Below are 115343 nucleotides of genomic sequence, written 5' to 3'. Positions count from 1 at the left end.
AGAAGTCTGCCATTTTTTAAGGTTTGTGCTACTGGTAAATTGTTCTATCACCATAGAAGCATCACTTTCTACAGTGAACTCCACTTTCATTTCACGTATTTTTTGTTGCTCTGAAACTTGCAACCAACGATAACTTATATCAATATTATTTTCGCTTTTAACGAGCTCCCATTCCGATTTTTTTTCCTGCGCATTTCCCAATGACAAAAAAAAGATGTTAAAAATTAAATAAGTGAATTTCATATAATTGATTTGATTTTGTTCCAAATGTAAAGACGGATCTCTCCATCCAAAATCAATTTCTTATGAATGGTAGAATTTAAGCCTGAATGGTAAAATATAGTGAACAAATGGTCTTCACCCGGCATAAGATTTCCTAATTCATAAATGATATTTTAGTATAATTCAAATTGTAGGTGATACTTTTGTGAAACATGCCCTAAAGTTTCTATTTTTTCAGGTACGTATTCGTTGTAATACTTAATATATGGAAAAGCAATAGCTTTTTCATTCTAGATTGGAAAGCGGATGCCCTTCGTTTGCTTCAAACAAAGGGCATCCTTTCTTATTTTTGATCATTGTGTTTTCATGATCTCCGGGTTTCAAATCTCCTATCAACACATCTGAAACACCTGATAAAGAAAAATCCGTTTCCACTAGAATCTGAAGAATGGAAAAGCAACTAAACAACCTTTTAGTTGCGCTGGTTTTCTTTTTAAATTACAGCATGAACACATGTGAAACATTATCAACAATATTGAATTGTCAGTAATGTAGCCAATACTATCTGCTTCAGCAGTATAAAAAGAGGTACTATAATATTTTCCTAATTTATCAACTTCTTCGAACTGCTCGGATACACATAAAAGCAGGAAAATCATTTAATTCTTTAAAGTGCTTGGGGTCCAGATGCTCAAATTCTTTTGTGGGCTTTGGTTCCACCAATTTGTCGATGTAAAATCCGTTCTCGGCCAATGGTAGCAGGCATCCACTTAGCGGCCTTCTGAAACTATTAACCTCTATTGGTTTTCCAAATCCCGACCAGGTACATTTTACAGCTTCCACTTCAAAATATTTAGTGGATTTAAAGTAATTGAATTCAAAAAAGGGATGCTCAATTGATATAACCAGTGTTCCGTTCGGCTTTAATACCCTATAGAATTCTTTGATCGTTAAAGTCCAATCTTCTACATAATGAAGAGCTAATGCGCATAGGACGGTATCAAACGATTCATTGTTGAGCATATCAAAAGGATTGGATAAGTCATGTACAAAAAAAGTTCCTCGCTCATTATTCCTCTGCCGAGCCAATTGTATCATTTTCGGACTCATATCAAAACCTGTTACATTGGCTCCCTGTGCCAGTAATAATTCAGCATACTTTCCCGGTCCGCAGGCTGCATCAAGTATAGAGGCTCCTTTTACATTAGTAATTAGCTCTAATGTGTTTGGCCTGTCGTAATATGCATTATGAGGCTTATGTTCAATCAGTGCATTATATTTTTCAGCCATTTCTTCATAAGCCGATAATATCTTTTGTTTTATCATCTGTGTTTTCTTTTATTTATTCGTTTTTTATGAAACTGTCAATAAACCCCAAATGTCGATTAGAATTCCCAAAGCTGAAATTTAGCAATACTGCCCCAATTTCACAAAACCCCTGTTATGGGCTGGGCTTTCTCATTAAATTGTCATTCCTTTTACCTTTAAGTATCCAAATTTTTGAACCACTTTTTAGCTGACTCTCTCCTATGAGGACAACCAGGCCAACAGCACGGACGCTTTTTTCCGTCTAATATATCTTTGCTTAGTCGTTGAATATGTTCCTTTCTTGTTTCTTCCTGTTTTACAATTGTGGTCCAGCAAATCCATTCATTACGTGCAAGTGGCGTTAAATTATTCCATTTTTCCAACAATTCAGGTTTAGAAAGTAGAACCGCCTTTATATCATCGGGTACAATGTGAGCCACACCTTCTTCAATAATTATTTTTTCCATTGTTTTTAAGATCTTAAACAGATTTATTAAAATTGATTTTTCTGTCAGCAGGTCTGAAATACCAAGACAAAACAGTTACTGTCAGTAATATCAATGACGGTAATGCTTCTGAAAATGCTTGTCCGACTATCAAATGTGAAATGGTAGCTCCCGACATTACAAAGAAAAATCCGGCATAAGCCCATTCCTTATAAAGTGGGAATTTTGGGATGAGAATAATAACAACTCCTAAGATTTTCCAAGTACCGATTATGGATAATAAATACAACGGATAGCCAAGTTTTGTTACTATTTCGTTGTATCCTCCAATTTGAAGTATTTGTTGTACTCCTCCTGCTAACATTCCGATTGAAAGAAATATGGTAACAACCCAATAAATAATTTTATTTTTTTTTCTCATTTGCATTATTTTAAATTGATTAATATTTCTTGTAATCTGTCGTGTGCCATATTTAACCCAGTAGCAAAAGGTAGTTTTAGTTGTTCTGCTCGGTGCTGTTCTGACTTATAAATTATTTGAATTGTCAGTTTACTGGTGTCGTCAGTAAGCTTTTCAAATTCCAAAAATTCAAGCTGAACACCAATAGGAGCATTTCCCATTTCAAATGTTCGTGTGATCTTCTGATTTGGAACAACTTCGTGAATTGTCCCATTAGCTTTGAAAACAATATTGCCGTTGTATGAAGTTTCAAACTGATAACTTCCGTGATTTTTATTTTCAAGTTTTATCACTTTTGTCCCCATCCATTGTTCAATAAGTTCGGATTCTGAATATGCTTTAAAGAGCAATTCTACTGATAAATCAAATTCTCTTGTTATTACTAATTCCTGTCTGTCGTCTTCGGCATTGATTTTTGTTTTTTTTTCCATTTTTTATTTGGTTTTATATTTTTTCATTACTTCTTCCAGTTTATTAAATTTAGTGTCCCACATTTGTCGGAAGGGTTCGATGAAGTCGGCTATTTCTTTCATTTTATTTGGATTGAAATGGTAATAAATTTCTCTGCCTTGTTGTTCCTGTTTTAGAAGTTCGCATTCGGTCAAAATTTGCAAGTGCTTAGAAACTGTTGGTCTTGCAGTGTCAAAGTTTGAAGCAATTGCACCGGCTGTCATTGATTGAGTTGTCAGTAAAAGTAAAATTGCTCTTCTTGTCGGGTCAGCAATGGCTTGAAATACGTCTCGTCTTAAATTCATTATGTAGTTATTTGACTACAAATATAAATGTAGTTATTTGGCTACGCAAATTTTTATTTGTAATTTCTCCGTGTCAATTAGAAATTGTCAAAAAATGCGCTGGATTTTGTTGTGGTGTCGGTTCTGTTAGAGAACTTAACTGCCTAGCATTACCAAAAGTACCCAAGCTGATCAAATGTTCTTAACCGACCAATACGATACTGGTTACCGCAGATAAAACCGGAATCACTTAAGTGAGTGGAAAGCTGACATTTACCATGCTGTTTGAATAGATATTCAGACATCGTCAAGCTATTGGTATTATATTACGGTAGATTTTCTGATGTCTAAAATTCTGTATCACTGGTAGGACATCATCTAACCCAAACACAATCGTTAATTTATTATTTACCGAATTTGCTTCTGTTAATCTTTCATTATAGGTTTTATAACGATTAATTTCAGCCTTGATACGTTTTTGTTTCCCATTAAATCGGAAATAAACGAACCATTTGTTAGTATCTTTTTTGGAAACCTTTGGGATTGTGAATTTTTGGTGCATTTCTGTAATTTTTAGAAACGCTTTGGGGGAGTGTTTTTAAATCATTGGTTAACGATTTTGTTAACCTTTTTATTTTTCGAACTCCTGAAACCCTTTACTGTAAAGGGTTTCGGAATTTCGCGGAGAAAGAGGGATTCGAACCCCCGGAGGTGTTACCCTCAACAGTTTTCAAGACTGCCGCAATCGACCACTCTGCCATTTCTCCAAAATGGAAACGAAAAATCGTTTCCTTATTTTGTGGGTGCAAATATAAACCTTTTTATTAATTCACAACAAGTCTAGAAAGAAATTTCTACTGTCGAGGCCAATAAATCTTCTATATTTTCTCTCCTTCTGATCAAATGCATCTCATTATCAATCCATAACACTTCTGCCGGACGAAAACGGGAATTATAATTTGAAGCCATCGAAAAACAATATGCGCCGGCATTCATGAAGCAAAGCACATCATTTTCCTTGATTTCATTTATTTTTCGGTTGTTTCCAAAGGTGTCCGTTTCACAAATGTAGCCTACAACTGTATAATACCTGTTTCTTCCGCTAGGATTAGAAATATTAACAATTTCATGGTGTGCACCATAAAACATAGGACGCTGTAAATGGTTGAAACCGCTATCAACTCCTGCAAAAACCGTTGAAGTTGTTTGTTTGATTACATTTACCGAAGCCAAAAAGAATCCTGCCTGACTTACTAGATATTTCCCAGGCTCAAACATCAGCGTTAATTCTTTCTTATAAGCTTTTTGAAATTGATTGAAACGCTCCCCTAACCTTTCTCCCAAATATTCAATATCCGTTTCATCTCCATTTGGATAATAAGGAACTTTGAACCCACTTCCGAAATCAAGATATTCCAATGCATTAAAATCCTTAGCAACTTCAAACAAAATTTCAGCACCCTGCAGGAAAACATCTATGTCCAAAATATCAGAACCCGTATGCATATGGATACCGTTGATTTTCATATTGGTATTTTCAACCATTCTTTTTACCAAAGGCATTTGGTGGATGGAAATCCCGAATTTTGAATCAATGTGACCTACCGAAATTTTAGCATTTCCACCTGCCATAATGTGCGGATTGATGCGTACACAAACCGGATAGTCCGGATATTCATGACCAAAATGTTCTAAAACGGAAATATTATCGATGTTGATCTTCAAACCCAATTTCACGGCCATTTCGATTTCCTCGAAAGAAACTCCGTTGGGTGTATAAATTATTTCATTCGGTTCAAAACCGGCTTTGATTCCGATCATTGCTTCCTGAATGGAAACCGTGTCCAGACCAGACCCGAGACTTTTGAAATACTTTAAAATATTCAGATTGGTATTCGCCTTACAAGCATAGTTCAACTTCAGCTTCTTGACAGAGTAGAAAGCATTGGTCATTCGTTCGTACTGCGATTTCATGATTTCGGTATCATACACATACAAAGGCGTTCCATACTCTTGTGCTGCCGATAGCAGTCTTTCTCTGTCAAAATTCATTTTTCTGTAAAATTTAAAGTGAGCCGCAAAAATAGGGATTTCAATTTATTAACTTCTATTCTATACTCTAAAATCATCGGGGCGTCCGGGCGGGCTGCTTCGGGCTACGCTTCGCTTCGGTCTTCCATTTCATTACAGACCGGCTCGTTCCTCGCCGCCCTGCACATCCCTGACGCAGTTTAAGTTTTCAGAACTTTATGTTATCACATTTAATGGAGGCAATTGTTAACACAACTTTTGAGTTATTTCGGATATCTTTGCCTTAGTGTCAAAATCCCAATCTTTGAAACAAATCGATGAAGAAAAAAATTAAAAATTATACGATTCATTTTATTAAGGAAATCATTCCGGTAATTGCCGGCATTCTGATTGCACTTTTCATCGATAACTGGAATTCTGAACGAAAAGATAAAACGTACATCTATCAGGTATTTTCGACAATAGATAGTGAATTAAAGGATTCTAAAGAAGACATAAAAGCAATCATTCCGCAACAGGAATCTTTGATTGATTCATTGGAATTTTATACTAACCACAAAGAGGTAACGGTAATGGATGTAGTGATGATATCTAAGGGAATTTATATACCTCAAATCAAAATGAGTGCATGGAAATCCGTCTCTAACAACAAAATTGATTTAATTGATTATCAAAAAATCACTTCACTTACTAATATCGAAGAACTGAAAGAAATACTGGATGATAAAAGTAAATTTTTGATGAGTTTTCTGTATTCGAACATTCATGATACGGACAAAAATACAAAACAAACTTTGAAAATGATCATTATGGACATCATGCAGACCGAAAAAACCTTGCAGCAAAGCATTGAATTATTTGAGGAAAAATGATGATTGATTTTGTGTTGACGTGAAATTTAGTTAATCAACTTAATCCCATAAAATTCATAAAAATTTTGATTAAAATTTCATAAATTGCACTCCTGATTTTTAGAAAAAAAGCAAAACAAACAAATATGAAATCGCAAGATTCCATGTTACAAAACAAACAAATAAAAAAATTGACATGAAAGAAGTAGTAATCGTATCTGCCGTGAGGACTCCGATGGGTTCATTTTTAGGCGGATTATCATCTATACCAGCCGTGAAGCTCGGCGCAACTGCCATCAAAGGCGCAATGGACAAAATCAATTTAGACCCATCTTTGGTGCAGGAAGTTTACATGGGGAACGTATTACAGGCAGGCGAAGGTCAAGCTCCTGCTCGTCAGGCAGCTTTGGGCGCAGGAATCCCAAACACAGTTCCTTGTACGACCGTCAATAAAGTATGTGCTTCGGGCATGAAAGCAGTGATGTTCGCTGCGCAGGCAATCAAATGCGGCGACGCTGATGTAGTCGTAGCGGGCGGAATGGAAAGTATGTCTCAAACGCCTTTCTATAGTATGAATACGCGTACCGGAAATAAATTCGGAAACACACAATTGATCGACGGTATTTTCAACGACGGTCTGCAAGATGCCTATAATAAAGAAGCAATGGGTTTTGCTGCAGATAAAACTGCTGAGAAATACGGTTTTACCAGAGAGGAACAGGATGAGTTTGCAATTGGTTCTTATACCAAATCTGCAAATGCTTGGAAAGAAGGAAAATTTAATGACGAAATTGTTCCGGTAGAAATTCCACAAAGAAAAGGTGATCCGATTTTATTCAGTGAAGATGAAGAATACAAAAACGTAAACTTCGCAAAATTGGGTGAATTGCGTCCTGCCTTCACAAAAGAAGGAACGGTAACAGCTGCGAATGCTTCAACTTTGAACGATGGTGCCTCTGCATTGATTTTGATGTCGAGAGAAAAAGCGGACGAATTAGGAATCAAACCTTTGGCGAAAATCGTTTCTTACGGTGACGCTGCACACGAGCCGGAATGGTTCACGACTGCACCTTCAAAAGCAGTTCCGGTTGCATTGAAAAAAGCAAACCTAAACGCTTCTGATGTTGATTTCTGGGAGTTTAATGAAGCGTTTTCTGTAGTTGGTTTAGCAAATATGAAATTATTGGAATTAGATTCTGAAAAGGTAAATCTAAATGGTGGAGCGGTTTCTTTGGGACACCCGCTTGGAAGTTCAGGGTCGAGAATTTTGGTTACGCTAATCAATGTTTTGAAACAAAATAATGGTAAAATCGGTGGAGCCGGAATCTGTAATGGCGGTGGCGGCGCTTCTGCGATGATCATCGAAAACTTACAGTAAAAAGTACAATTGTATAAATATCAAGTAGTAAGTATCAGGAAATAGGTACAATTACTTTTTGAAAATAAATTTTAAAGGTCATCTTGAGCAAAGTCGAAAGGTGGCTTTTTTTAGTTGATTAAAATTAAATGAAATTGTAGTTTTGTCCTGATTTGAAAGAAAATTTAAACATATCCATCATCATTGCCGTTTATCAGCGGACGGATGAATTGAGAGAACTTCTACAGAGTTTGATAAAGCAAATTGATTCTGATTTTGAAGTTGTAGTTGTCGATGACGGCTCGCCTGAAAAATTGCTTTCAGTCACAGAAGAATTTAATTCAAAATTAAATATCCAATATTTCTATAAAGAAAATTCCGGTGCTGGAAAATCAAGAAATTATGGAATGGAAAGTGCCCACGGGAATTATTTCATCTTTTTGGATTCCGATACAATTGCTCCGGAAAATTATATACAAAGCATTCGTAAAGAACTGAAGGAAAATTACGTCGATGCATTTGGCGGGCCGGATGCGGCAGATGAAAATTTTTCAGATTTACAGAAAGCGATTTCGTTTTCGATGACTTCATTTTTGACGACCGGAGGAATTCGTGGCGGAAAGAAACACATCGGAAAATTTCAGCCGAGAAGTTTCAATATGGGAATCAGTAAAGAAGCCTTTGTGAAAACGGGTGGATTTGGAGAATTAAGAATCGGCGAAGACCCGGATTTGAGCATGATTTTGTGGGAAAATGGATTTGAAACAAGACTTTTCCCAGAGTCAAAAGTTTACCACAAACGCAGAACTTCTCTGAAAAAATTTGCAAAGCAGGTTTATCAGTTCGGGGTTGCACGACCGATTTTGAATCAGCGTCACCCAAACTATACCAAATTAACATTTTGGTTTCCGAGTTTGTTTTTGATTTATTTTTCGTTTTGTTTACTTTCATTTATTGCTTCTTTTTTTAGAAATGAAATCATGAAAATAAATTTGGGTTCAATATGGATTAATTTGAATTATTTCCAGATTTCAACGCTGTTTTCAATTCCTTTTGTGTTTTATTTATTGATGATTTTCTTTTATTCATCCATTCAAAACAAAAGTATCAAGGTTGGATTTTTTTCTATAATTACTACTTTGATTCAATTTTCCTTTTATGGGTATGGTTTTTTGCAATCCTGGCTTGTCACTAATTTACTGAAACAGAAACCTGATAAAATTTTTCCAAGTCATTTTCACAAAAACAGTTTGTGACGGTTGTCATTTGTTTGTATCTTTGAATCAATGTACAATCGAGCTTTATTATCCGTTTTACACCGTGCGATGTGGTGATTTTTAATTTAATCATGAAATTTTCATGAACGAATTAAGCAATCAATTATCATATTAAAAAACATAAAAATTAAAAACATGTCACAAGAATTAAAAAGCGTAGAATACGGATTAGAAAAAATATTTGAAGGAGCACAGGATTTCCTTCCACTTTTGGGAACAGATTACGTAGAATTTTATGTAGGAAATGCGAAACAAGCGGCTCACTACTATAAAACTGCATTTGGATTTCAATCTGAGGCGTATGCCGGATTGGAAACAGGATTGAGAGACAGAGCTTCTTATGTAATTAAACAAGACAAGATCCGTTTGGTTTTGACAACAGCTTTGAACTCTGATTCTCCAATCGGTGAACACGTAAAAAAACACGGTGATGGTGTAAAGGTTATCGCCTTGTGGGTGGAAGATGCAAGAAGTGCTTACGAAGAAACCACTAAACGCGGCGCGGAATCTTTCATGGAGCCAAAAGTTACTTCAGACGAAAATGGTGAAATCGTACAAGCCGGAATTTTCGGTTATGGTGAAACGGTTTTCATGTTCACAGAACGTAAAAATTACAACGGACTTTTCATGCCGGGTTATGTGAAATGGGAATCAGATTACAAACCGGAATCTGTTGGTTTGAAATTTATCGACCATATGGTTGGAAATGTGGGTTGGAACCAAATGAATGTTTGGGTAAAATGGTTTGAAGACATCATGGGATTTGTAAATTTTCTTTCGTTTGATGATAAGCAAATCACAACTGAATATTCAGCTTTGATGTCAAAAGTAATGTCAAATGGAAACGGTAGAATTAAATTCCCAATCAATGAACCTGCTGAAGGAATGAAGCGTTCACAAATCGAGGAATATTTAGATTTCTATGAAGGTCCGGGGGTTCAGCATTTAGCTTTGGCAACGGATGATATCATCAAAACAGTTGCGGAAATGAAATCAAGAGGTGTTGAATTTTTATCAATTCCGCCGCAAACTTATTACGATGCCATTCCTGACCGATTGAAAGACCATATGGATAAATTTAAAGAAGACATCAACCAATTGCAAGAATTAGGAATCATGATCGATGCCGATGAGGAAGGTTATTTGTTGCAAATATTTACCAAACCTGTAGAAGACCGCCCAACTCTATTTTATGAGGTAATTCAGAGAATGGGTGCACGCGGATTTGGTGCGGGCAATTTCAAAGCTTTGTTTGAATCAATCGAAAGAGAACAAGAGAAGCGAGGTACTTTGTAAATTCTCTTTTTTAATAATTTTTCATAAAAATTCTCAGGTAGCTTTTATCTGGGAATTTTTGTTTTTGTTATAAAACTCTTAACTTAGCTATAACTTTAACACACCAACCAATATGAAAAACTTTTTTTTATGTTGCATGATCCCATTATGTATTGGGATCCATGCACAGAGCACTAAATCTGTTGCTCGACAAATCAATGACCTTGTTATTCAGAAAGTTGAATTTCCAAAATTCGACATACTGACAGAAACTTCCCGGAAAAATGCGGAAGTGGATAAAGTGGTAAATTTTTCTACTTTGGCTACGATAAATACTTCTTCGCTAAAATCCATTTATGAGCTAAAGTTAAATACATTGGAAATTTCCATTCCATACCAGGGAGAAGAAGTAGTAATACAGCTCTACCAAGTTGATATCTTTACCGATGCTTTTACCGTGAGGACCAACAAGAAAAATTCTTATGATTACAAACCAGGCGTTTATTACAGAGGCATTATAAAGGGGGATGCGCACTCATTGGCATCATTTAACTTCTTTGAAGATAAATTTTCAGGAATTGTTTCAAATAGTGAACTGAAAAATTTAAATATAGGGTTGCTTACAGTTCCTGGTAACAAAACAAATTATGTCGTGTACTCGGATGCAGATCTGAAAGTAGAAAATAACTGGACATGCGGAACGGAGCATCTTACACAAAATTCTCATATCGACTCCCCTTCTTCTATGACATTCGAAAGTGCTACTACTACTGAAAAATGTGTTACTATGTACTATGAAATGGATTACGGTCTATTTACAGCTAATGGGAGTGATCTGGATGAAACTATGGATTGGATGTCCGCGGCATTTAACAACCTGAAAACATTGTATGAAAATGATGATATTACTATAGCCCTGAATGAAGTTTTTATTTGGGAAACGATGGATCCTTACCAGGGCGCAGGAGACATGGTAGATTATTTACTAGCTTTTCGGGATGAACGCCCTGATTTTGCGGGAGATACGGGACAATTGATAGGAATTAATGATGATTCGGGTGGAGGAGTAGCTATCGTTATAGATGGGCTATGTTCAGAACAAAATCATAGTTACACCCATGTAGATTTTAATTATCAAACAATTCCCACATTTTCATTTACAATTTTCTTGATGGCTCACGAAAACGGACACATTTTTGGGTCACCTCATACTCATGCGTGTGCGTGGAATGGCAACAATACAGCCATAGATGGCTGCCCAGGAGGCGTAGAAGGTGATTGCTCGCTTCCGGGAAGTCCTACCGAGGGCGGAACCATTATGAGCTATTGTCATTTTTCTACAGGTATTAATCTTTCTCTCGGATTCGGTCCTCAACCAAAAACTTTGATTATAAATACTGTCAATAATCGTGAATGCCTAAGCTCGGACTGTACTTTTACTATGAGTATTGAAGACATTAATGAATTTACAGACTATAGTTACTATCCTAATCCCGTGAAAGACAGGTTGAATATTTCTGCAAAAAATGAAATATTGGAAATCAAGGTATTTAATATGGCAGGTAAAAAACTTAGAACCCAAACCGTCAAGTCTTTAGATTCTCAAATTGATTTTTCGCACTATCCTTCAGGGACGTATATAGTAGAATTGAAATTCAAAGAAAAGCCTGTTACTTTCAAAGTAATTAAAAAATAAAATAATTTAATTAAATAGAATGATAGACATCTCGAAAGGGATGTCTTTTTTATTTAAAATCATATCAAATAAGTGATTACATTAGGACTTTAATTTTTTTAACACATGAAAAAACTTCTATTCTGCTGTATTACCCTTTTGAACATAGGGTTATATGCACAAAACACAAAAGCAGTTGCCCAAAAGATTGAAAGACTGGAAACTCAGAAAACCAACTTCAAAAAGTTCAATGTACTGAATGAAACAAGTCAGAAAAATACAACTGTAGAAAATGTTGTAAATAACGCTACTTTAGCCAAAATTGATTTGAATTCTATCCATTCGATTTATACTCAAAAGAACAATGCTTTGGAAATTTCCATTCCTTATCAGGGACAAGAAATCGAAATTCAATTGTACCGGGTAAATCCTTTGTCAGATTCATTTACCCTAAAAACTAATAAAAAATCATCGGTAAACTATCAACCCGGAGTTTACTACCGCGGAATTATCAAAGACAATCCTAATTCTTTGGTATCATTTAGTTTTTTTGAAGATAAATTTTCAGGAATTATTTCTGCCGACGAATTTCAGAATTTAAACATAGGAAAATTACAATCTGTAAATAATACGACAGATTATATCGTTTATTCAGATTTAAATTTAAAGGTTACAAATGACTGGACTTGCGAAACGGATGATTTTGTAAAAGATGCTTATACGGATTATCCTTCCTCAATGATATTTGAAGGCGCAACCACAACTGAGAAATGCGTGGCAATGTACTATGAAATGGATTATGATTTGTTTACTGAAAACAACAGCAACCTAGATGAAACCATGGATTGGATGTCTGCTACATTTAACAATATGCAAACACTTTATGAAAATGACGACATTACAATCGCGTTGAATGAAGTTTTTATCTGGGAAACTCAAGATCCTTACCAGGGATCAGGTGGTTCTGGAGATTACCTAGCTGCTTTCAATAATGAGCGTCCTAATTTTGCAGGAGATGTAGGTCAGATGATTGGCGCAAATGATAATTCGGGCGGAGGAATCGCTGCTACAATTGAAGGAATTTGTTCTACTGAAAATTACAGTTATGCAGGTGTGAACACAGGATTTTCAACTGTTCCAACTTATTCCTGGACCATAATGGTAATGACCCATGAGCACGGACACGTTTTAGGATCCAGACATACACATGCCTGTGTTTGGAATGGAAACAATACTGCAATAGATGGCTGCGCAGGAGGTGTAGAAGGAAATTGCAGTACTCCGGGTTATCCCGATGAAGGTGGATTGATCATGAGTTATTGTCATCTACAGGGACGTCCAGGAATTAATTTTGCGTTAGGATTTGGCGAACAACCTAAAACGGTTATCATCAACAATATCAATGGCAAAGAATGCTTGAGCACAGACTGCATCAATACTTGTTTCAATACAGTTCAGGGATTGACTTTGACAAATGTTTCTGAAACAGAAGCTACACTGAACTGGACAGATACTGATGAAGAAAATGATGAATGGCAATATGCAGTAAGAGCGGCTAGTTCTAATGCTCCGCTTTCATGGCAAGCAACAAATTCAACTTCCATTTCATTGGATAATTTGGCTGCCAATACTTATTATAATGCTTATGTACGAAAACTTTGCGGCGATGTGGAAATGGCGGAAGTCGTAAGAATGTTTGCAACAGATGCCGATTTCTGCAGTGGTATTTTATTTACAGATAGCGGAGGCAATTCAGGAAATTATTCAGATAATGAAGATGTTACACGTACGATTGTCCCAACAAACAGCAATGAAAAAGTAAAAGTAACTTTCAATTCATTTAACGTAGAAAACGGTTATGATTTTCTATACATACATGACGGAACTGATACCACTGCTCCTGAAATTACAGGAGGCGGATTGACAGGTCAGCAAAATGGAGCTAGCTTCCAGTCTTCTGATGAAACAGGTGCTTTGAGTTTCAGGTTTGTATCTGATGTATTTGTAACTGGATCAGGATGGGTTGCAGAGATAGAGTGTCAGACATTAGGCGTAGATGATGTGAGTGCTTATCTGGATTTTAGCTATTACCCGAATCCTGTTTTGAATCAATTGAACATTCAATCTAAAAATGAAATTCTAGATGTTGCAGTTTACAACATAGCTGGACAAAAACTGAACGATAAAAGTATAAAATCTATGGATGTTTCCCTAGATTTCAGCAGCTATCCTTCGGGAACTTATATCGTTGAACTTAAATTTAAAGAGAAACCGGTAAGATTTAAAATCATAAAAAAATAAAACGATTTAATTAATCAGAATGAAAGACATCTCGAAAGGGATGTCTTTTTTTATTTAAAATAAAAAATCCTGCAAGGTAAATTACAAGAAAAATTAATTATGGTTTACTTTTGTATTCGATTTAAATTCAAACGTGAACCATTCTTTCAACAATAAAATCACTTATTTTTCTAAAGACGAAATCAAAGGCGTTGACATTCCTGAAAAATTCACGTTTCCTTTTTACTATGAACCGAATCCATTGACCAAAATTGCAGTTTCGCAATTGCAAAGTTATCTGGAAAATGAATTTCGATCTGAGCATAATTTCGGATTAAATAAAAATCATTCGGGATTGGTAATTGGAAAAATGTTTGGAATTTTAGTGACTCAGGATTCCGAAGGAAAATTGGGTTATTTATCTGCTTTTTCAGGAAAATTGGCAGGAACGAATGCTCATGAAAAATTTGTGCCGCCGGTTTTTGATATGCTGACTGAAAACAGTTTTTTTAAAAAAGAAGAAGAAATCCTGAATCAATTCAATTTTGAAATTGAAAAATTGGAATCTGATGAGGAATTCATTCAATTGAAATTTGATTTTGAAAAATATTCTCAAGAATCAATTGATGAAATTTCTGCATTTAAATCATGGATAAAAACAAATAAAACTGAACGAAAGAAAATCCGAGAAAATATTCAAAATGAATCATCTGAAAAAGAATTGATTAGACAAAGTAATCTCGATCAGTTCAAATTAAAGATACTGAAAGAAAGTTGGGAAGACGTTTTGAATTCATTTAAACAAAGGATTAATGAATTCGAAGAAAAAATTGAAGGTTTGAAAAAAATCCGTAGAGAAAAATCTGCAACCTTACAAAATCAATTATTTGAACAATATTCATTTCTCAATAAAAATGGAGAAACCAAAAGCCTTGGTTCAATTTTCAGCGAAACCGTTTATGAAAAACCACCAGCAGGAGCCGGAGAATGTGCAACGCCAAAGCTTTTACAATTTGCATTTTCAAACAATTTGAAACCAGTCTCCTTTGCTGAATTTTGGTGGGGCGATTCACCAAAATCTGAAGTCAGAAAACACAAATATATATATCCTGCTTGCAATGGCAAATGCCGTCCTATTTTGAAACACATGCTCAATGGAATTCCGTTGGAAGAAAATATGCTCTTGAAAAATCTGGGCGAAGGAAAAGAGTTGAAAATCGTTTACGAAGACGATAGCTTTATCATCGTAAATAAACCTGCAGAATTGCTTTCTGTTCCCGGAATTGAAATTCATGATTCGGTTTACACACGATTGCAGGATATATTGGATGTCGAACCGTTAATTATTCATCGTTTAGACATGTCAACTTCAGGACTTTTGGTCGTGGCGAAAACAAAAGAAATCCACAAAAATATACAACATCAATTCCTCAAAAGAACAGTAAAAAAACGTTATACGGCTTTACTTTCAAAAGCAATTGAAGGTAAAAATGGTGAAATAAACCTGCCATTGCGTGGAGATTTTGATGACAGACCACGACAGTTGGTTTGTTTTGAACACGGAAAAAAAGCCATTACAAAATGGGAAGTTATTGAGAAAACTCAAACAACAACCAAAGTTCATTTCTGGCCATTGACCGGAAGGACGCACCAACTTCGGATGCACGCTGCACATGAGTTGGGATTGAATGCACCCATCGTAGGCGATGATTTGTACGGAACAGTTGCAGACAGGCTACACTTACATGCTGCATATTTGGAATTCATTCATCCAAAAACAAAAGAGGTTGTGCAATTTGAGGTGAAAGAGGATTTTTGAAAAATTCAAAATTTGAAATTCGTACTTTTAAACAAATAAAAAATATGAATCCAAGCTTATATGAATGGATTGGTTATGCTGCTTCTGTTTTTATTGTAATGTCATTTATTGTCAATAATTTAAAATCAGTACGCATTATAAACATGATTGGGTGTATGTGTTTTGTAATCTATGGTACTTATTTTGAAGCATGGCCGGTGGTAATTCCAAATGCAATTATTATATTCATCCAATTGTATTTTTTATTTTTCAAAGACATAAAAAAATCAAGTGAATAAAAGAAAAATAATAGCTTCTGTCATAAATAATTACGAAGGTGACCAGCGCGTCCAGAAAGTTTGTAATTCCTTGCAGAAATTTGGATTTGATGTAGAGGTTATCGCTTCTGATTTACGCGGAAAACCTGCATTAAATTTTCCTTATAAAATTCATACTTTACATATGACATTTCGAGAAGGAATGCAGATGTACGCTGATTTCAACTGTAATTTGTTCATCAAATTATTACAGATTTCAAAAAAAGGTGACATCTTGCTGGCAAATGATTTGGATGCTTTATTGCCTAATTATTTGGTAAGCAAAATCAAAGGATTGGATTTGGTTTTTGACAGCCACGAAATTTTCTCTGAAGTCCCGACTTTGCACAACCGTAAATTCAAAAAAAGTATTTGGAAAAATTTGGAAAAATTAATAGTTCCTAAAATCAACCATTTCTATACGGTAAGTAATGGTTATGCGGATTGGTTCCAAAATGAATATAAAATCCGTCCCGAAGTTATTAGAAATGTCCCCGTTGTAAAACCATTGGACTATGATTTGACAGTGAATTTGCCCGAAATTATTTCCGGTGAAAAAATCCTCCTTTACCAAGGTGACATCAACTTCAGCCGAGGAATTGACAAGATGATCAAAGCAATGGGATTTATAAACAATGCCAAATTGTGGATTGTAGGAAAAGGGCCGAAAAAGGATGAATTTGAAAAATTAGCACAAGAATTAAATTTATCTGACAAAGTAAAATTCATAGGCAGCGTCCCTCCTGCTCAGCTGAAATTAATTACACCCAAAGCAGATTTGGGATTGAGTTTGGAAGAAGATTACGGAATAAGTTATCGCTATGCTTTACCTAATAAAATTTTTGATTACACCCACGCCAAAATTCCAATTTTAGGTACAAATTTGCCCGAAATTAAAAACACAATTGAAACTTACGGAATTGGAAAAACTATAGAAAATCATAATCCAAAGCACATTGCAGAGATGATTGGAAAAATGTTGGATGAAGGAAAAACGCCTTACCTTGCCAATCTTGAGAAAGCTGCTGAAATTTTCAATTGGGAAATTGAAGAACTGAAACTACAGGAAATTTATTCAGTATTTCTATAAAACTTCAGTTCGAGTATTCCGAAGAATTGGGAATCTATCGAGAACCAGTTTTTAAAATTAACCTATAAAAAGAGATTCTGAAGACTCTTCCATATGGACTTTTCCGTCTTCACATTTGAAAGTTTTTGCAGGAAATTTCTGGATGATGTTGTAATCATGCGTTGCCATAAGGACAGCAACATTTCTTTCTTTTGACAAATTAAGAATCAAATTCATGATTTCCACCGAAGTTTCCGGATCTAAATTTCCCGTTGGCTCATCTGCCAAAATAAGTTCAGGATGATTGAGCAATGCACGTGCAATGGAAACCCTTTGCTGTTCACCACCCGAAAGTCTGAAAGGCATCATTTTCTTTTTAGAAATCATACCCACACTTTCCAGCACTTCGTCAATCCTGTCATTGATTTGTTGTTTGTCTTTCCAACCTGTAGCTTTCAATACAAAAGCAAGGTTTTTCTCGACATTTCTGTCCAATAAAAGTTGGAAATCCTGGAAAACAATCCCTAAATGACGTCTGAGTGTAGGTATTTTACTGACCTTCATTCCGTTCAATTCGATCCCCACTACTTTACCATAACCTTCTTCCAAAGGCAGGTCGCCATATAAAACACGGAGCAGACTACTTTTTCCGCTACCGGTTTTACCAATGAGGTAAGAAAATTCACCTTCGTTCAGTTCAAATTCTACATTGCTCAAAACCAAATGATTTCTTTGGTAAATAAAAGCTCTTTCTAATTGAATTACTTTCCCTGTCATTGTTTTTTATGCTTAATAAAGGCAAATATAGAAAAAAGCCCGAAAGAAAATCCGGGCTTTGGTCTTTTTAATATAATATTAGCGATTATCGTTTAGCTCTAACTTCGCTAACCGTCAATTGCTTTCTGCCCCTTTTTCTGCGTGCTGCTAAAACTTTACGACCGTTTTTAGTAGCCATTCTCTCACGGAAACCGTGCTTGTTTCTTTTTCTTCTGTTGCTGGGTTGAAATGTTCTTTTCATCGTTTGTAAGCTTTTCTACATTTTCTCAAATGGAGTGCAAATATAAGTGTATTTTTTTATTTCAAAAATCTAATTCAACTTTTTTTCTGATAATTTTTCACAATCTCATTTTTTTATGTTGAAAACTACTATACATACATGTAGTCTATCCCGCTTAAAAATCGTATTTTAGCACGTTAAATTTTCTTTCAGGTAATATTATAAATTTTTGGTTGATTTTACAACCTTAAACATTGAACTTGAAACCTTAAACATAAATTATAGTTTAAATGAATAATGATGGAGAAAAGTTAATCCCGATTAACATCGAGGATGAAATGAAATCAGCTTACATCGATTACTCGATGTCGGTTATCGTATCACGTGCATTGCCAGACGTTCGCGACGGCATGAAACCAGTTCACAGAAGGGTTTTGTTCGGAATGTATGAATTAGGTGTGATGGCCAACCGTGCCCATAAAAAATCTGCACGTATCGTAGGAGAGGTTTTGGGTAAATACCACCCGCACGGAGATTCATCTGTTTATGATACCATGGTGCGTATGGCACAGCCTTGGTCACTTCGCTACATGATGGTGGACGGACAAGGTAACTTTGGGTCCGTCGATGGTGACCCGCCTGCAGCAATGCGTTATACCGAAGCAAGACTTCAAAAAATTTCGGAAGAAATGCTTTCCGATATCGATAAAGAAACCGTTGATTTCCAATTCAACTTTGACGATACTTTGAAAGAACCAAAAGTTCTTCCAACCCGAATCCCTAACTTATTAGTGAACGGTGCTTCCGGTATCGCGGTAGGTATGGCAACCAATATGGCTCCACACAATTTGACGGAAGTAATTGACGGAATCATTGCTTACATAGAAAACAACGACGTTACGATTGATGAATTAATTCAACACGTAAAAGCACCGGATTTCCCGACGGGAGGAATTATTTATGGTTACAGCGGAGTGAAAGAAGCTTTTGAAACTGGACGCGGTCGAATTGTCATTCGTGCCAAATCTAATTTCGAGGTAACCAATGGACGCGACAGCATCATTGTTTCTGAGATTCCTTATCAAGTCAACAAAGCGGATATGATTGCCAAAACCGCTGAGTTAATCAAAGAAGGGAAATTAGATGGAATTTCTGAAATCAGAGACGAATCTGACCGTAAAGGAATGCGCATCGTTTATGTTTTGAAAAATGACGCAGTTCCAAATGTTGTATTGAATTTATTGTACAAACATACTGCGCTTCAATCTTCATTCAGCGTAAACAATATTGCATTGGTAAATGGTCGTCCGGAACAATTGAACTTATATGACATGATCAGACATTTCGTTGATCACCGTCATGATGTGGTGGTTCGACGTACCGAATATGAATTGAGAAAAGCAGAAGAACGCGCCCACATCTTAGAAGGTTACATGAAAGTAATCGGAACCCAAGATGATTTGGACAGAGCTATCAAAATCATCCGCGAAAGCGCTACACCAGATGAAGCACGCGAAGGTTTGATGGAAGCTTTTGACCTTTCTGAAATCCAGGCAAGAGCCATTTTGGAATTGCGTTTGAGAACTTTGACCGGACTTGAAATTGATAAAATTCGTGCTGAATATGAGGAATTGATGAAAACCATCGATTACTTAAAAGAGGTTTTGGCAAGCAAAGAACTGCGAATGAAAATCATTCAAGAAGAATTGGTTGAAATCAGAGAAAAATACGGCGACGAAAGACGTTCTGACATTGACTACGCAGGTGGCGATATGAACATCGAAGATTTAATTCCGGATGATGAAATGGTATTGACCATCAGCCATTTGGGCTACATCAAACGTACTTCGCTTTCTGAATACAAAAAACAATCCCGCGGTGGCGTTGGAAACCGTGGCGCAACTACGCGTGACGCCGATTTCTTGGAATACATGGTCGTAGCATCCAACCACCAGTACATGCTTTTCTTCACAGAAAAAGGAAAATGTTTCTGGATGCGTGTATTTGAAATCCCTGAAGGTTCTAAAACTTCAAAAGGTAGAGCGATTCAAAACCTTGTCAATATCGAACCGGACGATAAAGTGAGAGCTTATATCTTAACCAAAGATTTGATGAACCCTGAATACGTAAATAATAATTACGTGATCATGGTTACGAAGAAAGGTATCGTGAAGAAAACTTCATTGGAAGCTTATTCCCGTCCACGTGTAAACGGCATCAACGCAATTACAGTACGTGATGGCGACCAATTATTAGAAGCAAAATTGACCAATGGCGAAAGCGAAATCATGATTGCTTCATTGAGTGGAAAAGCCATTCGTTTCGAAGATGCAAAAGTTCGTCCAATGGGAAGAACCGCTTCAGGTGTTCGCGGAATTAATTTAGGAACAGAAGAAAATGAAGTTATCGGTATGATTGTCATCGCTGACAAAGAAAACGAAACCGTTTTGGTGGTATCTGAAAAAGGTTACGGAAAACGTACTTCGATTGAAGATTACCGCATTACCAACCGTGGCGGAAAAGGTGTTACCACTTTAAATATCACAGAAAAAACCGGAAAATTAATCGCAATCCAATCCGTTACAGATGACAACGACTTGATGATTATCAACAAATCAGGTGTAACAATCAGAACGGGTGTTAAAGAAATGCGTGTTATGGGACGTGCAACGCAAGGCGTTCGTTTGATTAATTTGAAAAATAATGACAAAATCGCTGCAGTTGCAAAAGTTGCCGTAGAGGAAGAAGTTGAAGAAGAATTGGAAGATATTGATGGATTAATTGAAGGTGGAAATGAAAACATCGAAGGTGTTAATGAAAATTTAAATAATCAGGATTTAAATGATAATTCAAACGAAAACACTAATTTAGAATCTGATTCAAACGAATAATTAAAATTTAGAGATGGAATGTTCAAAAGCATTCCATCTTACCTTTAAAAAATCAAATAGGTTTAAAAGATGAAAAAAATAATTTTAACAATCTCTGCTGTTTTCATGATGAGCGGAGTATTTGCTCAGGAAAAAGAAATCGATGCAGCATTGAAGGCTTTTGAAAGCAAAAATAACACAGCTGCCAAATCAGAATTAAATAAAGTTTCAGGACTATTGACTTCTAACACAATTTCTCCAGAATCTCTGGCAAAATATTACTACGTTTCAGGGCAAATTGCTCTAAACGAAGGAAATACAATCGAAGCTGCTAAGCAATTTGGAGAGTTGGCAAAGTACGAAAGCGGAACTATGTTTTCAGTGAAAAACAAATCAACCAAAGCAACTGAATATTATGCAACTCAAGCTGAAGCTGACAAAGCTGCTGCAAGTGGAGATTATTCAAAACCAAAACAAGAAAACCTAAAGTCTGTTTATTTACCCCAAATCCAGGAAAGCGTAACTTCAATGGCTGAAAAAACGCTTCAAGCAGCTAACACTGCTTATCAGGCTGAGAAAAATGAGGAAGCAGGAAACAAATTTCTCGAAGCTTCTTATTTAGTCAAGGCATTAGGCGGCAACTCACAGCTTTTCAAATACAACGCTGCGCTTAGCTACCACAGAGGAGGTATTTATGAAAAAGCTTTTCAAGCTTATAAAGATCTCATAAAAGATGAATATACAGGTGAAACCGTTTCATATTTAGCAAAAGATAAAGAAGGAAATGAAGTTCCTTATAGTTCAAAAGAAGAAGCTGAAAACCATAAAAAACTCGGACTTATTGCCAGCTACAAAGAGGTAAAAACTCCTTCAATGGAAAAAGAACTTTATCTAAATGCATTGAAAGCACTGAGCGGACTGGAAAAGTATGACGATTTAGTAGAAACAATCACAAAAAAATATCCTCAAGATAGTGAAATTCAAACCGTTGCCGGAAATATCTACCATAAATCAGGAAACGAAGAAGGATTTTTAAATAAATTAATTGAAAATACAAAGTTAAACCCAGCAGATCCTACAAACTATTTCAATATTGGAGTAATTTATATGGAACAAGGAAAAGATGCAGAAGCTATTCAGTTTTTTGAAAAAACCATACAAGTTGACCCAAAATATAAAAATGCATACAACAATCTTGCTTTGGTAAAAGTAAAACCGGAAAAAGAATATGTCGAAATCATCAATGCCAACTTAGGAAGTACTGCTAAAGAGAAACAAGCCTATCAGGAATATACAAAAAAACGTAAAGACCTTTATATATCTATCATTCCTTATTTAGAAAAAGCCTTTGAATTAGACAAAACTGATTTACAAGCTGCCTCTACTTTAAGAAAAGCATATCAGGCAGGTGAAATGTTTGAGAAAGAAGACCAAATGAGGGCTATTGAAAAATCACTTGGCAAATAATTTTTTTTTAAAATAAATAATTCCAATCCCGTTAATCTTTAGCGGGATTTTTATTTTTTCAGAATTAGAAAACACCTAATTTTGACCACCAAAACAAACAAAAGTGAATGCAACTTACACAGACAATCAACTGATTGAATTATATAAAAAATTATTACTCCCTCGCATGATTGAAGAACGAATGCTTATCGGGCTTCGCCAGGGAAAAATCTCAAAATGGTTCTCATCCTGGGGGCAGGAAGGCATTTCTGTCGGGTGCGCATTGGGAATGAATTCCGAAGAATATATCCTGACCATGCACAGAAACTTAGGTGTTTTTACTTCACGTGAAATTCCTTTACAAAGATTATTTGCCCAATTTCAGGGAAAAGCAGAAGGTTTTACTAAAGGACGCGACCGCTCTTTCCATTTCGGAACAAATGACTATAAAATCGTCGGAATGATTTCCCATTTAGGCTCACAAATGGGTGTAGCAGACGGAATTGCATTAGCAAATAAACTCCAGAAAAACAATGAAGCTACCATGGTTTTTACAGGTGATGGTGGCGCTAGTGAAGGTGATTTTCATGAATCCATAAATGTTGCAGCAGTTTGGCAATTACCCGTAATTATCATCGTAGAAAATAACCAATGGGGACTTTCAACGCCTTCTAATGAACAATTCCGTATGAAATCATTTGCTGACAAAGGAATTGGATACGGAATCGATGCCGTGACCATCGACGGAAATAACTTTTTGGAAGTATATGAAACGGTAAAATATTGGGCAGAAGAAATCCGTAAAAACCCGCGTCCCGTTTTGATCGAATGTATGACTTTCCGTATGCGCGGACACGAAGAAGCTTCTGGGACCGCTTATTATCCGGAAGGTTTAATTGAATCCTGGGAATCAAAAGACCCTATTCTTCAATTTGAAAATAAATTAAAAGAAAAAGGAATTTTGACTGATGAATCCATTCAAAACTATAGAAATGAATTGAGTAGATTTATTTTGAAAGAATTAGAAGCTGCCGATAATTTACCCAAAATAATCCCCAATAAAGAAACGGAACTGGCAGATTTATACGCTCCGTTTTCCAACGAAGAAATTATTCCAAAATCTGTTTCAGAAAGAGAAATCCGCTTCATTGATGCCATTTCAGAAGGATTACACGAAGCCATGAACCGTTATCCGGAGTTGATTTTGATGGGGCAAGACATCGCAAAATACGGCGGTGCTTTCAAAGTGACTGACGGATTTTTAGACCAATATGGAGCCGAACGCGTGCGCAATACACCGTTGTGTGAAGCTGCTATTTTAGGAGCAGGATTGGGACTTTCTATCCGCGGGCAAAAATCCATGATTGAAATGCAATTCTCTGATTTCGTAACAGAAGGCTTCAATCAAATTGTAAATAACCTCGCCAAAGCACATTACCGTTGGGCACAAAATGCAGATGTTGTAGTCCGAATGCCTACTGGTGGCGGTGTAGCCGCTGGACCTTACCATTCGCAATCTACAGAGGCTTGGTTCACCAAAGTTCCGGGACTCAGAGTCATTTACCCTTCAACACCTGAAGATGCAAAAGGTCTATTGCTTCAATCCTTTGCAGATCCTAATCCTGTAATGTTTTTCGAGCATAAAAAATTATATAGAAGTCTCAAAAGTTCCGTTCCCGAAGGATATTATACTATTCCTTTTGGAAAAGCGAGATTTCATCAAAAAGGTGAAGATTTAACCATCATCACTTACGGTTCCGGAATTCATTTGGCAATTGAAATTTTGAAAAAACATCCAGAAATCAAAGCCGATGTGATTGATTTGCGCACCTTGATTCCTTGGGATAAAGAAGCCGTGTTAGATTCTGTTAGAAAAACCGGAAAAGCAATCATTTTGCACGAAGATACTTTGATAAGTGGATTTGGTGGAGAGATTTCTGCTGTCATTTCAGAAGAAGTTTTTGAAGAATTGGATGCCCCTGTTTTCCGTGTAGGTAGTATGGATACGCCCGTTCCCTTCCATGCAGATTTGGAAAAACAATTCATGCCCGACAAAGATTTCGAAGAAAAATTATTGAAACTTTGGATATATTAATTCAATTTATAAGTGTAACTTATAAAATCTAAATCAATGAAAAAATTATCAATTATTTTATTATTTGCAGCGCAATTTATCAATGCACAAGTTTCTTGGGGAGTAAAATCAGGACTTAATTTATCAACTATTAATGATAAAAATATTGATTACGATTTCAAAACAGGATTTTATGCAGGAGGTTTTGCTAATATAAAATTCGCAGAAAAATTAGCGTTTCAACCTGAATTATTATTTTCAATGCAGGGCGCAAAAACAGATACTTTTCCAATTATAGGCCTCGATGAAAATGGTCAAATGATAACTGAATCTTTGGTAGAAATTGACTATAAATTATACTATTTAAATATTCCATTGATGTTCAAATATTACGTTATAAAAAAATTAAATTTTGAATTGGGTCCCCAACTGGGATTTGCATTAGAAAAGGAATTAGCTGTCAGCGGGGAACCATTTGGTGAGTCTTCCATTGACCCTGAAATCAATGTTGACTTAGGTGTGAATATTGGTGCGGAATATGAAATTTACAAAGGATTAGGAATTGGCGTTAGGTATAATTCTGGGCTTACAAAAGTTCGTAAAGGTTCTGATTATAGAAATAATAACTCTGTTATCTCTTTCGGATTGAGTTATTCTTTTAATTAAAGAGTAATTTAAAGAAAAAGTGCCTGTATGCTCCGAGAAATTTCATGTATGCATGAGAAGAATTCGGTATACATAATGTTAAATTACCATTATCAACACTTCTAAAAACCTTTCTGCATAAGCATTCTTGTTTTAAATACAATTTCCAAAATCTATACTCTATTTCCATCCTAATTTCTTTCAGAGATTTATAACCAACTGTAAAGGAATGGTTTTTGCGTGCCTTTTCCTAAAACCATTTTTTATGAAAATCCAAAACTTTTTATCATTAGGTTTTGCAGTAGTCTTTCTGATGAGCTGCGACCCTAAAAATTCAACGGCTCAAACCAATAATAATCCTGAACAAACTACAAATGGTCCCGTAGAAACCGAGAAAGCTAACACGGATTATAAACCTGCATTTGAAGGTCAGACCCGCATTGCCGGCGTGAAAACGACTACGGCTTATCAGGTCGATAAATTGGCGGAAAGTTTAGATAAACCCTGGGCGGTAATTCCTTTTCCGGACGGAAGATTACTGATTACAGAAAAAGAGGGAAAGATGCAAATCTATGACGAAACGGGACTGCGAGTGAAAACGATTGAAGGCTTCCCTGAGGTAGATGACCGCGGGCAAGGCGGGTTACTCGATGTCGCTTTGGATCCGGGTTTTGTCAATAATCAAATGATTTATTGGTCTTATTCGGAAAAACAAAAAGATGGTAAAAATCTGATGGCGGTTGCAAAAGGTAAATTAAATGAAGCTATCGGAAAAATCGAAAACGTAACCGTTATTTTCCGTGCTACTCCCTCCCTTGACAGCACTTTGCATTATGGTTCGCGTTTGATTTTTGACAAAGACGGACATTTGTTTGTGAGTACCGGGGAACGTTCAGAATTGCCGGGAAGAGTTCAGGCACAGGATTTGAAATCTGGATTAGGAAAGATTTTCAAAATCACAAAAGACGGAAAACCTGCTCCGGGAAATCCTTTCTTAAATAATAAAGATGCTATGCCTGAGATTTATGCATACGGAATCAGAAATGCACAAGGTTTGGACATCCATCCGGTAACGGGAGAACTTTGGGAGAATGAATTCGGTCCTCGTGGCGGAGATGAATTGAACATCATCAAATCCGGAAAAGACTATGGTTGGCCGACGATTACTTATGGTATAGAATATGGAGGAAAAGAAATTGGTGCGCCGCCCATTCAGCAAAAAGAAGGAATGGAACAACCGGTTTACTATTGGGATCCAGTTTTATCACCAAGTGGAATGGCTTTCTACAAAGGAAATGCAATTCCTGAATGGGAAAATAATTTATTCATCGGTGGACTGAGTAGTCAACATATTGCCAGAATAGTAATCAAAGACAATAAAATCGTGGGAGAGGAAAGATTACTTGTTGAGGAAAAGCAAAGATTCCGTGATATTGCTTACCATGATGGAATGCTTTATGCTGTAACCGATCAGGGAAGATTGTATAGAATAAAAAAGAAATAATAATTATAAATTTAATTAGGGGTTAGCTTTCAAAAGAAGTCTAACCCTTACTTATTTAAATTAGTATTACTTTATCAAAGTAGCATCAATTCCCAATAAAGGTAAATATCTTTCCTGAATCATATTGAAATGATGAATCTGATGTCCAACAATCGTAAACCCAACCGATAAAACAGACATTTCCATATTCCAATTCTGTCCTACCGTCATCAAGTCTTCTTCATCATAACCTCTAAAAAGAGAACTCGTGCAACTGCGTACAACGATAAAATCTTCTATAATTTCATTTACAGACTTGGAATTGGCTTTAGAATTTGTCGCCATGATATTTTCATCGTGTCCTGAAGGAATTGTTCCCTCCTTTCGTGCAAACACCACAGCCCGGTAAACAAAAACCCTTTCCCAGTCAATCAAATGCTGTAAGACTTCTTTTACAGTCCATTTACCAGGTTTATATGTCAAATTTCCCAATTCTTCCAAAGACTCTAGATTTAAATTTTGAATATTAGCAAAATGTTTATCAAGTGCAACATTCAGCGTTAAATCTTCTACAAGGTCGATGTAGCGTCCATAAAGTTCAGGCATTGGTTGGATGGCAGATTTTCTCATGTTCCTAAATTGTAAATTTCCATAATTTCTTTTAATTCCTTTTCAAAATCAATCTTTAGATCGTTCAATTTTCCGCTATGTATGTCAAACACCCATCCGTGAACCTGCAGATTTCGTTCTTTATAAGCCTTTTGTACTGCAGCAGTTTTGAGTAGATTGATACATTGTTCCTGTACATTTAGTTCGATCAATCGGTTGTAGCGGTCATTTTCTTCATAAATTTGATTCAATTCATCTTTGTGAAGACGATACACATCGCGGATGTTTCTCAGCCACGGATTCAAAATCCCCAAATCCTGCGCCTGCATCGCTGCCTTTACACCCCCGCAAAAATAGTGCCCACATACAACTATATGATTAACTTTCAAATGATTGACCGCATAATTCAGTACAGACATGACATTCAGGTCGATGCTGATTACCATATTGGCAATGTTACGGTGAACAAAAACTTCCCCAGCTTGAGCTCCCATCAGGTCTTCTGCTGTCACACGACTGTCTGAACATCCTATATATAAAACCTCAGGATTTTGTCCTTTTGATAAATCGGAAAAATAATCAGGATTTACCTCTAATTTTTGTTCAATCCATTTTTCATTTTGACTAAATACATTGTTTAAATCCATTTGTTCAGATTTTTATAATTACGAATTAAATTTAAAACAAAATCCGATGAATCTGCTTCATCGGATTTTGATATTTAAAATATTTATTTTAATTCTAAGATTGCTCTGAAACTATTTTTGCATTCAAGAATTCGCGGTTCATACGCGCGATGTTTTCAAGAGAAATCTCTTTTGGACATTCAACCTCACAGGCACCCGTGTTGGTACAGTTACCGAAACCTTCTTCGTCCATTTGTTTTACCATGTTCAATGCACGTTGCTGTGCTTCCACTTTTCCTTGCGGTAACAAAGCAAACTGAGAAACTTTCGCTCCTACAAACAACATTGCCGAACCATTTTTACAAGTCGCTACACAAGCTCCACAACCGATACAAGTCGCCGCTTCAAACGCCCTGTCTGCATCATATTTTGGAACCGGAATTGAATTTCCGTCGATGGTATTTCCTGAAGTATTTACCGAAATAAATCCTCCCGCATGTTGGATTCTATCAAAAGACGTTCTGTCAACAATCAAATCTTTCATTACCGGAAAAGCTGCTGAACGCCAAGGTTCGATAGTAATAGTATCGCCATTGTTGAACGAACGCATGTGTAGCTGACAAGTCGTGATTCCTCTGTCAGGACCGTGCGCTCGACCATTGATGTAAAGCGAACACATACCACAGATTCCTTCGCGGCAATCGTGGTCAAATGCCACCGGTTCTTTGTCTTCATTTACCAACTGTTCGTTGAGCATATCCAACATTTCAAGGAATGAACTGTCTGTTGAAACCTCATCCAGAGAATAGTTTTCAAATTTTCCTTTTGACTTACCATTGGTTTGTCTCCAGATTTTGAGTTTGATATTTATATTTTTTGAAGCCATAATTTATTTATTTGGCAATAATTTTAAGATTTGTAATTTCTTGCTGCGATTTTGATGAACTCATAATTCAAAGGTTCTTCATGACGAACTTCCTGTTTAATATCATCTCCTACATATTCCCAAGCTGCAACGTGTTTGAAGTTTTCGTCGTCACGTAAAGTTTCCCCTTCTTCATCCTGATATTCTTCTCTGAAATGTCCTCCGCAAGATTCTTTTCTTTCCAAAGCATCCATCGCCATCAATTGTCCCAGCTCCAAAAAGTCAGCTACACGAACCGCTTTTTCCAATTCAGGATTGATTGAATCCTGCGTTCCCGGGACTTTTACATTTTGCCAGAAATCTTTTTTGATTTCGTCAATTTCTGCAATGGCTTCTTTCAAACCTTGTTCGTTTCGCGCCATTCCTACTTTATTCCACATAACTAAACCTAGTTTTTTGTGGAAATAATCAACTGATTTAGTTCCTTTATTATTAAGGAAGAAATTCAATTTGTCCTTTACTCCGTTTTCAGCTTGTTCAAATTCAGCAGAATCTGTAGGAATTCTTCCGGTTCTGATATCATCTGCCAAATAATCCGCAATTGTATAAGGAATCACGAAATATCCATCTGCCAAACCTTGCATTAAAGCCGAAGCTCCCAAACGGTTTGCGCCATGGTCAGAGAAGTTTGCTTCTCCCAAAACGAAACATCCCGGAATAGAACTCATTAAATTGTAATCGACCCAAACTCCACCCATTGTATAGTGAACCGCAGGGTAAATTTTCATGGGCGTTTTGTATGGATTGTCAGCTGTTATTTTCTCATACATCTGGAAAAGGTTTCCGTATTTTGCTTTTACAACTTCTTCTCCAAGTTGAATGATTCTTTGTTCAGAAGGATTATGTTCACCCGAAACCAAAGCTTTTTCTTTTCCATAACGAATAATCGCCGCAGAAAAATCTAAGTAAACGCCTTCCTGTGTATCGTTATTTTCGATACCGTAACCGGCATCACATCTTTCTTTTGCCGCTCTGGAAGCCACGTCACGCGGAACTAAGTTTCCAAAAGCAGGATATCTTCTTTCTAAATAATAATCTCTGTCTTCTTCTTTGATGTCAGTTGGTTTCATGCGTCCTTCACGGATTGCCGCAGCATCTTCCAGTTTTTTCGGAACCCAAATTCTACCGTCATTTCTCAAGGATTCTGACATTAAAGTCAGTTTCGATTGCTGTGTTCCATGAACCGGAATACAAGTAGGGTGAATCTGCGTATAACATGGATTTGCAAAATAAGCACCTCTTTTGTGGATTTTCCACGCAGCAGTTACGTTGCTTCCCATTGCATTTGTAGAAAGGAAAAATACGTTTCCGTAACCACCTGAAGCAATAATCACAGCATGAGCCGAATGTCTTTCAATCTCACCTGTAACTAAATTTCTCGCAATGATTCCACGTGCTTTTCCATTGACCAAAACCAAATCCAACATTTCGTGGCGATTATACATCTGGATTCTACCTTTACCGATTTGACGGTTCATAGCAGAATAAGCACCTAATAATAACTGCTGACCTGTTTGTCCTGCCGCATAAAAAGTACGCTGAACCTGTGTTCCACCAAAGGAACGGTTGTCCAATAAACCACCGTATTCACGTGCGAAAGGAACACCCTGCGCAACACATTGGTCAATTATATTTCCGGAAACTTCTGCCAAACGGTGAACGTTTGCCTCTCTTGCACGGTAATCTCCTCCTTTAATCGTATCATAAAATAAACGGTGAATCGAATCTCCGTCATTCTGGTAATTTTTCGCAGCATTTACACCACCTTGCGCCGCAATCGAGTGCGCTCTACGGGGTGAATCCTGGTAACAAAATGCTTTTACATTATAACCCATTTCTGCCAAGGTTGCAGCTGCAGAACCACCTGCCAATCCGGTTCCTACAATGATTATATCAATTTTACCACGGTTGTTTGGAGCAACTAAACGAAGATGTTCTTTGTATTTATTCCACTTTTCAGAAATATCTCCTGCAGGTATTTTAGAATCTAATTTGCTCATAATACTTCAATGTTTTTTAGGTAACAAATAATTGCAATTAACATAAATCCGACAGGAACTACGATTGCAAATGCTTTCCCAAAAGATTTTATAAATGGTGTGTATTTTCTGTGATTTGCACCCATTGACTGAAATGCTGATTGGAATCCATGTAATAAGTGCATCATCAATAAGAAAAATGAAATTACATAAGCTGCTACGCGAATCGGGTTTTCGAATTTGTGCATCAATTCAGGATAGTAACGATTTGGATCTTCCGGTAAAAAGTGGACATATTTATGTGCAATTTCCGGAATCCAAAAATCAATAAAATGTAATACTAAAAATGCTAAAATCGTAGCACCACTCCAAATCATATTTCTAGAAGCCCATGTTGAATTTGCGTTTGAATTATTAACTGCATAGCCCACAGGACCACGTGCTTTTTTATTTTGAATTTCAAGCACAAATCCCATTACGAAGTGGTAAACCACAGCAATGATAAGAATGGGTTGAATTACAAATTGAACTATCGGCTGATACCCCATAAAATGGGAAGCTTCATTGAAAGCTGCCGGACAAATCACGGCAAGTGAGTTAAGTACAAAGTGCTGACCTAAAAACAGCACTAAAAATAGTGCCGATAAAGCCATTGTAAATTTCTTTCCGATAGATGAACGGAGCAGAGATTCTTTTGCCATAAAGCAGTTTTTGATTTGAATTAGAACAAATTTAGAAAAGTTGAATGCTTTTCACAATGAAAAATATCATTGTAAGCCTTTACTGCATTAGTTTAGATTAATTCTTAATAATTTTAAGAAATGATTAACGATTGAATTTGGGTCATTTTACCTTTTCCAAAACGGAAAGATATAATTCTTCATACATCGGCAGTATGTTTTTCTTATCGAATTTGAGAGCTTGATTTTTTGCATTTTCTTTGAATTGAATCATCTTGGCATCGTCCTTCAACAATTCAATTGCTTTTTCAGCCATTCCTTTTACATCACCTACGGGAAGTACATAACCTGTTTCGCCATCGATGTTCACTTCTGGAATCCCGCCGGCATTGGATGAAATTACAGGAACTCTGGCTGCCATTGCTTCGAGCGCGGCTAAACCAAAGCTTTCTTTTTCGGAAGGAAGTAAAAATAAATCGGATGAACAAAGTACGTTGTATAAGTCATTGATTTTACCCAATGCTTTTACTTTTTCAGAAATGCCTAACTCATTAATTAAATTGTTTGCAATTTCCCATTGGGGTCCTTCGCCGACAATGATGAGTTTTGCTGGGATTTCTTTTTGGATTTCGTAGAAAACTTTGACTACATCGTTCAATCGTTTTACTTTTCTGAGGTTGGAAACATGTATGATTACTTTTTCTTTTCTGTCTGCGAGTTGATTTCTGCATCCGCAGTTTTCATCGAATTGGTATTGTTCGTTGTCTATGAAGTTGGGAATGACTTCAATCTCATTATTGATGGAGAAAAACTCGTATGTCTCTTTTTTTAAGCTTTCGGAAACGGCTGTTACCTTGTCGGAATGGTTGATGGAAAATTCAACTGCAGGTTTGTAAGCAGGATGATTCCCTACCAAAGTAATATCTGTTCCGTGAAGTGTCGTTATAATAGGAAGTTCGATTCCTTTTTCGCGCAACATTTGTTTGGCAAAATAGGCAGCGTAAGCATGTGGAATTGCATAGTGAACGTGCAATAAATCTAATCCATGTGATTGGGCAATGTTTACGATGATGGTACTCAATGCTAATGAATACGGTTGATATTCCTCGAATAAAGGATAAGTTTCTACATTGACTTTATGGAAATAGATGTTGGAAAGAGTGATGTCTAATCGTGCGGGAAGGCTGGTGCTGATGAAGTGAACTTCATGTCCTCTTTCTGCCAAGTCCATTCCTAATTCTGTCGCTACGATACCGCTTCCGCCATAGGTCGGATAACATACAATTCCGATTTTCATTTATTCAAATTTAATTGTACGAATTTAGGCTGTATTTATAAGATGTAAAAGTTAATTTTTTGAATGGGGATGGAGGTGCGTGGTGAGGGTTTTGAGTTTGGATGAATTTTATTGTGGACTTCTCTGTTTAAAAGGCTTACGGGAAAAATGTATGTGTTTAAATATTTTTAGCCGATGGCTCAATGTTCTGTACTGATGGCTGCATCTGACTGGTAGATGGCTAAAGTTTAGTGAAGAATGGATAAGGGATGACCCCGCGTCCGTGATGTGCAGGGCTTGGTGTGCCGCCTGAGCAGTGTCTATGTTTGTGGCGGCATACGGAACCCCGAAGCAGCGCGATGAGACGCCCAAGAAAACAAGACAAAAGGCAATAGTATGGAATTTTAGATTTTGGAATCGAAGATCCGACAAAGTCAATTTTAAATGGTCGGTTTTTTTAACTACAAAGAACACGGAGTGTGTAATGGGTTTGGGGAAATAAAAAGCCGGACATTTTACATCCGGCATATTATCACACTATGGTGGTGAGGTCTTTACGTTTGTGTTAACTGATTGTAGTGATTACGAAATCAATTACCAGAGAGATCAATGTTAAGAGAATCTGTACCATCGGATATTTTTATTTGTTTTTTGTCTATAATTACTTTGTCCTTACCGTCTTCTATGTGTATTCCCTCGCGGGTTACTTTGACTTGCGCACTGTCTGAATCTGCGTTGATGTGGATGACATTGTTTTCGTCATAATGCTCCTCATGGTGTTCGCAATTTGTACAGCTGAACTTTCCGTCTGTAAATTTAAAGAATTTATTTTCTCCGTACTCATATTCGTATTCATTTTTATCATTCAACAAAATAATATCTTCTGCGTTTTTGACTTGAATGGTTTTGTCTGCAGGTACGTAAAGGATGATTTCGACTTCCTGGTCTCTGAATTTAGATCCTTTTGGAAGGATCATGAAACTGTTAAATTCTAATTCACCGTTGGCGTTGACTTTGTAATCGTACTGGATGCTTTCTGCGTTGTCACGTGCGTTGTCCATGTTTCTTCCTTTGGATTTGTAAAGGACTTCTACGTGGATGTTTTGGTCTTCACTTCTTTTGATCTGGATGTCTTTTTCAATTTTCAAATGTAAGTTTCCGTCTATTTCTGCAAATCCGTTGTTTCCGTTGTTGAACCATTTGTATTTGTATTTGCCGTCATTTTTGAATTCGTTGAATGATATGGCGATGGTGTCTGTTGCAATCGAATAGGATTTTTGGTCTGTGTATTCTATTTCGTGGAAGAAATTTTTGGCAACGCTCATGGCTAAAATTCCACTACCGATAATTGCAATTAACCATATGCCTAATGATGACCATACAAATGTACGGTTGATTTTAACTCTGGATGAAATGAGTCGTGAACCTAGCATGATGAGCAGGATTGCCGGGATTGCGAATAAGATGACAAACAAAATTTTGGATGTTACGTCTTGCCACTGATCGTCTAATATGTAGCCAAAGAACTGCATCGGAATTTCGGAAAAAGTAGCAACTACAAGAGAAATGGCGGCGATGATCAACCCGATTCCGGTACAAATCAACATAATTCCCAAGAATACGAGTATGATTTTACCGAGTACGTGGAAAATTTTCCCCAGTGCACTGGATGCATCGCTCGCCACACCTTTCATTTCAGACGCAGCTTGGCTGGCGTTTTTTTTTATGGTTTCGAAGTCGCCTGCCTGACCGTACATTTCATATTTTTGAGTAGCAGTTTCGGCTTTTGGAAGGATGATCCAAAGTACGATGTAGCTGATTACTGTAACGCTTGTCAGAGAAACAAAGATGTCTGAGAACATCAAAACAATGAACAATACTCTGGTAATCCAAGTGTCAACTCCTAAGTAATGTGCTAACCCGGAAAGTACGCCGGCGATGATTTTGTCATTTGGATCGCGGTAGAGTTTCTTTTTCACTCTTTCTCCTGAAGTTGTGCTTCTGTAAGTGTTTCCTGAAGAAGTATATGATTTTTTGGTTTCAGGCTCTTCTTCGTCCATGTATTGTTCCGGACGTCCCATTACCCCTACTATATATTCTACATCTAATTCGTTTACAACTTCGCGAACGCCTAATTTTTCTTTTAAAAGTTCTGCGATTCTGGTTTCTACGTCTGCGATGATGTCGTCAGTACCTTCCATTCCCTGAAGTGAATGACGGATTTCGTCTAAATAGCTTTTGAGCTTTAAATAAGCGCGGTCGTCTACAATAAAGGAAAAACCGCCTAAACTGATTGAAATTGTCTTATCCATGTTGATTTGTATCTTGAGTTACTTTGTTTACTGCGTTTTGTAGTTGGTTCCATGTTTCGGCTAGTTCCTGTAAAAAGGAAATACCTGTTTCGGTGAGCGTGTAATACTTTCTGGGCGGACCTGAGGTTGATTCTTCCCATCTGTAATTTAGCAGGTCATCGTTTTTGAGTCTTGTCAAAAGTGGATACAGTGTACCTTCCACCACAATCATTTCCGATTTTTTCAATTCGTCAATGATATCTGAGGCATAGGCATCACCTCCTCTTTTTATGATGCTGAGAATGCAATACTCCAGTATTCCTTTTCTCATTTGCGTTTTGTTTTTCTCTATATCCATCTCGATATTCATTTTGTATTGCAAATATATAAATTTAAAATAGTATTATGCAAAACAAAGTACTGTATTTTTTTAAAATATTTTAATTTAAAATTATAATTTGCTTAAAATCAATTATTTAATTTTAAATATTTTTTTGAACTAATTTTACTGAAAACAAAAAAACCATCCGAATGGGATGGTTTTTTATAAATATTTTTTTGAATTAATTATCTGAAATCCGGATTGAATGGATTTGAAAAGTCATATCCTAAGCTGAATAAAATTCCATTTCCGGCTTCGGTTGCGATGTCAGAAAGTCCAATGTCATAAGACATCCCTAGTTTCAATCCTCCGATTTTTAATTTAACCAATGGAGAAACACTGAGTCCCTGAGAACCGTTTTTGTCCATGTCCTGACGGTAAGAAACTCCTAAATCAAGCCCTTGCTGGCGTTCGCCAAATCCGATGTGTGAAATTAAATTTAAATCTAAATGTCTTTCTGAATTGGAATTTAAATTCATTACCAATGAAGGTTCTAAATTGATTCCTTCAGTAACTCTGAATTTGTAACCTAACATTAAATAATACCAAGTTGGCAATGGTTCTATCCCATCTGCAACCGCTTCGTTTTGAGCCAATGGTATATCTAAAACTGAAACTCCACCAAATAATCCGGCATAATTAAATGAAATACCTAAATTAAAATAACTCAGATTGTAAGTATCTTCCCGTAAGAGAGGGTCATTTGGCTGATTGACATTGATCCTATCTAAATCTAAAACCTGCTGGAATGTGTTGTATGATAAACCGAAAGAGAATTTATCTTCTTCTTCATCTTCGTACATATCTCTTCTGCTGCTGATAGGAATGTGGTACGCGGCTGAAAGATTGATACCTCTCAAGCTGGTCAAACCGTTTTCATCATTGAAGACATATAATCCAAATGCCAAACGGTCAACGACAGTTGCATGCACACTTACTGTTTGGGTGTTAGGACTTTCCGGCAAGTCTGCCCATTGGTTTCGGTAACTTCCCGTTACACTTAAAACTTCAGGATTGGCTCCGGCGTACGATGGATTAATCAGGTATCGATCACTTACCAAATAGTGATTATAAAACGGTAATCCCTCCTGTGCAACTAAGTTGCTAGACCCAACGATACCTATGATGGCAATAAGTAGAATTTTTCTCATGTGTGTAATCTATATTCCTAACGCTTTTATGCTCAAAATTATTTCATCAAGCCATAATTTGATTTTATTTGGTGTGTCATGACCTCATTTTGACACAACCTGCAACTACCCAGATGCACTAAAATCTTGCGGTGTCGAATCTACAAAGATTTTTCGATATTGTTCAAATATTTTAACATTACATTCTTGTAAAGATTGTATTTTATAAACTTTAATGAAATTGATTTCGTGATTTAATTAAAGTAAAATTCAGTCTTAATTTTGGTTTAAAGATTTTTTATGGATACGTGTCCTACAAACTTTTGTGCTACAATGACTCCATCTGACGGAATCTGCATGATGTACCAGTAATCGCCTGACGGCAAAGGTCTTCCTGCATATTTCCCGTCCCAAACATAATTTCCGTCAAAGTTGGTGTCTATAAATATTTTCCCGTAACGGTCAAATATCTTGATAGTAGAGTCTGGAGTAATTTCAATTCCTCTTATTGTCCACTGGTCGTTATAACCATCTCCATTTGGGGAAATAAAATTAGGTACATCTAAAATCACTGCCTGATAACTTGTTACTTCGCAGCCATTTTCACGCACATAAATGGTATAAATTTCTCCTTTGACTAAATTATCGAATCTCGGGCTCGTCTGCCACATGACATTGTTGAGTGAATATTCTAATGTTCCTCCTGAAGTTGCTTCGGCAGAGACCACCAAATAGTTATTACCGGATTCTATGGATCTTATAATTGGTGCAGGAGATGCTTCGATGATCAATTCCTCTGTGCTTATGCAGCCATTGGAGTCAGTCACAGTTAAAATATAAGTTCCTGATTGTGTAATTTCAATTGCCGCACCGGACTGACTTTGATTATTACCCCAAGTCCATAAAAATGAAGCATTTGAATCTTCAGTACTTGCCTCTATCTCTATGGTTTCATTTCCTTCACAAATTATTCTGTTCAAAGGCTCCAGTCCTGTAATTATCGGATTTGGTCTTTGCTGATATGCTAATTCTATTATGACAGCACATCTGTCTGTTTTTGTCAATCTTACGTAAATAATTCCATTTCCTTGTGTAAGATAAGCCGTTTCATCTGTGATCGGATTTTCTTGATTTTCTGCGTCTAGCAAAGATTCGTAATAAGTAAAATTAACGCCGGTTTCCAACGCAATATCATTTTCAAATGCAGTCAAGTCAATCGTTTCATCTTCGCAAAAATTTATAGGACCAAATGTTCCGGAATTGTGCTGCACTTCCTGACCTAAAATAAATTCAACCTCAATTATCTCCGGACATCTTCCTAATTTTTCAAGTCGAACATATATAGGTTCTGCAATTGAAGGGGAATAATTGGTTATTGCTGTCAATGGCGAAGTTTCTGTTTGAGCATTTTCCAATGTTGCATAGTATGTAACTGTAACGGTTTCATTTGTGTAAATTGAATTATGTTCTGTTAAATTCACAGTTTCGCCTTCACAAAATGAAATTTGATAAGGCGCATCTAACAAAATAATACCCTGACCTTCAATAAATTGAACTGAAACTTCTTCTGATATACAACCTTCAGCATTCTCAGCTGCAACAATTATAGCAGTAGGTAAATTGTTGAATTCATAATTGTTCCATTCGGTTTGTGGAATTGGATTGTCGTTATCGAAATCTTGCTGAGTTGCATAATAACTGAATATCAGTCCTGTCGTCGGATTGATTAATTCTGAATTTAATTCGGTTAAATTATATTCATAAATTCCATCAAAATTCTCATCACATAATTCTATTTCTAAAGAATTATTCAATAGTGCTGAGGCAATTATTTCAATTTCAATTTCAAATATTGCTGTACAATTGGAATCATCTGGCGTAAATGTATAAGTCACCACACCTGGAGTAGAACTGTCAATTGCAGCAGGAAACCATGTTCCGGCAATGGCATTGTCTGACATCAAAGGCAAAATTGGTGTTGTTGTATTTTGACAAAAAGAGGTTTCGAGATTAAATTGAGGCGTGATGCCCTCTACAATTTCGATTTCGATTTGAAATTCGGTGGCACATTCATTTAAATTAGGTGTAAATGTATAAGTAACTGTACCAATTGTTGTTGTGTTGATTATGGCAGGAGACCAAGTACCGTTTACACCATTATCTGACAAATTGGACAATGCCGGGGGAGTAGAATCCAAGCAGTATTCATTTTCTAAATCAAATACGGTTTCGGTTTGTGGTGTCAGGATAAGATTAATTTCTCCTATTGAAAAACAACCTTCTTCATTTCCACTCACAGGACCTGTTTCCACTCTTACATATATGGTCGCTGTTCCTGAATCGTATGCTGTAGGAGTAGTTATGTTATTGTTACCTCCTGCTATGGCATCTGATTGAGATTCATAAAATTTATAAGTAAATAAATTTGGGCCGCTAACTAAAAGGCTTTGTGCTTGTGTTAAATCAAAAGATTCCTCATCATCTCCGTCTAAATCACATTTGGGAGGCAAACTGACAGGTGTTGACAGTTGCGGAACTTCATTTACATATAAGAATATCTGAACAGCACGGACAAAAGCTCCACTTGAATTTTCCACTCTCACAAAAAGTTCACTTGGATTGTTTATTATATTTACAGGATGCGGAAATGTGACCTGTGTTCCGGTTCCGTTTTCTGCGTTCTGTTGAGTAGTATAAAATTCAAATTGTCCTCCTGGGAAATCAGCATTTAAATCAGGTAGAAAATCCGCTGCCAGAAAAGATTCCTGTCCGTTTCCATCTACATCGCATTTACCATAGGAATCACCCACGATAGTACAATCTAACTCTGAATCTCCACCAAAAGAAATGGTATAACCTTGAGAAGTTTGACTCCACCTGTCTATGGCTATAAGAATTTCATCACCCGGCTGCACATCAAAATACCTTACCAGACCTGGTTCTGGAACTCCTGTCGAACCTCCTCCTTCACAGAGATCAGTAGCTGTAAGAGATAAACCTAAATGATAAACCCCAGTTGCATTTGGATCATTTTGAGAACCTCTGACATTAGAGTCCGGTGTACTGCCGAGATTATTTAAATCAGGATTTAACCATGCTCCAAAATCATAATCATCATTTCCCACCGGCTCTACCAAAAAAGTAAAAGTGGTTCCTGACATGATTCTTACATAATAAAAATCAATGTATGGTGACAATGGCTGAAATTCATTACAATAGATGGTAATATTATTAATCCCAGAATTACCCGGTGCCCCCATTGAAATTGACTGTCCATCACAAATCGGATTAATATCGTCTTCAGGTATAACTTGGGCTTTTGAGTAGAATAAAAATAAGAAGATTAAGGTAAGAAAGGATAAAAATTTCTTCATTCTCGCAAAATAAAAGATTAATTATGTGTTAAATATTCTATCAAATATAATTAATCTATTTAAACATTTCAAAAGAATCTTTTACATCATTCCAAAACCCATCCAAGTTTATCAAATTGGTTTTCAGAAAATTAATTATGATTACCCAGTCCGATTCCCTGAAAATGCTTACGCCTTCCAAAGTCAATTCAATCGAACTTATAATTTTTCCTTGTTCGTCCGAATATTGTTTTGACCAGATCCATTCTTCATCAAAATAAGAATGAAACATCGATTGGAATTCTTGGAATTGCTCATACATCAATTCCTGAATGCTTAAATCTTTGTGGGTAATTTCGATGGAAATTTTTGCAGATTTGTTACTTATATCTGTTTTGAAAAACAAATCTTTGATGCCGGTTTTGTAATTGACCCAATTGATGGATTCACCTTCAGATGATAGGTGCAATTTCATATATTGCCCAAAGGAAATCCAGAATTTTGTACGGATTTGCTGTGCTTCTTCTTTTGAGTACATGATGCAAACCTAATAAAAAAGAATAATTTGGTTATTTATTGAAAAATATTCAAATCTTTTCGAAGCAGATAAAAACCTTTAATTAGTGCTCAAGGTTATTGATAAAATCTATACCTACACGTGATTTTAACCACTTTTCAAATTTTATTGCATCCTTTTTTGTTTCAAATTCTTTAGAGAAGATCAACTTCCATGGGCTGTATTTTGCAGTCCAGCCATTTCCATTTTCATTGTGAGACAATAAACTTTCTTCAAGATTTATGGTAAATCCTGAGTGATGTTTCGAGTACTTTTCAGAAAACAATACGTAAACTGTAAATTTCATGCTATTTAAAATTAATAAAAAAAGGACAGCTTTTAACTGTCCTTTTTGTAGCGAGAGGGGGGCACGATCCCCCGACCTCCGGGTTATGAATCCGACGCTCTAACCAACTGAGCTACCTCGCCTCATTTTCAAATGGGAGTGCAAATATAGAATCTTCTGACAAATCATCAAAACTTATTGAAAAAATGTTTGGCAGATAAAGTCTATTTTATATATTGCACCCCAATTAAAACAAAAATGACGAAAGAGAAATTTCAACTGGAATTTGTTATAAACGCATCTCCATCAATGCTTTACAATTACATATCAAACCCTTCGGGACTTTCTGAATGGTTCGCAGATAACGTGAATTCACGCGGAGAAAAATATACTTTCATTTGGGATGAAGATGAAGAATCTGCTTTTTTGATAAAAAGTAAGCAAGATACCTATGTTCGTTTTCAATGGGAAGACGATGAAGATACCAAATTTTTCTTCGAATTGAATATCGTAGAAGATGATTTGACGGGTGATGTTTCTTTGATGATTACAGATTTTGCTGAACCTGACGAAACAGAAAAAGCACAATTACTTTGGGAAAGCCAAATCGACGACCTCAAACAAATTTTAGGTTCTTAATTAAACTTTACCGTTGTGAAATTTAATCTCAATGGAAATCTGTTGGAATATGCCGATTCAATTTTTAAAATTGACAATCGCGCATTTCTACATGGTGATTTCATTACAGAATTTGTTCGTGCAGCAGATGGAAAAATCCTGCTATGGGAAGAACATTATTTTAATTTGATGGCTTCTCTCAGGATTTTCAGGATGAAAATACCAATGGATTTCACACCTGAATTTCTGGAAAATGAAATTTTAAGAACAATTTCAGAAAATGAAATTCAAAATGCAAAGATTGAAATCATCATTTTCAGAAATTCAAATTCTGAGGATTTATTGACACAATCCGGCATTTCTTACCTTATTAAAGTCAATACAATTTTTGAGGATTCAAACTACATCTGGAAAAACCTACCTTCGGAAATTGAGATTTTCAAAGATTATTCGGTAAACCCGACTTTTTTCACACAAATCCGTTCACACAAACCGGAAGAAATCGTTGCGCTTGCCTACATGCAGGAAAACGAATACAATGATTTGGTTTTGCTCAATCCTGACAAAAAAATTGCGAGAACTGTTTTGGGAAATCCTTTTCTGATTCAGGGAAATCAAATCAAAACGCCAAAAATTTCAGAAGGCGGGATCAGAAGTGTTTTGAGAAATCATTTGTGTAAATTATTGGATAAAAGTGAGGAATTTGAATTTGAGGAAACCGATATTTTCCCGTTTGAACTGCAAAAAACAAATGAACTTTTTATCTGTATGGAAGGAGAAGGAATTTTATCTATACATCAAAATCGTAAAAAAGAATACACGACTGAAATGACAGGAAAAGTTTTAGAATTGATGAATTCTGTTGTCGTAACAAACTAGAATATTGTTTTGAGCTTCTTCGTTCCGTTTCACTTCACTCTGAATAAAAATAAAGCTTTAATTCATTGAAGGATCTGCAGGTGTATTGAGCCAAATCAAATGCTCTCCGCCCAGCTTTTTCATTTGAAGTTTCCAAAGATTGTTGTCCCAATCCTGAAAAATATCCACATCATCTTCAACCGCTATCCAGGCATTGTCTTCAATTTCAGACTGTAATTGGTTTTCCCCCCAACCGCTGTAACCTAGATAAAAACGAATTTCACTCTCATCAATTAGTCCGTTATTGATTGCATTTTTCACATCTTCGTATTCACCTGACCAATAAAGTCCTTTCGAAATCGGCTCGCTATTGAGGATTAAGTCCGGTCTTTTGTGTAAATAATACAAATTTTGTGTTTCCACAGGACCTCCTTCATAAACAGAAAAATCAGATTCTAATTCAGAAACAAAAGTATTCACAGAATGGTTAATCGGCTTGTTAAGTATAAAACCAACCGAGCCTAATTCATTGTGATCGGTAATCAGAACCACAGAGCGATTGAACGTGTGATCATTCAATACGGGTTGCGCTATCAGAATATTCCCCTTTGTTATGGTTTTAATTTGCATTAATTTTGGATTAAAATTAATCGTCTGTTTGATAAAGATAAAAAAAAATTCCAATGAAACAAGACTTAAGCGATAAAAGAAAAGTTTATTCCAAAGATTTTATAGATTTTCAAAACTTAGAATTAAATCCTTACGAATTATTCAAATCATGGTATGACAATGCTGTGGAAGCATCGAGAATAGAAGAACCGAATGCAATGAGTTTAGCGACCATCGGACAAGACAATTTCCCGCGAACGCGCATTGTTTTGCTGAAAGAATATAATCTGGATGGATTTGTATTTTATACGAATTATAAAAGTGAAAAAGGAAATTCGATTGAAAATTCAGACAAAGTCTGTCTTTCATTTTTCTGGCCGGCGCATGAACAGCAAATCATCATAAAAGGAAATGCCACAAAAGTTCCGGCTGAGATGTCAGATGAATATTTCCAAAAACGTCCGTTTGAGAGCCAAATCGGCGCAATCGTTTCTGCGCAAAGCTCTGTAATCGATTTGGATGAGAATTTAGATGAAAAAGCTCTCGAGCTCCAGAAACAACATGAAGGTAAAGTTGTCGCTCGTCTGGAAAATTGGGGAGGCTACTTGGTAAGCCCGATTGAATTTGAGTTCTGGCAAGGGCGACCAAGCCGATTGCATGACCGTTTGAGGTACCGATTGGAAAATGAAAATTGGGTAATTGAAAGATTGGCACCTTAAAAAATTAGAAATCTGTTTTTTTTAACGGATATGCGGCCGGGATACGCAGGGCTTGGTGCGAGCATGAGGCGAGTACGGAACACCGGAGCAGCCCGAAATGCCGCCAAAAAAAATAAAATTCAAGCAATAAAAAAACCCTTTCGATGTGAAAGGGTTTCATTTTAAATCAAAATTAATTTGATTATTTTTTCTTTTTAACATCAACTGCAGCTGATAATTCAGAACCTGCTTTGAATTTCGCAACTGTTTTAGCAGCGATTTTGATAGTCTTTTTAGTTTGAGGGTTGATACCGTTTCTCGCGCTTCTTTCTGAAGTTGAGAAAGTACCGAAACCTACTAAAGAGATTTTTTCACCTTTTGACAACGCCCCTGTAACATTAGTTGTAAATGAATCTAATGCTTTTTTTGCTGCTGCTTTTGATATTCCAGCGTCAGCTGCAATTGCGTCGATTAATTCTGATTTGTTCATAATTCTAAAGATTTTAATGATTTATGTTACACAAATATAGTAGAATCCACTATTCACGCAACTTTTCAATAAAAAATTTAACCATTTTGTTGAAAAAACTATGCGATTTGTTAATAACCAATATCATTTTTGCTTGTTTTAGAGCAGTTTAGACAATCTGAAAGCCTGATTTATCATTTAATCCATTAATGAAATCCTGCGCATTCATGCGTCTTTTGCCTTCTGGCTGTAATTCTTCTATGAAATAATGCCCTTGTGTGTGGTTGATTTTGATAATCACTTTTTCAAATTCAATCTGGTTGATTTTACCGGAATCTATTTCAGCAAATTCAAAATGTCCTTTGTAAATCTTGATTTGTTTTTCTTCATTATTGACTTTCAACAAAGACCAAGCAGCTGGATACGGGCTTAAACCACGTATCTTATTATGTATATTTTCCAGACTTTCATTCCAGTCAATTTTACAGTCTTCACGGAAAATTTTTGGAGCTGCTTTTTCTTCCGCAACTTCAGGCTGAGATTTTGGGATAATGATTCCTTTTTCCAATCCGTTCAAAGTTTCGATGATTAATTCTTTCCCTACTTCCACCAATTTATCATGTAAATCGCCTGCGGTATCATCGTTAAGAATTTCAACTTTATTACTGAGCAAAATATTTCCGGTATCGATTTTTTCATCAATCATAAAAGTCGTTACGCCCGATTCGGTTTCACCATTGATGATTGCCCAATTGATCGGCGCTGCACCACGGTAATCCGGCAACAATGATGCGTGCAGGTTGAAAGTTCCTTTCGCAGGTATTTGCCAAACCTCTTTGGGAAGCATCCTGAAGGCGACCACCACAAAGGCATCTGCATTTAAAGTTTTCAATTCTTTTACGAAGTCAATATTCTTCAGTTTTTCAGGTTGAAGCAAATTTAAGTTTTTCTCAATAGCAAGTTTCGCAACCGCTGATTGTGATAACTTTTGCCCTCTTCCCGCAGGTTTGTCCGGAACGGTAATCACACCAACCACTTCATGTTCGCTTTCCAGAATTCTTTCCAGACATATCGCCGCAAATTCCGGCGTTCCCATAAATACGACTTTCATTTTTTCTAATTTATTTCTTTATATAAGAATCCAGTCCTGCGGTTTCGATTAATTCTTCATCCATCAATTCCTGTAACGTCACGAGCACTGATTCTTTGGGCGAAGTTATAAAATACGCGAGGATTTCCTGAAGTGTTTTGGGAGTTTCTCCTAAAAAAATGAGAATCAAATCGGAATCCAATTCGACATTTTCTGATTTACAAACGTCGCATCTACCACAATTTTGCGCCGTTTTTTCTCCGAAATAACGAAGCAGTAATTTTTCTCTGCAGATTCCTTTTTGAACCGTATAGTAAATCATTTCCTGAAGTCGTTTCCATTGCAACACTTGAATTCTTTCAAATTCATACCATAAATTATTTTGTAAATAATTGGTTTCTCGAGGTCTGATAAAGATGATTTTTTTGATGCTTCGGTCATTGTAATCCAGAAATCCTTCTTCGTTTAACTGGTGCAGGATTTTTCTTACTTTTTTTACTGATTTATTGAGTTGAAGTGCGATAAGGAATTCACTTATTGATTTTTCCTGTGATAAAATCCCGGGATGATTTCGAACCAAATATTCTAAAATCCGGTAACGTGACTTTTTAGATTGTTGCTGCTGGTTGGGATTGGAATTAATCCGAGCGGTGCTGTAAGTGGAAAATTTATTGATGAAAAGCACTTCTTTCTGTTCGAGAAATTCAAGTGTTTTTAAGGTTCTTTTTTTATTTAATTTGAATTTTTTGATGAATTTAATTAAATCCAAATTGTACTGATGTTCAGGCCTTTCGTTTTCCCCGATTTCAAAATGGTTGTAAAGCATACGGCTTATATAGCTGAATTCTTCACGATTGGGCAATCCAGATTTGAAAATATTTTCCGTCTTTTCGATAGCATTGTTTTGTAAAAACAAAGTACAAGCTGCTGGTTTTCCGTCACGCCCTGCCCTGCCCGCTTCCTGCACATATGCTTCGATGCTCGACGGCAAATCGAGGTGAATCACATTGCGGACGTTGGATTTGTCAATTCCCATTCCAAATGCATTGGTCGAAACCATGATCTGCGAATCACTTTGCATCCAGTCTTTTTGCTTTTTATTTTTTTCTTCTAGAGAAAGTTTTGCATGGAAAAATTCGGCATCGAAGCCTTTTTCTACAAGGTATTGTGAGATTTTATAGGTTTGTTCGCGCGTTCTTGCAAATATGATGGCTGCTCCGGGATTTTTCTGAAGTTCATACACCAAAGCATCTAACAAATCAGGGGATTTGACAATTGTATAAGTCAGGTTTTCTCTTTTGAGAGAATGTTCAAATACGGAGGCATCTTTTAGGTTTAAAGAAGATATTATTTCTTGTTTGATTTTCGGCGGCGCAGTTGCAGTCAATGCAAGAATTGTGGCTTTTGGAAACAAAGTCCTGAGTTGATTTATTTTCATGTAAGCGGGACGAAAGTCGTGTCCCCACTGAGAAATACAATGCGCTTCGTCAACGGCAATGAGTTCTATTTTTAAGTCCTGAATGGCTTGAATGAATGTTCGGCTTTGCAAGCGTTCGGGTGCTATGTAAAGTAATTTCACATCGCCGAGTTTACATTTTGCGAGAATGAGGGCAATTTCATCTTGATTGAGCGTTGAATTGATGGAAACGGCTTTGATCCCTCTGGATTCGAGGTTTTGGATTTGGTCTTGCATCAATGCTATGAGTGGTGAAATGACCAAGGTGATTCCTTCGTTTGCCATTGCCGGAATCTGGTAACACAAAGACTTTCCGCCACCTGTTGGGAGAATGGCGAGAGTATCTTTTTTGTTTAAAACGCTTTCAATGATTTCTTTTTGCGGATAGATGAAATCCGGATAATGCCAATACTTATTTAGTATTTCATTTACTTTAAGCAAGCGTTAAGGTTTTGTGTAAATGTATGAAAGGTTATTGAGATTATGAAACGGTATATTTTGGAGAAATTTAGCATGAGGGTACTTTCCATTATGATTGATAATCATAACTTATCAATTTAACTTTATTGATTTGTCATAAATGACTTTTCAAGTAGTGGAAATTGAAAGGCTTAAACTTCAAGACTAATGAAATAGTCAATATTGGACCACTTACAAATCTGACAACTTTGATTAATTACAAAATTATAGCAGATTTATTGAGGGTTTTCCTTTTCGAATTTTTCAACTTTTCTGTGAACCAAAAGCGTCATGAATGGGATGAATGCGAAAATCATCACAAAAATCAATTCTTCCAAGTCCCATTTATAATATTTCTGCACCAATAATGCCAACACAACGTATCCCATAAAAGCTACACCGTGAAACATTCCAACCGGAAACATAATTGCTGTGTTGTCATATCCATATTTCAGCGGCATCGCTACGCAAAAAAGCAAGAAACAACTGATGAATTCTGCTATGCAGAATATTTTAAACCATTTTTTTAACAAGGCCTCGTTCATGAAGAAAATTTGCGCAAAGATAATTGTATAATTTAGTTCTTACAAAATCTCATAATTGTTATATTTGGAGCCTTTAAAACTTAATTTATTTTATGAGAAGTCTTTCTATCATTGCTTCGTTTTTATTTTTTATAAATTACTTAACTGCTCAGATTCAGGACCTTGAAAATATTGCTGAAGGCGATATTGTATACAGCAGCATACTTTCTAACAGTAATGGAGACTTGTACGGATACATTTATTTTTTTGATCAAGGGAAAATTGATACGGAAAATACGCAATTCGAATATGTTTTGCTTGACAAAAACCTCAACAAAGCTGCCAATGGAACTTATACCGAAAAACATTATGACGGAATAAAAAATTTGTTTTTTGACTGTACTTATATGGGTGATGGGATTTTGGTTTCCAAATTTCTGAAACGCAAAACCGAAACATTGTTGACTTACAATAGAATTATCTCCTTGAAAGATAAATCTGTTTCCAAAGAGTTTATGTACGAAAATGACAGCTTCAAAGAATTGAGCATCAAAAATGTAGATGAACTCAAAGAAAATTACAAAGGCGCAGAGTCATTTTCACTCGCTTATGCTATTAATTATCAAAATCTGAATGGATTTTTTGTAACCGAAAACAACAAAAAAGGGAAAAATTATCTGGAAAAAGATTTAAAAGTTTATGGTGCTGACCAGAATTTGAAATGGACTTATTCATACAATGTGGATGGCGTAAAAAAAGACTGGAAAAGCTTCAATGTAATCAACATCAATGAAGGTTTAATAATCGGTGGATTGAGTTATTTTTCCAATAGCAAATACATCGATAAATTTAATTTGGTGGGAATTGACGTGACAAATGGCACTCAAATTTTTGAATATCCATTTGAAGATAAAAATTCGGCTTACAGCCACACTGTAAACCTTCGTTATTTCGGAGACAAGATTTACATCGTAGGAAATTACAGTCCTTATTCCAAAGAAGATTTCAATTGGCAGAAAAACTTGGGAGTTTACACCATTACACTCGATAAAACCGGAAAGGAAATTTCAAAAAAATATTATCCTTGGTCTGAAATTGCTTCCAATCTTGAAGCAAACAAATATGGTGTGGTGGAAAAAGGATATTATCTCTCGCCTATGAAAATTTACATTTTGAAAGATGGTTCTTTTTCTTATCTCGCTGAGAAATTCAAAGGTGTAAATTCAAATTATACTTCTACCAAATCTTTGGATTTTGTACTGTTTAATTTTGACAAGGATGGAAAATTCAAGGCGAATTATACCATCCAGAAAGACAAAAGCAAATGGTTTAAAAATGATTATTTGTTTCATCAGTACATAAAAGACGATCAGGGGGTTGTTTTCTTTTTCAGAGACCACAAAAAAGATGACGAGACAAGAGATAAAAATTGGATTTTAGGCATCAACACTATCATCAATGGGGAGTTCAAAGAAGAAACCATACCGATGTCTTCAGAAGATTTTTTCATCCGCCCGATTCCGGCAAAAGAAGGTTACATAATGTTACAAGAATTTAATGAGAAGTCAAACTTAAATCAAATAAGGCTAGAGAAACTTAACTATTGACAGCTTGCGATTGGGAATAAAAATCTGCAATATTTTTGATTTCGTTTAAGTTTAAATTCCACATGAAATTCAAAAACTGCATATAACTTTCTGATTGGTCTTTGGGTGAAACGGTATCTAAATATCGGTTGACTTTGTAAACACGTCTGGCTTCATGGATTTTTTCAAAACTTTTACCCAACCAATATTTGTAAAAACCCTCGTCTTTACCTTGTTGTAAATAATAAAGTGAAAAATAAATGGCCAGGCCATATTGTTTCAAAAAATACAGATTGGGCACTTCTTCCATTTCTGCAATGTATTGCAATTCCAGAAAATTAGAATTGGCGGTAATTGATTCTGAATACGTTTGCAGTTCCGGATTTTTTCTTTCCATAAAATCAATCCTCTCAATCACTTCCGGGTGTGAAGAAATAGAATCCTTATTTATTTTTTCTACGTATTTTTCATAATCATAAGCAGAAAAATCTTCCATTTTCATCCAATCTTCTTTGAATTGTTGAGCAGGAAAATCAAAGTACTTTTTATATGTATTGACTTCGACTCCGGCAGGTTTCAAAGTATCGTAACGTTGCAGCAATTTAAATGCTTCTACGAATTGATATTTGTCGTACTTGGTTTTTGAAAAATACATATATCCCAGAGAGTCGGCTTCAATTTCCTGTTTTCTGCGCAGGCTTCCTTCTTCATACATCATTGACCGCATGAGCTGAAATGCCTCCTCATTTTTTCCTATTTTTTTCTTTTTGATAGAATTAATCTTCCCTTGATTGGTTTCAGAAATATTAGATGAAACATGTCTTTGAACAGATTTCGTAACATGATTAAGTGTTTTGTGGGCAATTTCGTGAGCAACAATTCCTGCTATCTGGTCTTCATTTTCCAAGAATTTAAAAGTTCCCATGTTGATCACTAGTGTACCATCTGCCATGCAATATCCGTTTACCGTTCCATGCTTGGATACCAAAATTTTTAATTCATCAGAAATTTCAGGGTTTTTAGATTTCAATTCATTCAAAATTCCATCGGCCATTTTTTGAAACTGCTCATCAAAAGTAAAATAACCTTGTTCTATTTCCTCTACAAAATCTTCTTGAATTTCAATAAAAATATTGAGCATCTGATTTCTTTGTTTTCCTGTATATTGGTTTTTTAAAATAGAATTAAAATTTTCAAAAACAGGATTGTACTTGTTCACCAATTCTTTTCTCGAATTTTCATCGGCAGTATCAATTGGCGTATAATTTTGTGCAAAAATGGATTGAAACAAAATTAAAAAAAACACAATAGAGAACTTAAATTTCATTTGAAAACTGAAATGGATGAATTAAGCAAAAACTTTCTTTCTGAGCAATAAAATTGTCGCACCGCCAACCGTAATGGAAGCGTCTGCTACGTTGAAAATATAGGAGAAAAACTCAAAATTCTTACCGCCGATTCCAGGAATCCATTCAGGCCAAGTCATTTCAAATAATGGAAAATAAAGCATGTCCACAACTGCTCCTTTTAAAAATCCGGAATAACCTTTGAAGTCTGCTGTGGAAACACCTGTATAACTTTCCCACATCCCATGTTCGGGGTTCCAAACGGGTCCTGTGTCGAAAATCATTCCGTAAAACAATCCATCAATCTGGTTGCCCATTGCCCCTGCAAGCACCAACGCCATTCCAATTTTGAAATAATTATTGTTGTGTTTCGCTACATTTTTCCAGATGTACCAACAAATTCCCACGATCAAAAATAAACGAAGTACTGACAAAACAAGTTTTCCCACAAGTCCCCCAAATTCAGCACCATAAGCCATTCCAGGATTTTCTACGAATTTCAATTGAAACCAATTAAAAACCTCGACAGCTTCTCCGTAATGAAAATTGGTTTTGATATAAAACTTAGAAAGCTGGTCTATAATCAAGACCAGCAAAACAATAATTCCTACTTTCTTCAAAACTTTTTTTTAGCGTTGCATGTTTTTTGCTTCGATACTCAAAGTCGCGTGCGGAACCAATTTCAATCTGTCTTTATTAATCAATTTTCCGGTCACACGACAGATACCGTAAGTTTTGTTTTCGATACGGATCAAAGCGTTTTTCAAATCGCGGATGAACTTTTCCTGACGTGATGCCAACTGTGCATTTTGTTCTTTACTCATAGTTTCAGAACCTTCTTCAAAAGCTTTGAAAGTTGGTGAGGTATCGTCAGTTCCGTTGTCTAAACCGTTCATGAAAGATTCTTTGATCAATTCATAATCGCGCTCAGCTTTTTGTAATTTTTCCTGTATAATCTGACGGAATTCCTCTAATTCAGCATCAGCATATCTTGTTTTTTCGTCTGTGGTCATAGTAGTTTAAATTTTTGAAATCGAAATTTCAGTTATCAAATCGTCTATCTCTATTTTCGTTCCGCCTTCTATTTCAGATTGCAACAGCAATTCTGCAGCCAGCGTTTCCGAGCAAATATAATCTTTATTTTGTATTACCGATGTTTCTATTTTGTCATCATTTTTTAAAATTAAACGGATTTTATCTGTAACTTCTAATCCGTTCTCTTTTCGTAAATTCTGGATTCTATTTACCAATTCCCGTGCCACACCTTCCGAGCGAAGTTCGTCTGTAAGCTGTATATCCAGAGCAACTGTAAGATTTCCATTGGAAGTTACCGTCCAACCAGGAATGTCTTTGGCTGAAATTTCAAAATCTTCCAATTCTAATTCAACAGTTTTATTGTCTAAATTTAATAAAATTTTTCCTTCTGATTCCAATTTCACAATGTCATCATTGATCAATTTCACAGTCGCGGCAGAAATTGCTTTCATGTCCTGACCATGTTTCGGACCCAATGTTTTGAAATTGGGCTTGATACTTTTCACCAATAAATGCGAAGCTTCTTCATTTGTCAACAATTGAATTTCTTTCACATTTACTTCTTGTTTTAATAATTCAGAAACTGATTCCAAGCGTTGTTTCATCGTTTCATCCAAAACAGGAATAATCACTTTTTGCAAAGGCTGACGCACACGCATATCCGAGCCTTTTCTCAAAGATAAAATCATGCTGGTAGCAGCTTGCGCCAATTGTGTTCGAACCTCCAATTCTGAATCAATCAAAGTTTCATCCGCTTTTGGAAAATATGCCAAGTGTACAGATTCAACTTCATTTTTACCCGTTGCTTCATTCAAATCTTTATACAATCTGTCTGAGAAAAATGGCGCGATCGGCGCTGATAAAATTGCAACATTTTCCAAAACAGTATAAAGCGTTTGGTAGGCTGAAATTTTATCTTTTGAATAATCTCCCTTCCAGAAACGTCTTCTGCTTAAGCGTACATGCCAGTTGCTTAAATTGTCGATTACAAATTCCTGAATTGCTCTCGCAGCACGTGTTGGTTCGTAATCTGCATAAAATTCATCTACTTTTTTGATGAGTGAATTTAATTCAGACAAAATCCATCTGTCGAGTTCGCTTCTTTCCTCAACCGGAATTTCAGCCTCTTCATATTTAAATCCATCCACATTTGCATAAAGTGCAAAGAATGAATACGTATTGTAAAGTGTTCCGAAGAATTTTCTACGAACTTCGTCGACACCTGCGATGTCAAATTTCAAATTTTCCCAAGGCTGTGCATTGGCAATCATGTACCAACGTGTCGCATCAGGACCGTAAACTGAAAGCGTTTCAAACGGGTCCACCGCATTCCCTAAACGTTTCGACATTTTCTGTCCGTTTTTGTCCAAAACCAATCCGTTGGAAACTACATTTTTGTAAGCAACACTGTCAAAAACTAAAGTTCCGATAGCGTGCAAAGTATAGAACCAACCGCGTGTCTGATCAACGCCTTCGGCGATAAAATCTGCAGGATATTTTGAACCGGAATCAATCCAGTCTTTGTTTTCAAAAGGATAATGGAACTGCGCATACGGCATCGCTCCCGAATCAAACCATACGTCAATCAAATCGCTTTCGCGTTTCATCGGTTTGCCTGAATTCGAAGTAAAAATAATTTCGTCCACGATGTTTTTGTGTAAATCGATTTTCGCATAATTTTCTTCAGACATATTCCCGATTTCAAATCCTTCGAATGGATTTTGTTTCATCAATCCTGAATTAATGGATTTTTGAATTTCCTTCATCAATTCTTCAACCGAACCGATGATAATTTCTTCCGATTTATCTTCTGTACGCCAGATAGGTAAAGGAATTCCCCAATAACGGGAACGTGATAAATTCCAGTCATTTGCATTTTCCAACCAGTTTCCAAAACGTCCTTCTCCGGTTGCTTTTGGCTTCCAATTGATGGATTTGTTCAATTCAGCCATGCGTTCACGAACGGAAGTTACTTTAATGAACCACGAGTCAAGCGGATAATATAAAATCGGCTTGTCAGTTCTCCAGCAATGCGGATAATTGTGCTTGTATTTTTCTACTTTGAAAGCTTTGTTTTCTTCTTTCAGTTTGATTGAAATTTCAACATCTACTGAACGTTCAGGTGCAGTTCCTTCGTCGTAATATTCATTTTTCACATATTTACCACCGAAACCTTCCGGCAATTGTGCTACGAATTTACCTTGCAAATCCACCAATGGAACAGGATTTCTGTTTTCATCCAAAACGAGCATTGGCGGCACACCGTGTTCTTTCGCTACTTTCGCATCGTCTGCACCAAAAGTCGGAGCGGTGTGTACAATTCCGGTTCCGTCTTCTGTCGTAACGAAATCTCCGTCAATTACACGGAATGCTTTGTCCGCATCCTCAAACGGCAAAACCCAAGGCAATAATTGCTCGTATTTAATTCCAACCAAATCAGAGCCTTTGAAAGTTTCGATGATCTGGTAAGGGAATTTCTTGTCACCTTCTTTGAAGTTTTCAAAATCAGAAGGTTCATTTGATTCAAAATAATTTTTCCCGAAAACAGAATTCAACAATGGTTTCCCCAAAATGACTTTCTGCGGACGGAATGTGTATTGGTTAAATGTCTCCACCAAAACATACTCGATTTTCGAACCTACAGTCAAAGCGGTGTTCGATGGCAAAGTCCAGGGCGTGGTTGTCCAAGCCAAGAAATAAACATCACCCTCAATTCCTTTTAAGAAATCCGAAGAATTTTTATCAGCTTTGAATTGAGCAACAACAGTTGTATCGGTCACATCTCGGTAAGTTCCCGGCTGGTTCAATTCATGGGAAGAAAGACCAGTTCCGGCTTTGGGCGAATATGGCTGGATAGTGTAACCTTTGTAAAGCAAGTCTTTGTTGTAAATCTGTTTCAGCAGCCACCAAACCGACTCCATGTATTTAGGTTCGTAAGTGATGTACGGATCTTTCAAATCGACCCAATAACCCATTTTCTGAGTCAAGTCATTCCAGATATCGGTATAGCGCATTACCGCTTCACGACAAGCTTTGTTATAATCTTCAACAGAAATTTTCTTTCCGATGTCTTCTTTGGTAATTCCGAGTTCCTTTTCAACACCCAATTCGATCGGTAAACCATGCGTATCCCAACCTGCTTTTCGGTGAACCTGCTCTCCTTTCAATGTATGGTAACGGCAAAAAATATCTTTGATTGCACGCGCCATCACGTGGTGAATTCCCGGCAAACCGTTTGCGGAAGGCGGTCCTTCGTAAAAAACATAATTCTGCTGTCCTTCGCGAGAGGAAACACTTTTTTCAAAAACTTGATTTCGGTTCCAATCGGTTAAAACTTCTTCTGCTAATTTTACTAAATCTAACTGTTTGTATTCTTTAAAATTCTTGCTCATAAATCTTTCTTACACCCTTAAAAATTAAAGGTTTGCGAAGATACGAAAAGTTTGAGAATTTATGCAATTGAGAGCATTAGAATGAAGAAGGCTTTAATCATCAATTAATATCATTCACACCTGGTTATATTAACTATAAATTAATAATTTCCTTTTACCTGCAGATAAGCCTTGGACTGAAAGCTATTTAAATTGGGAGTTGTGCTCGGTGCTGTCGAAGAACCTGCAACTACAAAATCTCCAGTAAAAGTTCCTGAGCGACCTCGTTTATTTATAGCCACCTTTACATCATTTGATCCAATGGCGAGATTTTCTACCTGCCCATGTACCTCCCATTTCATTGATTCATTATTGTTGGCAGTTCCTCTCAGGTTGAATACCCTTGCAGCAACAAGATGATCATTCACAAATATTCCTATTCCATAGGAAATATACTCTCCTGTATCGAAATCAATAGAACCCATTTGCACTGTACCTTCGATATCTATATCAATTATATTATTATCAAACTCAATATCAATCGAAGAATTTAAGCCAGGAATCAAATGCCATTTACTTGCATCATAGATATCATCGTAATGATAAAGTCCGAATCCTGTATAGTCGTTCACAGTTAGAGGTGCTGATGATACAATTGTCGGCATTATAAATGAAGATAAATGCCTGTGATTTGTTTTGATTATTTCCCCACTCGAATTAACTGAAATGTAGTTCCCTCTCCCCATTAAAACATTTTCTAATTTTACAGGTGATTGTAGATTATCTCCTACCACTTCAAGTTGTGCATTAGAGATCGTCGAGGCTCCAGACGTTATCTTAACTTGTCCTAAAGTTAAATTGAATAAAAAAATAAATATTAATAATGTATTTAATTTCATGATGTTTCTTTTTTAAGTTGGTTAATCTAAAAATATACACCGTAAACATGAAGTCTCAGGCTTACTATATCATTTTTTAAGTAATTACTTAAAAAGGCTGTGGATGCTTTGCCTATCGATAAAGGTATTGCAGCATTACTAGATTTGGATAAGAATCCAACCTTAATTTCATAATTCCCGTCTGCCAGATCGCCAACTACTCCTTTTAATCCAAAAGGAATAAATGAGCCTGCATATCCATCACCTGCTAAGGAAAAACGCCTGATTTCTTTTAATTGATTATTTACAAATATTCCTATTTCATAATCAAAATATACATTAGTTGCAATCGCTGTATTTGAATCAAACTGAGCCACTCCTGATAAATCTATATTAATCACATTGTTGTCACCTCTTTGATTATCAATCACAATATTGGTTGTCAGATCATTGACTATTGTAAATCCTGTTGTTGGATTATTCAATTCATATAATGTATTGTTAGCTGTATAAGGTAAATTTAATCCTGTCAAAGAAGTTACTGACGCATAAACAATAGGATAATATCTCTTGATAGAACTTACTATATTATCGTCTTCATCGACTAACAACATAATTGGCTGAGAAACACTTTTAGGAGTTAAATTTTGAATTTTAAGCGGAGGAACGGATGAATTCCCTTGTATATCCAACATACTTTCAGGATTTCCCAGGTTAATCCCTACTTGAGCATTTAAATTAATAAAAAAACTTCCTATTAATAATAAACTCGCTATTGATTTAAAAATACTAATTCCCATATCTACCAAAACAGTTTAATACAATTCTACTCATAAAATCATTATTATTAGACACACCTACAGAAGAAGTACCTACCATAATTGATCTTTCATCTTGACTTGATGTGGATGAACCGTTCCTTCTTGAAACATACACTTGAATTGTATGAGTTCCTTTAGAGAGATTTTTCACATGCGAACTTACATTCCATTTATCGACTAAATTGGATTGCCCATTTCCTCTGAATGTCAATATTCTCGCGTCTGTCAAAATGCCATCTATGAATATCCCAACAGTATAATAAATGTTTGTACCTAAATTCACAAAAGCACCAGTAACGCCATATTGACTCAACCCTTCAATTGAAATATTCAAAATATTTGTGTCTTGCAACATCTCGAAGGTTGAAGTCATTCCTGGAATCAAATGCCATTTGTTTACACTTGCAGGTGTTTCTACACCCAAATTATAAGTGACATTGCCGGTATTCATTGCAGTTGTTAGTTCAATACCATTTGTATTAAAAACGGTAGGTATTACAAAAGCAACTCCATCCAGCCTATTCATTTTATACACTTTATCATCTGTATCGTGTATCAAATAAACATCTGTATCACTAAGGGTAGTAGTAATTCCGCGTAACCCTAAAGGGGAATTGACTTGATCTCCAACAATATGCAACGAAGTTTCCGGCTTGAAATTTTCTAATCCTATCCCAACTTGCGGGAAAACGACACTAGAAAACATGAGGGATATTATGGAAATATATCTCATATAAGGTTAAGGTTTGGTTAAGTTGTTGTTTTAATAATAAAAAAATTGTTTTACCAATAATTTTATGAGGAGCAAATCTATAGTTTACACTTGAAATCTCAAAATTTATATTTATAATTTTTTTAATTACATTTCCTTCGCGGAATGCTGAGAGTAATTTCTCCACTTCTCCACCAAATTCACAAAATCTTCGGGCATAGGTGCTTCAAAAAATAATCTTTCTCCGGTCAGAGGATGATCAAACCCTAATGTCTTGGCATGCAATGCCTGACGCGGACATATTTTGAAACAATTCTCAACGAATTGTTTGTATTTGGTAAAAGTAGTCCCTTTCAAAATTTCATTTCCGCCATACCTGTCATCGTTGAAAAGCGGATGACCTATGTATTTGAAATGTGCACGGATTTGGTGCGTACGACCGGTTTCCAATTTGCATTCCACCAAAGTAACGTAAAGAAATTTCTCTAAAGTTTTAAAATGTGTAACAGCATGTTTACCTAAATCTCCTTCCGGAAAAACTGCCATTTGCATGCGATCCTTGAGATGGCGACCGATATGACCTTCAATTGTTCCGTTTTCTTCCTCTAAATTTCCCCAAACCAAAGCATCGTAAAGACGGTCTGTACTTCTGTCTTTGAATTGTTTAGAAAGGCTTTGCATGGCTTGTTCAGATTTTGCAATGACCAAAAGTCCACTGGTATCTTTGTCGATTCTGTGTACCAATCCTGGTCTGTCTAACTCGACTGACATGGAAGGTAAATTATCGAAATGGTATTTCAGTGCGTTAACCAAGGTTCCTTTATAATTTCCATGTCCGGGATGCACCACCATTCCGGGTTCTTTGTTAATAACTGCAACCGATTCATCTTCGTAAACGATATTGATGGGAATATTTTCTGCAAGGATGTCAATCACGCGCGGAGCTTCTTCCAACACAACTTTCACTTCGTCGCCCGGTTTTACTTTGTAATTAGATTTTACAGGAATTCCATTGACCAGAATATGACCGTTGTCTGCTGCTTTTTGAATTTTATTTCGTGTGGCATTTTCCATGAAATTCATGAGAAATTTATCTACACGCAATGGCTCCTGCCCTTTGTGGGCTTGGAAAGAATATTGTTCAAACAATTCCTTTTCAGGCTGTAAGTCTTCAGAATCTGAATGCATAATAATTTATTCGATAGTGATGCCTTCCGGCTGTTTCGCTGGCTGCTTCGAGGGATCTGGAACTGACTGATCCTTTACAGGCGCGGTGTTTTGTTTTGTTCCGGCACGGTTCAGCTCTTCCGCATATTTAGCAGCAGAAATGGAATCGTTTTCGCTGTAATTACGATATTGTCTGTCTAAATCTTTTACGAAAGCTTGCAAATCTGCCGGTTCCAGTTCGGAAGCCCACAAATCTACCGGCAAGCCTTGGTCATAATTATCTCCCTGAATCGGATATTGATAAAAAATCCTCAATTTAGAACTATCAGTAACTGCTCCCTGAACAGAAATCCTACCCACTTCAAAACGATTTGCAAGGATTGAAGATTTTGCCTGATCAAGCATCATTCCCACTAAATTCGGGGTACTCACACCATATTCCAATCCTTTCCCTAAAACTATGTCAACTTTCGCGAAGCGAGGTAATTCTGTATCTTTTGAAATTTGTTTTCCTTGAAATAAGACCCTCAATACTGCATCTTTGGCAATATCTGGCTCATAAATCGTATCACCTACTACCAATCCCGCTAATTTCAATTGGGTAAATGCAAGGCGTTTAGACTTTCCGATGATATCCGGTAATGCAACGGGGCGCCAGGTTTTTGGATTTGATTTTATGAAAATTCTTCTTCCTTCTTTTACTTTAAATCCTGCAGCAGGATAAAAGTCCAGGATTGCGTATGAAGACTTTGTGGAATCATATTTCACACTGTCAATTTCGTAAGTCAATCCTAATTCATCTAGGTTTTTCAGGGCTTCCTGAATTTTCATTTTAGACAAATCAGGAATTGCAATCTCTTGATTGTGATTGGTATAAGCACCCAACCACACTCTGAATGTGAAATGATACAACCCATAAACAAGGGCTGCCATCAACACAAGACTTGCCCAAAACTGCCATTTAGTGAATGCTTTTAAGAATCTCATTTATTTTGATAAATTCTCCACAAATATAAAATGAATTTGTTGAATGTTTAAGGTTTAACGTTTAAAGTTCTATTTTAGTCTCGTTTTGGAATTGAAATTTTTATCTAAACTCAGAAAATTTCAATTAATTCAAATCTGCGTCAGGGATTGCAATGAAAACCCCGCAGTGAGGAGGAACGACGAACGAGGAGTTGTAATGGAAAGCCCGCACGGACGCCCAAATAGAATTATAAATTTTGATAAATGAAATTTATTGTTTTGCTTTTTACAATTAATCTTATCTTTGATTAAATATTTCATCATTTATGCTAAATGTTGCTGTGGTAGCGGGTGGATACTCTGACGAGTATGTGGTTTCTCTGAAAAGTTGTGAGTTGGTTTATGCGAGTTTAAACCCTGAAAAATACAATCGTACGAGAGTCAGAGTTTTGAAAGAAGGCTGGTACGCTGAAATTGACGGAGAGAAATTCCCTATTGATAAAGAAGATTTCAGTTTTACAAAAAACGGAGAAAAAAAATTGTTTGACTGTGTAGTAAACATCATTCACGGAACGCCCGGCGAAGATGGTTATATGCAGGCTTTTTGGCAGTTGATCGGAATACCTTATACCGGTTGTAATTTTTACCAATCGGCTTTGACATTTAATAAAAAAGACTGCATCGCGGTTTTAGAAAAATATGGAATTCCACATGCGAAATCTGTTTACATCCATGAAAATTTCCCTTATAATATAGATGAAATTGCAGAAAAGGTGGGTTTGCCTTGTTTTGTAAAACCGAATCAATCAGGTTCGAGTTTGGGAATTTCCAAGGTGAAATCTAAGGATGAGTTTGATACTGCTTTACAAAAGGCATTTAAAGAAGATAAGGAAGTTTTGATAGAATCCTTTTTAGATGGAACCGAAGTTTCTGTCGGTGTACTTAAATTGAATGGAGAAACCAAAGTTGTCGGTATCACAGAAATTGTGAGCCACAATGAATTTTTCGATTATGAGGCCAAATATCAAGGTGCATCGGAAGAAATCACACCGGCAAGAATTGATGATAAAACAACCCGAAAAGTGGAAGAAATTTCTATTCGTGCTTATGACAGTTTGCAGATGACCGGAATTTCGCGTTCAGAATATATCATCGTCGATGGAATTCCACACTTTCTGGAGATGAATACTTTACCGGGATTTTCTCCTGCGAGCATATTTCCGCAGCAGGCAAGTCACGCCGGAATTGCTTTACAGGATTTATTTGACAGCGAAATTGAATTGGCACTAAACAGAAAAACTTTATGGAACGTATAGCAGTTTTTCCTGGGTCGTTTGACCCGATTACTTTAGGTCATCACGACATCATCCAGCGCGCGGTTCCTTTGTTTGACAAAATCATTGTTGCCATCGGACAAAATGCGCAGAAAAATTACATGTTTTCGCTGGAACAAAGAAAAAGATGGATTGAGGACTCACTTAAAGATTATCCGACCGTTGAAGTTGATACTTATGAAGGTTTGACGGTGGATTATTGTAAAAAAAGAAATGCTCAATTCATCTTGAGAGGATTGAGAAATCCGGCGGATTTTGAATTTGAAAAGGCCATTGCGCATACCAATCATGCCATTACCAAAAAAGACATAGAAACGATTTTCTTGTTAACTTCTTCGGGAAAATCTTACATCAGCTCTAGCATAGTAAGAGATGTCATCAAAAACAAAGGAAATTATGAAATTTTGGTTCCTGAAGTGGTTCGGGTTTTGTAATTAAGACTAAATATCCAAACTCAATTGCGTAGGTAAAAGCCGAAATGACATTCTGTGATGAATGGTGGATCCGAATTCTGAAATGCCTTTCCGGTGTTCAATTGTGGGATAACCTTTATTTTTTTTCCAATTGTATTGTGGAAATTCTAAATGCAAGTTTTCCATGTATTCATCGCGATACGTTTTTGCCAAAATAGATGCCGCAGCAATGTTTAAAAATCTTGCATCTCCTTTAATCATGCATTGGTAAGGGATTTCTTTATAAGGTTTAAATCGGTTGCCATCCACGATAATATTTTCAGGAATTACTTTTAAACCATCCAATGCCAATTGCATCGCGAGGATGCTTGCATTTAAAATATTGATTTCATCGATTTTTTTCGGCTCTACATAAGCCACGGAAAATGTCAAAGCATTTTGTTCGATGAATGATTTTAATTGGTTTCTGTTTTTTTCAGACAATTGCTTTGAATCATTAATCAATTGATTTTCAAAATTATTTCCTAAAATTACTGCAGCAGCAAATACAGGACCTGCCAGACAACCTCTTCCCGCTTCATCACATCCCGCTTCAATCGCATCAATTATAAACTGCTTTTCCATTTTACTATTTTTAATTTAAAATATGATTTTTAACATTCTTTCATTAAATAATTGTTAAATTCGTTCTATAAAACATTAAATTCTTTAACAAATGAGTACAAAGTTAAGAGGTTTACTTGTGTTCTGCGGAATCCTTCTCGGAGGAATTCTCTTTGCACAGGAAAAAACAGTTACAGGTACTGTAACTGATGCTAATGGATTCTCCCTACCCGACGTGAGTGTAAAATCATCGTCAGGAAAAGAGGTATTCACGGACACAGACGGAAACTATTCTATCCAAACAAACGTAGGCGAGGTTCTTACCATCGAATCTATGGGATCGGAGATAGTTACAGTAGTTGTAGGCGCGAGCAATTCGTACAATGCAACATTAAGAGAGTCGGGAACGATTGAATTGGAAGGTGCGGTAGTAACTGCTTTGGGGATTACGAGAGAGAAGAAGTCTCTGGGGTATTCTTCACAACAATTAAATGCAGAACAAGTTAACTCTTCACCTACCAACAACTTTCTTAATAATTTATCTGGTAAAGTTGCAGGTCTAGAAGTTAAGGCGAATTCCAATTTTGGAGGCTCCACGAATATTGTTCTACGTGGAATAAAGAGTATCACAGGAAATAATCAAGCACTAATTGTTGTAGATGGGGTTCCCATAAATAATGCAAATTTAAATAGTGCTGATGCAGCCAACGGAAGAGTTGGTATCGACTTTGGTAACTCAGCATCGGACATAGACCCTAACAACATAGAGTCAGTCAATGTATTAAAAGGAGCTGCTGCCACAGCTCTCTATGGTAGCCAGGCAGCTAATGGAGCTATAATGATTACTACGAAAAAAGGTAAACGAAACCAAGCTTTGGGTATTTCATTAAACTCAACCGTATCAGTTGGAATGATTGACAAAGAGACTTTTCCCAAATACCAAAAACAATATGGGGCGGGTTATGATGGCATCAATAGTTTTGGATCAGGTGATATAAATGGAGATGGTATTGATGACATTCTTGCCCCTTATGGTGCTGACGCCTCTTACGGAGTAGCTTTTGACCCTAACTTAATGGTTTACCAATGGAATGCCTTTGCTGCAGGAAACCCAAATTTTGGGATGGCAACTCCATGGATGCCTGCAAAAAATGGACCTCTAGAATTTTTCAATAATTCCTACTCTTATGTAAATAGTTTAAATTTAAATGGAGGTGATGATGTAAGTAGTTTTAACTTAACTTTCACTAATAATCATGAAACTGGAATCTTACCTAACAGTAAACTTAATAGAAATATTATAAATGGTAACTATTCTAGAGATTTTTCCGATAAACTCAACGTTAGTGCATTTATGACTTTTACAGATCAAAGCACTATGGGTAGAAATAAACTGGGATATAACGACAACGTTATGACAGGATTTAGACAATGGTGGCCAATTAATGTTGACGTCTTGGAATTAAGAAATGAATATTTCAGAGATCGTCAAAATGTTACCTGGAATCCTGTCAACCCTATTGATGGAGATATGCGCCCTGCTTATTGGAATAATCCTTATTGGGATGTGTATGAAAACTATAATACCGACGAGAGAACAAGAGTATTAACCGGTGCAGCACTAAGTTACGATGTCACACCTAATTTAAATGTTTTAGGCCGCGTAACGATTGATTACTCTACAGATAGACAAGAACAACGAAAAGCCGTAGGAAGCCATGCAGAATTATTTGGACTAACCGCTGCAGTTAATGCTACCGAAACCTCTGGATACTGGTTATACACACGTAATTACCTACAACAAACTTATGATTTAATCGCTACCTACAAATGGGATATTAGTGATAAGTTTGGAGCTAACTTCTTAGCCGGTGGTACCTTTACCAAATCCAATTCTGATGAATTTGAAGCTTCAACAGCAGGAGGGCTTGTTATTCCAGGCATGTATACTTTAGCAAATTCAACTGTTATTATTGCACCGGAAGAAGATGAAATTCTTTATGAAAAATCAGGGATTTATGCGCAGGCATCATTTGATTTTGCAAACACATTATTTCTAGAAGGGTCTGTAAGGAGAGACGAATCTACCGCGCTACCAGTAGCAAACAATGATTATGCTTACTTTTCTGTCGGAACGAGTTTTGTATTATCTGAACTCATAAAAGCAGAGTGGTTAAATTTTGCTAAATTAAGAGCAAGCTATGCGGAAGTAGGAAATGACCCTGCTGCTGGAAGATTAGGATTTAAAATAAACAGAGGTCTTCTTGGCACTGATCCTATGGCAGACAATAGTGCCACTTTTGTAGACTTTAATAAATTAAAACCAGAAAAACAAAAAAGTTGGGAAGCAGGTATAGAAATGGCATTTTTGAAACGAAGGGTATCATTTGACGTTTCTGTTTACCAAATGAATACAACAGACCAATTATTTGCCGTACCTCAATCACAATCGACTGGATACAGTTTCTCATACGTAAATGCAGGTGAAACTGAAAACAAAGGTATAGAAGTAACATTGGGATTAATTCCATTTAGAAGTGAAAATTTTGAATGGAATATTAATGTAAACTGGTCTAAAAACCAGAACAAAGTTGTTTCTTTAAATGAAGGCAGAGATAATCTTCAGTTAGCTACTTTTCAACAAACAAGCCTTAATGCTACCGTTGGCGAAGCTTTTGGAACCATTAGAGGTACTGATTTCGCATATGATGAAAATGGAAACAGAATTGTAGGAGAAGATGGTTTCTATTTAATTGAAAGCAATAAAGTACTTGGTGACATCCAAGCAGATTGGGTAGGAGGTATTTACAATAAAATTAGATATAAAAACCTATCGGTAGGATTCTTAATTGACATTAAACAAGGAGGAGATTTATTCTCACTTGATCAAGCGTATGGTCAGTATACGGGATTATATCCAAATACAGTAGGTCTTAACCACCTTGGAAATCCAATTAGAAATCCTTTGGATCAAGGAGGCGGGGTTATATTACCAGGCGTAAAAGAGGTATTTGATAGTGAAGGTAATGTTACTGGATATATACAAAATGATATTTTAACTGATTTTTCCATTGCTGAAAACAGATATATCAATTATCCTCAAAAAGAATTCATTTATGATGCATCTTACGTAAAACTAAGAGAGGCAAGTATTTCTTACACAATTCCTGAGAGACTTTTGCAAAATACTTTTGTAAAAGGGGCTACACTAAGTGCAATAGGTAACAATTTATGGATAATCCATAAAAATGTACCTTTCGCAGACCCTGAAGCCGGTACATCTTCTGGGAATATTCAAGGATACCAAGCAGGTGTAATGCCTACAACTAGAGTTTTCTCATTCAACGTTAAGTTAAATTTTTAATTAATTACAAATGAAAAAAATAATTTTCGCCATAACAGCCTTGTCATTCCTTTTTATGGCAGGATGTGTAAATGATTCCGATGATTTTAATGATAATAGGGATCGCCCATATGATGTTCCTCCGGAAACTTTATTAGCATATGCTCAAAAAAGTCTCGCAGATCAAATGACCACACCAAGTGTCAATTTGAATGTGTTTCGTTTCTTTCAGAAATATTGGGCAACTACGGATTATCCAGGAGATGCCAGATTCAACTTCACAGGAACAAGAAGAGTCCCTGACAATCATTGGTTAAATTTATATACAAACGTTTTGGGTAATTTAGAGACAGCAAAACAAAATGTTGGACTAGAAACAAAACCAAGTACTATTACAGAAGAACAATTTAATAAACAACAAGCAAATAAAATTGCTATTATAGATATTCTTCAGGTATATACTTATCAAATATTGGTAGATTCATTTGGCGATATTCCTTATAGTGAAGCTCTAGATCCTACAAATGTTCTTCCTGCCTATGATAATGATTCAGAAATCTATCCTATGCTTATTGATCGCTTAAATGATGACATAGCTATGCTTGATGTAAATTATGGTTCTTTCACATCTGGGGATAATTTATTGAATGGCGATGTTGGTAAATGGAACATTTTTGCCAATTCTTTAAAACTGAAATTAGGAATTAACTTAGCAGACACCAATTCTTCATTGGCAAAATCAACCGTTGAATCTGCATACGCTGCAGGAGTCATACTCTCAAATTCTAATAATGCTATATTTAAATATCCTTCAGCTGCACCAAATTACAATCAGATTTATGCAAACGTCATAGCAAGTGGAAGAAATGACTATGTTGGAGAAGAAACTCTCATTGACCATTTAAATATGCTGGAAGACCCTAGAATATCCTCATACTTCACAGCAGTAGATGGAGAATATATCGGAGGAGTTTTAGGTACATTAAATACATGGACTGAACTTTCACATGTTGGAGATATGCTAATTGCTCCTGACTTTCATTCTTTCTTGTTTGACGCTTCAGAAGTAAATTTCTATTTAGCGGAGGCTGCTGCAAGAGGATATTCTGTAGGAGGTTCAGAGGAGAATTATTATAATGCTGCAATCACAGCTTCTATGGAACAATGGGGGGTACCTACTGTTAATATTTCTACTTATCTAACGCAACCAAATGTTGCATACTCTACCGCTACAGGAGATTGGAAAGAAAAAATAGGAACGCAAGCATGGATTGCGATGTATAATAGAGGCTTTGAATCATGGAATTTCTTTAGAAGGCTAGACTATCCCTTGCTTACAGCACCTAATGCAGTCCCTGCAGCTCAAGGAAAGATACCTACTAGATTAACTTATCCTATTCCTGAACAAACTGTAAATGGTACTAACTGGACAGCTGCCTCAACAGCGATTGGCGGAGACAATTTAACTACTAAAGTATTCTGGGACGTTAACTAATCCCAGGTTTTAGAATTTAATTAAGCCCCGCAAAATGCGGGGTTTTTTATTTTAACACCTTTTGTAAAGTTTAATTACCCCTATTTTTGTAAATTGAAAATCTAAATTAATTCAATCAAAAACATTTTCATGACAAAGTATCTTAGTTGTTTAATTGTCGTTGGTTTAATATCACTAACCAGCTGTGGCGATACAAAACGAGAAGAAGAATTGATCCAACGTGAAAAAGCAATCGCCCAAAAAGAATCACAGTTTGCTGAAAAAGAAGCCGATTATTTATCTCTTATCAAAATGCGCGACAGCCTCAAAACAGTTCAGGATTCAACCGTATACTTCAGCTGGCCCGACAGTATTTCGGGCATTTGGAGTAGTAAAGTTATTTGTACCGAATCAAATTGCAACGATTATGTGATAGGTGACCAACGTGTCGACAATTGGGAATTTGCTCAAGACTCAACAGGCTTAATTACGCGTGTTTTGAACAATAAAAATGAGATTGTCCGAACTTATGCTGCTAAGTTTTCCCCAGCAGGAATTCAACTTAAGTTTAAAACAGATTCGCTTGCAGACAAACAAGTTGTGATGAACATCAATTTAGACAATATAAAATCTGATAAGCTCACCGGAAAAAGAAATATTTCCGTTGACAATAAGTGTTCCGCCGTCTTCAATGTCGAACTCACTCGTCCCAATCCTAAAAAATAAAGCCTAACCAATACAAATATTTATGTTGTTTCTGAGCATTCACGATTTATCGTTACCCATCGCAGATCCTGTTTTGAAGTTTCTGCTCGTACTGATAATCATTTTATTCGCACCCTTGTTATTAAACAAAATAAAAGTCCCTCACTTATTGGGGCTCATCATTGCAGGTGCAGTAATCGGACCAAACGGATTCAACGTACTGGCGCGTGACAGCAGCATCGTTGTTACCGGAACTACCGGATTACTCTACATCATGTTCCTTGCGGGACTCGAAATTGACATGGGGGATTTCAAAAAAAATAAATGGAAAAGTTTGACTTTCGGACTTTATACATTTATCATTCCGTTATTATTAGGTTACATTGGAGCATATTATTTATTAGGATTTTCTCAATTAACTTCTTTCCTATTCGCAAGTTTATTTTCCTCACATACATTGATTGCTTATCCCCTTGTCAGTAAATTAGGAGTTGCGAAAAACCGTGCAGTAAATGTAACCGTCGGTGGGACTATGATAACCGATATTCTAGCATTACTCGTCCTCGCGGGCTGTGTTGGAATGGCACAGGGTGAAGTTGGGAAAGAATTCTGGATCAAAATGTCCTTATCCATATTGGCGTTTGGATTGGTTGTTTTACTAGTTTTTCCAATTATCGGAAGATGGTTTTTCAAGAAAGTTGACGACAAGATTTCGCAGTATATTTTTGTATTGGTAATGATTTATTTGGCAGCGGTATTAGCTGAAATTGCCGGAATTGAAGCCATTATTGGAGCTTTCCTCGCCGGACTTGCATTAAACAGATTGATTCCGCATACATCCTCTTTGATGAACCGTGTTGAATTTGTTGGAAATGCGATTTTCATCCCTTTCTTTTTGATAAGTGTCGGTATGCTGATTGATTTCAAAGTATTTTTTAAAAGTTGGGAAACCATTGCTGTAGCTGGTTTGATGACAGGGACTTCAATTCTTGCAAAATATTTGGCTGCAATTCTGACTCAAAAAACATTTCGTTTTACAAAAGAAGAAGGTAAATTGATTTTTGGACTCAGCTCTGCTTCTGCTGCTGCTACACTTGCTGCGGTGATGGTTGGTTACAATATCATCATTTCAGAAACAGAAGCCGGTGAACCAGTTCGTTTATTGAATGAACATGTGCTGAACGGAAGTATTTTGATGATACTCATTTCCTGTACTGTTTCTTCATTTGTCTCTATGTCAAATGCACAAAAAATTGCTGAATCTGAAAATGAAGATATGGTTGCAGGAAAAACAGAAGAAAATGAAAACTTGCTTTTGGCCATCAATCATATTGATACGGTAGATTTCATGGTTAATCTTTCGGTAATTATAAAGTCAAAATCAAATACAGAAAATATTTTTTCATTAAATGTAATTAATGAGGAAAAGAATGAATCTTCAGTGAAAAATGCAGAAAAAATTGCACACGATACCGTTCAAAAAGCAGCGGCTGCCGATGTAAACATCACTCCGTTGACTCGTTATGACAATGATGTTTTAAATGGGGTAAATAATGTTCTGAAAGAGAAAAAAATCACGGATTTGATTATCGGTGTAGAAAACGGAAAGGGATTTTCTTCTTCATTCAGTTTCAATCTTTACAATGGCTATTTACAAAATAAAAATACAAATGTTTTGGTTTACCATGCTGCACAGCCGATTTCTACCATCAAAACACAAATCGTTCTCATTCCTGCCAACGCGCATACAGAACCGGGATTTTTCCATGCTTTGCTGAAAGTTTGGAACATTGCCAGGAATTCAGGCGCACAAATGACTTTTTATGCTACTGAAAAAACAACTTCAATTTTAAAAAGAATTCTGAAGAAAGTAAATATTGAAGCTAAATTCAAAATCATCAATTCATGGGCGGAAACAGAAGAAATTGCTAGCACAGTCGGCGAAAATGAAGGATTAATTGTTTTCATGGCAAAACGGGGAATGAATTCTTACCTGCCACAAATGAGTCGTGTTCCTGGCATTTTGAACACATTATTCAAAGAAAAAAATTATCTTTTAATTTATCCATATCAGGGTGAATCAAACAACAATACAGAAGTTCGCTCAGTAGGAAATCATGGAGATTTTGTGCAAATCGGAAATGTTATTGGAAAGTTATTTAAATAAATTTCAGATTGGAATTTCATAAATTTGTTGAAAGGAATAAAAAAATGCAGCCATTAGCTGAAAGAATGCGCCCCAAATCTCTGGATGAATTCATCAATCAAAAACATTTGATTGGGGAAAATTCGCCAATTCGTATTATGTTGAAAACAGGGCATATTGCTTCCATGATTTTTTGGGGACCGCCCGGAACGGGGAAAACTACTTTAGCTCAGATGATTTCTGAATTATCAAAAAGAAATTTCTATGAATTAAGCGCCATTAGTTCAGGGGTGAAAGAAGTTCGGGAAATAATTGAAAAAGCAAAAAATCAAAACCTTTTTTCCGGAGGCAACTCCCCTATTTTATTCATCGACGAAATCCATCGGTTCAATAAATCCCAACAAGACAGTTTATTGGGCGCAGTCGAAAAAGGCTGGATTACCTTGATGGGTGCCACTACTGAAAATCCAAGTTTTGAAGTCGTTCCTGCTTTGCTTTCGCGTTGTCAGGTTTATACATTGAATTCTTTATCAAAAGAAGATTTAGATGATTTGATCAGTCGTGCTGTTTCCAAAGATGAATATTTAAACAAAAAAAATATAACTATTGAGGAAACCGATTCTTTGATTCGTTTTTCAGGAGGTGATGCAAGGAAATTACTCAACGGTTTAGAGCTTGTCATAAATAGTATTTCTGAAGAAAAAATCGTTCTTACCAATGAAATTGTTACCAAAAATATTCAGCAAAATTTAGCAAAATACGACAAAAGCGGAGAAATGCATTACGACATTATTTCTGCTTTCATCAAATCCATTCGTGGTTCAGATCCAAATGGTGCGGTCTATTGGCTGGCGCGTATGCTGGAAGGTGGCGAGGATTTGAAATTCATAGCAAGAAGATTATTAATCTCTGCTTCGGAAGACATAGGAAATGCAAATCCAACGGCTTTGGTTATTGCTAACAATGCATTTCAAGCAGTCACAACAATTGGTTACCCGGAAGCGAGAATTATTTTGAGTCAGTGTGCGGTTTATCTGGCAAATTCTCCCAAAAGCAATGCAACTTATGAGGCCATAGGTAAAGCACAACAGACCGTCCGACAAACCGGAGACTTGCCTGTTCCGCTTCATTTGCGTAATGCTCCCACCAAATTGATGAAAGATTTGGATTATGGGAAAGAGTACAAATACGCTCATTCGTATGAGAACAATTTCATCGAACAAGAATTTTTACCAGATGAAATTAAAGGAACTACTTTCTACGAACCTGGCATGAATCAACGTGAACAAGCTGATAAAGAAGCTTTGAAGAAAAAGTGGAAAGGTAAATACGGTTATTAATTTGAGATTTTAGAATTCTGAGTTTAGATTTGAAATTCTAAATGTTTAAATAAAAATCCGGACTATTTCTAATCCGGATTACCTAATTATTAATTAAAACTTAAACCTATTCTTTTACAAATTTATGTGTAAATGAAGTTCCTTTGATTGACAAAACATAAACTCCTTTTGATAAATTCCCTACGTTGATGAAACTTTTGTTTGAACCGATTTGGGTTTCCAAAACTTTTCTTCCGGTCATGTCCATGACGATTACAGTTTCAGGTTTTTTGAAATCCATGACAATGTTTAATTTATCAGAAACAGGGTTGGGATAGACGGATGCAATTTTCCCATTCAACAAATCGTTTACAGCCATATCTTCACAATCGTACGCCGGCATGTTGTATCCTGTTTGTGTGAATTCTTCCGTCATCACAATGATGTCCGCACAGGTAAAACCAAATTGACCAACCATATCTAGTGCGGCTTGTCTTACGGCTCGTGCTGCATTTTGCTGATTGGTGCTGGAATTCGTCAAAGCTAATCCTTCCAGGAAGGCGCGATCCGTTTTTTCTCTTCCGATTCTGTCCCAAATTCTCATCAATGAAGTCGCCCAGATTTGACCGTCTGTATGAATTTGTCCTGTCAAACCTCCCGGATAAGTTGCATTGTAACCCGTAGTTCTGCCTTGCCAGAATGGATTGTGTCCATCCCAGTTAAATACCCATTGGTATTGTGGATCTGATTCTTCCCATTGGTTCAAATCTCTGCTGTAAGACTGTGCCCAGTAATCTCCTGAACCCTCGCTGAGTCCGTTCACTTGAGAAAGGCTCCCATTGGTCATCCAATCGTGAATACCATGCCCCAACTCGTGTATAATGACATCCGCATCTTCAGCATCGTCTACTCCTCCTTCTCCAAAAACCAATCTTCCGTTGGTATAATAAGAGTTGTCATCTCCACCTAATCCGTGTGGATCAAACCAAACAACACCTCCATTGGTCATAGGCAAACACTCTATTCCCAAAGTTTCGTTGATGTAACGCATACTTTTATCTACATGCCAGTAAGCATTTACTGCTTCGAAGCCTTGCTCATTTCTGTTAAACAAAAATGCGTTGGATGCTTGTGTAAACAATCCGGTAGTTGGAGCTTCCAATTCTTTGATTTCAGCATAGGTTCCTTTCAATTTATACATTCCACCTGCCAATTCCAATTCAGGAATATCTACTAATGTACGTGCTGCATCCAGACTTGCATTTGTAGCATCATTACCGTCAGTATACTGTCCGCCATAATTTGAACCCGTTTGAGAAAGCGGATCCGGATTAAAAATATATCCTGTTCCTGTAGCCACAGTATTGACAGTTGATTTTATAGGTGGCTCATGGTCATGTCTATGATTTCCATGGTCGTGCCCATCTTTTCCATGATAGTAAATGGCAATGTCTTTGATACTGATTACATTTCCGTTTTGAGCATCGATCATCGCTTCCCAATTGCCTGGCGTATCGAAAGAACTTAAAACCACACGATAAACTAATTTGGTTTCGTTGTTTTCTGTTTGCAATACGTAAAGTTTGTTTTGTTCATCTGTGATTTGACCTTGTAAGTTCAAAGCTGTTTTTGCAGTTTGCATAGCAGTTTGTGCAGATAAAGCAGGTGTTACTGAAATATTAGCCGCTTCTTTCTGGAGACTTTCTGAAGTATAGGTCACTGCTCCTTTGTTGTTAAAGTGTACTACGATTTCTGATTGAAAAACGGGAACCCCCTGAATCATCTGTTGAAAACGAAGCGTTTCGCCTGCACTTCCTTTTCGTGAAAAATTAAGATCCGTGTCATGATGAGATTTTAATCCCAATTCATTAGAATTCTGTATTATCCATCTTTTTGCAGCACTCTCTAGTTGAGACTGTTGAGCCCCCACCCCTGAAAATGCCAACAAAAAACCAATGGATAAACAAGATAAATTTAATTTCATAATTTAATTGTTTTGATTGTTATTTGCTATAACTAATGTATTAAGAATTTATGAAATTATTAAAAATTATTTCAGTACCTATCATCATTTTATTTTGTGTTAATTGCAACCAAAGTAATCTCAAAAACTCTTTTCAGATTTCGTTGGTCAATTTGGGAGAAGTTGATAGTTACCAAATCAACTTTATAAAATCAATCTTAAATGAAAATTACAACATCGATTCTGTAATTGTAATTGGTCAAGACTTACCTGAGGAAACTTATTATAAACCTAGAAATCGCTACAGAGCAGACAAATTGATTCAATTTTTAAAAGAAAATTTGGATACAGATAAAGTTATCGGGATTACCGATAAAGATATTTCAACAACTGTAGATCAATATGAAGATTGGGGAATCATGGGGCTCGCTTATTGTCCCGGAAAAAGCTGTATCGTTTCCACATTCAGAACATTTCGCGGTGCAAAATCAGAAGAACATAAAAAGGAAAGGCTCAAAAAAGTTACGATGCATGAATTTGGCCACACGCTGGGATTGCCTCATTGTAAAAATTCAAAATCTTGTCTGATGCGCGATGCTAACGGAAAAGTCAGCACCGTGGATTATGTAGATGGTTATTGTGACAAGTGTAAATCAAAGATTCAAAAATACCTTAAATCAAAAGACTAGTCAATTTCAATTTCGTATGTTTGATGTTTTCCTTGGATAGCTGTCAAATCCAAAAATTCAAAAATTTCCTTTAAATAATTAAAAGGAATTCCTGAAACTTCATGTTTACCTTTTGAATCTGTATAAAGAAAATAAGATTTGTCCAGTTTTTGATATTTCTCGACAATCGATTTCGAACCTTTTAAAATCATAAATCCTGGTTGATTTTCTTTACAAAAATGATGGGGAGCAGTCTCAAAAGGAACAACATTATCTTTCGCTCCATGAAAAAACACAGCAGGTATAGAATTATCATCATCAATTTCGACTTCTTCCACTGCTGCGCCCGCAAGAGATATCAATCCGGCAAAATTGATGTCGTCATATTTATTTCCAAACCATTTTTCTTTCATGAAAATGGCATTCAAAATTCCTTCTGCTCCTGCACTGCTTCCTCCTGCAATGATTTTTTCCGAATCAATTTTAAATTTTTCTTTGTTATGAATTAAAAACTGAACCGCATCCAAATAATCTTCTGATGCTTTTTGAAAAGTTTCCACTTTGACATCTTTAGGACAATCGCAACCCACGCCTTCTTTTGTATTTTTTCTGGTCAATCGGTATGAAATGGAAACGGCAATGTAATTTCTGTTTGCAATTTCCTGACAAAATTTAGCTTCATCCGGCGCATCGCGGCTGCCACCCGCAAAACCTCCGCCATGCATCCACACAATTGCAGGAATATTTCTTTGGTTCTGAACATTTTCAGGATAATAAATGTCCAATTTTAATTCTTCCTCATCTTTGACTGAATAAATATGCGTTTCTTTTGTTTGGCTAAAAACAATTGAATTAAATAAAATTAAAAAACTAAATATCAATAAATTAAACTTCATAGATTCTTCATTTCGTTGCACTATATTCGGAAAGATAATCCTTAATTATTTAGAACTAAGGACTTTCATAAATTTGACTTTTCTCAGAAATTCCATTTGAATTAAATGCTTCAATTTGGAAAAAATAACCGTCCATTCTGTCAGCTCCTGTAAAATAATATTCATTTTTTCCATAAACCATAATGCTTCCATACAATTTGTCAGAAGATTTTCCCCAATAAATCACATAACCATCGGCGTCCGGATTTTGCTGCCATTTCATCCAGATACTTCTGCGTTCACCATGTTTTTTGGCATCTGCGCGAAGCGGAACAAAATTCTGAACTTTCTCCGGAACTTTTCCTGCTCCTTTTCCAAACACACGAAATCCGCTCAAAGCAAATTTTCCTGTTGGCATTTTGATGTTTTCCATTTTGAGGAAACGCGCTTTTACAGACTTTTCAAATTCGACATAATCATGCGGAATGTCTTTTTTGTTTTGGCTTTTGTCAACGATTACTTTCCATTTTTTTCCATCGTCTGAACCGTAAATTTTGTATTGATGAAATTTCTCTAAAGTTTTACCCATAAATTCTACATCCTGATCTGCATAATTGATTTGAATTGCATTAATGGTAGAAATTTCTCCCAGATCCGTTTGAAACCATTCACCTTTATCTCCCGTGTTAGCCGACCAATAAGTTTTGATGTCTTCATCTACTGCAAAATTTGGTTGATAACCACCTAAAGTTGATGAAACCTGAACGGGTTTATTGTAATTCAGCAACATCCAACCAGAAAATAATCCTTGGGAAAAATCTTTTCCCTGTGCAAATTCAGGGATGTATGTCGGATAGTCGCCATAAGCTGTGTTGCAATACATAATATCTTCCTTATCAAATCCTGCTGGCCAGATTCCCAATCTTCTTTCAAAATTATTTTTGGTGGAAATGAAAATCGTGGAAACGTGCCACCAATTCCCGTATTTATCCTGATAAGTTGCTCCATGACCTGCCCCGCGAGCAAAACCGCCCGGTTTATACGAAAATGGATTGTGTTTCTGATAAGCATATCCTTCTAAAGGATTTTCGCTCACATAAACGCCATCTGCGTAACCGCTGAATTCCGTTCCGGGTGCTCCGTACTGCATATAATATTTCCCCTTGTATTTCGTCACCCAGGCACCTTCCACAAAGGGTTGCAGGAAAACATTGTCATTGTATTCACCAAATCTTTCCCAACCGTGGTCTTCAGGATTTAAACGCAAAATCGGTTTCACAAAACCTTCAGACTGCATGGTATTGACCTTTACTTCTGTTCCGAGAAGCGGCCATTCGTTGCTCGACCCCCAATAGAGATACAATTTATTTTTGTCTTCATCGTAATGAAAAGCCGGGTCCCAAGCGCCAACTTTTAAAGTATCGACTGCGATTTCCCATTCGTCTTTGGTTGGATTTGTTGATTTATAAATCGGGAAATCCTGTTCCCATGTTGAACCATAAACATAAAGCGTATCTTTCATCACCCAAGCCGCTGGTGCATTCAAATCGTGAATGTATTTGTCGTCACGAAGAAATTTTCGGTAAACAAATTTCCAGTCGAGCATATCATCACTATACCAATAACCTTCTTGATTTGTTGAAAAAAGAAATAATTGGTCTTTGAAATTGACTATGACAGGATCCGCTGTAGCACGATGTTTACCTTGTTTGGAAAATACTTCAAATGGCGTATATCCGTAGTCAATATTGATTGGATTGCAATATGTCTTTTGTTGGGAGAAACATATTGTTGTCACAATTAGCAAAAAGAAAACAAATATCTTCTTCAATGTCATTTCGATGAAGGAGAAATCTGATTTAAGATTCATCGCTCTGCTTCGGTTTACTCTGAATGACAATCTTAATTGATCTTTCATTTCATTAATATTTAAAATTTACAAAAACCGGAAAGTGATCTGAGGGATATTTTCCATCGCCATAGAAATCATCAATCACCGCAAATTTTTTAATTTCTACATCGGGGTGATAGCTCACAAAAATATAATCCAGAATTTGTTTTTCTTTTGCTGCAGGAAACTCAAATGCAGTAAATGTATTTTCAGGCCCGTACGGTGCTGAATTTGAAATTTTTCGAGTATCATTTAATTCTTCGTAAATGATCTGAATCGGTTCATCTGTTTCCACCGAATTAAAATCTCCCATTACTAAAACAGGAAAATCTTTTTTAGCTTTTAGTTCTTTTACTTTTTCCAAAATCATTTTGGCGGAATTTCTTCTCGCTTCTTTTCCGATGTGGTCAAAATGCGTGTTCATTATCCAAATTTGTTTTCCATTAGATTTGTCCTTAAACAAAACGTAAGTTGCAATCCTTTCGTAATCGGCATCCCAACCTTTGGAAATTTTATCAGGTGTTTCTGATAACCAAAAGGTATTTTGTTCTATCACTTCGAATTTCTTGGTTTTATAAAATATAGCAGTATATTCTCCATTTTCATCGGCCGTTCTTGGTTTGCCGACATAACTATATCCAAATAATCCTGAAGTGATAAAAGTCAATTGCGGATATTGACCTTCCTGTGTTCCCAGAAAATCAGGTTGATAATATTTTATCAAATCTACTAAAGGTTGTTTTCTTTTGTTCCAATGATTTTCACCGTCATCTACAGAACCTAAACGAATATTGTAACTCATGATGGAATAATCATCTTGAGCAAATCCGCTAATTCCAATTAGTAAAATAAAAAACTTAATTATTTTTTTCATTTTATTTTAAATAAAAACCCCACAGGATTGGACCTGTGAGGTTGATTTATATAATTATTTATATTTCAAATTAATGTCCACCACTTGATTCAATATTATCCACATCAATTCCTTGTTTTTTGAGAGCTGATTTTACCAAAATAGCAAACAATGTAAGGTAAGCAAAACAAAGAACAGGAATTACGTAAGAATTATGAATTCCAATAATATCTGCTAATTTTCCTTGAATTGGCGGAATAATTCCTCCACCCAAAATCATCATTACTAAAAAAGCAGAACCTTGCGCCGTGTATTTACCTAATCCTGTAATTGCCAAACTAAAAATAGATGGCCACATGATACTACAAGCCAATCCACCAGCCAAGAATGAGTAAATCGCAACAGTCCCTTCAGAAAACAAACCTATTAGCATGGCTGCGATTCCCATTATTCCGAAAATAAGCATTGTTGCTGCTGGTCTGTCTTTTGCAATAAAAAACATGGCAATCTGAATCAAAATACAGATGATATAATAATAAAGAGGTGTCATATCTTTTTGGGCAATAATATTAACGATCAAAATAACTGAAAAAGCTATCAAAGGCACGACAATGAGTGCAATCATTTTCTTACTTTTTGATAAATTGAATACTGCAATTGATCCTGCCCAACGACCAATCATCAAACTCCCCCAATACATAGAAATATAGGGTGCGATTTCAGAAGAACTATGTCCGCCAAACTCTGGTAATTTCAGTAATTCTCCCAAATTACTGCCGATTGCCACCTCAACACCTACATAGGTAAATATAGCTAACATCCCCAAAATAACTTGTGGATATTGCATTGCTCCCCATCCTTCTGTTTTTTTTCTCGCTAGACTTCCGGCAATTACCAGACCGCCAATCACTACCAACAAAGCTCCACCTAACCAATACATTCTTTTCTTTTCCAAAGGATGTCTTATCTCATTAATTTCATCAACTTGAGGTTTAATTAATAAATTCAATTCAGCATTCTTCACATTTAAAACCTCAATTTGATCAGATTTTTGATCCTCACTAAGATTTTGATCTTTTTTAATTTGAGATATTGAATTGTTATTTTGCTCGATCATTTTTGTTGTTGGAGCAATTGTGCCTTCAATTTCAACTATTTTTTTTGCTTCATCGGTATTATAGCTATTAAAAACCGGAATAAACATTACTCCTAATAAAATAGTCATAATTACAAGTACATTGATGGCTTTATTTGCCTTTTCCATTGGTTCATCTGAAATACCTGCAGGAACCTTTTTAGAAAAATGAAATAATGCTGCAGCTGCTACAAATAACAATCCCACACAAGCATATAGATAAACTACTTTGTTCAATGGTAAACCAGCAATTTCATCATCGGAAACGGCTGCCGTTGTTCCAAAAAGAGCGAATGCAACAATCAAAGGACCAATAGTAGTTCCGAAAGAATTAATTCCTCCACCCAAATTTACCCTGCTTGCACCTGTTTTGGGATCACCGAGCAAATATGCAAATGGATTTGCCGCAGTTTGTTGCAAAGAAAAACCCAATGCTACAATGAATAAACCTAACAACATTCCGGCATACATATTTACCTCTACAGCTATAATCATCGCGACTGCTCCTAAAGCAGAAAACAAAAGCCCATATACAATACTCTTTTTATATCCCCATTTACCGACCAAATCTTTTCCTTTGACAGAACTCATTATAAAAAGTAAAAGAGCTCCTAAATAATAGGCTGTGTAAAATGCAAAATCTACTAACTGTGACTGAAATTGGTCTAAAGAAAAGTAACTTTTACAAAAAGGAATGAAAATACTATTGCCCGCTGCAATAAACCCCCAAAAGAAAAATACCACGATAAGTGTGTATAAAGCTGGGTAATTTGTTTTTATTTGATTGTTTTCCATGTGCTAAAAAATTCTTAAAAATCGGATTAAGATAATTATTTTAATTCAAATTTGGATTTTAATTTTGCGTTGGATGAATTTCCTACAAAGACTTCGAATTCTCCCGGCTCTGCTACAAACTTCATTTCAGCATTGTAAAATTTCAAATCTTCCGTTGTCAAATTAAATTCAACTGTCTTAGATTCTCCTTTTTTCAGGAAAATTTTTTGAAATCCTTTCAATTCTTTTACAGGTCTTGAAATCGAACCAATCAAATCTCTTGTATATAATTGAACCACTTCTGTTCCGTCATAATTTCCGGTATTTTTTACCTGAACGGAAACTTTCACAGAACCGCCCTGATTGATGGTTGTTTTATCCAGTTTTAAATTTGAAATATCAAAAGTCGTGTAAGAAAGTCCAAATCCAAATTCATACAAAGGCGTGTTACATTCATCCAGATAATTTGAACGGAATTTTTCAAAAGTACAACCATCAGATTTTTCATCACTCAATGGTCTTCCAGTGTTGAAATGTGAATAATAAATCGGAATCTGACCCACGCTTCTCGGGAAAGTTACCGGCAATTTACCGCTTGGATTTACTTTTCCGTACAAAACATCTGTAACAGCATTTCCGGTTTCTGTTCCGCCGAACCAAACATTTAAAATTGCATCTGCTTTTTCATTTTCTTCCATCAAAGTTTTAGCTCTACCTGTGAAAAGCACAATTACAACCGGTTTTCCGGTATCGTACATCGCTTGCAATAATCTTTTCTGCGCCAAGGGAATATCCAAATTGACCATGCTGCTGCTTTCTCCGCTCATTTCAGAAGATTCCCCAACTGCAGCTACGATTACATCCACATTTTTAGTTGCTTCAACCGCCTCTTTGATTAATTCATCCGCACTTCTGTCATCCCATCTTGGCTTTTTCCCAAAAATTGTAGAGTTATCAAACAAAACTTTGTCATCTACCAAATTGGAACCATGTGCATAAACCACATTTTTATCTTTCAATCCCATTTTTACAGAGACCGAAGCTTCAAATCTTGCAGCTACCGACCAAGTTCCCGGCATATTATCTGCTGCATCAGCCATCGGACCTACCAATGCGATTTTTGAATTTGGTTTTAAGGGTAAAACCTGATTTTCATTCTTTAATAAAACAAAAGTTTCAGAAGCAATTCTACGCGATTCTGCCACATTTTCTTTTGAAAAAACTTCAGCTTTAGCACGTTTTGAATCGGTATAACGGTATGGGTCTTCAAACAAACCTAATTTGTATTTCGCTTCTAAAATTCTCCTAACCGCATCATCGATTTGTTTCATCGTCACTTTTCCTTCCTGCAAAGATTTTTCAATGGTTGTTAAAAATCCTTCACCAACCATATCCATGTCCACTCCGGCATTCAAAGCCAAAGCAGAAACTTGTTTCAAATCTCCCATTCCATGTTCCACCATTTCGTTGATACCCGTGTAGTCCGTTACTACAAAACCATCAAATCCCCATTGTTTGCGTAAAACATCGTCAATCAACCATTTGTTGGCAGTTGCAGGAATTCCGTCCACATCATTGAAAGACATCATCACAGAGGCTACCCCCGCATCTACAGCGGCTTTGTAAGGCGGAAAATACGTATTAAACATTGTCCAGCGGCTCATATCCACATGGTTGTAATCACGCCCCCCTGTTGGCGCACCGTACAATGCAAAATGTTTCACACAAGCCAACATTGTATTTTTTGCAGCCAAGTCATCTCCCTGATAACCTTTGACCATGTATTTTGCCATTTGACTCACGAGGTAAGTGTCTTCACCTCCACCTTCAGATATACGCCCCCAACGCGGATCTCGCGAAATATCGACCATCGGCGAAAAAGTCCAGTTGATACCGTCAGCTGTTCCTTCTTGTGCGGAAACTCTCGCTACTTTTTCATAAGCTAAAACATCCCAGCTCGCTGCCAATCCCAAAGGAATCGGGAAAGCGGTTTCATAACCGTGGATAATGTCCATTCCGAAAATCAAAGGAATCCCTAAACGGCTATTTTCTACTGCTACTTTCTGAACGTCTCTGATTCTGTCAACACCTTTTATATTGAACAATCCACCTACTTTTCCGGCTTCAATATTTTTCCCGATGTTTGAACTTTTGGTTTGTCCGGTTGTAAAATCTCCGGAACTCGGAAGATTTAACTGTCCAAGTTTTTCTTCCAAAGTCATTTGAGAAATTATTTCATTGATGAATTGGTCTTTAGGCTTTTTCTTGTCGAATTTCACTTTCTGGCCAAAACCAAAAGCAAATCCAAAAAGTGTACATAGTAAAATCAGTTTACGTGTCATATTTTAGTTTTTCGCTGTTTTAAAATCCATTTATACAATTCAGGATTTGAATAAGTTGAATCCCAACTGTTGTGATTATCATCTTTAAAAATTGTCAAATCAACATCTGCTTCTAAAGATTTTAATTCTTGGTACATTTGAATCGAATTATCTACCGGAACAACATCATCAAGCGCACCGTGAAAAATTCTGGTTGGAATATCTTTAATTAAATGAGCTTCACGTTTTTCCGGCAACCCTGCAGGTCCGCAAACCGTTACCAAAGCTGCAAACATTTCCGGGTGTTTTTCCGCCAAGCGCCAGCTTCCCCAACCACCCATGCTCAATCCTGTAAGGTAAATTCGATTGGTATCGATGTTTTTATTGTCCTTTATTATTTTTTTAATTAACTGATAAACCGCTTCTACATCCCAGTATTGACCTTCCGGACATTGTGGAGCTAGAATGGCGAACTCTTTTGTATATTCTTTGTATTTATCCTGAAGCGGTCCATTTGCAATTACTTTGTTAATATCGGTTCCGCGCTCACCTGCGCCATGAAGAAAAATCATTAACGGATATTTCCCTTGAGGTTTTTCGGGTAATCGAAGCAGATAATTTAATTCAAATTCTATTTCCACTTTTTCTTTGAATTTTCCGTTAGTTTGCTGCGCGAAATTTACGTTTGAAATTAGAATAATGATGAATATGTATATTTTTTTTGTCATAATTTTAAATGAAATTCGACAAGTTCAGTTTGACGAATTAATTTGTATCATTAATATGTAAACCCTAAATTCGTTAAACCCGTACGCACATCATCCGCTCCCATAAAGAGATTCCACAACAATTGTGTTCTGTGATTTTCAATCATGATAATCATTGGTCCTTGGTCAATTGCCAAATAAGCTTGTGCTACCCAATAATTCCTTTCCGGACTGAATGCATCATAAAATCCTGCAGGTCCCATCAGGATATCTCGTCTATGATAAAAATATTGCATGGCATCGATGGATTGTTCTGGTGTATAAACGATCGAACTTACGGCCGCCGTTGGTGAAATTACACCCGTATCATTTGCCGGACTGTGTGCTGCGTAACTCATTCCGCCACCTGCCTGATAAGTATAACTTGCCGTCAATCCCCAAACGTATTTTCCGTAATCTTGGTAATCTTGTGGATTGGCAAGCGCATATTGGTAATTAATCAAAGAATGATTTTTGGCGACCTCCCAATAATTTACGTATTGGTCTCGCAGATTTCTCGGGTCTAACCCCAAAAAGGAATAATGCGAAAGAAATAGCGGTCCAACATTCGATGAATTTCCGCCATGTTTTACCAACATAGGAATTTCATACAAAATATTAGAATTCAAAAATCCACCACCACTTGCCCAACCAAACTGATAAGTATTTTGAGAAATCGGATGTGTAGGCGAAGCTGCTGCCAAAACGTATGTAATCAAAGTTTCGTTGTAACCTTTCAAAGCAAGATTAATAGCGAATCCGTGATTCGGAGACCAATGCCAATACAATTGATTTTGCCCGTTGGTATACCAGTCCCATTCAATTCCTTTCCAAAGGTCGTCTGCTTTTTGAGATAATTGGACTTCTTGTTGGGTTCCGTTTTTGAAATATTCGCGAACTGAAATTAATCCCATTGCTAAAAATGAAGTTTCCACCAAATCCCCGCCGTCATCCTGCGTACTAAAAGGAATTACATCTCCTGAAGTTCCGTTTAACCAATGCGGCCATGCGCCATGAAAACGGTCTGCATTTTCGAAGAAATTAAGAATGGTTTGAATTCTGATTGCAGCTTGATCTCTTGAAACATAACCTCTTTCGATTCCGACCAAAATTGACATCAATCCAAATCCGGAACCACCTGTCGCAACTACATTGGAACTATTTCCAGGATCACTTGGGTGGTATCTTTCGCGTGCCGCGCCTGAATTTGTTTCGGCATAATCCCAGAAGTATTTGAAAGTTTCTCTCTGGACGATGTCCATCAATTGGTTATTGTCAATCGGATCAAAACTGATTTCAGTTTCCGGATCGGTATCATTATTGCCACCATTGCCATCATCAATTATTGCTACCGTATCGTCTGATGAACTGCAACTGAAAATTAAAAAACTGAAAATAATTAATCCGAAAAACTTTTTCATTTTGCTACTTTAAAACCCAACTTCGCTAACCCTTTCTGCACATCTTCATTTTGCATGAATAATTTCCAAATCAATCCTGTACGGTGATTTTCAATCATAGGCGCAATTGGTCCCTGATCGATTGCGAGGTAGTTTTTCGCCACCCAATCATATTGTATCGACAAAGCATCATAAGGACCTGCCGGCCCGATGAATTTGTTCTTATTTTCTTTGTTGTAAATAAATTTTAAAAAATCCATAGATTCCTTTGGTGTATAAGGAAAAGACGACAATGCAGCCGTAGGTGTTACAATACCTGTGTCATTTTGCGGAGAATGTGCTGTGTAACCCATTTCTCCATTTTCGTTTCTTGTGTAACTCGCAGTCAATCCCCAAAAATTATTTCCGTAACCTTTAAATTGTTTTGGATTTTCTACACAGTATTCATAAATAATTTTTGAATGATTTACATTCAAATCCCAATAATTTACATAATCATCGGAAAGTCCTTTTGGGTTTAAACCAATATAGGAATATTGCGCCCAAAATAACGGCCCGACTGAACCGGGTTCGCCATTGTGATTTACAATAACCGGAACGTCATATTTTTTTACATCTGATTTAATTTTGCCGGAACGGCTCCAGCCTTTGTCAAATACTTCTTTTGAAATTGAATAATCAGGAGAAGACGCTGCTAAAACATAAGTAATCAAACATTCGTTGTACCCTTTCAATGCGAAGTTCATTTTCCATTCATATTCTGGAGACCAGTGCCAATAAAGAACATCTTCGTCTTTGGTGTACCAGTTCCATTCGACTCCTTTCCAGAGTTCATCGGCTTTTTGAGCCAATTGTTTTTCGGAATCGTTTCCGTTTTTGAAATATTCTTTGACACAAATTAAACCTTGTACCAAAAATGCGGTTTCGACCAAATCTCCACCATTGTCCATTTGACCAAATGGTTTCACCTTTCCGGTTTTACCATCCATCCAATGTGACCATGCGCCGTGGAAACGGTCTGCTTTTGCAAGAAAATCCATCATATGGTGTAAGCGTTTTACAGCTTCATCACGCGGAATAAATTTCCTGTCAATTCCGACCAATAAAGTCATCAATCCAAAACCGGAACCGCCTGAAGTAATAATATGTGAATCATTTTCAGGATAAAGCCCGTCAGGATGGTATCTTTCTCTTGCAAGTAAGGAATTAGGTTCGGCATAATCCCAAAAATATTTGAGAACATCTTTCTGAACCTCGTCCAGCAATTGATTATTATCATGAGAAGTAATCTCCCCAGCGCCTACTGAGGTTTCAGGCGCCGGAGGATTACATCCAAGGATTGTTATAAAACATATAAATAAAATGAGGTATTTCGTCATCCCGTCATTTTTAGATTAATTTTTACCAACCCGGATTTTGGGTCATATTTGGTGTTTGGATTAACTGAGCATTTGGAATCGGGAACAATTCATGTTTTCCAACAACAAATGTTTTACCATCTGCAGCCATCGCAGCCTGACCTTGTCCTGTACGCACAATATCAAACCAACGGTCATGCTCAAATGCCAGTTCCAATCTTCTTTCTTTCCAGATGTTCTGAACTGTTGGACTCGCAATCGGAGCTAAATTAACTCTATTTCTAACCTGATTCAATGGACCTGCAGCGTCACCACCTACATAAGTTGCGGCTTCAGCTCTGATCAAAAGGATTTCAGCATAACGGATTACGCGGATGTTTTTGTCCGTATCACCATCTCCTGAATTGAAGCTTGTGTATGCTTTCTCATTGTACATAGGATTTTCTACTTCAACTGAAACTTCTCTACCATCCCAAAGTGTTTCCCCTCTGAAAATAATGGTTGCATCACGACGGATGTTATCTCCTTCAGCATTGAAAGCATCTAACAAATTTTGAGACGGCGTATTGAATCCCCAACCCCAACCACTTGTACCACGGGCACCTTGTGTTTGAGAATATTGCTGAACACCATGTGCTACGACTTCTCCTCTTGCTTGGATTTCGAATAAAGATTCAATTCCATTTTCAGTTGATTCTCTCCAAACTGTTGCATAATCAGCCTCTAACCCATATCCACCTGTACTCATGACAGTCCCTGCCATATCATAAGCATCTTGCCATTTTTCTTCGTATAAGAAAACTTTTGCCAAAAGACCTTGCGCTGCGCCTTTAGTTGCACGACCCAAATCTTCTGCTGGATATTCATTTTTGTTTGGTAATTTGCTGATGGCATCTTGCAAATCTGCTTCTATGTAAGCGTATATTTCAGACTTTGTAACTCTCACACCCCATGATGCAGATTCGTTAATGTCCAAAAGAGGTACATCTCCAAACATTCTAACCAAATAGAAATAGCTCAAAGCTCGCAAGAATTTCGCTTCTCCAATCAAACGATTTTTATATGCAGCATCTAAACCATAAGCTTCGTCATAATTTTCTATGTAACCTAAAGCATAATTTGCTCTGTTTATTGTGGTGTAAAAGCGTGTCCACATTGCCTGAATAGAACCTGTTGTACTTGTATGTGTCAAAGCATCTAACAAATTTTTATCTCCTCCTGCGTCTGAGGGAGAACTTCCTTTGTCAGCGTTATCTGAAATCATTTCCGTAACTCCTAACCAGGAAAATGCAAAATCCCATTCTGTATAGGAACCGTAAGTAGAATTTACATAAAATTCCGGATCCAAATTACTATCAACATCCTCTATGTTTTCTCTTGGATCTACATCCAAAAAATCATCTGAACAAGACCCCATAAGTCCAAGAACAGCAATTAATGTTATTTTAATTATATTTTTTTTCATAAAATTATTTTTAAATGGTTTTAACTAATTAAAACTCAAAATTAACACCTGCCAAGAATGTTCTAATTGTTGGGTAAGCAGATAATTCAACACCTGTGGTTCCATAAGGATTACCATCATAAGGCTGGTCGCCAGTATTCCTAGTCAATTCAGGTGTAAATCCAGAATATTTAGTAATCATGAACAAGTTTTGAGCTGTAACATAAACTCTCATATTTCTAGCTGCTCCAAACATATCTCTGAAGTTGTAACCCAATGTCACATTGCTCAAACGGAAATAGTCTCCATCTTCCAAGTAATAATTAGATGCTTCATAATCTCTGTATGCCCCAGGATTGGTATTGCTGGTACCAGCACCTGTCCAACGATCGTTATACATTTCCATAGAAACATTTTCACCTCCTATTCTCGCATTGTTGATACCGTTGTAGATTTTGTTTCCACCCACTCCGTATCCTGTAACACTGAAATCAAATCCTTTGTACTCCAATGATAAATTAACTCCATAAGTATAAGAAGGAATATAACCACCAAAGAATTTTTTGTCACGGTCATCAATTACACCATCTCCGTTTTGGTCTTTATAACGTAAGAATCCAGGCTGAGCACCTGCAATATGTGGATTATTTGTTATTTCTTCATCAGATTGCCAAATGCCTTCGACTTCATACATCCACCAAGATCCTAACTCCTGTCCGGCTTCTAAACGCTTTGTCAATCTTCCATTACCTAAAGAACCACCCATCATACCTTCGTACGCAGGAAGTACACTTACAATTTCATTGTCATTGAAATTAATATTTCCACTAACAGAATATCTAAGACCGGAAGAAGTATTATCTCTCCAACCTAATGAAAATTCGTAACCTTTGTTGACAATTTCCGCTGCATGATCATAGAAATCCTCATTAAAACCTGAACTATAAACAGGAGTAATTTTCAAAATAGCATTTTCTGTAGTTTTGTGATAATAATCTGCAGTACCAAAAAGTTTACCACTTAAAAATTCAAAATCAACTCCTCCACCATATTCTTTCACTATTTCCCAAGAAACATCTTTAACAGGTGAACCTAAATATGCTCCAAAAATTAAATCTTGACCAGGTCCAAAAACGTAATTTGCTGAATTACTTTCGAGGCTAGTATTTATTTTATTAACAATAAAAGGAATATTATCATTTCCTAGCTTACCCCATCCTCCTCTTAATTTCAAGAAATTTATAACACCATTGTCTTTCAAGAATTCTTCGTTAGTAACATTCCAAGCAGCACTTATAGAAGGAAATGTTCCCCAAAAATCTTTATTATCATAAAATGTACTTGAACCATCACGTCTAATGATAGCAGTAATGAAATAGCGTTTATCAAAATCATATTGCAACCTTCCAAAGTAAGACGCTAATGATTTTTTCGTGTAATTATTTTGATCAATCGTCGTTTCTCCAGTAGCATGATGAATCGACCAATATTGTTCTTCTACAGGAACATTATAACCAGTCATATTACTAAAAAATCCTATTGACTGCTCTTCTGCATTTACACCTACAACGGCAGAAAGGTTATGACTTCCAAAACTTTTGGTATAAGTTACAAAATTTTCCCAAGACCAACGAAAAGTTTCAATTTCATTAAAAGTCAAAGAATTCTTATTTCCAGTATATTGAGCCTCAGTCCTAGTAGGATCTGCGGCCAACCATTGATCTAAAAGAGGGGCAAATGCTCTTTTATTGTACCAATATTTAGTTGCACCTGCACGAGAAGTAACAGACAATCCGTCAACGATATCTAAAGTTGCTTCCAAATTACCTTGTAAGGTAGTTGTATTAATTTTTTCATTATTGAAATATAAATTAGCTACCGGATTACCATGAGAATTCATTGGTTGTCCAATTGGTCCAGCAACTCCAGTTTCCACATTATAATTAGGCACACCCCAAGTACCATCTGCAAAAGTCACAGGCATTAAAGGAGATTGACGGTAAGCCAAATCGATTGCTCCAAAAGGTTTTGGTATTTCATGCGTAAAGGTTGCACTTATATTTTGGCTAATTCTTAAACGATTATCAAACAGCTTATAATCATTGTTATTTCTAACCGTAGTACGTTTAAATTTATTATCATCTAAGATTCCTTCTTCAGCAAAGTGGTCAACCCCAAAATAATAACCAAAATTATCACTTGATCCGGATATTGCAACGCTATTATTAAAGAACATTCCTGTATTCAATACTTCATCAAACCAATCAGTATTGTAAGGTTGGCTTGTACTTAAGAATTCTATACCCCCGGCAGCTGCTTCCGCTTCATTGAAATACTGAACATATTCCTGAGTACCTGCCATATCTACCATATTCATAGCGTTACGAACTCCGGCATAAGCATCATAAGTAATACGTGTTTTACCTCTACCTCTTTTGGTAGTTACTATTACGACACCGTTTGCTCCACGTACACCATAAATTGCAGAAGAGGCAGCATCTTTCAGTACATCAATGCTTTGAATGTCATTAGGGTTGATGTTATTAATGTTGGAAACTACCAAACCATCTACAATATACAATGGATTCATTCCATTTAAGGCTGTACCCATACCTCTGATGATTACAGTTGGAGTTGCCCCAGGTGCATCTGAATTTAACACATTAACACCTGATAATTTACCTTGTAAAGACTGCATCGCAGTTGTTGCGGGTTGTTTCATGATGTCTTCTGCTTTCACTGATGAAACAGCAGAAGTTAAGTCACCTCTTTTCTGAGTGCCATAACCTACGACTACGGTCTCTTCTAATTCCAATCCAAAATCTCCATCTAGAGAATCTGATAATTCCTCAACCGAATATTGATCGATTCGGAGGGAATCTTCTTGTGCCGATAGCACTCCAGCTATGGACACAAAAATTGATGTTAATAAAATTTTCCTCATATTATTTTTGTTTGAATCAAATTTAGTGAGGAATGATTTGTTATGGAAAAGTTAAAAACTCATAAAAGAAACATCATTTAGTGTATTTAGTACACAACGATTCAAATCCTTTATACAAAATAGCTTTTAAAAGAATCAGAAAGTTAGAAATACATCAAATGATGTATAAATGATGTAGTTTATGAAATTAAATGATGTATTTATCAGAAATTCAAAAAGAACTTAGAAAGGTTGGTCTGAGAGGAAAGCTTCATTTTTTTACGCAATCTATAACGTTGTAGTTCGACGCTCCTAAAACTTTTTCTCATCAGTGGGGCTATCTCTTTTGATGTCATATTCATTCGTAAAAGAATTGCCAATCTGATGTCTTTGGACGTCAAGTTTGGATATGATTTTACAAGTCTTGAAATGAAATCTTCGTGTAGTTCGTGTAAGTTGGTATCAAAAACTTTCCATTCATTTTGATTGTAATTGTAATCTCGTAGAATCTTTGCAATATCTTTCTTTGTTTTGCTATTTGCATCCTCATCAATGTTCTTCATGATTGATTCCAATTCTATCAGCAATTCACTTTGTGATGCGATGGAAAGTGCACGTGAAGCCAACTCCGTTGTTTTACTTTTCACATCATGTTCGAGCTTTTGTTTTTCGACCCAATGTTCAGCTTCTTTCTTCTGCGCCTCGCTTTTCATTTTAACCAATTCTTTCTGAAGTTCTACTTCATGCTGAAGCTGTTCCAGCTTTTGTTTGTTTTGGCGTTGAATGAAACTGTGGTAAAGAAAATAAATCAGGAAGACTGAGAGCACATAGAACACTATCATCAGATTAGAAATGAACCAAGGTTTTTTCACTCGAAATTCAAATGATTTTAGCTCATGGTAATAATTCCCGGATTTGATTGCAACTGACAATTTATAGCTTCCGTTTGAAAGATGGCTGTAATTTAATTTTCCGTCCTTCAAAGGTCTGTATGTATCATCTAATGGCAAAAGTTTATAGTATAAATTTTGTTCAGAATATCCGTATTCACGAGTTGAAATGTAAAAATCTACTGCATTATTATAGTAACCAATTTTCTTACCTGAAGGCATTTTTTCTCCATTTACTTGTGCTTCAATATAAACCGTAGGTCGTTTGGTGTTTTCAAATGAAATTTTGTATTTAAGAAATCCATTATCAAGGTTTAGAAATAAATAACCGTTTTGCAAGTAAGGTGAAAGCCAATCATTTACAATTTTTCCTTTATAATACTTTTCCGGTATATTTTTCCAAATAATTTTTTGATCTTCAATTTTCACAATTGACAGTGATTCACTTGACTGAACCAATAACATATTTTTTTCTAAACCCGCAACATTATCTATATAAGGCAGCATTTGATTTAGCCTTTCAGATCGTTTCAATTTTTTGGTCCAAGTATCATATTCATACCACACCTGATTAGACAGAAAATAAATTTGATTATTAATTTCTACTATTTTACCATTATAGATTTCCAAACCTTTTTCAGATTTGATTTCTTCGTAAGAATTATTTGCCAAATCAACCCTATAAATTCCTTTATAAGCATCTGATGCCCAGATTGTATTATCTTTTTGAATAAAATTATTGATGGGTGCAGTGAGCTCAGGAGCTATTTTTTCATATCCCCATTTTCCTGATTTATATTCATACAAATACAGCCCTGTGTAATTGGACTGTATAAATTTGCTATCACTTAATTTCAAGAATTTATAACCTCCCGCTAAATTATTGAGTTTAGTGGAAGAGTTATTTTCGACTAAAATTGTTTCCGTATTGTGACCTAAAATGAATTTATTTCCTATTTCTGCAACGCTCCATATAGGACCCTGAGTACCCGAAATTAAATTAATTTCTTTATTTTCAAACTTGAAAAAACCTCTATTCGAGCCAAGAAAAAATCCATTATTTGTTGTAGATACAGAGTTTACACTTCCTAGTTTGCCAGTATAATCCTGAAAAATATAAGCATTTGCATCATTTTGTATAAATGAGATTCCATTGTCCAACCCCAGCCACAAATTAGATTCTGCATCTTTGTATATACTTAAGACCGTATTGTTTTGAAGACTTCCATTGGTTTTATGAAAATTAGTAATTTGATTTACCTTAAGATCCACGAGATACATCCCGTTCCCTGAAGTACCGACAGCAATTACATTTTCTGAAATTACCTTTACAGAACTTACCATTTCATTTTTAAATGTTTCATTAAGCGCATTCTCCCAGACAGATAAAACATTATTTTTAAGTACAAAAACACCATCCTTAAGAGTAAAAATTAAAATCTCATCTTTATAAGGTATCATTGAATGGATAATTTTGCCCTTCAGTACATCGAAACGTTTATCAACAACAAAATTTTCACCATCAAACAAATAAATTCCTTTGAAAACAGAGCAAGCATATAATTTATCTTTCACATTGAAGACATAACTGATTTGTGAAGGCGTTTTATATTTATTGACAGATTTTCCATCATAAACAAACAAGGAAAAAAAGGTTTGGAAAATTAATTTTCCATCATACTCCAAAATTTTCCAGACCTCATCATTTTCATCAGACTTAAAACAATTAAATTTCTGAGAGATGGAAGTATAAGCAAGTGAATCATTTGAATTTTTCCAAAATCCAAATTCTTTTAAAGATCCCGAATAAATTACATTACCTTTTGCATATACAGAACGGATAATAGTCTTCTTGGGCAAAGAAAATTTCTGCCATCGATGACCGTCAAACTGCAGCAGATATTTATTATTTGCAAAATACATCTGTTTATCCGCAGTTTGAGAAATACTCCAAACCAATGCCTCACCATCGTAATCGAGTTTTGAATAACTTTTCACATAAGGAATTAATTGCTGTTGCGACCACAAATGAAATGGCACAAAAACCAACATCAGCAAAACCAAAATAAAATTTCTTTTCAAAAAGACATTCTCCATCACAGCATTTGAATTAGATGCTGAACTTAATTAAAATTTAAATAGTCCGCAAATAAATTATTTAGAACAATTTTAAATTAAGTTTTTCAATTCATATCTAATAAAAATCACTTGACCTTTAGCATTAAATGTAGATGCTTGGTGTAATTTTGTTGGATTAATCATTTCACAAATGACCAGATTAGAGAAGTTTTTCTTTTCCACTAGAACCATGACAGTTTTACTGTTCTTATATGCTATCGCCATGGGCGTTGCAACTTTTATTGAGAACGATTATGATACCGCAACTGCCAAAACGCTGATTTATGAAGCGAAATGGTTTGAAATTCTGATGCTTTGGCTCATCATTTTATTTGTTGTCAGCATTCAACGTTACAGATTGTTACGCAAAGAGAAATGGCCATTGTTGATTTTTCACCTTTCGTTTATTTTCATTTTCATCGGGGGAGCCATTACTCGATATATTAGTTTTGAAGGACAAATGCCCATCGGCGAAGGCGAAACGACGAATGAAATCATTTCAGACAGAACTTATTTCAAGTTATTGATTAACAATGGCGAACGTGCTTTGCAATATGACAACCTTCCTTATATGATGTCACATTTCAATTCCAAAGATGCGCCATGGCCGTTGAAAAGAACTTTCAAAGGAAATTACCAGTTTGAAGATAAGATGGTTTCGCTGAGAACTTTGGATTATGTTCCATTGGCAAAAGATTCCATCAAACCGACAAAATCCGGCAAAAAGATGTTGGAAGTGGTTTCTATGGGCGAATCAGGACGCCAAAGTAATTTCATTGGAGAGGGAGAAATAAAAGACATTGGCGGGTCGATGGTGAGTTACAACCGCGAAATGCCAGGTTCGATTCAATTGTTTGAACATGAAGGAGTTTTGAAAATGAAATCGCCTTTCAACGGACAATTCATGACCATGACAGGACAACAAAAAGGTATGGTTACGGATTCTGCTTTATTGGCGCAACAATCCGGAAAAATTGTTGTGGATTCTGTTCAAAATATCAATTACAGAACACTTTATACTTTAAACAATTCAAGATTCATCATCCCGAAACCTGCTTTTCAGGGAGAAATGGTTTATTACAAGGGAGACAAAACCAATCCCATGGATAAAGAACTTCCAGGCGCAATTACTGTTGAAGTAAGTTCAGGAAGTGAAAAAGATACGTTGACCATTATTGGTGGAAGAGGCTTGACTGCATTTAGCAAAGACACTAATATCAACGGATTAAGTGTTTCAATCGGTTATGGATCTAAAGTAATTAATACGCCATTTTCGATTCGTTTAGATGATTTCATTTTGGACAGATATCCGGGTTCTACAAATCCTTCTTCATTCGAAAGTGAAATTACCGTAATCGATGAAGGAAAAGAAAATCCGCAGCATGTTTACATGAATAATGTGATGGATTACAAAGGTTACCGCTTTTTCCAGGCGAGTTATTTCCCGGACGAAACAGGAACAATTCTTTCTGTAAACGCAGATTGGTGGGGAACGAATATCACTTATGTTGGATATTTTTTACTTTTCTTCGGAATGTTTGCGACACTTTTCTGGAAAGGAACACATTTTTGGAGTTTGAATTCTCAATTGAAAAATTTAAACAAAAAGAATTTAATCAAGAAAAAATTAATTTTAGTTCCGTTTATATTCTTGTCGGGATTGGCATTTGCACAAGATTCCATTCACGGGCATTCTGCTCCGCAAATGAATCCTGCATCTCAGTTTACGCATCCGGATTCTTTGGGACAGCGAGCGATGGTCGATAAAACACATGCAGATAAATTTGGAAGATTACTCGTTCAGGATTTTGAGGGAAGAATCAAACCGATGAATACACACGCATTGGAATTGATTAGAAAAATTCATAAAAAAGACAAATTTGAAGGAATTTCTGCAGAGCAATGGTTCATTTCCTTGCAGATCGATCCGGCTTCCTGGGCTGATGCACCGCTGATTTATGTACAAAATTCAGGTGGAGACAGGTTAAAAGAAGAAACAAAAGTCATAGAAGGAACTATTGGTTTTAGGGGTGGCTATACTTCTTATTTGAATTTAATTGACCCGGCGACAGGACAATACATATTGGAAAAACAATACAATTCCGCATTCAGCAAACGTCCTGCAGACCGCACAAAATATGACGATGAAGTAATCAACCTGACTGAAAGATTCAATGTTTTCAATAACGTTGCTTATGGTTATTTCACCAAAATAATTCCTGTAAAAAATGATCCGGGAGAAATGTGGGTGAGCTGGATTTACAGTACCGAAGAAAGCGCTGTAGAAATTGATTCTGTTGCTTATGGATTCATTTCTAAATACCTGAACACCATTAAACAAGGAATGCAAACCAATGATTGGAAAGCCGCTGACAAATCACTTGCAGAAATCGATGCTTACCAAAAAGAATGGGGAAAAAATGTATTGCCTTCTGAAACGAAAGTCAATATCGAAATTTTATACAACAAATTCAATGTTTTCTTGTGGTTGATGATTGCGTATAGCATGATTGGAGGAATTTTGGTTCTATTGACATTCATTGAAGTTTTAGGTTCGGAAACGAAAGCGCGAAAATTTGTTCATTATCTGACCAATACTTTCATCGGATTATTGATTTTAATTTTTACAATTCATTTAATTGGATTGGCAATTCGCTGGTATTTATCAGGTCACGCGCCTTGGAGCAATGGTTATGAAGCGATTATTTTCATATCATGGGTTGGCGTTTTGGCTGGATTATTATTATACAAAAACAGAAACGCATTCATTCCAGCGACGGGAGCAATCGTGGCGACGATTATGATGGGGTTTGCACACGGCGGCGGATTATTAGATCCCCAAATTACGCCATTGGTTCCGGTTCTAAAGTCTTATTGGTTAATGGTTCATGTTGGAATCATCACTTCCAGCTATGGATTCTTTGGATTATCAGCAGTAATTTCTGTGATTTCATTGATTCTATTATTATTTAAACCAACTAAAAAAATCAAACATTCACTGAAAGAAATCACCATCGTCAGTGAAATGTCCATAACCATTGGTTTATTTGCATTAACCATTGGAACTTTCTTGGGAGGAATGTGGGCAAATGAAAGCTGGGGACGCTACTGGAGCTGGGATCCGAAAGAAACCTGGGCATTTATTTCAGTCATTGTTTATGCAATTGTGTTACACTTGCGTTTGGTTCCGGGATTGCGTGGAAAATGGGTTTTCAACATGGCAAGTATGTGGGCGGTTTGGTCGATAATTATGACTTATTTTGGAGTAAATTATTATTTGTCAGGATTGCACTCATATGCGGCGGGTGACCCGATTCCGATTCCAAATTGGATTTACATCACAGCTGTATCGATGTTAATTTTGACAATCGTTTCGTATCTTCGGGATAAGAAATTTAACCCAAAAAAGAAAAATTTTAAAACTTTAAATAAATGAGAATTTTAAGTTTATTCGTAATTTTAATCAGTCTGGTTAGCTGTCAGGCTCAAAATAAAAAAGAAATGAAAACAATATATGATTTCAAGGTTGAAGACATCAACGGAGATGAATTCAATTTCGCTGATTTGAAAGGTAAAAAAATCCTGATTGTAAATACCGCTTCCAAATGCGGTTTCACGCCTCAGTTTGACGGATTAGAAGATTTGTACCAAAAATACAAAGACGATAATTTTGTGATTGTCGGATTTCCTTCGAATGATTTCGGACAGCAAGACCCGGGAAGCAATGAAGAAATTGCAGAATACTGCCGACTCAATTACGGTGTAACTTTCCCTATGATGAGCAAAATTTCTGTTAAAGGCGATAGCATCGCTCCTATTTATGAATTCCTTACCAAAAAAGAATTAAACGGTAAAAAGAATTCTTCTGTCAAATGGAATTTCCAAAAATATATCATCAACGAAGATGGAACTTTTGAGGATTATTTCTATTCTATTACAACTCCCGACAGCAAGAAAATCTCGAAGTGGATTGAGAGAAAATAATAGGTTTGATGTTTGAACTTTAAAGTGTTTAGCCTGAAACATTAAAATTAATTGGGAAAATCATCAAAATTTCTGATATTTATAATTCATAATTAAAAAATGGCAATCTTATTTCTCAAGAAGCAATGGACAAAAGAAATCAATCCAATTTTTATTCAAAAAACTCCTGAGATTGGTTGAAAGGACAAAGCTAGTAGCAGAGAATCCATTATCGAACAAAGTAACTGATTTTAATGAAATCACAATTTCTCCATTAGATAATTTTAGCATTTTTTATAAAATCACTGCCCAAGAAATCATCATAACAGCTTTCTGGGACAGCCGTACAGACCCTAAAGACTTTTAAAAATTCTAGAAAACAACAAATGATTATTGGTTATTTAAATTTTCAACTTCCAACATTCAATCTGAAACTTTAAACTAAATTTTGAATAAATGAAATTAGATATATTAGCTATCGGCGCGCATCCCGATGATGTGGAATTAGGTGCTGGTGCAACTGTTGCCAAAATGGTTCACGATGGGAAAAAAGTCGGAATTTTAGATTTGACGCGTGGCGAGTTAGGGACACGCGGCACGGCTGAAACGCGTGATTCAGAAGCGGCTGATGCTGCCAAAATTCTTGGTGTAGCTGTTCGTGAAAATTTAGGATTTCGGGATGGGTTTTTTACAAATGATGAAGCGCATCAAATGAAAATCATCGAAATTATTCGCAAATATCAACCTGAAATTGTGCTGTGCAATGCAATTGACGATCGGCACATTGACCATCCGAAAGGTTCTGCCTTGGTGGAAGATGCTTGTTTTCTTTCAGGTTTAAAGAAAATTGAAACCGGTCAGGAAGCATGGCGCCCGAAACATATTTTCCATTACATCCAATGGTATCCGCTCAAACCGGACTTCGTTCTGGATGTTTCGGAATTTGTAGAAACAAAATTAAAATCTTGTTTGGCTTATAAAACGCAGTTTTTTGACGCCACCAATCAAGAACCGAATACGCCCATATCTTCACCGCAATTTCAGGACAGCATCACCAACAGAGCCAGAGATTTAGGGATGTTGATAGGTACGGAAGCCGGCGAAGGATTTATGCTGAAAGGCTATTTGGGACTGAAAGATTTTGAAGGACTTGTTTAAATTTTGAATGAAAAATTTTAAATTTTGAATTATGGAATTCAAATTATTATTATATTTGCAGTCCAATTGAAAAATGGTGATTGTAGCTCAGTTGGTTAGAGCGCCGGATTGTGGTTCCGGAGGTCGCCGGTTCGAACCCGGTCATTCACCCAAAAAGTCCTGAAGAAATTCGGGACTTTTTTTGTTTCTTAAATTTTAAATCTTTTTCTCTTTACGGATTCCCGTAATTTTTATCTGTAAATAGGTACAACCTTAGCATTTTAATTGAAATTTAAATAAATATCTGCTATGGAATTTAAAGACCAAATCAAAATGCTTGGTGACAGAATAGAAAAACTTAAAAGCCAAGTACTTACGGAAGAAGCTACTAAAAACGCGTTCATTATGCCTTTTATTAAAGAATTAGGCTATGATGTATTTAATCCTTTAGAAGTTGTTCCTGAATTAATTGCTGACATTGGAATCAAAAAAGGTGAAAAGATTGATTATGCAATTATGAAAGATGGACAGCCCGTGATTTTGATTGAATGCAAATGTCATATCGATTCTTTGGATGTTAATAAGGAATCACAATTGTTCAGATACTTTCATACAACAAAAGCAAAATTTGCCATCTTGACAAATGGAATTGTCTTCAAATTTTATACAGATTTGGACACTCCCAACAGAATGGATATGAAATCTTTTTTTTCATTTGATATAACGAACATCAAACCATTTCAAATTGAGGAACTTAAAAAATTTCATAAATCAATTTTTGATGTTGACAATATTACAAACACCGCAAATGAACTAAAATATACTAACGAATTAAAGAAAATCATTCACTCTGAACTTACAGAACCAAGTGACGATTTCATTAGATATTTAGCAAAACAAGTTTATACCGGCCAGGTAAATGCCAAGATAATTGAATTGTTCCGAAATTTAATCAAAGCTTCATTTCAACAATACTTAAGTGATAATATAACAGATAGGCTGAAGAATGCGCTCACAAAAGAGCAGGATATAGAATCTGAACAAGCCGAAATTATTTCGCACCCAACTTTAAAGGACTCTGATATTGTGACAACCGAAGAAGAATTGGAAGGTTTTTATATTGTTAAAGCTATTTTGAGAAATAAGGTTGAAGGCGCTCGAATTCATTATCGTGACGCTCAATCTTATTTTGCAATTTTGTTAGATGATAATAACCGAAAATCTATTTGCAGGCTTTATTTAAATGGTGGAAAGAAATATTTAGCAGTCATTGATGAATCTAAAAAAGAAATCAAACACGAAATTTTCTCACTGGATGATATTTATAATCATTCGGAAGATTTAGAAAAATCACTTTTAAATTACATTGAACAAAATTAATAAACCAATAAAATTTCCCTGCCAAAAATCATACAAAAATCCCAGCTAATTAATGTTTACCTAACGCACAGCCCATTTACTGTTTCTAAATTTGCCATGTAAAAATTGTTCTCATGTGTGTTAGAAAAGAAGTTGTACTGTACAGTTCAGCTTCTTTTTGTTTAATTTTAACATTTAAATAATATCTGTTTAACGTCTTCATTTCTTTGTGAATTTAGCTTTGCGCAATAATTAAATTCACACAAAATGAAAAATTTCAATCTCCTAATTTTGCTTTTAGCAGCTGCTTTTTTAAGTGGTCAGGAGCTGTTTCCTTACTTACAAGCTCCCACACCTACTTCCATTTATGTCAATTGGAAAACCGAATCAAACCCCGAAACTATAGTTGAATATGGAAGTTCTCCTTCTAATTTAAACCAATCGATCAACGGAAGCAACCAAATTCTTTCTGACGTTGGGTATAATGCAAATTATTTCTATCACACGGCAAAAATTCAGAATCTACAGCCCAATACCAAGTATTATTACCGTATAAAAACCGGAAGCTTAACTTCAGACGTTTTTTCGTTCCGAACCATGCCTTTGGCAGGACAAGCTTCAACAGAAGACGGGCACCTTCGTTTCCTTGTTTTGGGAGATAACCAGATGAGGAACGTCCCTCGTTTTGACTCACTGGTTTCTGCCGCGCGTAGAAAAATTGCTGAAAAATGGGGATATGAAAGCGATCCGTCTGACAATATTATCATGACGATAATGGTTGGTGACCAGGTGGATGTAGGAACATTAGACCACTACGAACATGTACATTTCAGAAAGAATAAAGCGCTTTCGTCGTTTTTACCAATCCAAACACTTGTAGGAAATCATGAAACGTATGGAACGCTTGGAATGCAAGCTTATTATGACCATTTTGTTTTGGAAGAAATGTCTTATCAAGGAATTTCTTCAGGAACTGAGAATTATTATGCTAATCAAGTTGGAAACGTTTTATTTATCGCTACCGATACCGAACATCCAAGCGCGACACAACTAAGCTGGATAATGCAAGTTGTAAATGCAGCCAACAATGATGATACGGTAGATTGGATCATTTCTTTAGGGCACAGGCCTTATCAGGCAGAACAATACGTCGGTGACATCTCAACCTGGATCAGAAACTCTGTAATTCCGGTTTTGACTACTTCTCCAAAACACATTTTGCACATTGGAGCTCATCATCATTTGTACCACAGGGGACAATTGAAAGATACTCCTACCTATCAAATCATTTCAGGTGGAGTTGCTTGGGATCAATATTGGGGAATGTCTGTTGAACAAGATTTTGAAGATGTTCAGAAAACAATTTCTAACTGGATTTATCAAATTATAGATATCGATGTGGAAAACGAAACTTTTGACGTGGAAAATTATTCAATCGGAAGTGTGTACCAATGGAAAGACAATGAGTTAATGGATGAATTCCACCATTACAAAGGATTACCAGCACCTGAAAAACCTGAAATCCTAACTGAATTCCCTGCTGAATCAGAATTACCCCTGGCAATTGAAGGTTCTGCTTACCAGACAACTACCGATCAAAATCTGAACACAACCCAATTCCAAATTTCAAAAACACCTGAATTCACTATCATGGAAAAAGAAGTTTACCGTGATTTTGAGAATTTATACGGTCCGGTTGGCTCACAAGTTGACTCTACTGCGAACCTGAATTTAGGAGTGGACATCACCAAATTCACCATCGAAGAAAATGAAATTCCAAATGGAAATTATTTTATAAAAGCCCGATACAGGGATGAAAACTTAAGCTGGTCCGAATGGAGTGATACAAAAGAATTCACTATCATCAATAGCATTGTAGTTGACACACATATTGAAACAGATACAATTGCCTATGCTCAAAACTCATCAATTCAGGTAATTTTCACAGATGCACCGGACCACCCTAGTGCATGGATTGGGTTATACAAAGCCGATCAAACACCCGGCTCCTCTTCTCCTTCTCAATTATGGAGCTATTTAAATGGACAGACTAGCGGGACTATGACTTTCAATGGATTACCGGATGCAGGAAGGTACTATGCAAGCATTTTTGGAGACGGCGGATATACGGAAGCTGCCGAAAGAAGTTATTTCTATGTTGGTCCATTTGTTCGATTGGAAACCGATAAAGAGATGTACGAAGAAGGAGAAACAATCAATATTACTTTTGAAGAAGCTCCGCATTTTGCAAATGACTGGATTGGCATTTACAAGGTCGGGCATATTCCCGGTACACAAACTTCAGCTCTATGGAGATATGTAACAGAAGAAAACGGAACTTTTGCTTTTGATGGTTTGACAAAAGGATATTACTATGCAGAATACTATTTACAAGACGGTTACAACAGTATTGGAAATAAAGTATTTTTCCAAGTAGGTGAGCATATCACACAATTGGCCATCAATAAAACTGTCTATAACTTGAATGAAAATATCATTGCTACTTGGTCAGATGGCCCAGGAATCATTAAAGATTGGTTAGGAATTTATCACGAAGGAGATGATCCAAATGTAGATGAACTGTTGAGTTATACTTATTTCGACGGATTACCGGAAGGAACCACTATTATCAGTGAACCCGCGTTACCAACTGATACAGGTGAATACTTCATCGTAATGTTTACCAATGACTCTTATACCGAAGTTTCTAACCGAGTGGAATTTGAAGTTGTGGATCCGACAATGGGTAATTACGAGAATGAAAATGCTCCGGCTATTCAGGTTTATCCAAATCCAACGAAGCAAGGAGAAAAAACTTTCATCAAATCAAAATATCCGATCCAGCAAATTGATGTTTATGATTTAACCGGAAACCTTTTCTATACGTCAAAAAACATCAATAACTATGATTTTTCGATCATCAACCAAAGTTTACCAAAAGGAACTTACATCTTGAAAATTCATTCCAACAAATTGCATTCTGTAAAAATCATCATTAAGTAAATTATCTTAGATATAGTAGAAAAGAAGTTGCACTTTCGGGTTCAGCTTCTTTTTCTTTTTGATTTTTCGTACTTTTGGGTAAATTCAAAAAAATCATCGATGCGCAGAACAATTATCCCTATCATCATAGCCACCGGAGCACTTATGTTCTTAAATTGTAAATCTGAAAAACAACAAGATACAATTACCGAAGATTTGGTTGAAAGCCCTGAAAATGACTCACTTAAATTGTATGCAAAAGTAAAATTGGATGCAGACATTTCACATCTTTCCGAAAAAGAAAAGGCAATGCTGATGCTTTTCATACAAGCTTCTGAGATCATGGATGAAATTTTCTGGTACGAAGCCTACGGCGATAAAAACGAATTATTGGCTAAAGTTCCTGAAAGTTTCAAAAATTATACGATCATCAATTATGGGCCTTGGGACAGATTAAACGGGAATCTTCCGTTCATTCAGGGATTTGGAGAGAAACCCAAAGGCGCCAATTTCTATCCGGCAGACATGACCGTTGAGGAATTTGAAAAAGCAAATCTACTCAAAGGAAAAGACCCCTACACTTTAGTCAGACGCGATGAAAATGGAAAATTGTATACAATTCCTTACAACGAACATTTCAAATCACAAGTGAGAAAAGCCGCTGATTTGCTTAGAAGGGCCGCTTCATTTGCTGAAGATACTGGACTCAAAAATTATTTGAATCTGCGTGCAGATGCTTTGGAAACAGATAATTATTTTCCGAGTGACATTGCTTGGATGGACATGAAGTCCAATCGTTTGGATTTGGTAATCGGACCGATTGAAAATTACGAAGATGAACTTTTTGGCTATAAAACTGCGCATTCTGCTTATGTTTTGATAAAAGATATGGAATGGTCTAAAAAGTTGGAAAAATATGCTTCATTTCTACCTGAATTGCAATCCAATCTTCCCATCAATGACAAATACAAAGCAGAATCTCCCGGAACGGATTCAGATTTGAATGCATACGACGTTGTTTATTATGCAGGAGATTGCAATGCGGGCGGAAAAACAATCGCTATCAATTTACCTAATGACGAAAGAGTACAGCTTGAAAAAGGAACACGTCGCCTGCAGTTGAAAAATACGATGCGTGCGAAGTTTGATAAAATTATGAAGCCGATTGCCGATATTTTGATTGATGAATCCCAGCGTAAACACGTGACTTTTGATGCTTTCTTTTCCAATGTGATGTTTCATGAGGTTGCGCATGGATTGGGAATTAAAAATACAATCAACGGAAAAGGTTCGGTTCGTGATGCTTTGAAAGAACAAAATTCTCATTTGGAAGAAGGAAAAGCGGACATTTTGGGATTGTACATGGTCAATCAATTGCATAAAAAAGGTGAAATTAAAGGTGATAACAAAGATTTTTATGTAACATTTTTGGCAGGAATTTTCCGTTCGGTTCGTTTCGGAACGAGTGCACATGGTTCGGCAAATATGATTTGTTTCAATTATTTTCAAGAACAAAAAGCATTTGAACGTACAGAAAACGGGACTTACAAAGTCAATTTTGAAAACATGGAAAAAGCCATGAATGGACTTTCTGAATTGATTTTAACACTACAAGGAAACGGAGATTATGACGGTGTGGTCAAACTGACAAAGGAAAAAGGAAATATTTCATCAGAATTACAAAAAGATTTAGATAAACTCAGAACGGCAAAAATTCCGGATGACATTATCTTTGAACAAGGTGTGAAAGTTTTAGGATTGTAATTTAGATTTTATACTTTTGCATCCGTAAATAGGCCCCGTAGTTCAATTGAATAGAATATCAGATTTCGGCTCTGAGGGTTACAGGTTTGAATCCTGTCGGGGTCACAAAAGACTAATCTGAGGATTGGTCTTTTTTGTTTTTGTGATAATCGTATATTTGGTTAAATCAAAAATGAAGTGAAAAATTTCTTCCAAATAATTATCTTGTTGTGTGTATTTAACACACTATCAGCACAAGAATTTACCGTTAAAGATTCGCTCAAAATTGAGTCAAAAGACACGATTACAGATTTTTCGGTTGATGATTTTGGAAATGTTTATTACATCAGAAATTTTTCCGAATTGAATAAAATTGAAGCGCGGACACAAATCAAAAAATCTTTTTCCAATCAAACCGCTTTAGAAAATCTGAATACTCAAAATATTTTGCAGATTACCGTGAAATCCAATTTGTTCAATTTAATTATTTTAGACAATCAGTTGAATCCTTTTCAGGATGCTATTCGCTTCCCGATTGAAAACAATTTCTCTCCTACTTTGCTTACTTTGGTGGACAATAATTTCCTTTGGGGATACGATCCGGTTTTGCAAAGGCTGATTTTGTGGAATTACCAGCAAAATAAAATACTGAGACAATCGGTCATTTTGAGCGAAAAAACAGGTGATGAATTTTATTCAGATTTAATTTTTAAGAAGGATAAAATCTATTTAGTTGGAACTACAAAAATTTTGGTTTTCGATGATTATGCCAATTTGAAAGAAGTGATTCCGTTTCAGAAATTTAACCAGATTGAAATCGGTGATGAATTCATTTATTTCACAAATAAAAAAGAGCTTTTCCGCATGAATCTCCGTTCCAAAGAGATTTTGAAGATTAATTTAAAAACACCGGTGGATTATTTTTCAACAAATACGCGACATCTTTTTGTGTTAAATGATAAGGTTGTATATCTTTACGATTCTCAAATCAAATCATAAAAAATGCACATAGCAATTGCAGGAAATATCGGCGCCGGAAAAACCACACTGACCAGATTACTGGCAAAAAATTTCCATTGGCATGCTCAGTTCGAGGACGTTGACCAAAATCCGTACTTAGATGATTTCTATAACAACATGGAACAATGGGCATTTAACCTGCAGATTTATTTTTTGGGAAGCCGTTTCGGACAGATCAAAGAAATCCGTGAAAGCGGTGAAAACATTATCCAGGACAGAACGATTCATGAAGACGCGTACATTTTCGCGAGCAATTTGCATGACATGGGATTATTGATGACGCGTGATTATGACAATTATTTGACGGTTTTTAATTTGATGAATTCTTTTGTACAGGCACCTGATTTGTTGATTTACCTGCGTGCATCGATTCCGACTTTGGTGCGGCAAATTCAGCTAAGAGGACGTGAATATGAAAGTTCAATCAGCATCGAATATCTAAGTCGTCTCAATGAAAAATATGAGGATTGGGTTAAATCTTACAAAGAAGGAAATCTGCTCATCATTGATGTGGATAATCTTGATTTTGTCAACAATCCGGAAGATTTAAGTTTCGTTTATGAGAAAGTGAGTGCTCAGGTAAATGGTTTGTTTTAGTTTTAATTCAAATTAATAGAAAAAAATAAAAGCCGAATCTTGCGATTCGGCTTTATTATATAATTCAATTATTTCAAACTAAAATTTGTAGGCACCCCCGATACCGATTGCCATTGTATTGGAAAAACCTCTTACGGTCGTTTCTCCTAAATCCAATTTTCTATCTATTTTAGAAGAAATTCCTTTCAAGAATGCAAAAATTTGGAAATCATCATTTTGCCATCCACCTTTCGGCATGAAATAAAATCCACCATCGTAATCGTTGTTGATACTCAAAGCATAACCTAAATCAGCTGCTGCAAAAAATTCTTCTGTGATATCAAATTGTGCACTTACAGTCACAGGAATCAAAGTCAAACCTTTGTATTTTGCATTTGAATCAGGAATGCTTTTACCGGAGAACATTTCCAATCCTACTTTACCACCGATATGTAAATTGTCCATAACCGGATACAAATAAGTAGCATCAGCTCCAATGTTAAATCCAAAAACTTCTGTAGCATCACCCACAACTGCTCCTATGTGAGCACTTGCTTTCAATCCTTCCTGCGCATTTGCCGTTGTCAATCCTAATACGGCAACCATCATACTTAATACTAATTTTTTCATAAATTATATATTGCTTTTATTCTGTTATTTACTTTCCAACATTTTATACAAATCATTGGTTTCTTTCGTCGCATACGCTGTGTCAATCATATCAGCAATGCCCATCAATTCACTTACGAATTTGAATTGGCCATCGATATTTGACTCTTCTCTCACATCCATGTTTCCGTCTTTCATATATTCCTTATAAGACTGAATTAATTTGGCTTTCACCGGCGCAAATTCAGCCTGGAAAACTTTCAGAGCATTTGCTTTGTCTCCTTTTTCGAGAAATTTCCCCACTTCTCCGTACACCATAAGGGAATAATCACTCCTTGCATCATTTAAATCTCGTGCAACTGTATAACGCAAATTTGGCGGCAATGTTTCGTAAAAGCCAATCTTTTCTACCAAACGATTTTTGGTCGTATTTAGCAAAGTTTGTGCCTTTTCCGTCTCGCCTACTTTGTTGTAAGCCTGCGCTACTCTTTCTATGCTCAATCCATAATCGTAACTTGGAACATCAGGAATCATTTCCATCAATTTATCCAAAACTGCTTTGGCTTTTGCTTTGTCACCTTGCGCAGCCAAATCTTCTGCCAAACGCACTCCGATATTGCGGTATGTATTGGTATAATTCCTGTCTGTATTTGAAAAAGAAGCTTCAGGCAGATTGTAATTTCCCCACTCAAAATCCTGGAAACTTGCGTACAATGCTTTTGTATTGCTTCTTCCTATTTTACCTCCTTGTCCGAATTTTGTATAAATCGGTATCAATTTGTAAGAAAATCCGCTGTATTCCAGATAATCATTCAACCAAAAAATATTAGCCGGATCAGAGATTCCTCCTCCACTGAAATAAATCGCTCTATCCCAGTTATAATTGGCAAATAAATCGATCATAGCCAATTCTGATTTGTACAATTGTGATTTACCTAAAGTTACCGTGATTTGATCTACCATCTGGCTAGCATCCTGAGCAGAAACAATTCCATACTTTACAGCATTTGCTTTGTTTACAGGAATAACGATTTTGTCAACCGGAAGGTAATTTACTGCACCGACAGGATAACCATAATAATCGGCAATTGCCTGTTTTGCGGGATTTTTGTTATCTAAAATAAATTCAATTGCTTCCTTAGCAGTCATACTTTCCTGCACCAAATATTTTTCCAATGGTTTTACCGATTGGTACAACTGTTTGATTCCCGCAGGGTCATAATTCGGGTCTATTAAATATTGTGTTATCTGCTCTGCCGGCAATTCCATAATCTCAGCAACGCTCAATGGTGAATCGGGTTTGATAATGCTGTGTAATTCTCCAAAAATAGAACGCACATTTTTAGCAACAACCATGATGTTGTCATTGGTATTCAATTGATATTGACCCGGAACCATTTGATGAGGCAACGCGGCGGCATCATAGGTTTTACGGTGTGATTGTTCTATATTCCAAGGAGACCCCAATAAAGTATAGTTCACAATTTTCACATCGTCTCTAAAATTTTCTGTTTCTTGCAAGCCCCAAAGCGGATAAGTATCATTGTCTCCATACACAAACAAAATGGAATTTTTGTCTAATTTATTGAGGTAGTTATGCGCCATCGCATAAGCTGCCTCACGTTTAGATCGGTCATGGTCATCCCAGTTTTGAAAGCCCATCAATATTGGAACCACCGCACAAAGCGCAGTGATGACAATAGGAACAGCAGGCGTCAGTTCTCTTTTCTTAACTTTTTTGATCAATAAATAAATTCCCTGCACACCCAATCCAATCCAAATGGAAAAAGCATAAAAAGCACTTACCAAAGCATAATCACGCTCTCTTGGTTCAAATGGTTTCACACTTGTATAGAAAATAATTCCGACACTTGTCAATAAAAATAAGGATAACAATGCCCACCAATGTCCAACGTTTCTGTTCAATTGAACGAAAAATCCTATCAAACCTAACATCAGCGGCAACATATAATAAGCATTTCTGCCTTGATTTTCTTTGTAAACGGCAGGTAATTTTGACTGATCGCCCAACCTTGCATTGTCTATAAACGAAATTCCTGTAATCCAGTTTCCTTTTGTCACTTCTAAATTCCCTTCCCAGTCATTTTGTTTCCCGGAGAAATTCCACATGAAATATCGAAAGAACATATAATCCAGCTGAAAATTCATGAAGTAATTGAACTGCTGCCCAAATGTCGGTGGCTGTATATCTAAGAACTCAGCATTTTTCTGTAATTCCGCTACCGTCAAAGTTCCGCTTTCTTTTTTCTGAATCAACTGGCTAAAAGTCTGTTCAGCAATTTGTCTTTTTTGTGCACGCAATTCAGGAGGATCCTGCATATTATTGTAAAACATAGGATTGAGAGAAAACTCGGGAAAACCATACATCGCTGCGTAATTTTCCATCACATCCGGCTGCGCATTATACATCTTGGGGAAGAATACTTCGTGTTTTTTATTGTATATATATTTTCTCCTTTCAGAAAGTTTCAAATATTTCCCTGACTTTTCATCCTTAAAATAGTTATAACCATCAGGTTCAGAATCATAACTCCCATCTGCTTTGATTTTAATTCCGTCCTCAGCAATATGAGCTGTATAAGCCGGTCCGTAATAAGTAGGCCAGTCACCATATTGTTCACGGTTGAAATAATCCAACATTCCCAAAGCCGTATCTGGATCATTTAAGTTCATGTGTGGATTTGCATTGGCACGGATTGGAATGACCAGCCATGATGTAAATCCAATCAACATAAACATAATTGATAACACAAGAGTATGCGCCAAATTCCAATTGTATTTCTTTGTGTATTTCAACAACAACCAAAAAGCAATTCCTAAAATTATAGCTGCAATGATGGTTCCTGAATTAAATGGCAATCCGAAATTATTTACCACAAACATTTCAGTCCTTCCAAAGAAAGTCATCACCGCTTTAAATAAAACCGAAAAAACAAACATCAGGAAAATTCCCGTAAACAAATTTGCCCAAAGGAAAGTTTTTATGTTGATTTTATAATTTTTAGAATAATAAATATAACATACCGCAGGAATCGCTAAGATTGCCATCAAGTGAACTGCCGTCGCCAAACCAATCAGTAACGAAATCAATATAAACCATCGGTTCGCTCTTTTACTGTCACTTTCCTCTTCCCATTTACATCCCAACCAAACGATGATTGCCGTAAACAAAGAAGCCATTGCATATACTTCACCCTCTGCAGCTGAAAACCAAAATGAATCACTGAACATAAATACCGATGAGCCTACAATACCACTACCAATCGTGATAATAGATTGTGCCTTGGACAATGCTACATTGTGTGCATCAGGTGCCAATTCGCCTACTTTTGTAGAGAAAAACATCCTGCGTACAAAATGCGTAATAGTCCAGAAAAGCAACATAATGGTCAACGCACTACTGATGGCAGACATCGAATTTATGACCACTGCATATTTGCTCGTATCACCAAAAGCCAATCCAGCCCAAACCGCACCTATCAATTGAAACAATGCCGCACCCGGAGCGTGCGTCACTCCCAATTTGGCAGAAGAAACAATATATTCACCACAGTCCCAGAAACTCAACTTGCGCTCCATGGTCATTAAATAAACCGTGGAAGCAATCGCAAACATTGCCCAACCTGTATAATTATTCAACTTTTTGAAATTGATATTCATCCTCTAAAAATTATATCCTGCGAAAATAAGAACATTTTTATTGTTTACACGGTTAATGAAATGTAAATGTTAAGTCAATACCCATAATCATCCATCTTTTCAGAAAACTCTACCAAACTAATTTCTATATTCTCTTCTCTGTTTCCCTATTTTGTAATTAATTGGGGCGCATCCCCGACGGATGTAAAATTCCTTTTTTTTACATCCGTCGGGGTCAGGCTGCTTCGGGCTGCGCTTCGCTTCGGTCTTCTGCTGCACTACAGACCGGCTCGTTCCTCGCCGCCCTGCACATCCTTCGCGCAAGCCCCTCATATCCAACACCCGCATCCGGCAAATTCTCAACATTTTTTCATATTTAATTCATTCTATACAAATTAATTCCCTAAATTTGCTTGGCAAAAAGCAATGCCACTTTCAGATAAAATTATTCAGGACGCAATCACATTTGACGATGTTCTTTTAGTCCCTTCTTATTCAGAAGTTTTACCCAATCAAGTTTCCCTCAAAACAAGACTCACAGAAAAAATAGAGTTGAACATTCCTTTGGTTTCAGCCGCGATGGATACTGTTTCAGAAGCCAAACTTGCGATTGCTCTAGCGCGCGAAGGCGGACTTTCATTCATTCATAAAAATATGACTATTGAGGAGCAGGCCAATGAAATCGATAACGTAAAACGTTCCGAAAGTGGAATGATTACCGACCCGATTACGTTGAGCCGGCACCACAAACTGAAAGATGCAGAGCAATTGATGCAGCGTTACCGCATTTCAGGTCTGCCTGTTGTCGAAGACGATAAAACATTGGTTGGAATCATTACCAACCGTGACATCCGTTACCAAACCGATATGGAACAAGTTGTGGAAGATGTGATGACCAAAGAAAATTTAATCACTTCTGACATCAATACCGATTTACACAGAGCCAAAGACATTTTACTCAAAAACCGTGTAGAGAAACTTCCTATCGTGGATGATTCTTATAAATTAATAGGATTGATTACTATCAAAGACATCGACAATTTATCTGAATTTCCAAATGCAAGCAAAGACAGCAAAGGAAGATTGAGAGTTGGTGCAGGCGTTGGCGTAGGGCCGGACACGATGGAAAGAGTACAAGCATTAATCAATAAGGGTGTGGACATCATCGCTTTGGATTCTGCACACGGACATTCAAAAGGTGTGATTGACAAAGTAAGGGAAGTAAGAAATGCATTTCCTCAATTAGATATTGTAGGTGGAAATATCGTTACCGGATGGGCAGCAAAAGATTTAATTGATGCTGGCGCAAATGTTTTGAAAGTGGGCGTTGGACCGGGTTCTATCTGTACTACAAGAGTTGTTGCAGGCGTGGGTGTACCTCAACTTTCTGCGATTTATGACGTGTATGAATATGCACATTCCAAAAATGTTTCTATCATCGCCGATGGTGGAATCAAACTTTCGGGTGACATCGTAAAAGCAATTGCTTCAGGAGCAAATTGTGTGATGGTGGGAAGTTTATTTGCAGGAACAGACGAAGCTCCAGGAGAAGAAATCATTTATCAAGGAAGAAAATTCAAAACCTATCAAGGAATGGGCTCCCTTTCGGCGATGAAACGCGGAAGCAAAGACCGTTATTTCCAGTCGGATGCGAAGAAATTGGTTCCGGAAGGAATTGAAGGAAGAGTTCCTTACAAAGGTTCTTTGGCTGAAGTAGTTTACCAATTGTGTGGTGGTTTACGTGCCGGAATGGGTTATTGCGGAACGCCTGACATTGATTCATTAATCAAAAATGGAAAGATGGTAAAAATCACCAATGCAGGCTTGAACGAAAGTCATCCACACGATGTTGTGATTACCAAAGAAGCTCCGAATTATTCGAATTAATTCAAACTAAGATAAATAGAAAAAGGTGACTTGATTTGATTCAAGTCACCTTTTCATTTGTATTAACCTAGTCCAATTTAAAACTGCCAACCTGCAGTCAGAAGAAACATTCCTCTGTTTTCTTTTACATCCGCAACGTAGTTATAGTCTGAGTTTAAAGGCAATGTTGCATAATAAGCATAATTGTCATTTATATCAAAATCTACATAATCTGCGTAGCCAAATACATATTTATATTTTTGGTTTTGCAACTGATAAGCTGCATCAAGATAAAATCCTCCAAAATCATATCCTGCACCAACGCTGAAACGGTTGATATCTCCGCGGAATACCTGAGAGAAATTTTCTGTAACCTGAGTTCCATTTCCTAAATCAGCTACCAAAGACAATTCATCATAAGGAGACTGAACAAAGTTGTAACCTGCTCTCAATCTGAATTTTTCGATTCTATATTCTCCACCAACTCTGAACTCACTGCTGTTTACCATGTAATCATCTAAGAAATTATTGATGTTTTGGAAATTTCCTGATGGTCTGAATTGGGTTGTACCATTCATATGATAAGTATAATCAAAATTTAATGCCAAAGATTTGGCCAAAACCAATCCCGCACTACCTACCAATCTTCCGTTAGAGGTTCTGTCGTATTGCGAATAATATCTGTCGTAATAATTTGTAGAATCTGAAATCGGTAAATCAGCCAAAAATTCTTCCTCAGCCTGACCATACCAGGTTGGACTATGATAAGCAAGACCCAATCTGAAATTATCGTTGATCTTACCAATTGCCCCTACGCTTACCGAAACTCCGGAGCCTCTTGTATAATATGGAGTTCCATTCAAATCATAACGGTAAACAGTTCCATTTGTGTCTTCATCAAAAACCACATAATTATTGAATTCAGTATCATGCAGATTTAAACCTAAACCTAAATAAAGTCTGTCGTTGTAGCTGGCACCGAAATCCAAAGTCATTTTGGTTTTATAACCCACAACCTGATCCTGGTAGCCTGCCATTGTATAATTTGTAATTAAATTCGGATCGTCAACATCAGGCAATGACATGGCAATATTATTATTCCTTGCCATTTGTATATGGTTGTCCAAAGATTCCTGCGAATATTTAAATCCAATAGAAAAACGATTCCACAAACCGGCATCATTATGAAAAACAAAAACACCACCCACATTTGTAAATAAGAAATCGTTGTCATCTGCTTTGGTAGTGTTTCCAAATTTGGCTTCATTTTTAAAAGAAGTCACTCCCAATGTCGCACTTACTTCACTTGTAATGGCAAGTGCTATACCGGCAGGGTTTTGTTCGATGGAAGAAATGTCTCCACCCAATGCACCCATGGCACCACCCATCCCTATGTATCTCGCACTTCCTGCATTGATGTCATTTGAGAAAGCTGAAATTGAATTTATGTCCTGCACAGTTTGTGCGTATCCAATTCCTCCTAACAATCCCAATCCTACTATTATCTTTTTCATTTAATTCTTTAAAAATTTTTTAATCTGAAATTAATTACCTTCTTCCACCGCCGCTTCTAACTCCGCCGCCACCACCGCTAGAACCTCTTGAAGGACTTCCACCACCGCTTCTGATTCCACCGCTATTTGATGAACCTCTGTTTGGTGAACTTTGAATTCCTTGGTTGCTTCTTACAGGCTGCTGATTATTTCTTTGTGGTGAAACTGATCTGTTTGGCTCGTTCGTTCTGATTTGATTATTATTAGTACGAACTGGATTGTTGTTTGTGCGAACCGGCGTATTGTTTTGTCTAATTTCATTTGGAACTGTAGCACGAACCGGTCTTACATTTCCTTCGCTTCTGGTTGGTCTTACTGGATTATCCCCAGATATTGTATTATTATTTCTTACAGGTTGTTCAGTTCTTACCGGGCGTACATTGGATTGGTTTGATCTAACTCCTGAACTATTGTCCATTCTTACATTTCCATTTCGGGTCGGTCTCACTCCTGAACTTCCTTGAGCGAAGCTGTTTCCTCTTCTTACATTTCCGCCTCTATCATTAAACGGAGAATATGCTAAGTTTGAACCGGGACGTATACCTGACTGAACTCTGTTTCTGTAATAATATCCGTTTCCATAATAGCCACCATAGTAACCTCCGTAAAAACCACCATAGTATGGGTAACCACCCCAACCCCAGTTGTTGTAGCCCCAGCCACCTCCCCAGTAAGGATTGTGCCAGCCCCATCTAGGATATCCCCAGTTCCAGCCCATGCCCCAAGAATTCCAGCCCATTCCCCAACCCCAGTTGTTGAATCCATAACCGTAGCCCCAGCCACCCATCCAAGGGTCATTCCAGCCCCAGTTGTTAACTGTGATATCTACACCGTCATAGCGTCCCCAGTCTGTAGTTCCGGAAGCAACATAAATATTATTTGATCCGGTATATACATTCACATCCTGTGTTTCTTGAGCAGTTCCTTCTTCGTAATAAAATTCTTCTGCCCCATTTCCATTGGCATCAAAATAAGCACCGCCAACTTTGATTTCGTAGTCTTGAGGAGTTTCATTTGAAACATACTGAACCTGTCCATCTTTGGAAGGACTGTAATAAATTCCATCCGTTTCTCCGCTTGAAGCAGCAGTTGACTGAGAAGTAGCACAAGAAGTTACTCCAAAAATTACGGCTAGAGCAGCTAAAGATTTGAAGATTTTTTGAGGGTATGTATAAACTTTGTTCATTTTTATATTTTTAGCAAGGTTGTAATCTTTATTTTTGCATCTGCAAGTTACAGATTTTTTACAGAATTCAGGCGCAATTTCTATGCCAATTCTGAATTATAGACGAAATCGTAAAATTAATAGACAAAGAGACATTTTTATGGCAAAACTTACATCAAGAAAAGAGGATTATTCCAAGTGGTACAACGAGTTAGTCATCCAAACCGGAATGGCAGAAAACTCAAAAGTCAGAGGCTGTATGGTTATCAAACCCTACGGATATGCCATTTGGGAAAAAATGCAGGCAGAATTAGACCGTATGTTCAAAGAAACAGGTCACCAAAATGCTTATTTCCCTCTTTTTGTGCCCAAAAGTTTGTTTGAAGCAGAAGAAAAAAATGCAGAAGGATTTGCTAAAGAATGTGCAGTAGTTACACATTATCGTTTAAAAAATGATGAAAATAATCCGGGAAAATTAATCGTGGATCCAAATGCAAAATTAGAAGAAGAACTTATTGTAAGGCCTACTTCTGAAGCAATTATTTGGAGCACGTACAAAGGTTGGATTCAGTCTTACCGTGATTTACCGATTTTGATCAACCAATGGGCAAACGTTGTTCGTTGGGAAATGAGAACGCGTTTATTTTTGAGAACTGCCGAATTCTTATGGCAAGAAGGACATACCGCGCACGCAACCAAAGAAGAGGCAATCGTGGAAACCAAACAAATGTTGGATGTGTATGCTGATTTTGTAGAAGGTTTCATGGGAATTCCGGTTGTGAAAGGAGTTAAATCTGCAAACGAAAGATTTGCTGGAGCGGAAGATACTTATTGCATCGAAGCATTGATGCAGGATGGAAAAGCATTACAAGCAGGAACATCACACTTTTTAGGACAAAATTTTGCCAAAGCATTCGATGTAAAATTCGCAACAAAAGAGGGAACTTTAGATTATGTTTGGGCAACTTCATGGGGCGTTTCTACGAGATTGATTGGGGCTTTGATCATGACACATTCGGATGATAACGGATTGGTTTTACCTCCAAAACTGGCTCCGATTCAAGTGGTAATTGTTCCGATTTACAGAGACGACGAACAGAAAAATAAAATTTCTGAAGTAGCTGATAAGTTGGTCAAAGAATTAAAATCAAAAGGAATTTCTGTCAAATTTGATGATGACGATACAGTAAAACCAGGATGGAAATTTAATGAATACGAACTGAAAGGAGTTCCATTGAGAATTGCCATCGGACCAAGAGATTTGGAAAATGGACAAGTGGAAATGGCGCGTCGTGATACTTTGGAAAAATCATTTGAGAAATTAGATGGTTTAGCGGATACGATTGAATTAAAATTAGAAGAAATCCAGACAAGTATATTCGACAGAGCGCATAAATTCAGAGAAGAAAACATAACTGAAGTTACATCTTACGAAGAATTCAAAGAAGTTTTAGAAAACAAAGGCGGGTTCATTTCAGCTTATTGGGACGGAACTCCTGAAACGGAAGAAAAAATCAAGAACGAAACCAAAGCAACCATCCGTTGTATTCCTTTAGAAAATATTGAAGGAACGGAAACCGGAACAGATTTTTATTCGGAAAAACCTGCAAAGTTCAAAGTATTGTACGCGAAAGCTTATTAAG

The 115343-nt window shown here is 36.4% G+C and carries 90 protein-coding genes and 4 tRNA genes (1 of these 94 only partly in view); 39 read left to right on the top strand and 55 right to left on the bottom strand.

Annotated elements, in window-relative coordinates; all coding sequences use genetic code 11:
- From B8977_RS12285 to lysA, 9 genes are all read right to left on the bottom strand, one after another.
- Positions 1-243, bottom strand: partial view of an START domain-containing protein gene (locus tag B8977_RS12285; RefSeq protein WP_084018017.1) — the start only. 363 nt of this gene lie to the left of the window's left edge; 243 of the gene's 606 nt are visible here — the first part of the coding sequence; its start codon is at positions 241-243; the stop codon falls past the left edge of the window.
- A gap of 264 nt (positions 244-507) precedes the next feature.
- Entirely contained in the window at positions 508-690 is a 183-nt protein-coding gene (locus tag B8977_RS15035) for a hypothetical protein (protein ID WP_143736498.1), read from the bottom strand.
- Between the two features lie 144 nt (positions 691-834).
- Complete coding sequence (locus B8977_RS12280) at positions 835-1548, bottom strand: class I SAM-dependent methyltransferase (protein WP_084018016.1); 714 nt, start codon at positions 1546-1548, stop codon at positions 835-837.
- Between the two features lie 158 nt (positions 1549-1706).
- The gene (locus B8977_RS12275; protein ID WP_084018015.1) at positions 1707-1997 is read right to left on the bottom strand and encodes a YdeI/OmpD-associated family protein; all 291 of its coding nucleotides are present in this window, start codon (positions 1995-1997) and stop codon (positions 1707-1709) included.
- A 13-nt stretch (positions 1998-2010) separates the two neighbouring features.
- The gene (locus B8977_RS12270; RefSeq protein WP_084018036.1) at positions 2011-2397 is read right to left on the bottom strand and encodes a DoxX family protein; all 387 of its coding nucleotides are present in this window, start codon (positions 2395-2397) and stop codon (positions 2011-2013) included.
- Positions 2398-2402: 5 nt separating this feature from the next.
- Positions 2403-2867, bottom strand: coding sequence for an SRPBCC family protein (locus B8977_RS12265; RefSeq protein ID WP_084018014.1), 465 nt, complete (start codon positions 2865-2867; stop codon positions 2403-2405).
- 3 nt (positions 2868-2870) lie between these two features.
- On the bottom strand, positions 2871-3191 hold the full coding sequence (locus B8977_RS12260; RefSeq protein ID WP_084018013.1) for an ArsR/SmtB family transcription factor: 321 nt from the start codon (positions 3189-3191) through the stop codon (positions 2871-2873).
- Positions 3192-3852: 661 nt separating this feature from the next.
- Positions 3853-3937 (bottom strand) — tRNA-Ser (locus B8977_RS12250).
- A 73-nt stretch (positions 3938-4010) separates the two neighbouring features.
- Positions 4011-5222, bottom strand: coding sequence for a diaminopimelate decarboxylase (gene lysA / locus B8977_RS12245; protein WP_084018011.1), 1212 nt, complete (start codon positions 5220-5222; stop codon positions 4011-4013).
- Between the two features lie 296 nt (positions 5223-5518).
- Between lysA and B8977_RS12240 the strand changes: the two genes are divergently transcribed.
- The 9 genes from B8977_RS12240 to B8977_RS12200 all read left to right on the top strand — a co-directional run bounded on the left by B8977_RS12240 (position 5519) and on the right by B8977_RS12200 (position 17121).
- Entirely contained in the window at positions 5519-6073 is a 555-nt protein-coding gene (locus B8977_RS12240) for a hypothetical protein (protein WP_084018010.1), read from the top strand.
- A gap of 175 nt (positions 6074-6248) precedes the next feature.
- On the top strand, positions 6249-7430 hold the full coding sequence (locus tag B8977_RS12235; RefSeq protein ID WP_084018009.1) for a thiolase family protein: 1182 nt from the start codon (positions 6249-6251) through the stop codon (positions 7428-7430).
- Positions 7431-7582: 152 nt separating this feature from the next.
- On the top strand, positions 7583-8665 hold the full coding sequence (locus tag B8977_RS12230; protein WP_084018008.1) for a glycosyltransferase family 2 protein: 1083 nt from the start codon (positions 7583-7585) through the stop codon (positions 8663-8665).
- A gap of 156 nt (positions 8666-8821) precedes the next feature.
- The gene (gene hppD / locus B8977_RS12225) at positions 8822-9982 is read left to right on the top strand and encodes a 4-hydroxyphenylpyruvate dioxygenase (protein ID WP_084018007.1); all 1161 of its coding nucleotides are present in this window, start codon (positions 8822-8824) and stop codon (positions 9980-9982) included.
- A gap of 112 nt (positions 9983-10094) precedes the next feature.
- A complete protein-coding gene (locus tag B8977_RS12220) occupies positions 10095-11657 on the top strand; it encodes a zinc-dependent metalloprotease (protein WP_084018006.1) in 1563 nt (520 codons plus the stop codon).
- A gap of 105 nt (positions 11658-11762) precedes the next feature.
- A complete protein-coding gene (locus tag B8977_RS12215; RefSeq protein WP_084018005.1) occupies positions 11763-13937 on the top strand; it encodes a M12 family metallo-peptidase in 2175 nt (724 codons plus the stop codon).
- A gap of 133 nt (positions 13938-14070) precedes the next feature.
- Positions 14071-15735, top strand: a complete 1665-nt coding sequence (locus B8977_RS12210) for an RluA family pseudouridine synthase (protein ID WP_084018004.1) — start codon at positions 14071-14073, stop codon at positions 15733-15735.
- 44 nt (positions 15736-15779) lie between these two features.
- A complete protein-coding gene (locus tag B8977_RS12205; RefSeq protein ID WP_084018035.1) occupies positions 15780-16013 on the top strand; it encodes a uroporphyrinogen decarboxylase in 234 nt (77 codons plus the stop codon).
- Positions 16006-17121, top strand: a complete 1116-nt coding sequence (locus tag B8977_RS12200) for a glycosyltransferase (RefSeq protein WP_084018003.1) — start codon at positions 16006-16008, stop codon at positions 17119-17121. Before B8977_RS12205 ends, B8977_RS12200 begins: the two co-directional genes overlap by 8 nt.
- Positions 17122-17178: 57 nt before the next feature.
- Here B8977_RS12200 and B8977_RS12195 read toward each other — a convergent pair whose 3' ends face one another.
- Complete coding sequence (locus B8977_RS12195) at positions 17179-17877, bottom strand: cell division ATP-binding protein FtsE (RefSeq protein WP_084018002.1); 699 nt, start codon at positions 17875-17877, stop codon at positions 17179-17181.
- Positions 17878-17962: 85 nt separating this feature from the next.
- Positions 17963-18118: a 50S ribosomal protein L34 gene (gene rpmH, locus B8977_RS12190; RefSeq protein WP_084018001.1), complete on the bottom strand. Its 156-nt coding sequence runs from the start codon at positions 18116-18118 to the stop codon at positions 17963-17965.
- Between the two features lie 269 nt (positions 18119-18387).
- Here rpmH and gyrA point away from each other — a divergent pair, with 269 nt between their 5' ends.
- The 5 genes from gyrA to B8977_RS12165 all read left to right on the top strand — a co-directional run bounded on the left by gyrA (position 18388) and on the right by B8977_RS12165 (position 26636).
- Positions 18388-20988 carry a DNA gyrase subunit A gene (gyrA, locus tag B8977_RS12185; protein WP_084018000.1) on the top strand — a complete coding sequence of 867 codons (2601 nt, stop codon included), beginning with the start codon at positions 18388-18390 and terminating at the stop codon, positions 20986-20988.
- A 69-nt stretch (positions 20989-21057) separates the two neighbouring features.
- Entirely contained in the window at positions 21058-22434 is a 1377-nt protein-coding gene (locus B8977_RS12180) for a tetratricopeptide repeat protein (RefSeq protein ID WP_084017999.1), read from the top strand.
- Between the two features lie 103 nt (positions 22435-22537).
- Positions 22538-24508, top strand: coding sequence for an alpha-ketoacid dehydrogenase subunit alpha/beta (locus B8977_RS12175; protein WP_262494083.1), 1971 nt, complete (start codon positions 22538-22540; stop codon positions 24506-24508).
- Between the two features lie 36 nt (positions 24509-24544).
- Entirely contained in the window at positions 24545-25153 is a 609-nt protein-coding gene (locus B8977_RS12170; protein ID WP_084017998.1) for a porin family protein, read from the top strand.
- A gap of 244 nt (positions 25154-25397) precedes the next feature.
- Positions 25398-26636 carry a PQQ-dependent sugar dehydrogenase gene (locus B8977_RS12165; RefSeq protein WP_084017997.1) on the top strand — a complete coding sequence of 413 codons (1239 nt, stop codon included), beginning with the start codon at positions 25398-25400 and terminating at the stop codon, positions 26634-26636.
- A 66-nt stretch (positions 26637-26702) separates the two neighbouring features.
- Here the strand turns inward: B8977_RS12165 and B8977_RS12160 are convergent, their stop codons facing one another.
- The 13 genes from B8977_RS12160 to B8977_RS12100 form a co-directional block, all read right to left on the bottom strand.
- Positions 26703-27245 carry a DinB family protein gene (locus B8977_RS12160; protein ID WP_084017996.1) on the bottom strand — a complete coding sequence of 181 codons (543 nt, stop codon included), beginning with the start codon at positions 27243-27245 and terminating at the stop codon, positions 26703-26705.
- The gene (locus tag B8977_RS12155; RefSeq protein WP_084017995.1) at positions 27242-27871 is read right to left on the bottom strand and encodes a carbonic anhydrase; all 630 of its coding nucleotides are present in this window, start codon (positions 27869-27871) and stop codon (positions 27242-27244) included. The genes B8977_RS12160 and B8977_RS12155 overlap by 4 nt, the downstream gene beginning before the upstream one ends.
- Before the next feature lie 94 nt (positions 27872-27965).
- Positions 27966-28736 carry a succinate dehydrogenase/fumarate reductase iron-sulfur subunit gene (locus tag B8977_RS12150; protein ID WP_394334474.1) on the bottom strand — a complete coding sequence of 257 codons (771 nt, stop codon included), beginning with the start codon at positions 28734-28736 and terminating at the stop codon, positions 27966-27968.
- Between the two features lie 23 nt (positions 28737-28759).
- Complete coding sequence (locus tag B8977_RS12145) at positions 28760-30775, bottom strand: fumarate reductase/succinate dehydrogenase flavoprotein subunit (RefSeq protein ID WP_084017993.1); 2016 nt, start codon at positions 30773-30775, stop codon at positions 28760-28762.
- Positions 30772-31455 carry a succinate dehydrogenase cytochrome b subunit gene (locus tag B8977_RS12140; protein WP_084017992.1) on the bottom strand — a complete coding sequence of 228 codons (684 nt, stop codon included), beginning with the start codon at positions 31453-31455 and terminating at the stop codon, positions 30772-30774. Before B8977_RS12140 ends, B8977_RS12145 begins: the two co-directional genes overlap by 4 nt.
- A 142-nt stretch (positions 31456-31597) precedes the next feature.
- Positions 31598-32731, bottom strand: coding sequence for an N-acetyl-alpha-D-glucosaminyl L-malate synthase BshA (bshA, locus tag B8977_RS12135; RefSeq protein WP_084017991.1), 1134 nt, complete (start codon positions 32729-32731; stop codon positions 31598-31600).
- Positions 32732-33300: 569 nt separating this feature from the next.
- Entirely contained in the window at positions 33301-35022 is a 1722-nt protein-coding gene (locus B8977_RS12130; protein ID WP_084017990.1) for a PspC domain-containing protein, read from the bottom strand.
- Positions 35015-35359: a PadR family transcriptional regulator gene (locus B8977_RS12125; protein WP_084017989.1), complete on the bottom strand. Its 345-nt coding sequence runs from the start codon at positions 35357-35359 to the stop codon at positions 35015-35017. Before B8977_RS12125 ends, B8977_RS12130 begins: the two co-directional genes overlap by 8 nt.
- A 209-nt stretch (positions 35360-35568) precedes the next feature.
- Positions 35569-36534: a PorP/SprF family type IX secretion system membrane protein gene (locus B8977_RS12120; protein ID WP_084017988.1), complete on the bottom strand. Its 966-nt coding sequence runs from the start codon at positions 36532-36534 to the stop codon at positions 35569-35571.
- Positions 36535-36800: 266 nt separating this feature from the next.
- Positions 36801-39887: a T9SS type B sorting domain-containing protein gene (locus tag B8977_RS12115; RefSeq protein WP_084017987.1), complete on the bottom strand. Its 3087-nt coding sequence runs from the start codon at positions 39885-39887 to the stop codon at positions 36801-36803.
- A gap of 55 nt (positions 39888-39942) precedes the next feature.
- On the bottom strand, positions 39943-40404 hold the full coding sequence (locus B8977_RS12110; protein ID WP_084017986.1) for a DUF4268 domain-containing protein: 462 nt from the start codon (positions 40402-40404) through the stop codon (positions 39943-39945).
- An 82-nt stretch (positions 40405-40486) separates the two neighbouring features.
- The gene (locus B8977_RS12105; protein WP_084017985.1) at positions 40487-40729 is read right to left on the bottom strand and encodes a GIY-YIG nuclease family protein; all 243 of its coding nucleotides are present in this window, start codon (positions 40727-40729) and stop codon (positions 40487-40489) included.
- Positions 40730-40777: 48 nt separating this feature from the next.
- Positions 40778-40851: transfer RNA gene (locus tag B8977_RS12100), tRNA-Met, on the bottom strand.
- 115 nt (positions 40852-40966) lie between these two features.
- On the opposite strand from B8977_RS12100, the gene B8977_RS12095 reads away from it, so the two are divergent.
- Positions 40967-41347, top strand: coding sequence for an START-like domain-containing protein (locus B8977_RS12095; protein ID WP_084017984.1), 381 nt, complete (start codon positions 40967-40969; stop codon positions 41345-41347).
- Between the two features lie 15 nt (positions 41348-41362).
- Entirely contained in the window at positions 41363-42205 is an 843-nt protein-coding gene (locus B8977_RS12090; protein ID WP_084017983.1) for an aminotransferase class IV, read from the top strand.
- Positions 42206-42262: 57 nt separating this feature from the next.
- On the opposite strand, the gene B8977_RS12085 is transcribed toward B8977_RS12090, so the two are convergent.
- Positions 42263-42814: a YqgE/AlgH family protein gene (locus tag B8977_RS12085; RefSeq protein ID WP_084018033.1), complete on the bottom strand. Its 552-nt coding sequence runs from the start codon at positions 42812-42814 to the stop codon at positions 42263-42265.
- Between the two features lie 53 nt (positions 42815-42867).
- On the opposite strand from B8977_RS12085, the gene pdxH reads away from it, so the two are divergent.
- The gene (gene pdxH / locus B8977_RS12080; RefSeq protein ID WP_084017982.1) at positions 42868-43512 is read left to right on the top strand and encodes a pyridoxamine 5'-phosphate oxidase; all 645 of its coding nucleotides are present in this window, start codon (positions 42868-42870) and stop codon (positions 43510-43512) included.
- Positions 43513-43693: 181 nt separating this feature from the next.
- On the opposite strand, the gene B8977_RS12075 is transcribed toward pdxH, so the two are convergent.
- The 4 genes from B8977_RS12075 to B8977_RS12060 form a co-directional block, all read right to left on the bottom strand.
- Positions 43694-43981 carry an HU family DNA-binding protein gene (locus B8977_RS12075; RefSeq protein ID WP_084017981.1) on the bottom strand — a complete coding sequence of 96 codons (288 nt, stop codon included), beginning with the start codon at positions 43979-43981 and terminating at the stop codon, positions 43694-43696.
- Between the two features lie 148 nt (positions 43982-44129).
- Entirely contained in the window at positions 44130-45071 is a 942-nt protein-coding gene (gene fmt / locus B8977_RS12070) for a methionyl-tRNA formyltransferase (RefSeq protein ID WP_084017980.1), read from the bottom strand.
- A 10-nt stretch (positions 45072-45081) separates the two neighbouring features.
- Positions 45082-46947, bottom strand: coding sequence for a RecQ family ATP-dependent DNA helicase (locus B8977_RS12065; RefSeq protein WP_084017979.1), 1866 nt, complete (start codon positions 46945-46947; stop codon positions 45082-45084).
- A gap of 254 nt (positions 46948-47201) precedes the next feature.
- Entirely contained in the window at positions 47202-47510 is a 309-nt protein-coding gene (locus B8977_RS12060) for a DUF3817 domain-containing protein (RefSeq protein ID WP_084017978.1), read from the bottom strand.
- Between the two features lie 92 nt (positions 47511-47602).
- Here B8977_RS12060 and B8977_RS12055 point away from each other — a divergent pair, with 92 nt between their 5' ends.
- Positions 47603-49096: a DUF6770 family protein gene (locus tag B8977_RS12055; RefSeq protein WP_084017977.1), complete on the top strand. Its 1494-nt coding sequence runs from the start codon at positions 47603-47605 to the stop codon at positions 49094-49096.
- Here the strand turns inward: B8977_RS12055 and B8977_RS12050 are convergent.
- From B8977_RS12050 to B8977_RS12010, 9 genes are all read right to left on the bottom strand, one after another.
- Positions 49086-50402 (bottom strand): M48 family metalloprotease, encoded by a 1317-nt coding sequence (locus B8977_RS12050; protein ID WP_084017976.1) that lies wholly within the window; start codon positions 50400-50402, stop codon positions 49086-49088. The genes B8977_RS12055 and B8977_RS12050 overlap by 11 nt on opposite strands.
- Positions 50403-50423: 21 nt before the next feature.
- Positions 50424-51041: a lipoprotein signal peptidase gene (locus tag B8977_RS12045; RefSeq protein WP_084017975.1), complete on the bottom strand. Its 618-nt coding sequence runs from the start codon at positions 51039-51041 to the stop codon at positions 50424-50426.
- Between the two features lie 9 nt (positions 51042-51050).
- Positions 51051-51434, bottom strand: a complete 384-nt coding sequence (locus B8977_RS12040) for a TraR/DksA family transcriptional regulator (protein ID WP_084017974.1) — start codon at positions 51432-51434, stop codon at positions 51051-51053.
- 6 nt (positions 51435-51440) lie between these two features.
- Entirely contained in the window at positions 51441-54848 is a 3408-nt protein-coding gene (ileS, locus tag B8977_RS12035) for an isoleucine--tRNA ligase (protein ID WP_084017973.1), read from the bottom strand.
- A 140-nt stretch (positions 54849-54988) separates the two neighbouring features.
- Positions 54989-55492, bottom strand: coding sequence for a hypothetical protein (locus B8977_RS12030; RefSeq protein ID WP_143736496.1), 504 nt, complete (start codon positions 55490-55492; stop codon positions 54989-54991).
- Positions 55493-55752: 260 nt separating this feature from the next.
- Positions 55753-56505, bottom strand: a complete 753-nt coding sequence (locus tag B8977_RS12025; protein ID WP_084017971.1) for a hypothetical protein — start codon at positions 56503-56505, stop codon at positions 55753-55755.
- Positions 56495-57232, bottom strand: coding sequence for a hypothetical protein (locus tag B8977_RS12020; protein ID WP_084017970.1), 738 nt, complete (start codon positions 57230-57232; stop codon positions 56495-56497). Before B8977_RS12020 ends, B8977_RS12025 begins: the two co-directional genes overlap by 11 nt.
- Positions 57233-57385: 153 nt before the next feature.
- Positions 57386-58426: an RluA family pseudouridine synthase gene (locus B8977_RS12015; protein WP_084017969.1), complete on the bottom strand. Its 1041-nt coding sequence runs from the start codon at positions 58424-58426 to the stop codon at positions 57386-57388.
- Between the two features lie 6 nt (positions 58427-58432).
- Positions 58433-59392, bottom strand: coding sequence for a PASTA domain-containing protein (locus B8977_RS12010; RefSeq protein WP_084017968.1), 960 nt, complete (start codon positions 59390-59392; stop codon positions 58433-58435).
- Between the two features lie 305 nt (positions 59393-59697).
- Here B8977_RS12010 and B8977_RS12005 point away from each other — a divergent pair, with 305 nt between their 5' ends.
- Both B8977_RS12005 and coaD read left to right on the top strand, forming a co-directional pair.
- Positions 59698-60687 (top strand): D-alanine--D-alanine ligase, encoded by a 990-nt coding sequence (locus B8977_RS12005; protein WP_084017967.1) that lies wholly within the window; start codon positions 59698-59700, stop codon positions 60685-60687.
- Complete coding sequence (gene coaD, locus B8977_RS12000; RefSeq protein WP_084017966.1) at positions 60675-61139, top strand: pantetheine-phosphate adenylyltransferase; 465 nt, start codon at positions 60675-60677, stop codon at positions 61137-61139. Before B8977_RS12005 ends, coaD begins: the two co-directional genes overlap by 13 nt.
- Before the next feature lie 6 nt (positions 61140-61145).
- Here the strand turns inward: coaD and B8977_RS11995 are convergent, their stop codons facing one another.
- The gene (locus tag B8977_RS11995; protein ID WP_084017965.1) at positions 61146-61742 is read right to left on the bottom strand and encodes a ribonuclease HII; all 597 of its coding nucleotides are present in this window, start codon (positions 61740-61742) and stop codon (positions 61146-61148) included.
- A 91-nt stretch (positions 61743-61833) separates the two neighbouring features.
- Between B8977_RS11995 and B8977_RS11990 the strand changes: the two genes are divergently transcribed.
- The 5 genes from B8977_RS11990 to B8977_RS11970 all read left to right on the top strand — a co-directional run bounded on the left by B8977_RS11990 (position 61834) and on the right by B8977_RS11970 (position 70729).
- On the top strand, positions 61834-65085 hold the full coding sequence (locus B8977_RS11990; protein ID WP_084017964.1) for a SusC/RagA family TonB-linked outer membrane protein: 3252 nt from the start codon (positions 61834-61836) through the stop codon (positions 65083-65085).
- Between the two features lie 10 nt (positions 65086-65095).
- A complete protein-coding gene (locus B8977_RS11985; RefSeq protein ID WP_084017963.1) occupies positions 65096-66559 on the top strand; it encodes a SusD/RagB family nutrient-binding outer membrane lipoprotein in 1464 nt (487 codons plus the stop codon).
- A 129-nt stretch (positions 66560-66688) separates the two neighbouring features.
- The gene (locus B8977_RS11980) at positions 66689-67264 is read left to right on the top strand and encodes a hypothetical protein (protein ID WP_084017962.1); all 576 of its coding nucleotides are present in this window, start codon (positions 66689-66691) and stop codon (positions 67262-67264) included.
- A gap of 22 nt (positions 67265-67286) precedes the next feature.
- The gene (locus B8977_RS11975; RefSeq protein ID WP_084017961.1) at positions 67287-69410 is read left to right on the top strand and encodes a cation:proton antiporter; all 2124 of its coding nucleotides are present in this window, start codon (positions 67287-67289) and stop codon (positions 69408-69410) included.
- Between the two features lie 44 nt (positions 69411-69454).
- Positions 69455-70729: a replication-associated recombination protein A gene (locus B8977_RS11970; RefSeq protein ID WP_084017960.1), complete on the top strand. Its 1275-nt coding sequence runs from the start codon at positions 69455-69457 to the stop codon at positions 70727-70729.
- 106 nt (positions 70730-70835) lie between these two features.
- Here B8977_RS11970 and B8977_RS11965 read toward each other — a convergent pair whose 3' ends face one another.
- Positions 70836-72692: a T9SS type A sorting domain-containing protein gene (locus tag B8977_RS11965; RefSeq protein ID WP_084017959.1), complete on the bottom strand. Its 1857-nt coding sequence runs from the start codon at positions 72690-72692 to the stop codon at positions 70836-70838.
- Between the two features lie 50 nt (positions 72693-72742).
- Between B8977_RS11965 and B8977_RS11960 the strand changes: the two genes are divergently transcribed.
- Complete coding sequence (locus B8977_RS11960) at positions 72743-73360, top strand: matrixin family metalloprotease (RefSeq protein WP_084017958.1); 618 nt, start codon at positions 72743-72745, stop codon at positions 73358-73360.
- Here B8977_RS11960 and B8977_RS11955 read toward each other — a convergent pair.
- The 11 genes from B8977_RS11955 to B8977_RS11905 all read right to left on the bottom strand — a co-directional run bounded on the left by B8977_RS11955 (position 73357) and on the right by B8977_RS11905 (position 92046).
- The gene (locus tag B8977_RS11955; protein ID WP_084017957.1) at positions 73357-74235 is read right to left on the bottom strand and encodes a carboxylesterase family protein; all 879 of its coding nucleotides are present in this window, start codon (positions 74233-74235) and stop codon (positions 73357-73359) included. The genes B8977_RS11960 and B8977_RS11955 overlap by 4 nt on opposite strands.
- Positions 74236-74290: 55 nt before the next feature.
- The gene (locus B8977_RS11950) at positions 74291-76051 is read right to left on the bottom strand and encodes a discoidin domain-containing protein (RefSeq protein WP_394334475.1); all 1761 of its coding nucleotides are present in this window, start codon (positions 76049-76051) and stop codon (positions 74291-74293) included.
- Positions 76052-76136: 85 nt separating this feature from the next.
- Positions 76137-76979, bottom strand: coding sequence for an endonuclease/exonuclease/phosphatase family protein (locus tag B8977_RS11945; protein WP_084017956.1), 843 nt, complete (start codon positions 76977-76979; stop codon positions 76137-76139).
- 70 nt (positions 76980-77049) lie between these two features.
- The gene (locus tag B8977_RS11940) at positions 77050-78888 is read right to left on the bottom strand and encodes an MFS transporter (RefSeq protein WP_084017955.1); all 1839 of its coding nucleotides are present in this window, start codon (positions 78886-78888) and stop codon (positions 77050-77052) included.
- Positions 78889-78923: 35 nt separating this feature from the next.
- Positions 78924-81209, bottom strand: a complete 2286-nt coding sequence (bglX, locus tag B8977_RS11935) for a beta-glucosidase BglX (RefSeq protein WP_084017954.1) — start codon at positions 81207-81209, stop codon at positions 78924-78926.
- Complete coding sequence (locus B8977_RS11930; protein WP_084017953.1) at positions 81206-81916, bottom strand: carboxylesterase family protein; 711 nt, start codon at positions 81914-81916, stop codon at positions 81206-81208. Before B8977_RS11930 ends, bglX begins: the two co-directional genes overlap by 4 nt.
- A 50-nt stretch (positions 81917-81966) precedes the next feature.
- On the bottom strand, positions 81967-83355 hold the full coding sequence (locus B8977_RS11925) for a glucoamylase family protein (protein WP_084017952.1): 1389 nt from the start codon (positions 83353-83355) through the stop codon (positions 81967-81969).
- Complete coding sequence (locus B8977_RS11920; protein WP_084017951.1) at positions 83352-84713, bottom strand: glucoamylase family protein; 1362 nt, start codon at positions 84711-84713, stop codon at positions 83352-83354. Before B8977_RS11920 ends, B8977_RS11925 begins: the two co-directional genes overlap by 4 nt.
- A 22-nt stretch (positions 84714-84735) precedes the next feature.
- Positions 84736-86157, bottom strand: a complete 1422-nt coding sequence (locus tag B8977_RS11915; protein ID WP_084017950.1) for a RagB/SusD family nutrient uptake outer membrane protein — start codon at positions 86155-86157, stop codon at positions 84736-84738.
- A gap of 28 nt (positions 86158-86185) precedes the next feature.
- Positions 86186-89080: a SusC/RagA family TonB-linked outer membrane protein gene (locus B8977_RS11910; protein ID WP_084017949.1), complete on the bottom strand. Its 2895-nt coding sequence runs from the start codon at positions 89078-89080 to the stop codon at positions 86186-86188.
- 203 nt (positions 89081-89283) lie between these two features.
- Positions 89284-92046 (bottom strand): two-component regulator propeller domain-containing protein, encoded by a 2763-nt coding sequence (locus tag B8977_RS11905; RefSeq protein WP_084017948.1) that lies wholly within the window; start codon positions 92044-92046, stop codon positions 89284-89286.
- Between the two features lie 172 nt (positions 92047-92218).
- Here B8977_RS11905 and ccsA point away from each other — a divergent pair, with 172 nt between their 5' ends.
- The 11 genes from ccsA (at position 92219) to B8977_RS11855 (ending at position 104868) form a co-directional block, all read left to right on the top strand.
- The gene (gene ccsA / locus B8977_RS11900; protein ID WP_084017947.1) at positions 92219-95503 is read left to right on the top strand and encodes a cytochrome c biogenesis protein CcsA; all 3285 of its coding nucleotides are present in this window, start codon (positions 92219-92221) and stop codon (positions 95501-95503) included.
- Positions 95500-96051: a glutathione peroxidase gene (locus B8977_RS11895; RefSeq protein WP_084017946.1), complete on the top strand. Its 552-nt coding sequence runs from the start codon at positions 95500-95502 to the stop codon at positions 96049-96051. Before ccsA ends, B8977_RS11895 begins: the two co-directional genes overlap by 4 nt.
- A gap of 172 nt (positions 96052-96223) precedes the next feature.
- Entirely contained in the window at positions 96224-96397 is a 174-nt protein-coding gene (locus tag B8977_RS15105) for a hypothetical protein (RefSeq protein ID WP_159447495.1), read from the top strand.
- Between the two features lie 89 nt (positions 96398-96486).
- Positions 96487-97188 (top strand): bacillithiol biosynthesis deacetylase BshB1, encoded by a 702-nt coding sequence (bshB1, locus tag B8977_RS11890; protein ID WP_084017945.1) that lies wholly within the window; start codon positions 96487-96489, stop codon positions 97186-97188.
- 75 nt (positions 97189-97263) lie between these two features.
- Positions 97264-97339, top strand: a tRNA-His gene (locus tag B8977_RS11885).
- A gap of 137 nt (positions 97340-97476) precedes the next feature.
- A complete protein-coding gene (locus tag B8977_RS11880; protein ID WP_084017944.1) occupies positions 97477-98547 on the top strand; it encodes a type I restriction endonuclease in 1071 nt (356 codons plus the stop codon).
- A 246-nt stretch (positions 98548-98793) separates the two neighbouring features.
- Positions 98794-101529 carry a fibronectin type III domain-containing protein gene (locus tag B8977_RS11875; protein ID WP_084017943.1) on the top strand — a complete coding sequence of 912 codons (2736 nt, stop codon included), beginning with the start codon at positions 98794-98796 and terminating at the stop codon, positions 101527-101529.
- Between the two features lie 99 nt (positions 101530-101628).
- On the top strand, positions 101629-103272 hold the full coding sequence (locus B8977_RS11870; RefSeq protein WP_084017942.1) for a dipeptidyl-peptidase 3 family protein: 1644 nt from the start codon (positions 101629-101631) through the stop codon (positions 103270-103272).
- Between the two features lie 31 nt (positions 103273-103303).
- Positions 103304-103377, top strand: a tRNA-Arg gene (locus B8977_RS11865).
- 72 nt (positions 103378-103449) lie between these two features.
- Complete coding sequence (locus B8977_RS11860; protein WP_084017941.1) at positions 103450-104250, top strand: hypothetical protein; 801 nt, start codon at positions 103450-103452, stop codon at positions 104248-104250.
- Between the two features lie 3 nt (positions 104251-104253).
- On the top strand, positions 104254-104868 hold the full coding sequence (locus B8977_RS11855; RefSeq protein ID WP_084017940.1) for a deoxynucleoside kinase: 615 nt from the start codon (positions 104254-104256) through the stop codon (positions 104866-104868).
- Positions 104869-104946: 78 nt separating this feature from the next.
- Here B8977_RS11855 and B8977_RS11850 read toward each other — a convergent pair whose 3' ends face one another.
- Both B8977_RS11850 and B8977_RS11845 read right to left on the bottom strand, forming a co-directional pair.
- The gene (locus tag B8977_RS11850; protein WP_143736494.1) at positions 104947-105477 is read right to left on the bottom strand and encodes a hypothetical protein; all 531 of its coding nucleotides are present in this window, start codon (positions 105475-105477) and stop codon (positions 104947-104949) included.
- Between the two features lie 24 nt (positions 105478-105501).
- A complete protein-coding gene (locus B8977_RS11845; RefSeq protein WP_084017938.1) occupies positions 105502-109137 on the bottom strand; it encodes a glycosyltransferase family 117 protein in 3636 nt (1211 codons plus the stop codon).
- Between the two features lie 405 nt (positions 109138-109542).
- Here B8977_RS11845 and guaB point away from each other — a divergent pair, with 405 nt between their 5' ends.
- Positions 109543-111003: an IMP dehydrogenase gene (gene guaB / locus B8977_RS11835; RefSeq protein WP_084017936.1), complete on the top strand. Its 1461-nt coding sequence runs from the start codon at positions 109543-109545 to the stop codon at positions 111001-111003.
- A gap of 77 nt (positions 111004-111080) precedes the next feature.
- Here guaB and B8977_RS11830 read toward each other — a convergent pair whose 3' ends face one another.
- A complete protein-coding gene (locus B8977_RS11830) occupies positions 111081-112496 on the bottom strand; it encodes an OmpP1/FadL family transporter (RefSeq protein ID WP_084017935.1) in 1416 nt (471 codons plus the stop codon).
- Positions 112497-112530: 34 nt separating this feature from the next.
- Positions 112531-113721, bottom strand: coding sequence for a hypothetical protein (locus B8977_RS11825; protein ID WP_084017934.1), 1191 nt, complete (start codon positions 113719-113721; stop codon positions 112531-112533).
- Positions 113722-113860: 139 nt separating this feature from the next.
- Between B8977_RS11825 and proS the strand changes: the two genes are divergently transcribed.
- On the top strand, positions 113861-115342 hold the full coding sequence (proS, locus tag B8977_RS11820) for a proline--tRNA ligase (protein WP_084018031.1): 1482 nt from the start codon (positions 113861-113863) through the stop codon (positions 115340-115342).
- The last annotated feature ends 1 nt before the right edge of the window (position 115343 follow it).

This window comes from Moheibacter sediminis, assembly GCF_900176425.1.
Classification (GTDB): Bacteria; Bacteroidota; Bacteroidia; order Flavobacteriales; family Weeksellaceae; genus Moheibacter; species Moheibacter sediminis.
Note: the sequence above shows the minus strand (reverse complement) of the source record. Positions and strands in the feature narration are given on the sequence as shown.

Coding starts and splice junctions, on each gene's coding strand:
- lysA (WP_084018011.1), bottom strand. CDS start 5,222: ATGAATTTTGACAGAGAAAGACTGCTATCGGCAGCACAAGAGTATGGA.
- B8977_RS12095 (WP_084017984.1), top strand. CDS start 40,967: ATGACGAAAGAGAAATTTCAACTGGAATTTGTTATAAACGCATCTCCA.
- B8977_RS12020 (WP_084017970.1), bottom strand. CDS start 57,232: ATGTTTTCTAGTGTCGTTTTCCCGCAAGTTGGGATAGGATTAGAAAAT.
- B8977_RS11990 (WP_084017964.1), top strand. CDS start 61,834: ATGAGTACAAAGTTAAGAGGTTTACTTGTGTTCTGCGGAATCCTTCTC.
- B8977_RS12165 (WP_084017997.1), top strand. CDS start 25,398: ATGAAAATCCAAAACTTTTTATCATTAGGTTTTGCAGTAGTCTTTCTG.
- B8977_RS11910 (WP_084017949.1), bottom strand. CDS start 89,080: ATGAGGAAAATTTTATTAACATCAATTTTTGTGTCCATAGCTGGAGTG.
- B8977_RS12040 (WP_084017974.1), bottom strand. CDS start 51,434: ATGACCACAGACGAAAAAACAAGATATGCTGATGCTGAATTAGAGGAA.
- B8977_RS12215 (WP_084018005.1), top strand. CDS start 11,763: ATGAAAAAACTTCTATTCTGCTGTATTACCCTTTTGAACATAGGGTTA.
- B8977_RS11955 (WP_084017957.1), bottom strand. CDS start 74,235: ATGAAGTTTAATTTATTGATATTTAGTTTTTTAATTTTATTTAATTCA.
- B8977_RS12240 (WP_084018010.1), top strand. CDS start 5,519: ATGAAGAAAAAAATTAAAAATTATACGATTCATTTTATTAAGGAAATC.
- B8977_RS12030 (WP_143736496.1), bottom strand. CDS start 55,492: ATGCCGACAATTGTATCATCAGCACCTCTAACTGTGAACGACTATACA.
- B8977_RS11875 (WP_084017943.1), top strand. CDS start 98,794: ATGAAAAATTTCAATCTCCTAATTTTGCTTTTAGCAGCTGCTTTTTTA.
- B8977_RS12260 (WP_084018013.1), bottom strand. CDS start 3,191: ATGAATTTAAGACGAGACGTATTTCAAGCCATTGCTGACCCGACAAGA.
- B8977_RS12180 (WP_084017999.1), top strand. CDS start 21,058: ATGAAAAAAATAATTTTAACAATCTCTGCTGTTTTCATGATGAGCGGA.
- B8977_RS12025 (WP_084017971.1), bottom strand. CDS start 56,505: ATGGGAATTAGTATTTTTAAATCAATAGCGAGTTTATTATTAATAGGA.
- B8977_RS12160 (WP_084017996.1), bottom strand. CDS start 27,245: ATGAGAAAATCTGCCATCCAACCAATGCCTGAACTTTATGGACGCTAC.
- B8977_RS12235 (WP_084018009.1), top strand. CDS start 6,249: ATGAAAGAAGTAGTAATCGTATCTGCCGTGAGGACTCCGATGGGTTCA.
- ileS (WP_084017973.1), bottom strand. CDS start 54,848: ATGAGCAAGAATTTTAAAGAATACAAACAGTTAGATTTAGTAAAATTA.
- B8977_RS11880 (WP_084017944.1), top strand. CDS start 97,477: ATGGAATTTAAAGACCAAATCAAAATGCTTGGTGACAGAATAGAAAAA.
- B8977_RS12170 (WP_084017998.1), top strand. CDS start 24,545: ATGAAAAAATTATCAATTATTTTATTATTTGCAGCGCAATTTATCAAT.
- B8977_RS12060 (WP_084017978.1), bottom strand. CDS start 47,510: ATGAACGAGGCCTTGTTAAAAAAATGGTTTAAAATATTCTGCATAGCA.
- bglX (WP_084017954.1), bottom strand. CDS start 81,209: ATGACACGTAAACTGATTTTACTATGTACACTTTTTGGATTTGCTTTT.
- B8977_RS11845 (WP_084017938.1), bottom strand. CDS start 109,137: ATGAATATCAATTTCAAAAAGTTGAATAATTATACAGGTTGGGCAATG.
- rpmH (WP_084018001.1), bottom strand. CDS start 18,118: ATGAAAAGAACATTTCAACCCAGCAACAGAAGAAAAAGAAACAAGCAC.
- B8977_RS11940 (WP_084017955.1), bottom strand. CDS start 78,888: ATGGAAAACAATCAAATAAAAACAAATTACCCAGCTTTATACACACTT.
- ccsA (WP_084017947.1), top strand. CDS start 92,219: ATGACCAGATTAGAGAAGTTTTTCTTTTCCACTAGAACCATGACAGTT.
- B8977_RS11945 (WP_084017956.1), bottom strand. CDS start 76,979: ATGAAAAAAATAATTAAGTTTTTTATTTTACTAATTGGAATTAGCGGA.
- B8977_RS12155 (WP_084017995.1), bottom strand. CDS start 27,871: ATGGATTTAAACAATGTATTTAGTCAAAATGAAAAATGGATTGAACAA.
- B8977_RS11985 (WP_084017963.1), top strand. CDS start 65,096: ATGAAAAAAATAATTTTCGCCATAACAGCCTTGTCATTCCTTTTTATG.
- B8977_RS12120 (WP_084017988.1), bottom strand. CDS start 36,534: ATGAGAAAAATTCTACTTATTGCCATCATAGGTATCGTTGGGTCTAGC.
- bshA (WP_084017991.1), bottom strand. CDS start 32,731: ATGAAAATCGGAATTGTATGTTATCCGACCTATGGCGGAAGCGGTATC.
- fmt (WP_084017980.1), bottom strand. CDS start 45,071: ATGAAAGTCGTATTTATGGGAACGCCGGAATTTGCGGCGATATGTCTG.
- bshB1 (WP_084017945.1), top strand. CDS start 96,487: ATGAAATTAGATATATTAGCTATCGGCGCGCATCCCGATGATGTGGAA.
- B8977_RS11960 (WP_084017958.1), top strand. CDS start 72,743: ATGAAATTATTAAAAATTATTTCAGTACCTATCATCATTTTATTTTGT.
- B8977_RS12150 (WP_394334474.1), bottom strand. CDS start 28,736: ATGGCTTCAAAAAATATAAATATCAAACTCAAAATCTGGAGACAAACC.
- B8977_RS12270 (WP_084018036.1), bottom strand. CDS start 2,397: ATGAGAAAAAAAAATAAAATTATTTATTGGGTTGTTACCATATTTCTT.
- B8977_RS12220 (WP_084018006.1), top strand. CDS start 10,095: ATGAAAAACTTTTTTTTATGTTGCATGATCCCATTATGTATTGGGATC.
- B8977_RS12075 (WP_084017981.1), bottom strand. CDS start 43,981: ATGAACAAATCAGAATTAATCGACGCAATTGCAGCTGACGCTGGAATA.
- B8977_RS11905 (WP_084017948.1), bottom strand. CDS start 92,046: ATGGAGAATGTCTTTTTGAAAAGAAATTTTATTTTGGTTTTGCTGATG.
- B8977_RS12145 (WP_084017993.1), bottom strand. CDS start 30,775: ATGAGCAAATTAGATTCTAAAATACCTGCAGGAGATATTTCTGAAAAG.
- B8977_RS11920 (WP_084017951.1), bottom strand. CDS start 84,713: ATGACGAAATACCTCATTTTATTTATATGTTTTATAACAATCCTTGGA.
- B8977_RS11995 (WP_084017965.1), bottom strand. CDS start 61,742: ATGGAAAAGCAGTTTATAATTGATGCGATTGAAGCGGGATGTGATGAA.
- B8977_RS12010 (WP_084017968.1), bottom strand. CDS start 59,392: ATGAGATTCTTAAAAGCATTCACTAAATGGCAGTTTTGGGCAAGTCTT.
- B8977_RS12015 (WP_084017969.1), bottom strand. CDS start 58,426: ATGCATTCAGATTCTGAAGACTTACAGCCTGAAAAGGAATTGTTTGAA.
- gyrA (WP_084018000.1), top strand. CDS start 18,388: ATGAATAATGATGGAGAAAAGTTAATCCCGATTAACATCGAGGATGAA.
- B8977_RS11965 (WP_084017959.1), bottom strand. CDS start 72,692: ATGAAATTAAATTTATCTTGTTTATCCATTGGTTTTTTGTTGGCATTT.
- B8977_RS12085 (WP_084018033.1), bottom strand. CDS start 42,814: ATGCAAATTAAAACCATAACAAAGGGGAATATTCTGATAGCGCAACCC.
- B8977_RS12055 (WP_084017977.1), top strand. CDS start 47,603: ATGAGAAGTCTTTCTATCATTGCTTCGTTTTTATTTTTTATAAATTAC.
- B8977_RS12140 (WP_084017992.1), bottom strand. CDS start 31,455: ATGGCAAAAGAATCTCTGCTCCGTTCATCTATCGGAAAGAAATTTACA.
- B8977_RS11915 (WP_084017950.1), bottom strand. CDS start 86,157: ATGAAAAAAAATATAATTAAAATAACATTAATTGCTGTTCTTGGACTT.
- B8977_RS11980 (WP_084017962.1), top strand. CDS start 66,689: ATGACAAAGTATCTTAGTTGTTTAATTGTCGTTGGTTTAATATCACTA.
- B8977_RS12205 (WP_084018035.1), top strand. CDS start 15,780: ATGAATCCAAGCTTATATGAATGGATTGGTTATGCTGCTTCTGTTTTT.
- B8977_RS11850 (WP_143736494.1), bottom strand. CDS start 105,477: ATGAAAAAATTAGTATTAAGTATGATGGTTGCCGTATTAGGATTGACA.
- B8977_RS12280 (WP_084018016.1), bottom strand. CDS start 1,548: ATGATAAAACAAAAGATATTATCGGCTTATGAAGAAATGGCTGAAAAA.
- B8977_RS12050 (WP_084017976.1), bottom strand. CDS start 50,402: ATGAAATTTAAGTTCTCTATTGTGTTTTTTTTAATTTTGTTTCAATCC.
- B8977_RS11855 (WP_084017940.1), top strand. CDS start 104,254: ATGCACATAGCAATTGCAGGAAATATCGGCGCCGGAAAAACCACACTG.
- B8977_RS12125 (WP_084017989.1), bottom strand. CDS start 35,359: ATGGATATAGAGAAAAACAAAACGCAAATGAGAAAAGGAATACTGGAG.
- guaB (WP_084017936.1), top strand. CDS start 109,543: ATGCCACTTTCAGATAAAATTATTCAGGACGCAATCACATTTGACGAT.
- pdxH (WP_084017982.1), top strand. CDS start 42,868: ATGAAACAAGACTTAAGCGATAAAAGAAAAGTTTATTCCAAAGATTTT.
- B8977_RS12105 (WP_084017985.1), bottom strand. CDS start 40,729: ATGAAATTTACAGTTTACGTATTGTTTTCTGAAAAGTACTCGAAACAT.
- hppD (WP_084018007.1), top strand. CDS start 8,822: ATGTCACAAGAATTAAAAAGCGTAGAATACGGATTAGAAAAAATATTT.
- B8977_RS12275 (WP_084018015.1), bottom strand. CDS start 1,997: ATGGAAAAAATAATTATTGAAGAAGGTGTGGCTCACATTGTACCCGAT.
- B8977_RS12115 (WP_084017987.1), bottom strand. CDS start 39,887: ATGAAGAAATTTTTATCCTTTCTTACCTTAATCTTCTTATTTTTATTC.
- B8977_RS12110 (WP_084017986.1), bottom strand. CDS start 40,404: ATGTACTCAAAAGAAGAAGCACAGCAAATCCGTACAAAATTCTGGATT.
- coaD (WP_084017966.1), top strand. CDS start 60,675: ATGGAACGTATAGCAGTTTTTCCTGGGTCGTTTGACCCGATTACTTTA.
- B8977_RS11825 (WP_084017934.1), bottom strand. CDS start 113,721: ATGAACAAAGTTTATACATACCCTCAAAAAATCTTCAAATCTTTAGCT.
- B8977_RS12195 (WP_084018002.1), bottom strand. CDS start 17,877: ATGACAGGGAAAGTAATTCAATTAGAAAGAGCTTTTATTTACCAAAGA.
- B8977_RS11830 (WP_084017935.1), bottom strand. CDS start 112,496: ATGAAAAAGATAATAGTAGGATTGGGATTGTTAGGAGGAATTGGATAC.
- B8977_RS12005 (WP_084017967.1), top strand. CDS start 59,698: ATGCTAAATGTTGCTGTGGTAGCGGGTGGATACTCTGACGAGTATGTG.
- B8977_RS11950 (WP_394334475.1), bottom strand. CDS start 76,051: ATGACATTGAAGAAGATATTTGTTTTCTTTTTGCTAATTGTGACAACA.
- B8977_RS11975 (WP_084017961.1), top strand. CDS start 67,287: ATGTTGTTTCTGAGCATTCACGATTTATCGTTACCCATCGCAGATCCT.
- proS (WP_084018031.1), top strand. CDS start 113,861: ATGGCAAAACTTACATCAAGAAAAGAGGATTATTCCAAGTGGTACAAC.
- B8977_RS11930 (WP_084017953.1), bottom strand. CDS start 81,916: ATGACAAAAAAAATATACATATTCATCATTATTCTAATTTCAAACGTA.
- B8977_RS11925 (WP_084017952.1), bottom strand. CDS start 83,355: ATGAAAAAGTTTTTCGGATTAATTATTTTCAGTTTTTTAATTTTCAGT.
- B8977_RS12265 (WP_084018014.1), bottom strand. CDS start 2,867: ATGGAAAAAAAAACAAAAATCAATGCCGAAGACGACAGACAGGAATTA.
- B8977_RS11970 (WP_084017960.1), top strand. CDS start 69,455: ATGCAGCCATTAGCTGAAAGAATGCGCCCCAAATCTCTGGATGAATTC.
- B8977_RS12130 (WP_084017990.1), bottom strand. CDS start 35,022: ATGGATAAGACAATTTCAATCAGTTTAGGCGGTTTTTCCTTTATTGTA.
- B8977_RS11870 (WP_084017942.1), top strand. CDS start 101,629: ATGCGCAGAACAATTATCCCTATCATCATAGCCACCGGAGCACTTATG.
- B8977_RS11895 (WP_084017946.1), top strand. CDS start 95,500: ATGAGAATTTTAAGTTTATTCGTAATTTTAATCAGTCTGGTTAGCTGT.